The organism is Bradyrhizobium sp. NBAIM08 (genome assembly GCF_020193935.1).
GTDB classification, from domain to species: domain Bacteria; phylum Pseudomonadota; class Alphaproteobacteria; order Rhizobiales; family Xanthobacteraceae; genus Bradyrhizobium; species Bradyrhizobium yuanmingense.
In genome coordinates, this window is sequence record NZ_JADYVR010000019.1 from 1 (window position 1) to 92,169 (window position 92,169).

Sequence of the window (92,169 nt, forward strand, 5' to 3'; positions counted from 1 at the left end):
CGGCGCGATCGGCAATCGGCCGCCGATTGTGCTCCAAAATCACGTCGGCGCCACCAGCCCGCCAACGTGATCAGAGGCGCAAAACTCTAGTTCCGGGTGGTCCAAAGTTCGGTCTCGCTGCACAAAAACCCCGAGACTCTAACTGCCGCTGGATGAAAATGCAGTGGCAGGTCACCCATGACCTGGGAGTTGCCCTGCAGTGGTCGGATCGCATCGGCGTTCTCTACACCGGCCAGTTGGTCGAAGTGGGGCGCGCCGATCTCGCCGCTCGAACTCCCCTGCACCCCTATACGCGCGCGCTATTCTCGGCTGTCCCCCCACTTTAGGGGCATCCCCGGCGTCTGCACAGCTCTTCAGCTAGCCTGCCTGAACCTACCCAGCGCCAAGCCGGGTGCAATTTTGCATCTCGGTGCTCCGGAACACTGGATATTGCCGGCACATAGCGCCCGTGTTGCAGGGCACTCCACAACAGGTGGTGGCATGCCACAACTTGGAGCCATGAAATGACCACGCCAATCGGGCCTGCTCGCGTTCGTACAGCGCCAGCATCACCCGAACCGATCCTCGAACTGCGCAATGTCGATTTTTGTTACGGGGCTCTCGCCGATCCGCTGCGGAGGTCCCTGGCGGCTCGAGGCCGCGCAAGATCAACATGAGCATCCGGCGTGGAAAGCCCATGGACTGATCGGGGAGTCCGGCAGCGGCAAAAGCACAATCGCGAAGCTTCTGCTTGGTCTGATAGCGCCACAAGCGGGTCAGATCCTTTTTGACGGCGAGCTGCTGACGCCGAATCGATTGGCTCCGTTCCGCCTCCGTGTGCAACCTGTCTTTCAGAACCCTCTCGATGGGCTGAACCCAGTCACCCCGATCGGCAAACAGATTGTCGCGCCTCTGCTTGTGAACTTCAGGATGAGGTCTTCCGCTTGTCAGGCTCGGCTGGCTGCAGCAATTTCCGCCGTCGGCTTATCGGGCGAGATCCTTGGGAAGTTACCGCATCAGATAAGCGGCGGACAGGCCCAGCGGGTCAATATAGCGCGAGCGCTTATTCTCGATCCCGAGGTTCTGATTTGTGACGAGCCTGTCTCCGCACTCCATGACTGTTCAAGCCCAGATCCTGAACCTTCTGTCGGATCTGCGTGAGAGCCGCAGCCTGTCCCTGCTATTCATCAGTCATGATATCAGATCCGTCGCCATCTCTGTTCAGAGATCACGGTCCTGAAGCGCGGAAGCATTGTTGAGAGCGGTTCACGCGATCAGGTACTGCTCGACCTAAAGACAGATTACATGAAGTCCCTGGTCAGGGCGGTGCCCAATTCCGAACTCGGGGTCGAAATGGCAACGCGCTCAACACCTTGTTCGCAGCCCACAGAGCCTCGGCACGTGCCGGCAGAGAGGTGATAATCGCATGAGGCGCAACGCCCATAAGGTATTTACGAGCAAAATTGCCCGCGCATTGGTCACGCTCGTTCTGATGGTGACGAGCGTATTCATTCTTATGCGCTGTGCTGGCGATCCGGTGACCGTCTTACTTGGGCCCGACGCGACCCCGGACATGCCCGCCGCATACTCAGGCGAATTGGGGCTCGATCGCCCCATCCTAGCGCAATACCTGGCCTATCTCCATAACGTCGTCCGAGGAAGCTTAGGCGTCTCATACGTCTATCGACAGGATGCACTCGGTGTCGTCCTCAGCCACCTTGCATTGACGCTGATACTCACCTGCTGTGCTCTTACCCTGGCGGCGGTCATGGGCATTGCGGGAGGAATAGCTGCCGCAGTGTTTCCGTCGAGCATCGTAGGCCGTGTGTGCACTTCACCTCAATTGGTTGCCGACCGGCGGCGCGGAGAGCTGGCGCAGCTTGGCTTTGCCGGCAGTAACCATGGCGGCCGCAAGCTCCGCCGTCCTTGTACGGTACACCCGCGTGGCGTTCGCGAATCGCTGGACAGTCGCTATGTGTTGGCGGCGTTTGCGCGCGGCATTCCGTTCTCGCGAATATTGATCCACCACGTACTCCCCAATGCGGCGGCTCCGATCCTGACCATACTTGGCCTGCTTATCGGCGGAGCGGTAATTGGTTCGATACTAGTCGAGACGGTCTTTTCATGGCCGGGTATTGGAAATCTCTTCGTCACATCCGTCGGAAGCAGAGATGTTCCAGTGGTGCAGGCAACTGTTCTGCTTGCTGGCACCGCGATGATCATGACCAACCTGGCCGTCGATCTCGGTTACACCTGGCTCGATCCGCGGTCCAAATCCTCGGAGACATAGATGAGCACCGCCTGGCCGCATGAATGGACCTGCAACATCTTTCGTTCTCCGAAAGCCCCACGCGACCCGCGTAAGCCAGCCAAGGTAGGACTGTATGGTGCCTCAATGTGGATCGTCGCATGTCTATTGATTGCCGTACTGGCCCAGGTGATCTCCCCCTATCATCCAGCACAAATCTCCTTGGATGCACGGCTTACGCCACCAATATTCTTCGGCGGCACGCTGGAACATTTGTTGGGCACTGACGAGCTCGGCCGGGACGTGCTGGCACGCTTGATATATTCGATCCAGATCAGCATGCTCGTTGCGGTGGGCGGGACCTTCATTAGTACCCTGCTGGGCGTTTCGTTGGGCTTCCTCGCTGCCGAGCCTGGCGGATTGATCGACGACTCATGGCACTCGTCGATATGCAGGCTGCCATGCCGTTCATGATGACCGCACTGCTTGTCATCACGATATTTGGCAATTTGCTGGCACTTTTTGTCTGTCTTGTGGGCTTGCACGGTTGGGAGCGCCACGCCCGCATCGCGAGAGGGCTGGCTTTGACGGCCCGCAACCGGCTCCATGTAACGGCGGCACGAACTTACAACGCTTCGCGGGTCCATATCTACGCAAGGCATATTCTCCCAGCCTGTGCACCTACCGTCGTGGTCGGCATGACCCTTGGGCTCACCGAGACGGTTCTACTGGAAAGCACCCTGAGCTTTCTAGGACTGGGGATACAACCGCCGATGTCGAGCTTAGGCAATATGGTGGGATTCGGCAGAGACTATTTGAAGACCGCATGGTGGATCGCCCTCGCACCGGGCCTAGTCATCGCAGCGACGGCGATCGCACTGATGACGATCAGCGAGTCTCTGCGCCAGACGGGACCTCGCCCAGCTTCTTTCAAGTCCATCTGAGGTGACCTCATGTCGCGTCCCGACCTCGAAAGCTCAACAAATCAAATGGTCAGGAATGTTCCTCTGTATCGGCAAAAGAGGAAGTCCACCTGTGGACCATCTTCCCTGGTGATGGTCATGTCCGCGCTGGACGAGCGATATCAGCCGAGTGAAACAGCTGAGCTCGAGATCTGGCGAGAGGCAACGACCATTCACGGCGGCTGCGGCCCGGTCGGCTTGGCCTTGGCTCTCAAACGCCGCGGCTTCGCAGCGCTTGTTGTTGTGAGCCATGATGGACTGTTTCTTCAGTCTCGCACTTCACAAGGCGGCGAGATGGAGGTGATGCACATTCTCCAGGAGCGAGATCTCGCCGAAGCGTACCAGCGCGGCATCCCCGTCCATGTTGGAACTTACAGCCTCGATGACCTCTCGAATTAGATGGCGGCAGGGTGGTATCCTATTGTGATGATCAGCATTGAGTTCGAAGGTAAAACCATCACTCATTGGGTGGTGGTGACCGGGACCGACGTCGATAACGTGTTCTTCAATGATCCTCTCAAAGAGCCCGCTGATGGAGGTGTTGCCACGCGCGTCGACCACTCAAGCTTTGCCAGCATGACGGAGTTCGGCCCCAACCGGGAAAAGGCGGTGATCCTTGCGGGTCTTCCAAAGATGGCGAATGTTGAGCTTCCGCTTCCCAAGATTTATGCTACCCAACAGCCGACACGTTGACCGTTTGTGGCTCCGAACGCTGATGCATTCGGTTGGTGCGAAAAGCCCACATGTAGCTAAGTCAGATCGGTCTCGAATGGTGCTCTCGAGCGGCCTACGATCGGGCGGGCCGGTATGCACCGACATCAAAAGCAGCATAAACCAACCTTCATGAGGCCTGGCCCTGCACTCTTGCACGCGTCCGAGAAGCGAACCTTTTTGGTGGGCGCCAACCGTCAGGCAGCTATAAAGGCGAGCGTCCTTTTCCAATGCATTCGCGTAAGTCAGCGTAGATTCAGATTCCCTCAAAACGCATCGTTCGCACTGGATGGCGCATTCGCGTATCAGCCTCGCGTAATATTATCGGGCTCCGCGTCCATCGGCTCGAGGTCTTCTCGCAAGCGACGCCGAATTCCGGTTCGCCTTCGGCCGACGGCAATTCCAAACCTACAAAACCTCTATGAAGATAGTTGACGAAGGAAGACTTCTAGATTGCAGATCAACCAGAGCTGTTTTCCGAATGCATCGTTCGCCGCTTGAGAGCGGCGTGCGTACCATCGCCGGAGAGCACCAACGTCGAGATAGTCGGCGATCGCAGGAGATTCTTTGAAGATCAAGTCACGAAAGGGCGCCGAGCTCGGGTCCGTCGCCCACTTACCAAGAGGTAACGGAAACCCAAGCTTCTTCCTGGTGATCACACTTGCGGGCAGACGATCTCTGTAAAGACTGCGCAGAGCGGCCTTGGAGACGTCGAGCGTTTCGCTAAATTTCTCAATCGGCGTGAAGGCCGCATGAAATGGGGCGAAGGCATGTTTCCAACGCAGATGTTCTGAGAATGACATGCGCAGAGCCGATGCAACGATCCGATGGTCTGTGAAGGGCACTCGAGCCTCCACCCCGGCCGCCATCGTGGTGTTGTCGACCATTTCAAGCAGCGCTGGCAGATGATGCCCTACGAAGAAATGCCTTATGCGCTCGGCCGGGGTAACCCCGCCTGAATGGTAGGCATTGTTCATCCAGTCGATCAGCTCCGCATCGTGAACAATGTCCTTTCTCCATGCCGATGTCGCCAGCCCCAGCTTCTCGGCTTGGGGAAAGTACGTGTACCGGGCGAGAAAGAACTCGAATTCGCTTGCTTTGAACTTGGGAAGGCCGAGATGACGCCGCGCCGGGCGGCCAATGACATCTGGCAAAGCAGCCAGCAATGCCTGTCGACAAAGGTCAAAGGGCAATCTGAAGATCCGGCTATATCCAAGGAATATCTCGTCGGCACCTTCGCCGGTAAGGAGAACCTTGTGAGAGTGGCTGACTGCTCGAGCAAGCAAATACATCGCCGCTTCGTTGTGCATGCCGACTGGATGACCACGTAATGCGGTAAGGCGTTTAACGACATCCAGGCTCGTTGCCCCGGGCAGCCGGACCAAGACATGGGCTAGCTTGAGAGATTTCGCGACCTCAACCGCATAAGGGCTTTCATCGTAAAGTCCGCCGCATACGATGCCGGTGAAGCATGTCGGCTTTTGCGAAGACTGCCTTGAAAGCTCGAAAGCCAAGACACTGGAATCCAGTCCTCCGGAAAGCAGCGCAGCCAGTGGCGTGTCGGCCCCCAAATGTTCCTCCACGGCGCTGCCGATCAACGTTTCAAGAGAACTGCAATCACCACCACCACCGTCGAGGCAGGCAGAATCCCACCAGCGCCTATGCTCGTGCGATTGCGCCGTGATCTTCAGCCAAGTGCCGGGTTGCAGCTTCCGAATATCTGCAAATAACGTCCTCTCGCCGAAGACGGCACGGTAGGAGAGAAAGGTTGATAATCCAACCGAATCGAGCTTCGAGCTGACCCCTGGCCACTGCAGGATGGCTGACGGCTGTGAGGCAAAGACAAAGCCATTATCCGCGCAAGCGTAATATAGCGGCTTAATTCCAAGCCGATCTCTGACAAGGAACGCTGTCCCCGTCTTTTGATCGTAGATTGCGAAAGCAAACATTCCCCGCAGACGTTCGACGCTATTAATCCCCCAACAAGAAAATGCTTTGCAAAGTACTTCGGTATCTGACTCTGTGCGAAATCGGTATCCATGTCGGAGCAAGTCCCGCCTTAAGTCGCGAAAATTGTAGATCTCGCCGTTGTACGTGACTGCTAGGCCGAGCTCCTCATCGAGAAACGGTTGATTTGACCTCGGATCCGGATCAATGATCGCGAGCCTTCGATGCGCAAAGGCAAAGGAAGAGGTCACGCAACTGCCACTCGCGTCGGGCCCCCGATGGGCCAGCGTCTGAGCGCAACGCGCGAGGTTCCGCTCGGTCACTGACTTATCAGTAATCCGTCCGATAAATCCGCAAATCCCACACACAGCTAGCCTCCTTCGCGCGCTAAGCTGGCTCTGCGGAAGGCGTCGGCTCGCCGGCACCCCTCGGTAGGCTGGATACTACAAAAACAACGTCCAGAGCCAGAGCACATTCAGTCGATGAGCGGCAATTCGCAGGCACACTTCGGCTGTCACGGACGCCCTCGAGAAGCGCGGTCTCATATTTCGAGCTCGCTGCCGCGCTGCCCGCCAAGTCACGCCTTACCGCCGGCGCTAGAATCCAGAAGGAGCGTCCGAACCTCATTAGTCATGATTCGTTCGACGAGCCACTTGGGAGGCTCAATGCGTGGTGGAAGATATAGAGCGCGATAGAGCCGATCGAGTTCTTCGGCGCTGCGTGGAACGTCTGACGAATCCAAAAGTGCGGTCATCTTGCGCATGGGATAGAAGCAAGCCTTGCGCTTTTCTTGACCGATCAACTCGTCTGGTGAGCGACAGGTCGTCGATCCGTCCAACAAACGCAGCCACACTTGGCAGAAGAGAGCGTATCCATAAAGTTGCGCTCTGGTGTCTAAAGAGAGGGCGGTCTCGAAAGGCAGCACAGGGAACTGCAATTCGCCGATAATATCGCCCCTATCGACCCGCTCTGGGAGATAGTGGACAGTTACCCCAAAGCTCTTCTCGCCATTGAGTATGGCATGCGTCCGCGCAAAACTGCCGCGATATCCAGGGAGTGGGCCCGGATGAAGATTGACACCCCCTCCGTCGAACCGTGCGAGGATATGGGGCGGGAAAATCTTGTTCCACATGACGCTTACGAGAAACGTTCCGAGATGAGGAACATCATCTATCGACTCGAAGAAGGGTATTCCGAAGCGGTCTGCGACTTCCCAAAGCTCCTCACTGGTTTCGTGCCGCCACCAAGTTTTCTCGTACCGGGAAGCGCCGAGAATGCCGGCGATGTGGTCTTTGCCGCAGGTCTCGATGACGAACAGAAGACAGCGGGTCGCAAGTCCCCTGGTGCCGGCAAATACCACGCGGTTGATTGAGCTGGACATTTCTATTCCTTGAGACATTGCAAGCCCGCTTATTGAAACGCTCTACTCGTCATCAATAATCCGGCGGACGCAGTGGCCGCCACGCCGATGGTTATCACATGCACAAGACTGCCAGAGGCTTTGATCTTGAAAGGGGCGATGTGGAGCAAAGATAGCGGTACAAAGAATGCTGGAAGAACCACACCCAACTCAAGCGGCGCGATAGTGTGGTCAACCAGCAAGATCGCGGCCAGCATCGGCAGAGCGTAAGAGAGAGGTAGACCGGTCGAACGACCACGCTCGTCCAATCCGAAATAGTCAAAATATGCCAGACGAAGAGCTCCGATGAGCATCACGAACGCTGTGAACACCGCAGATGCTGGAAACTCGATAAAAGATGCGATGACAATCGCCGGGATGACTGATCCAAACGAGAGGTCAGAGAAAGCATCGAGAGCTTTACCAATGGCCTTGGTAGCCATTGTTCGACCTTTGGTGCGCCGGGCAATTTCGCCGTCGACATCATCAGCGATGATCGCCCAGAGACCGAACGCGACTCCCGCCTCATAGTGTCCTTTCACCACGAGCCCCATCGCTGCACCACAGCACAGGAGCCCCACGGCAGTAACGGCATTTGCGCGGTCAGATAAATATGCGATCATCGAACCTCGATGTTGCTCTCTCTGCCGAGAGCGATCGAAACCTGAGCCCATGCGGCTGGTTGGCGGCCGCAACTTAAATTGGGCGGGGCCCGAAATGTCCGCAAACTACCGGTTCTAGTAGGTCAGCTTAGTGGTTCCGCGAGCGAAGACGGCAGCCTTCATGCAAATGTGGGGCCGAGGCGGACTCGAGCTGTGGTCGGCTACCTTGACGTTCTCTCCCATAGCCGCTGCTGTTCAATCGCCTCGAAAGGACCGCCAGCGGGCGCTTGTTGGCATGCCCAAGGCAGGACGCAAAATGGGGCTGCGGCAAATGGCGGTCGCGATCGCGATGACCAAGTCTAGCGTCCAGATAATCCCAACGTGCAACTCCTCAGCGGGGCGACATCTGCATTTTGAGCTCTGGCCCGGCGAAGCCGAGATACGTCTCCCATTTGGCACTGCAGTTGGACCGCTCAGTTGATCCCCCTCGCGCACACCACGGCTTCCAGAATGCGCGCGAACGTCGAGCTCGGCGTGATGGCCTAGACTCAGACACTTGCGATCGTTGATCTAAGGTGGCGAACACTTATTGACGATCCGGTTCACGTCGGGCTCGCAGTCAGGCCGATCAACCCACTTTTCATTGGCCTGGTTCCCGCTTTGATCGGATACCCACGAATGCGAATGAAAGCGTGCTTGCTACTGCGCAGACGGCTAGTGAAGCCAAGGCAAGCCCAAGCCCATAGTTGTTTTGGACGAAGCTGAAGAAGAACGGCGCAAACGAGGCCGTCGACAATCGGAAAGTCGTGATCAACCCGACTCGTGTTCCATACCCGCCCGGCCCGAAGACTGACAGCGGCAAGCTTCCTCGACAGATGCTGTTTAGACCAGAGCTAAACCCAACCAGGGCAACGAAGATTGCAATTCCAACGAGAGAGTGAGCCGCCAGCACAATGACGATTGTAGCCGCCGAAAGCATAACACATGAGAAGGGTGAGTTGAATGGGGGAATCCTCACGCTAAACCATCCTGCAAACAACCGTACTGCGAGCTGTGACGGGCCGAAGAGTGCGGAAATTAACGCTGTCTCCTGCGGGTCTAAGCCGATCGACGAAAGGATGGGAATCATCCGGCTAAGCAATGCTGAAAAAGCAAATGTCGTCAGCGAGAATCCTACCGTTATGAGGACGAGGCCAATCGGCTTGGAAGAGGACTGGTCTCGCGAGCCACAGACGGTATTCAGATCTCCAAGCCTTGCGGACGACTTTCCAAGAGCCAATTGGATTAAAGGTAGCGCGAGGAGAACATTGTAGCCTCCATAGATCCAACAGACTTGCCTCCAGCATATCGATGCGAGCAGCAACGAGGTCAACGGCCAAAACAGCGTCGACGAGAAACCGACGATCAATGTCAAGGCAGCCATTTGCCGTTTCGCATGGATCGCATCTCGCTGCGCCAAAAATACGAAAGCCGCCTCATAAAAGAGAAATGCCGACGCAAGTTGCATACCGAACAGGGCGATTGCAAAGACGACCGCATTCCAAGAAGTTGCTGCAATTCCCAGGCTAACAGCTCTAACGAATGAGGCGACCTTCATTGTCTTGCCTGCGCCGTATCGGTCCATGAGGCGACCGGCAACCAGGGACATCAGCGCACTAGCAAGCAAGGCAAAGGAGAAACAACCAATTAACCAGTCCTCTGTGACTACGAGGTCATGGGAAGCCTCCTTTGCAATGGCCACCACACAATAATAAAGTGTGCCGTAGCTGATAATTCCTGCACCGCCCAGTGCTACAACAATCAGCCAGTCATCCTCCCGGATGGGGCGCGATCTTCTCGGTTCGGTGTCGCATCGCCGAGTGCCTCAACTACTACGGATTAGGTGCAATAGGTTCTGTTCGCCTCCGATTTCGCCCGAACAGATTAATTCCAGCGATGGTGAATGACACGAGCTACGGGGCAAGACGGACTTTGGCAGCCGTTTGATCGCACCAATTGTATTGACTCGGCCATGCGACTGCGCGGTGGGTCTCGATGTACCGTGGTCTGTAGGAGGTACGCACGCCGGTGCAATTAATGATCGGTTCGACGCCAAGATCGCGCAGCACTTGACCCGCGGCAGGGCTAGCATACGACACTCCGTTGCGATGAATATCCGGATTCATAAGGCATCTCCTGCAACTCTTCGAACAGACAGAGCCGACTGCGGTGCTGACGCTCAAGTAAATAGGAGAGGCCCCGAACGCGCACAAACTTTTAGGCCAGCTCGCGCCGCCACAAGAGAGCGACTGGAATCAATTTTCGACATCTTCTCTTGAGCTCGACAATTGCTCGCGCTCACCGTCGGCAGGTCGTGAACGCGGCGATTCCCACCATTCGATCGCGTGCGATTTGAGCGAGGTTGGCACCCTCCTCCCCGCAGCCGATGACGTTAACCCGGGGCACGATGCCAACCGGCAGCTTCTGCCGCGCCAAGGAAAGCATCAAAACTCGTGCCAGTTCGCTGATTGCGCAGGCCAACCCTTTCGATCACTTCTTAGTGGGTTCGACTCCGCGAACCAGGCTGAAACACTGTCGCGAACCCAACAAACCCGACGAGTCGTCGTATCGTTTCTCTTATCATTGGCGAGGCGTTGCTAACGAAATCGCCGCCAGAAGAGGAGCGCACACTGTCCGTAAATTTGCCGCTTCCGCGACAGCCTGAGACTCCAGATGAGGCGAGGTCCGTCTCCCCTTTGCGGATTCCGACGAAGTCGCCCAGGCGTACCGATGTGAAGTCGCCCGTGGATTCCGAGGCGATGTCGCCCACCTTTCCGATTTGATCTCGCCCAGTGGCGGGGCATTCTGGCCGCTTGGTTTTCTGGCATCGGTCAAGCCGCGTGGTCAATCTGGAATCGCAACTTGAACCTGTTTTCTTCGGTCTGCTTTTGCTGTGGGCATGTGGGCAACGCGATTGCGTTGTCCAAGCGCAGCGGCATGTCCACAGCGCCACGGGCTCAGGTCTTTCGGGCGGATTGCCGAGTTCGGCGCAGGCTCTCACCGGTGAGGTCGAGCCGATGGGCGTTGTGGACGAGGCGATCGAGCACGGCGTCGGCATAGGTGGGATCTCCAATGAGCAGATGCCACTGGTCCACAGGAAGCTGGCTGGTGACGATGGTGGAGCGATGACCGTAGCGATCTTCGAGGATTTCCAGGAGGTCGTGACGGGCGCTGGCATCGAGCGGCTCGAGCCCCCAATCATCGAGGATCAGCAGATCGACACGGCCAAGGCCGCGCAACAGGCGGGGATGTCGACCGTCGCCGCGGGCGAGCGCCAGATCGTCGAACAGGCGCGGGACGCGCTGATAGAGCACGGAGCGATTGTCGCGGCAGGCCTTGTGGCCGAGCGCCGAGGCGAGCCAGCTCTTGCCGACGCCGGCCGGGCCGCAGATCAGCAGGTTGGCATGGTCGTCGATCCAGCGGCCCTCGACGAGCTTGGCGAACAGCGGGCGATCGAGGCCGCGCGGGGTGCGGTAGTCGATGTCCTCGACGCACGCTTGCTGGCGCAGCTTCGCGTAGCGCAGGCGGGTGGCGAGCCGTTTGTCGTGCCGCAGCGAGGCTTCACGTTCGAGCAGCAGAGCAAGCCATTCGGCGTGACCGAGGCTTGCGGCCTCACCGGTGGCTTCGATGTCGGCGAAGGCCTTGGCCATGCCGTGGAGGCCGAGGGCGTTGAGGCGGTCGAGGGTCGGATGGGTGAGCAAGGGATGATCTCCTAATTGTAGTAGCGCGGTCCGCGGATGTTGGCATGCAGGATCGGCGCATCGTCCGCGGAGCGCTGGTGAGCAGGACGCCGATCGAGATTGTTGGCGAGGATCGACTTGACCGAGCCATAGGTGCGCGCGCCGATGTCGATCGCCCGCGCAGCCGCGGCGTCCAGCCGGTCGCGCCCATAGGAGGCGGCGAGCCTGAGGATGCCGAGGCAGGTGCGGAAGCCTTGCTCGGGGTGCGAGCGCTCGTCGAGAATGAGGTCGCACAACGCGCTGGTCGCCGGCCCGATCGCGGCGGCGTCCTGGCGGATACGCGCGATGGTCCAGCCGGCGTAGCGCCGATGGCTGGAGGCCATGTGCTCCGGCACGGTGGTGTGTTTGTGATTACCGCTCATGCGCTGATGCGCGGCGATCCGCTCGCCCTTGTGGAAGATCTCGACGGTGCGGGCCGTGAACCGCACCTCGACCTCGGCGCGGGCGAAACGATGCGGAACGCTGTAGTAATGCTTCTCCACCTCGACGTGGTAATCGAGACTGACGCGGCGGATCCGCCACTCGGCGAGGACGTAGGGGGACACCGGCAATGGCTTGAGCGCCGGCCGGTCGACCTCCTCGAGCAACCGGCGGCGTGTCACGCCGAGCCGTCGGATCGGCCGTTCCTCATTCAGCCTCGTGAGCAGTTCGCCGATCGCCGCATTGACCTCGGCCAGGCTGTAGAAGGTGCGATGACGCAGGCGACCGAGCAGCCAGCGCTCGACGATGAGGACGGCCTGCTCGACCTTGGCTTTGTCGCGCGGCTTGCGCGGCCGCGCCGGCAAGATGGCGGTGCCGTAATGCGCCGCCATCTCCGCATAGGTACGGTTGATCTGCGGGTCGTACAGGCTCGCCTTGATGACCGCGACCTTGGTGTTGTCGGGCACCAGCAGCGCCGGTATGCCGCCGATCGCCGCGAAGGCGCCAACATGGGCGCTGATCCAGTCGGCGAGCCCCTGCGTCCAGGTCGCCTGCGCGTAGGTGAAGCTCGATGCGTCGAGCACGGCGACGAAGATCTGCGCCGTTCTGCGCTCACCGGTCAGGCGGTCGACCACCACCGGCACGCCATCGCCGGCATAGTCGACGAACAGCTTGTCGCCAGCCACATGGGCCTGGCGCATCGTCACCGACAGACGGCCCTCCCAGGCGCGGTAGAGCTCACAGAAGCGCGAGTACCGGTATCCGCCGGGCTCGGTGGCGATATATTCCTCCCACAGGATCGACAGCGTCACGTGCTTGCGTTTGAGCTCGCGGTGCACGGTCGCCCAGTCGGGCTCGGCGATGCGGCGGTGACCCTGACGGTTGCCATTGCCGGTCTTGGCGAACAGGCGAAGTTCCAGAACCGTGTCGGTGACGTCGTCTGGCAACGGCCAGCTCAAGCCCGCGGCCTCGAACCGCCGGAGCGCCAGCCGCACCGTCGAGGGTGCCGCGCCCACCCGTCGCGCAATCTCGCGGCTCGGCAGCCCGGCCGCCTTCATTCTGATCACATCGCGCACACGGCGCATCGCAAGCCTCTCCGTCGGCATCCAGGTCCCCTTCGCAAAGCCGAAAGGGGTGACCCTATGGGAGCCAGAACAGGCCTCGTCACCCGGGCGACATCATCCCGGAATGGTGGGCGAAATCATCTCGGAACGGGCGGGCGACTTCAAATCGGAATGGTGGGCGAGATCATCTCGGAATCATGGGCGACATCGAGCGGAATCCGCACCCCTTGCCGGCCGTCTCGGATCAGCTTACAGACGGACGCCGATTCCATAACCAGACCGTTGTTGACGACTGCACCCGTGAATGCCTGCCGGTAATGGCCGCTGACACTCGCTCTCAGCGAGTGGGCGCGAGGGCGGCAGACCAAGGACAGTCAGCGAAAATGGCACCGAAATACAGCCATGCCATTCTGACATCGGCGGATCGGAGTGGTGTCTCCTGGCATCACATCGCGCCCGGCGCAAAGCCCTCGCAAAACCTTTGATCGAGACCTGTTCTCCTCACTGCGGCAGGCCCAGGTCGGACGCGGACGCTGGCCCGCCTGACTAGGGACTCCAGCAGCCAGAGCGAACTGAAGATTGGACCCTGCGCGCAGGGATTCGCATCGCATGGGCGCCTAGTACCCGGAATCAGAGCGGAGTGATACGGCGGCCTTTGAAACGGCGCTGACGGACCTTTTTCCTGGTCCAGACGAAGGGCTCGGCTCTGTCGTTGTATGCGTTGACGTAGGCATCGATGTGATCCTGCAGCTGCTTGAGGCTTGTGAAGGAGGTGCCGCTGAGCGACTGCCCCTGCAAGATCGAAAACCACACCTCGACCTGATTGAGCCAGGACGCACTTGTCGGCGTGAAATGAAATTGCACGTTGGGGTGGGCCTTGAGCCAATGCTCGTTCTTCTTGTGGGTGTTGAGGTTGTCGAGGATGACGTGAAGCTTCCGGTCCGGAAAAGCCGCGGTGATGCTTTTCATGAAATCAAGAAACTCGACGCGGCGACGCCGTTTAGAGTGCGTTGCGATGATCTCTCCGGTGGCGACTTCGAGCGCTGCAAACAGCGTTGTCGTGCCATGCCGCTTTTAATCGTGGCTCTGGCCGGTCAAGGCGCGGCCATTGGGCAACTTCAGATAACCCTGCGCTCGCTCCAGAGCCTGGATCGAGGGCTTCTCGTCCACGCACAGCACAATGGCCTTCGCGGGCGGGGCGACATAGAGGCCGACGACATCCGCGGCTTTGGCCGTAAAGTTCGGGTCGTTGCTCTTACACCAGGACTTGCGAGCCGCGAGGTCAATCTTGTGGCTGCGCAGGAACCGCCAGACATATTGGACGTCAACATCGCCCAGCGCCCCGGCCAGTAGGGGCCCGGTCCAGCGTGCGAACCCTTTCGGCGGCAGCTTGTCCAGCAGCTTCAGAATCCGCTTGTCAGTGGCCTTCGTATAAATCGGCTGCTTGCCCGGTCGCGCCTTGTCTTGCAGCCCTTCAAGGCCTTGGTCGGCATAGCGATGCCGCCAAAGGCTGACAATCCGCGGCTGGACCCCAAGGCGATCGACCGGGTGCTGCGCCCATCCGCCGCCAACAGAACTATCCGCGCCCGCTTCAAATCGCGCTGCAACGTCATCGGTGAGCGACAGCTCGCCTCAAGCACCTTGCGATCTTTCCTCGAAAGGTGGACTTCTCTTGCTTCGGGTATCATCCATATCTTGAATCACGACTCACGATCCAAGAAAAGTGGGTACTAGTGCGCAAAGAACGAGCCGCCTTTTACTTATATCAAACACCGCAGCATCGCTGGCCAACGACGCGTCGTTAAGCCGAGCAGCGATGCACGGTTTGTTGTTTGCAAAGAGCCACTGGCTGTATCTGCGAAGAGGACGAACATAATTCACCATAGCGGTGATCTCCTTGTACTCTGCCCCAACAAGCGCGTCTTGAAGTGTAGAAATCATCTGTGCGTCTTCGGAATATAAAGGCGGAGCATTGCGTTTTCTCGCTCCATCGCGGAGATGTTCAAGTGCCGCGCCGATACTTCTATGACCACCGGCGTCCTTGAAGCGATTGATCTCTTCATTCAGCGCTTCTTCCATATTCCATGTCTCGTCGTGAATCCGCGCCGCAATGCCCGGCTGGTTGTTTGTACGAAGGTAGTGGCTGAAATCCGCGAGAAGAGTGGCATAGGTGCTGGCGGTACCTAAAGTTCCGGCCGTCACTGCTTGTTGTTTGTACTCTTTGATGAGACTCGCGTCCTCTGGATAGGGAGTCAGGTCAGGGCGGCCAGCGATCGGCGCGATACCTCATCGACTGAGAGGTCCGCAGATGAGCTAATGCCCAACGGACGTTCGTCGTTCCACCTTTTGCTATGAACTCATCGACGTCTTCATCCATTGAATCGCTATGAAGCCGATCAGCAATGCTGGGCTTTCTGTTTGCAAAGAGCCAGCGGGCGAAGCTGCGCAGATGACCGACGTTGCTCGTGGCGGTGCTCTCGGCGGCTCCTCCTTCGATGAGCGCCTGCTTAAGCCGGGGAATAAGGAGTGCATCTTCGGCATAAAGGGGCTTCTCGCTGCGACCTACCAATACCCCAATTGGCTGGCTCTTCTGCTGCGCTGAGTTGCCCGGCATCGCCTCATCCTCTCCGGTTAATTCCAGAGGTGATGCCGGGAGGGGTTCGTTCATGATCACCTGAAACCGATGCTGATCTTCCACAGGCAGGACCTCTGGCCAGTCATGCGAAGCGCTATGCCGTACGGCGCGATCCAAGACACGGCTCGGCTCCATGAGTGCCGAAGCGTTCAGCATTGTTCCTTCACCGTCCGGAGCCGGCAGATACGGGTGCGCGCTCGCCCGCATGACGGACCGCGCCTCAGATTGCCATGCATCCGCTTGGGCACGGACCTGCATGAGCACGGAAGTGGATGGGCGAGCGACGTCGCTCAGCTGCCTCTGAAAGGCCGGCGCCTCTGCCGACGAGCCGGCCGCAGAGGCATCTTGCGCGTCCCCACAGTCCGTTTCTTGGCGCACCCGATTCTGCACTCACTTCAATGAAAGGCCAGGAACGCTAATCGTATACGCCTGGACCAGAGCCGACACGTCGCTAGCATTTGAGGGCTTAGCTGAAAGTGCATTCCTGACATCTAACCCAGGAATAAGCCGTGGTTACGGTCCACCTGCCGCATCAATTGGCCGAGAATGGGGCGCTACGATCTTTCTCATTACGGTCCACTTCTGCCGCCTGCCTAAACTCTTAATGTCCCGCCTCAATTGAGCCGATACAGTGGCCAAGAAGTTCCCAAAGAGCTTGCGTGTTTGGTGGCGATGCGGCGGAAGTCCTTGAGCCCACAGAAGCTGCGCTCGAACACATTTCGAACGTTTCTAAGCAGGTTTGTCGAAGCGATGAGATTACGGCCTTGGCGCGCAACGACGAGCTCAGCACGAAGGTGGTCTCGCCTTTGCCAGCGATGAGCGCGCATAGGCAAGCGTCCGAGATCCTCATGTATTCGCGCGCGTTTTTTATCCTAGTCGCCTCTTTCTCTCGGATCTTCTGGTGAAAAGCAGAAAAGACGTCTCAATGGGGTAGGTACACTTCCTCGTTCAAGCGACGGCGAAGCGATCTGCCTTCCCCAGAATTGATAGCGCGACAAGCCTGGTGTTTGCTGTAGATTCTGTCATCCGGAACGACGAATGGTTCGCGAAATGAAACATCGCATTTGGTTGCCGCGATCTGCAACGACCATGCGAGATGGCTGAAATCGCGGCGGTCCTCTAGACGTGATACGGATCTGCGAATCCTGAAGCGCAATCCAAGGACGGAGCTGCAGATGCCAAGTTCGGCAGATAATCCTGATACTCCACCAACACCCCCATATTCCACGTACCCGTGCCTCGATGAACCCGTGCTAGTCGTGCCTAGCACCGATGAAGTTTGGCTGACAATCCCGACCGCTGGGAGATTTTGCGCTTCGCCGCATTACGGCGGCGAACGTTCAGGGTGGTAGTCGTCCGCGCCTCATGGGTGCAAGAAAACGGTGCATATATGAAACGAAACAGGCCAAAAGCGTCGTGCTGCTCGAGTCTAACTGGCAATTCAAAGGTAGGCGAGCAAGCCTTTCCAGCTGTCTCTCGCAGCCTAAAACGGCGATGCTCTCTCGCCAACACAACACGCTTTGACTGGTCAGCTCACGCTATGCAACGAGCAGAATTATCCCCAGGTTCTACAAACTCATGGTCTATGGTTATGACACTTATCGAATATCCTTCTGGAAACTCCACCGAACCGATCGTCCTTGTTGGCAAGAATCGTTTTGGAAACTGGGTCGTCCGTGAACAGAACGGCAATTTCGGTGGCTTGTTCGCGAGCCGTGCGCAAGCGCTCAAATATGCACTTTGCGAGAATGGCCTACATCCAGAAGCTATATTCGAGGTATCTCGCGAGATCGAACTTATTATTCTCCACGGCCCGCCCGAGGAGCATGGATGAATAGATCAGCCCTATTGAGTAAGGTACTTGGCTTTGCTGCAGGCCACGACAGCAGACCGCCAGATCGCATCCCCTTTAAGAATGCATAAAGGCTGGCCTTGGCCATCACAAGGAGCGAAACATGACGGCGATCTTGCGCCTAGAGGACGAGAATAAGTCAGATTTTGGTCGGCGCGTAGGTCCGCCCATGTATATGGCCTGAACGGACTGCTGAACAGCGTTCTTTAAGGTGCAAGGCTGCGACCTATCGCTCCTTAGGCCAAGCTGTGGCTCCGATTGCCGAGCTCACTCAAGGCACGACGGCAACACTCGTGTAGCCAACAAAGTCGAAAAGGTTGCGCGCACGCAGGTGTGATGCTTACTCGGACCACGAAACTGCCAAGCGCACTGTGACAGGGGTCCTGTCGGTCGCTCAACTCGTGCAAGGGAGCAGCGGCGTGTGGACGAGCGATTACCACCCGACTATCCCAGCTGATTATCGCCGGCCCTCACCAACCGGGATCGTCGAGGACGGTAGACTATAGGCGAAAGATCCTCTTAAAGGCTTAAACCAAAATGCGCTGCCGACATAGCCCATTCATCTGCCTACCCTCATTGCGCCCCGCATGTCTTGACGGCTCTCGAGAAAGCCTGCGAACACATCGACGATGAACTCCGCGTCGGCGCGCGTCATAGGTGATGAAATCGATGCAGCAGCACCATAAGGGAGGATGACGCCGTTCTCCGCAAAGAAGCGTGTTAGCTCCTTCATTAGAGTTTCTCCGGCGGGCGTGGGACAGATCTCGCGATATTCACTCGGAGCTTCTGCCCCCGGATGAATGCGGAAGAGTGAGGCGGCTCCAGTGACACAGAGCGGCGCGCCCAGTTTCGAGATTGCCCGACCGATTCCTGTTCGCACGATGTCCCCGAGGATCTCCAGATGAGCAAAAGACCCATGGTCCAGATGATGCATTGCGGCTAGCCCCGCTGTCATGGATAGTGGATTGGCAGAAAACGTACCTCCTTGCGGAAGCAGTGGTCGACCCGATGTGCATCGAATACCTTCATCACGTCCTCGCGACCGCCGATTGCTCCAATCGGCAGACCTCCGCCGATGATCTTGCCCATCGCGATGATGTCTGGGACAAGGCCGTAACGTGCGGAAGCCCCCTGAAAGCTCTGCCTAAGATTGAGGACCTCATCAGCAATCACAAGAATCCCGTTTTTGCGGGCCGATTCCTGCACAGCAGCTACGAATTCGGGCTTTGGCGCAATGAACCCCGCGCGGCTCGGCATCGGATCCAGAATGACGGCGGCAAGCTCAGACGCATTCGACTATATCAATCGATGTGCGCCTTCAACATCGTTAAAGCGGAGAACAATCACCTCATCGAGAACACTTGCAGGCATCCCGCGATAGAAGGGCGTCGAGTTGGGCTGGATGACGTCACCCCAGTTCTCCGGTGTCGCCGCTTGACTGACTTCGACCCAGTCATAGGCACCATGATATGCACCCTCGATCTTGGCAATCTTCGAACGTCCGGTGAAGGCCCGCGCAGCTTTGACCGCAAATAGTACGGCCTCAGTCCCGGTATTCACGAAGCGAACGCGGTCAACCCTCGGAATGCGTTCACAGAGTAGTTCTGCGAGTTCGATCTCGATCTCCGTCGGATTTGCGAAGCAGCTGCCGCGCTGAATTTGATTAACTAGCGCTTCCACCACGGGGGCGAAGGCATGTCCATGGATCAACGTCGTGAAGTTGCGATTGAGGTCCAGAAACCGGCGGCCATCGAAATCGAGCACATAGCTGCCCAGGCCAACGCTCGATATAAAGCGGAGTTGGATCTCGCTCAATCGTAACTCGCGAGGTGCCGTCGGGGAACACTCTTTGTCCCCGGGAAAAGCTTTCGTCGGAACGCCTCCCAGCGCGCGAAAATCCAACCGCCGTATTGGACTCTGCTTTCTTGTGGTTCACGACATCCTCATAGTCTTCTTGAAGTTGTGCTGAGTAGGCAGACACCAGTCATAGCGATGCCACAACGCCTGAGCCCTGACGTTCGGCTTCGGGGATGCGAAGGGGACTATCGACCAATTTGCGCATCACGCGATCAAAACGTCAATCAAACTGGATTAGCCCCTCATGCCAAACTGCCGCAGAGAGTTTCCTCTACTCTCGATATTGGTTCGGTACTGCTTTTGTCCGCGGGTCCACAGTAACGAACTTGCTTGCGTGCGCCTGGCGCATGCGCAGCAGAGAACGCTTGGGGACGCAGATCTCATCAATTAACGCCCCGCATGTTGCGGCCTCTGCTGGATACCCTCAGATTAGCTGCATCACAGCAGGTGGCGAGTTGCTAGCTGACCGTACGCATCAATAGGACATCGCGACACTACCTACTCTGGTGAGATCGCCAGCAACACCTTCAAGAGGCCCCAATTTCCGAACGGGGCCCGGAGAGAACGATCTGAGGCCGGCAGACGGGGCATTTTCGCGAGGGTTCCAGCACCGGCTCCCCCTGAGGAGGGGGAAGAACACTGACGGCCTCGAATTCCCGACGCCCAGAAGGCATTCATTCTCAAGCAGAGCCGTGACTGGTCGCCGCAGCCAAGATCTGCCGCAAGGCCGGCATTAGTCGGACTGACTACTTTAATTGGAAGAAGAAGCACGACAGGCTGCTACCAACCGAGATGCGGCTGCTGCTCGAGGGCGACAACGTCAAGCTGGCGAAGCTGGTGGCAACTCTGTCGCTCAACGAGGGATGCCGCAGGATGCGATCCGCAAATAGCATGACGCCCGGCCGCAAGCGCAAGCTGGTCGTCGAAGCAGCAACGAGTGGCAGGTCTCGATCCGCCACACCCGCGCGGCACTCACGTTTGACGGATCGACCTACCGTTACAAACCCCGTCGCGCCGGCCACGCTGCCCTCGAACATCAGTTCAAGGAGATCCGTCATGCCCGCGCTGGCTACGGCTATCCGCGCGTCTGCGTTCTGCCCGCCGGGCCGGACGCCGCCATCCATCGGGAGTTGGGCCCGCAATTGCGCGACAAAATAAAGGGCCGGGTCAAGGCCGCACTGCGCGAGGTGGTGCGGAATTCGCAAACAATGACGGTACCTCTCAAGGTCTAATGATTCTGACGCTTGACGAATATCGTCCTAGCATTCGACCGGACCGACGGTCTTCTTGGCAACGGATTTGGAAACTGGTCGTCCCGCCAGCACAATGGAACATTTTGTGTCTCGTTCGCGAGCCGAAGCATACGTTCAACTACGCACTCTACGAAAATGGCCAATCCAGAGGCTATCGGAGACATCTCGCGAGATCGCTGATATCCTAAACGCCTTGCGAGATCGCCTCGCCACTAACTCTAGTCAGTGCAGAGGGGGGCTCCAATGTCGCCGCGCTTGCGTTCCCAGCCGAGTATGCGCTGATCGTGTAGTCGCGCGGCAGGCCGTCAGCGCCACGAGCGAGCAATTCTTGCGACGTTTGGGCGCTGTGCAGGTGTTCCGGCGCCTCCATCGCGCAGATCCGGGGATAGAGTGGAGCTCGTCTTCCGGACAATACTATCTGCTTTGGCAGTTGATCCAGCAGCATCCGCATGTCACGAATTACCTGAGAACGTCAGCCTTCAGCCTGATGACAAGGAGCTACGGGTGTTCGCGATGCATCATAAGCACTATCAGCCCTCGCTAGCTCCCCTGATCGAGCGCCCTCCTTCGCTCGCCTGTTTGCTCGAACGACCCTGATCTTGTCTCGATCAGGGTAGGCGCACGACGGCCTCTCCTCGCTCAGGCAGGCCTAAGCTTCGAACGTTATGACGTCCGTCCGTGGAACCTCGTCCGGCAAACGCAATAGCTAGAGACAACATGATCCTAGAAGCGAGTATGATTGCACGATCCCATGGAAGCAGATTGCCGGCTGCAATCGCATCTCGGCTTGGCCTACCGCTGATCGTTGCGCCCATGTTCTCTGTCTCTGGGGTAGAACTTGTGACTACTGTCTGCCGGTCGGGAGCGATTGGCGCATTTCCGACCATCAATGCGCGATCGGTCGAGGAGCTCGATCATTGGCTAACCTGCATTGAGCATGATCTCGCGAAGGGGGACCGAGTGACCGCGCCGCACTGCCCAAACCTTCTAATGCGTCAGGCGCGGATGAAAGATGACCTCGCCTGTCTCATACGCCACAAGGTGGAAATTGTGATAACCAGCATGGGATCGCCGACTGCTGCGATCGGACCGCTGCACGAAATTGGCTGCCTTGTGTTCACCGACGTCGCATCGCTGCACCACGCGGAAAACGCCGTGAAAGCCGGTGCGGATGGCTTGATCCTGCTTACCGCGGGAGCTGGTGGCCATACTGGCTGGGCTAACCCATTTGCTTTCGTTCGGGCAGTTCGCGCCATGTTCGATGGTCCAATCGTACTCGCCGGCGGCATCACTGACGGCGTTTCCCTCGCTGCTGCACGTTTGCTCGGGTGTGATCTCGCCTACATGGGAACCAGCTTCATTGCGACACTTGAGAGCATGGCGAGCAGTGCCTATCGACGCATGCTGATAGATAGCACGCTTGACGACGTAATGCTGACCAGGGCTTTCACGGGGCTTCAAGTCAACATGCTAAGGCCATCAATCGTCGCGTCCGGCCTTGATCCGTCGACCCTCGACGAAACCGTGTCCGAAGCACAAGCCAAAGAAAGATTTGGTGGCAATTCTGGCGAAGGACCGCGGCGGTGGATCGATATCTTGAGTGCTGGTCACGCCGTTTCAGGCGTGCTCTCGATTATGGGTGCCGCCGACCTGGTGCAGCAGGTCGCCGCGCAATATAGGGCGACCTTGGCGAGCTCCGTCTGATACAGGTCAAGACCTTTGCGTGCATGAATCTGCTCTTTGGAGTCCATTGAAGCATCAACCGCAAAACACGGATCCGTCGTAACTGGCGCATGGACTCGATGCTAAGCGCGCCGAAACGCCAGGCGAGCATTCGTCTCGTTCCGCAGGAGCATCGCCTTAGGTGTCGATGATCCCTCGTTCCGCCGGAAGTGCGCGTAGCGCGATAACACAGGGAGAAAGGAGCTGATCATCGGCACCATCGCAGCACACTGGTCGGCCGCTTTAGTCGGCACGAAGTTCCTCGTCTTCAGCTCCTTCGTAACTGATAGATTCAACATGGGCCGCAATCGTCTTGCCTCTCGAGATACATGGCGATCATTACGGCATTCGCAGGGCTGATCATGGGTGATCCACATTATGGTCGTCACGCCAGAGCGGCGCGATGGTGCCATTCGATCTCTAACTGCATGTGCTCGCGGAGCTTTCTTGTTGAGGTGCCCAGCTATCTATCGCCCATCGGAGAGATGGGTTGACAGGGCCTCGAGGGCCTTGGCCTTGAAGCCGCGGAGCTACATTTGAGTCAATGTTAGTGGAGCGCTCTGGAAACTAAATGTTCCTGAACGGTGCTCTGGGACGAAAGCGACTGGTGCAGAGCCGGTCACAGAATATGTGGCTTTCTCAACTACAAGGCTGGAGCTGGCCGAAATAGGTTCTCGGGCGTTGAACGGGGCCTGATGCGAATGGATCGAAACCAACTGGATGCAGAAGCCTTTTGACGAATAGTCGAGTGCCTTGCAGGGTCTGATTGCTAAGCCCTTCGCTTGCGGCATTCAACACTGTCACTTCACGGGTCATTAATGTCATTCAATGTTTGGTCATGTACACGCTCGACCATCGAGAGCGCGAACATCACAAGACTAGTTCGCGCAACAATATTGGTTGAAGGTTAAGTTGCAGGTTTAGGGCGAGGCCAAAGAGTAGAGGGCACGCCGCATCAAATTGCGGCAAATCGGGCCCGAGCGTGCATGGCGTTCACCAAGGGCGGCCGCGCCGCAGTTAGGTGGTTAAGGATGGATGGTTAGTCGAGTTGGCGATCTCGTGAATGTCATGTCGCGACTGCAGCCACGGAAATGACGCCGGCTTTCTGCGTCTCTCAAACCGTGAAGTCTATAGCGCGCGCCTTTTCCTTCGGCCAAGCAACTGACACACCTCTTGGTCCTGCGGAGCGGTTCGATGGCACCCATCTTATTAAAGAGGAGAGATAGGATGATCGGGACTTCCCCACTTTTTCATGGCATCATCTCGGGTGAGAGACGGCGCAGTCATTCCGATGTCGCGGATCGCGCGATGCGGATCGCGGGAGGGCTTGCTCGGCTCGGCATTCGCGAAGGCGATAGCGTGTGCATTCTGATGCGGAATGAGATCGCATTTGTGGAGGTCACGCATGGAGTTATGCAGCTCGGAGCTTATGCTGTACCGGTTAACTGGCATTTCAAGCGTCAAGAGATAGAGTACATTGTGGCCGACTCCGGCGCGCAGGTGCTGATAGGCCATGCAGACCTTTTGCATCAACTGGAACGTGACGCCTCAAACAAGTTGGTTCTGAGTATAGCGACGCCGCCGGAATTGATAGCTGCTTACAATATCCATCCCGCGCTTCTCGCGATGCCGGGGTTCGCACGCGATTTCGAAAGGTGGATTGCGGATCAGCCGTCGTGCGCGGCTTTGCCTGCAGCCCAGCCGACGACAATGATCTATACGTCGGGCACCACGGGGCATCCCAAAGGGGTACGTCGCGTCCCACCAACCGGCGAGCAGGCCGCGGGATTGGAGGATATACGCGCGATCCTTTATGGGCCGGGCGCTCGCGCGCTCGTCCCAGGACCGCTTTACCACTCCGCACCGAACTTCTTTGGAATCTGGTTCAGCCGCCGGGGCGGCGCGCTGGTGCTGATGCCTCGTTTCGAACCTGAGGAGTTGTTACGCCTGATAGAAGCAGAGAAGATTGACACTATTCTCATGGTGCCAACCATGTTTGTACGCCTTATGCAGCTGCCTGAAAGTGTACGAATGAAATATGACCTTTCGTCGCTGCGCCACGTCGTCCATGGGGCGGCGCCCTGCCCGTCGGAGGTGAAGCGTGGGATGATTGAATGGTGGGGGCCCATCATACATGAGTTCTACGGCTCGACAGAAGCAGGGGCTGTGACGTTTGCGACCTCGCTGGATTGGCTGCAAAAGCCTGGAACGGTCGGCACTCCTTTGCGCCATGTCGAGCTGCGCGTAGTCGGTGTGCACGGACAAGTACTGCCAGCTGGGGAGGTTGGAGAGATTTATTCCTGCAACACGTCTTTCCCGCGATTCACATATCACAACAGACCCGAGAAGCTGGTCGAGATGGATCAGGAAGGCTTTATCGCCTCCGGCGATCTCGGCTTTGTCGACGCGCATGGCTATCTGTTCCTATGTGACCGGCTGCACAATGTAGTGATTTCCGGTGGGGTCAACATTTACCCCGCCGAGATCGAAGCAGCTCTACACATGGTGCAGGGCGTGCATGACTGCGCAGTGTTTGGCATTCCCGATGCGGAATTTGGCGAGGCACTCATGGCAGTGGTCGAACCGCAACCCGGGACTATGCTTAATGTCCTGGACATACGCGAGAAGCTGAAGACGGTCTTGGCCGACTACAAGGTTCCCAGGGAGATCGAGATCCGGACCCGCCTGCCGCGCGAAGACTCAGGCAAGATCTTCAAGAGGCAGCTGCGGGATCCTTATTGGGAGCAGTCAGGAAGAAGAATTTGAGGGATAGAAAAGCGGCGGCAAAAGTCAGCCTTGCAAGAACCGATGTTGTGTAAAAGAAGGGACTTGATCTGACAGTGGGTGCTTTGTCGCGGCAGGTGTCCGACAAAGATTTCATGTCCGACCGGCAACAATTTCGCTCTCGACAGAGCACTTGCGTCAAGCAAGGTTTGCATTCGGCGTCTTGCCGTAGCACCAGCGCCCCTGATGCGGGCGTAACTCATTATAGGCGGTGATCCACTCATCGAGATCGCTCTGCAACGCAGTAATGCTCGGATAGATCTTCTTGCGGAACGCGACGCGATAGAACTCCTCGAGCACGGTGCGGTGGAAGCGCTCGACAATGCCGTTGGTCTGTGGGCTTTTCGTCTTGGTGCGGGTGTGATCGATGTCCTCGACGGCGGGGTAGAGCTCGTATTCGTGATGCTCCGGATTGCCGTAATACTCGGTGCCGCGGTCGGTCAGGATCCGGTTCAGCGCGATGCCCCGCGCATCGAAGAACGGTACCACGCGGTCATTCAACAGCTCGGCCGCCGTGATCGGCGTCTTGCGATCATACAGCTTGGCTAACGCCACCTTGCTGTAGGTGTCAATGAAGGTCTGCTGATCGATCCGCCCGACCCCCTTCATGTTGCCGACATAGAAGGTGCCTGCGCACTACAATAGCCGGGGCACTCGCTCTCGAACTCGCCGTGCGCCTCCTTCTCGGACTTGGCCTTTTCCAACGCAACGAGCTGGGCCTCGGTCAGCACCAGGCCGTCCTGGGCCATCCTGGCCTCCAGCGCCGTCAGCCGCTTCTTGACGTTGGCGAGGTCGTGACGCAGCCACACCGTCCGCACGCCGAACGGGGAGATCGACAGGCCGCGGCTCCTGAGCTCATTGCTGACCCGCACCTGGCCCCAGGCCGGCTGGTCGATCGCCAGCTCAACGACGGCCGCCTCGACCTGCGGCGCGATACGGTTCTTCAGGATCGGTTTCTTGCGGCTGATCTCAATCAGCGCCAGCTCGCCGCCCTTGTCGTAAAGTTCCTTGAACCGGTAGAAGCTGTCGCGGCTATAGCCCATCATCCGGCAAGCTTGGCTAACGTTGCCAAGCTGCTTGGCCGATTCCAGCATTCCGACTTTCGCGCGAATGACCTTCTGTTCCTGGGTCATGGGAACGTCTCCTGTGAGACGCTGCGGGCTGCGCGGGAGCGCCCTTTGGGTGAGCGCTCCTGCTCGCCCGCAGCTCCATTCCCTGCCAGTTCAAACCTCGCCGTCAGATTAAGTCGAAACTTCTACAGATGTTGCGCCCGCATGGGGTCTTTCGGCCAGCTGCGATGCTCTACGCGGAGCGTTCGGATCGCGGCAAGTTCATCTCCTACGGCCCTTGTCAACCGTTCCGAAAACCATCTTTCGGAGTCCCCCTTTTGGGGACAAGGACATTTTGATGACGACCCGCTGGGTGAAGACGCCGAGTGTTCTCGTTGGCCGGTTAGCCTCTATGCGGGGATTGCTTTGGGGCGTCTGTGGCCAAGTCCGCAACTGAGTGGGCGCGCCGAAGAACGACAGACGCTGAACCGCCAACCGGTCGCGGCTCAGCAGGTCAATTATGCTCGACTGGCTCGCGAAGCTGCCCCGCGGCCATGACCAAGCCAAGCCATCAACTACTCCTTAAGGGTTTGGCGAGCTTCACGATGTTCCTCAAAGACCGACGAGTTTGCCTCTCGCGCATCCGACACGTGACCCTGACAGACTTAACGTCAAATCCTCGGGTCCCTTCTCAACTGCACCAGGCGGTCGCCGGCGGCGGTATATGTTAACAGCGGTATCGTCCCCGTTGCGCGTGTAGCCGGCAGCGGGCAGCAAGTTTACCAGTAGGAACCCGGCAGATCAGCTGCCAATGCATCTTCGCTCGGGTCCGCGCGATCCGGCTCAGGCGGATCACCGGTGACTTTCATCGCGTTGTCTTCCTTACGTGCTTGAGACTAGCTAAAGCCCTGCATGCCATGCTCGTCGTAGACCTCGAGCCGCGGCGCCGGGCAAGCCGCCGAACGCAGCACGCGCATCTCAGGCAACCGCGTCACCCTAGCTTTAAATGAAGATCGGATGCGATCCATCGAGATCCTTCCCTGACAGAGATCTTGCTCAATTGGGCTCGCCATCACCATTGCTTAGGTCGAATGCTTCTGCCTTACGCGCAGTTCAATCAACGCAGGAGTGGCGGAGGGGCTCCGGCGCCTAGTGCGCTATGGTCAAGCGGCGAAGAAACACCCCGGCGGCGACAGGCAGCCTCGATCGTATTTCTGAGCAGGCACGCAATGGTCATCGGGCCCACACCGCCCGGGACGGGTGTCAGTGCGCCGGCAACAGTGCGCGCGCCCTCGAAATCCACATCGCCAACCAATTGCTCATTGCCATCGCCTCCTATGCGATTGATGCCAACGTCGATAACGATTGCACCAGGCTTGATCCAATCGCCACGAACGAATCTCGCCCGTCCGGCCGCCACAACCAGGATGTCTGCGCCACGACAGACCGATGGCAGATCCTCGGTCTTGGAGTGGGCTATAGTAACCGTGCAGTTTTCTCGTAACAGGAGTTGTGCCAGCGGCTTTCCGACTATGTTTGAACGACCAACGATGACCGCAGAAAGTCCTGTAAGATCCTTACGGACGCTCTTGATCAAGAGCATACAGCCGAGTGGCGTGCAGGGGATCAAAGCGGAGGCGCTGAGCGACAGGTTGCCCACATTAGTGGGATGAAAACCGTCAACGTCCTTCTCTGGATCAATGGCGGCAGTCACCTTCTGGGCGTCAATGTGAGAGGGTAGCGGCAGTTGAACGAGAATGCCGTCAACGTCTTCGGCGCCGTTCAGGCGTGTGATCAGCGCCAGAATATCACTTTCGCTGGTTGAGGCGGGTAATCTGTGATGAAACGAGCGCAATTCCGCTTCGACCGATTTTCGCACCTTGTTGCGAACGTAAACCGAACTCGCGGGATCATCGCCCACAAGCACGACCGCAAGGCCAGGCGTCACCCCACGCTCCACGAGATCTAGAACGGCACCACGCAACACGGCGTGAAGCTGCCTGGCCGCGGCAGTACCGTCGATCACCACTGCGCTCATTTCGTGTTTGACCGCATCAAAATGCTCATCCAAATACCACTGTGCGATCGCCGTTCAACAAGACCCGGTTCTCCGCGTGGAACTTTACGGCTCGCGTCAATACCGCGGCCTCGACGTCACGTCCGACTGCCGAGAGTTGCTCCGGCGTGAGGGAGTGATCAACGCGCAGGACGTCTTGCTCGATGATAGGCCCCTCATCTAGGTCCGCCGTGACGTAGTGCGCCGTCGCACCGATCAACTTCACGCCTCTTGCCTGGGCCTGATGATACGGCCGCGCTCCCTTGAAACTCGGCAGGAACGAATGATGGATATTGATGACCCGCCCAGACATCTTCTGGCAGACCCCATCCGACAAGACCTGCATGTATCGAGCCAAAACGATCAAGTCGATGCGTTCCCGCTCGACCAGATCCATCAGTTTTGCCTCTTGCGCCAGCTTTGTATCGGCGGTGATCGGCAGGTGATGGAAAGGAATGTCGTAGGACGCAGCAAGGCGGAAAAAATCCTTATGGTTCGAAACGATCAACGGAATCTCGACATCGAGCATTCGGGTGGAATACTTAAACAGAAGATCGTTCAAGCAGTGCCCCGCCCGCGAGACCATAATCATGAGCCGTGGCTTCAACCCGAAATCATGCAATTGCCACGTCATGTCAAACAACTTTCCGACCTCGGCAAACTCCGACTGTAAGCGTGAGGTTCCGGTCTCAGCGAGCGCGTCGAAAGAGATGCGCATGAAAAGTTTGCCGACGCTGCGATCGGAGAACTGAGCGCTGTCTCTGATGTTGCATCCATGGGTCGCGAGGAAACCGGAGACGGCGTGGACAATGCCGGTCCGGTCCGGGCAGGAAAATGTCAGGACGAAATCGGGACGATCTGCTCGTTCTTTTGACGAGAGGAAGACAGACGAACTCCCTGCATCGGGGATTTTGATGGGTGCCGTGTTGATTTCAGACATGACACGCACCGATCAGGAAGCCGCCGCGGACACGGTAACGGCACCTTCGACGTCCTTCACCCGATTGTTCGCCGGATCATAGAACGCGCGCAACGACGCACGTGCGGGCACACGCACGCCGGAAACCTCAATCTCCAATCTTCCGCTCTGCAAGAAGGCCGCATCAACTCCTCCGCCGTCGGGATTCTCGACGTATCCCAGACCAAGAGAAGCTCCAATGCTGTGACCGTACATGCCGGACGTGATGCGCCCAACGAGCCGACCGTCATGCCAAATCGGTTCATTGTGGTAGAGCATTAGTGCGGGATCCTCGACTGCCATGTGGATCATCTTGCGTTTGAGGCCCACCTCCTTTTGACGCAGCAACGCATCGCGCCCAATGAATCCTTGCGGCTTCGACCAAGCAACTGCAAAGCCGAGCCCGGCCTCCAGCGGGGTAACTTCGTCGGTGATGTCGTGGCCCCAGTGCCGATATCCTTTCTCCATCCGCAACGAGTTCATCGCATGGTAGCCGGCGAGACGCATGTCGAATGAAGCCCCCTCTTCGACAAGAACGTCGAATACACCCTGGACGAACTCAGTCGGCACATACAATTCCCATCCCAGTTCGCCGACATAGGTGATACGGCTCGCCCTCACCTTGGCATAACCAAGATCGATGATCTTCGAGCTGGCAAATGGAAACGCTCCGTTCGACAGATCGGCATCCGTCAGCTTGCTCAGCAAACTTCTAGACTTCGGACCCATAACGCCCAGGACGGCGTAGGCCGAACTGACGTCGACGGCCAGCGCCCGGGCACCTTCTGGAATATTGCGCTTCAACCAGGCGAAATCCCTGACTTGGGTGGCGACCGCAGTAACGATGAGGAAGCGCTTTTCGCCTTCACGGGTGATCGTCACATCTGCTTCAATGCCCCCCCGCTCGTTCAGCCACTGAGTATAGACGATGCGGCCGATCGGAACTGAGACGTTGTTTGCGCAAATTTGATTGAGAATGTGCTCGGCATCATCGCCGTCGAAAACGAATTTGGCGAAAGAGGATTGGTCGAACAGTCCGACGTTCTCGCGAACCGCGCGATGCTCCGCCGCGGAATAGTCGAACCAGTTTTGCCGCCCGAAGCTATATTCATATTTGGGCTCGCGCCCCTTTGGCGCATACCAATTGGGCCGTTCGAAGCCCGCGACCTCACCGAAGCAAGCCCCCCGCGAGAGCAAGCGGTCATGTAGCGACGAACGCCGGACTCCTCTCGCCCTCTCCGCCTGCCGGAACGGCCAGTGCATCGCGTACAGCAAGCCAAGCGACTCGACCGTTCGATCCCGTAGATAAAGACGATTGGATTGAAAAGGCATGACGCGCCGTATGTCGACGTCCCACAGGTCCATCGGCGGATGACCATCGACAATCCAGTCGGCGAGAACTCTGCCTGCTCCGCCGGCCGAACGAATACCGATGGAATTGAAGCCTGCCGCCACAAAGAGATTTCGCACCTCTGGCGTCTCGCCCAGCATATAGCGATCGTCCGGGGTGAAACTCTCCGGTCCGTTGAAGAACAACTGGATTCCCGTCTTTGCCAGTATGGGAACGCGACGGATCGCTCCCTCAAGCAGCGGCTCGATGTGATCGAAATCATCCGGCAACGTATCGAACTCGAAACTCTCGGGAATGCCTTCCATCCCCCAGGGCTTTGCAACCGGTTCGAACCAGCCGACCAGCAGCTTGCCGGCATCTTCCTTGAAATACGTGCAGGCGTCCGCGTCCCGCAGCACGGGAAGGTGCTTTTTTATGTCAGGCACCGGCTCAGTGACGATATAGAAGTGTTCGGCTGCGTGAAGTGGGACGATCGCCCCCGCGGCTGCACCGAGGTCCCGCGCCCACATGCCCGCACAATTGACCACAAATTCGGCAGCGATTTCGCTGTCCTTGGTGCGAACACCGACAGCACGACCGCGTTCGGTCATGATCTCGGTTACAGCCGTGCCCTCAAATATCTTCGCCCCACGACTCTTGGCACCCTTTGCGAGCGCATGCGTCGTGTCCACTGGATTGGTCTGACCATCCTTCGGAAGATGGACCGCACCCACAACATCTTCGGTCACCATCAACGGCCAAAGATCGGCCGCCTCCTTAGCAGTCAAGATATTTACTTCCAGCCCAAAACAACGAGCCATTGAGGCCCCGCGCTTCAACTCCTCAAATCGCTCCTGATGACTTGCAATCGCCAACGATCCGATCTGACGGTAGCCGGTGTTTTGACCTGTTTCTCTCTCGAGCTGATCATAGAGTTCGGTCGTGTATTGGGCCAACCGCGTCAGGTTGTGGGTTGCTCCGAGTTGGCCTACCAGCCCGGCGGCGTGCCACGTCGTTCCCGACGTAAGCTGCTTACGTTCGAGTAAAACGACATCCGTCCACCCACGAAGAGTAAGATGGTAGGCAAGACTGCAGCCCATGATACCGCCGCCAACAATGACGACTTGGGCCGACTTCGGGAGATCCGTCACACCTAAAGCTCCTAACGATCTTTCGTGAAAATATTGCATATTTTTTCACAGAGGTGAATAGATTTTTCACATCTGGAGTTTTTTTTCGATGTTGTGGCTTCTATAAGGAATCGGGTAGTCGGGAGCTCATGTTGCAGGCGCTCCAAATGGATTGAGCCCAATCTGGCGGTTTGAATGGTGGCTTGTGGCTACAGGCGGCTGGTCGCGGCACGCCGCCCGCATTGAAGGACGAGAGAGCCCATGGCGATTAGACCGATACGCACAGCTGAGGAATGGGCGGCCTCTGAAACAAAAAGCGGAATGGATTTGGAGGCTGCCGTCGGTAGCCAGATCCGCGAACTTCGGAAGATCAAGAAGCTGACGCTGACCCAGCTTGCTCAGGCCGCCGGCATTTCGGTCGGCTATTTGAGCCAAGTCGAACGAAATCAATCGAAGCTGCCCATCGGTGTTCTGAAGAAGCTGAGCGACGCTCTTGGCGTACATATGAATTGGTTCTTCAACGGGAACATGCAGGCGGCGCCGGGCGAACGAGACATCGTCGTTCGTAAAGCGCACCGCCGCCGATTGACATTCACCGGCCTCGGGATCGCCGAGGAGCTTCTCTCGCCTAACCTCGCTGGCCCTCTAGAGCTGCTCTTGAGTACGATTGAACCGGGGGCCGACAGCGAAGAATACAGCCACGACGGCAACGAGGCGGGGATTGTGATTGCTGGGCAACTGAACCTGTGGGTCGACGGCAAGCTGTTTCAGCTTGAAGAAGGAGACAGCTTCTCCTTTAGCAGCACCTTGCAACATCGCTGCGCAAATCCCGGAACGGTGCCAGCTAAAGTGGTTTGGGTCATTACCCCGCCGCACTATTAGACACGCTGTCGATAAGCGGAGATCCGAGAATGGCTCGAGCTGCAATCAGATGACCCCATACAGATATCATCTCGAAGGAGCATAGAGACCAATCGTTGCCGCCTCTGCCGCCGTTGCAAACAACCGGGCAAGAAAACGGCGTAGGGTCGGGTCGTCGTCACCTAGTCGCGCAGCTTCCTTGAATTGATGATCGCGACCGCTGCATTCGCTCCGGAGCGACCGGGGCATACGATAGAAGCTACACCAGGTCGCGCTGCTTCGTAAGAGAAATGGACCCGCTTAAACGGGCTGGCGATCTGCCCTAATGAAGCGGTGCCTGTTAGCGAAGCATCTCCCTCGCCGGGGCGGCAAACCTGCCTCCGCGAGAACCTTTTCTATAACCGACGACAGTCCTCGCCATTGGCAATGATCGGCGCCACGAAACGAAATGGACACTCCGTCCTAAAAAGGATGCCTGCCAATTTGTCTGGGCGCATTCCGCCTGCGTGCATTGATAGGTCCTCAGCCGGCTGCGCTGCTGGCGAAGTACACCCGAACGCCATTCCCACGTCTCGCAAACGCAAGTCCCGTGCGGACCGAAACAGCCAAGCACACACGTGAAATTCTTGCGTAAAATTTCATGTTGACAGAATTTTTCCGTTGATTTATCGGAATAACTGCTTCGTCGTTTCGATTTTCAAAGGCTCGAAAACGCACTTCGTACCTGGGGCGGTGTGGCAGGCGACGGACGCGCCTGACCGTTGCTGTAATCACCGAGGATTCGCCGACGATGCTGCATTTCGCCCGGGAGCAACGATTACCGGTTACGATTGTGTCCGGCTTTCTGGGTGCCGGAAAGACGACGCTTCTGAACAACATCCTACAGCACACTCGGCTGAAGCTGGCTGTCCTCGTCAATGATTTTGCCGCGCTCAGCATCGATGTGAAGCTTATCGCATCGCAGGACGACACCATCATTTCTCTTACCAATGGATGTGTGTGCTGCAGCATCAAAGATGACCTCTTGAGCTCAATTCTGTCTATCGCGTCTTCGGAGCAGAGGTTCGACGGAGTTTTGCTCGAGACAAGTGGCGTATCGAACCCGATGGCCATTGCGGATGCATTTATGCAACCCGCGGTTTCTCGCCGGCTGAGGATTGATCGCACCATTTGCGTTGTTGATGCCGAAAACTTCCCGAGCCTAAGCTTCGAACATACTGAGCTTGCTATCGATCAGGCTGCGGTCGCGGATTATGTATTACTCAACAAGACCGATTTGATAGCGCCGCGGTTCGCCGACAAAGTGATCACGATACTCCGCGGTGCGTTGCCGACGATGAGAATCATAAAGACGCAGAATGCCATCCTTCCGGCATTTATGCTGCTCGGTGACGGCGACGCAGAGGCCCTCCGGCTTAATCGGAAGGCATCCTTTCGATGCGACCGCGCTGAAAGCCCTTGCCGTCACGAAGGCTGTACCGCCTGCACCGGCACCTCAAGGATTCGTAATCATTCCGGCACGTTTGAGAGTTGGTCCTGGTCAGGCAATGTCGGGAATCAAGCCAACTTCGCTGACATCGTAAAGGCTCTTCCTGCGTCAATCTTGCGCGCGAAAGGTATCGTTCGGTTCTCGGATTTGGCCGATCAGAGCGGCATTTTCCAGCTAATCGGCAAGCGCTCGACGATCGATCTCCGCCCTTCCTTTTCAGGCGATCGCAGAAGCGAGCTGGTGTTCATAGGCGTGCGCGGCGAACTACCAACCGACACACTCACGGAAATGTTTGAAGGGCAGACCAACGGCGCTTGACGCCGGAAAGCCGGCAGGAGGAGCACAGATGGGCGCAGACACAATTTTTCACGGCGGTCCGATAGTCACGATGGATCGCGACCAGATGCAGGTTGAAGCCGTGGCAATATCCAAGGGAAAAATACTCGCCGTTGGATCTTGGGAGGCCGTAAGCCGTCACCGTGGCTCGCAAACAACTCTAGTCGATATCGATGGGCGCACGATGTTACCCGGCTTCGTCGAAGCACACGGTCATCCCCTGCTTAGCGCTTTGTGTTGGGGCGACCCCGTGGTCGATATTCGATCGGTGCACACGCCCACGTACGAGGCGGCTCTCGCTAAGATAAGAAGAAGAGTTAGCAAAGCAAAAGATGGTGAGTTCCTCTGGTTCCTGGGGCTTGACCCCCAGCTCCACGTCGGCGCCAAAGAGCCTAGCAAGGCCGACCTGGACGAACTCTCACCGAACATTCCGATCGCGGTGCAGGTGTCAAACATGCACGGAATTTACCTCAATTCGGCGGCCCTTAAGGCACTTAAAATCACACGCGAAACCCCCGTTGTTCCTGGCGGGAATGTTCGTTGCGATGAGAATGGTGAACCTTGGAAATTTGAGGAGCGCTCGCGCGAATACGTCATCGAGAGTTTCTATGCTCTCTGCGGCGAGCAGCGGGGCGTCGACTCCTTACGGGATTGGCTGTGGAAGTTCTCAAAGTCTGGATATACGACCAGCTCCGAAATGGGCGTGACGCCCATGACCAGCCTCTTCTACAAGAAGACTTTGGAAAGAGAGCAAATGCCCATTCGGGTCTTTTGCTATCAGAGAGCAGTTCCCGAAGGAATCGAGACAATTTCCTTTGAGGGAGGAAACGATCGGTTTGCAATGGCCGGCATCAAGGTGTGGGGTGATGGGTCCGTCCTTATGGGCAACGTGTGGCTGACAAAGCCATACCTCAATAACGAAATCACCCTTACGAGCATGGGTCTACCGCGCGACAGCGTCGGTCACATGAACTACAAGCCCGAAGAGTTGAACCGTATCATACGAGCTTACGCCGCCCGCGGGCATCAAATGTCCGTTCATACGCATGGCGATCGGACTATCGACGCGGTTCTGGATGCATATGAGGCGGCACTCAATGAGTTTCCCGAAGCAAAGCGACCGTTCCGGCTCGAGCATTGCGGAACGTTGCGCGAAGACCAAATTGACCGCTGCAACACGCTCGGAGTGGTGTGTAGCTTCTTCTTACCTTACCTTTATTACTGGGGCGAAGCACTCCGCGACGCGCTCCTTGGACCGGAAGCGGCCGCAAAGTTTGTGCCAGCGGGGAGCGCCGTCCGAAAGGGGATGCGGAGTTCGCTCCACTGCGACCCACCGATGACCTGGCCGCACGCGCTCCTTTGTCTACATCTTGCCACCACTCGCCGAAGCCGCGCAGGAAACGTTATTGGCCCAGATCAGATCATGGATATGGATTCGGCCTTGCGGTCCATAACAATTGACGCGGCCTTCCATCTTAGAAAGCACAACGAGATCGGAAGCATTGAGGTTGGCAAATATGCGGATTTTGTAGTCCTCGACAAGAACCCGCGCGCCGTCGATCCAGAGCACGTGCTTGATCTCAAGGTCCTCGGCACGTACGTCGAGGGAGAAAGAATTTGGGAGTGCTCGGCCGAAGAAGCGCCGAGTGGGCGACAGGCTGCATAGCACAGACGACCATTCCTAGCTGCCGGCCATCAACCCTTCTTCACAGCGAGCAGCTAACCGAAGCAGTAGCGGCAACGATGCGTCGTGAATGGTGGTGCCGGGTGCACGTTACCATCACGAGCAGAATGAACCTTGAGCAGCCGTTGGCTGGCGATCGCATTTGTGACCGCGCATAGTGAACCGGCTCTAACTCGGCGTTGTCATGGCACGGGCTTGGCCATTCCCAACAGATCTTCGGAAGGATTCCAAGGTGGAAAAGACGACCATCTACAGGGCGAAGACCATCCGGACGATGAACCCGTCATTGCCGGTCGCCGACACCGTGGTCGTTCGAGGGTCTCGCATCCTCGAAGTTGGTACGGAAGAGTCAATCCGGCCGTGGTTCCCAGGCCAAACACCTGAGATCGACGACAGGTTTCGAGATGCCGTCCTGATGCCCGGCTTCATAGACCCACATGTGCATCCTGCTCTGGCTTCTATACTCCTTCCCATGCACTGGATCACTGGCGTGGATTGGAAATTGCCTGGGAGATCGCTCGTCTCCGTTCGTGGACAAAACGAATTTCTCAACCGTCTGACCGAGATCGAAAGCCAGCTCTCCGAGGGCGAACCGCTCGTAAGTTGGGGCTATCACGAGTTGTGGCACGGCCCGGTAAGCGGAGGACTTCTGTCACGCATCTCCAATAGACGGCCGATTGTCGTGTGGCACCGCGGCTTTCACTCGCTTTACCTCAACGACGCCGCGATGGCATGGGCCGGAATAACGCGGGAGGATGCCGAAAGGCATCCCCAAGTCGATGCCGAACGACAGCTGTTCTACGAGAGCGGCATGGCCATGGTGCTGGCGCGTTTACGGAGCTATCTCCTCGAACCCGAACGTATCAAGGCTGGATATCGTTCCTTCAAAGACGTCATACGTGCGGGCGGCAACACCACGATCGGTGACATGGCCTTTGGCAAAATCGGCGGCGAAGAGCTGGAATGGCAGCTTTGCCAGGAAGCCTTCGATGAAAACACGCCGTTCAGAGTGCAAATGACTCCCGTTGGAGTTCCCTTCGGAGCGGACTCCGTCGACATCCCTGCGCGTATGGCTCATCTCGAAGCTCTGCGCGCAACGAAAACCGAGCGCGCACACTTCGGCAAATCGGTCAAGTTGTTTGCTGACGGTGGATTCTTCTCCAACCTGATGCAACTTAACTGGCCGGGTCGGATCGAGGGCCAGGATGGCCACTGGATCACATCGCCCGAGATCCTACGCCAGGCTGCCGAAGCCTATTGGGATGCCGGAAACGTCATTCATATTCATACCTCCGCCGACTTGGGTCTAGAACTCGTCCTCGACACGCTCGAGCATCTCCAAGCTCGCCGGCCGCGATTTGGACGCAAGCTCGTCATCGAGCATCTGGGAGTTAGCACACCGGAACAAATTCAGCGTGCGGCCGAGCTGGGCGCCAATGCTTCGGTCAACGTCTACTACGTTCATGAGCTCAGCGACCGCTTTTATAAGCGCATACTCGGTTATGAGAGGGCATCGCAGATGTCCCGGCTAGGCACTTTGACGCGTAACAATATTCGCTTCTCCTTGCACTCAGACTTCAGCATGGCGCCCGCAGCACCACTGGTGAACGCCTGGGTTGCAGTAAACCGCCTGTCTGAAACGGGTAAGGTCATGGGAGAACTCGAGCGCATTTCAGTCGAGCAGGCGATGAAAGCCATCACTATCGACGCCGCCTATATACTCGGAATGGATAGCGAAGTCGGTAGTATCCGCTCGGGCAAAAAAGCGGACTTCGCTGTGCTGGATAGTGATCCGTTCGAAGTGCCGCCGGAGCGCATCCGCGAAATCAAGGTTCTCGGCACCGTTTTTGAAGGAAAGTACTTTCCGAACAGCTTTTAGAGCGCGTCAATGAGTGTGGACGTCATCATAATTGGCGGGTATCTCGGCTCCGGCAAATCAAGCCTTGTCAATCACCTCTTACAAGCGTGGGGCTCCAAAGAGACAGGCGTTATCGTAAACGACCTCGCGCCTATCAACATCGATGCTCAACACGTGATTAGCGAGGCTGGGCTGACGCTCGGCATTCAAGATGGTTGCGTCTGCTGCTCCGTCACCGATCGACTCGGAGAAGCCTTCGATTGGATGACTGCATTTCGTCCGCGACTAAAGCGCATTCTGGTCGAAGCCAGCGGAGTTGGCGACCCTCGCCGCATTTCATATTACAGCCGAGGCCTGCGAGAGTTGAGCCTCAGCGCCATGATTACAGTGATCGACGCTTCAAGTTTCGTCGATCGTTTGAACGACAGGTTCGTTGGCAAACTGGTCCAGCGGCAAATCGAAGCGGCCGACCGGCTGATCCTTAACAAAATAGATCTTGTACACGCAAGTCGGGTGTCCAAGGTCGAAGCGATCTTACGCGAACTCAACCAAGAGGCAGTCGTTGTACGCACCCGTCATAGTCAAGTCGATGCGAGTGCAATCTACTTGCGGGATGGCATACCGATTCTGACGCGCCTTCCCTCAAAAGTTCTTCCTGCCGCGAGCGACGCTGAGCTCTCCGGAACCGCGTTCAGCACCATGGTTCTGCGCACGAAGGATTTGGTCGACCAGTTGGGAATGCGCGAATCTTTGAGCCAGCTGGCAAAAATAACAGAGCGAATCAAGGGTGTCATAGTCACGTCCGAGGAAGCAAACAACAGGTACCTTGTTCAAGTCGCGGCCGGTGACGTTCAGCTAAGCCCCGCCAATCCGTTGGCCGCGTACCCTGAGACTGTGCTGGTGTTTGTCCTCAGCGGTGACAATCCGACTCTTCAAAAAGAAATAATTGAGACGTCTCTCTCCAAGCGCGCCTGTTGGACCAGCTCGGTTATAGGCTAGATTGTCGTGCGAGAGCCTTGCTCATGACGATGTACTTATGATCTGGGCCCATCTTCAGGAGCCGATGCACCGGAATTCCTGGCACCATTTTCCGCATGCGCTGGACAGGCTTTCTCGCTAGGCACTCGTCAGCGACGTTTGCGCTCCCTTCTCGACTGCAATATGAAGTCTAGCCTATTCGATGCATCCGTCTGTGCGTCTGTCCATCTTACTCCGATACGAATGAGGCCCTCTCGGCCTTCACGGATCTAGAGATAAATCGATGCACCTCTTGAACTCGGCGTGTCTCATGCGTATCAGGGTGAGAGGTGATCCAATAATTGCGCACGAATCGAACTGCCGGCAGCACGCGCTTCAACTCCGGATACCGTTGCGCTGCATAGTCGTGAAGGATTCCGACTCCATACCCGGCGCGAATTGCCTCCATTTGCGCGACCACGCTGCCGCATTCGTATTTACGTGACTTAAGGCGACCGAGTACAGAAGCATAGTCTAAGGCGGGGCTGTAGGCCATGTCCTCAACATGCGTTACGAACAATCGGCCGTCCAGTTCGTGCTGGTTTGTGATCGGGCCCTCTCGCGCAAGGTACTTCTCCGCCGCATACACACTTAGTGTGTAATCGGTTAGCTTCGCCAGGATCAGTCGGCCCTGTTTGGGGCGATCCAACGTGATCGCTATGTCGGCCTCTCGCCGCGATAGCGAGAATGTTCGTGGCAGCGGAACCAGTTGGATGACGAGCCTTGAATGTTTCGCAGCAAGCATACCGAGGCGCTCTGCAAGGAAATAGTTGCCAAGGCCGTCAGGTGCACCGACGCGCACTGTACCTGTGATAGCCTGATTCGCGCCGCTGATGCTCGAACTCATTCTGATAAATTCGCTCTCCGCGCGCTCCGCCGCGACCATCAACGACTCGCCTGCCGCAGTTAGAGTGCATCCAGACGTATGTCGTTCAAGCAGCTTAGTGTTCAAACTTCGCTCAAGAGCGGTAAGTTGTCGAGCTACCGTGGAATGATCTAACCTAAGAGTCTTCGATGCCTTCAGGATTTGCCCTGCTCGCGCGACCTCCAAGAACATGCGAACGCGTTCCCAATCCATCGAATATAATTTTTGCACAACGGGCGGCAAATTCGGTCGTCGTTGCACGAATTTATGCGCTGCATACGAACCTCGATCAAGCCCTGTTTAGAGCGATTTTCAATGCAGGTGGCCGTACTGCGGTTGCTTACAATCTCGCGACCGGCGGACAATCGGAAGCACTTGGATTGGCTTCGGCTGAAGACGTCCGTACGGCGGCAGCGGAGGCTCAAGAGCGTTTCCGGCCTCGGCGAACACCCCTCCCTTGCACCGCACGTGAATTCTAGTTGCTTCGCTTAAGTTCTGAAAGATCGGATTGAAGCGCTCGCCGAAGCGAGCGCTGCCGAGCACGGCAAACCGTTCTCGACCGCAAACGAATCCCGAATTGTTCAACCTCAGGATCGACAGCGAAGCCGCGAGAGCCTGCCATCCGTCACGATTTCTAATCGCTTTGGCCGCCGCGCGGCCCTTAGACAAGGTGCGCCGTGAATGGTTTCGCTCCCGGACATTAAGTCGGACTTCCCGAATTGGCCCGACGACGTCGTCGACAATGGCTCCTGAAGCTCGCAAACCAACCGGGGATGGGTTGGCCTCCGCCCGACCCGATGACCGGCCACCGTTGGGAGCTGCTGCTTACGCATCCGATCTCCTGGTGGAAGGACGTGACCTGGACGCGGGAGACCCGAGACTGCAGTTTCGACAAGCTTTCAATCGATGCTCGAAAGACAATGAAGAGCATGTACAAGGCGCTGATCGAAGGCGAGGACAACGGACTCGGCGGCGACAACAGCCTCGCTCGATTTCAACGTCAGCTCGTCATCGTGACACGCACCGGCAAATTCGAAAGGCCCCCGGTGCTCTTTCCGATCGCCAGCGGGTTGAGCCCGCTGGACGGCAGCGGCCACTGCCGGACGGCACGCTGCGGATCGTCGCCCGTGGCGTCAAGGAGGTCTTGTGCAGCTTGGTGATGATGTCGGCGATCGCATCGCCGACGCCGGGGATCTCCGTGAGCCGCTCTTCGGCGATGAGCACATGAAGAGGCATCGCAAGGGCGGCCAGGCTGTCCGCGGCCCGTGAATAGGCTTTTGCCCGGTAGGGATTGCCGCCGCGCTGCGCGTATTCTCGCAGGAGGCTCGCTACCGTGGGACTGTCGAGAGAAGCCACTCAACGAGCCTCCCGACCCGCGCTCGACGATCTCGATTTAGCAAAATGACTTTGAGCGGCCGGGCCATCGCCCGGCGGACAATCGAGGGATCTCTCGAGTTTCTGCGCTGCGCGGAAGTCCTCCAGATGCTGCGTGTTCGGGCCGTAAGCGGCCTCTTTCTTGAGGAGATTGTATATTCGCCCGGCCACGAGCTGCAGATGCTTCATCTTGCCCTGCGGCATAGACCGGGCCCTGCAGAGAGCTCGTACGGCATAGGCCCGGAAGTAGTCGAATGCGTCTGACATGATGTCGGTAAACGCCGGCTCGAGCCTATGGTTCGGTCGAACTCGGTGGGGGGAGGTCCGCGGGCTCAAATAGGAACCTGTGCGCGGCGTTTGGACCGGTTCTCGGGGCAACGCGATGGCCTTGGTGCGCTTCGGAACACGTCACAGCCTCCGAAGTTGGAGGACTCGTTGAGTAAGGTAGGTAGACCGCCCGCCGTCGGCCCAAACCCGGCGGTGGGTTTTTTATGAGTTGTGTAGCGTGGCGAAGCGTACCAAGAAGCCGGCCAGAGAGCCGCAAGCCTCTCGGATGCCGGGGTTCATCTTTCTCCAGCTTGCGGCCCTAAAGCTGAAGGCACCTTCGGGCTCTAGGTGGATTCACGAAATCAAATACGATGGCTACCGTATTCAGCTCCGCATCGACGGGGAGGATCGCCGTGCCTACACGCGCAACGGCCACAACTGGATCAGCAAGTTTTCGAGGATAGCCGGCGCCTTCGACATCGAAGGACAGGCGATCGTAGACGGCGAGGTCGTGGTCATTCACGACGAGCGCACGAACTTCTCCGAGCTGCAGGCAGATCTAGGCAGAGGCGACCAGGACCGGCTGATCTACTTCGCCTTCGATCTGCTGTGGCAGGACGGCAGAGATCTGCGCAAGGAGCCGCAGATCGAGCGGAAGAGGCTGCTCAAGCAGTTGATGGAGGAGCATAAGCTCAATGAGCCCATCCTTTACAGCGAGCATCACGAAGGAGATGGGCAGGCGCTCTTCTCGGCCGCCGGCAAGTTGAATTACGAAGGCATCGTTTCCAAGCGCGTGGACGCGCCCTATCGGTCGGAGCGGGTGGAGGCCTGGCAGAAGATCAAGGTCGTTCAGAAGGGCAAATTCCCTGTGGTCGGCTTCATCAAGGACCCCTCCGGCGTGGCCGCCCTCTATTTGGGCAAGAAGGAAGGCAAGGACTTGGTCTACATGGGCAAGGTCGGCACGGGATGGAGCCGGACCACGTCAGCGCAGATCCGGAAGGCGCTCGATACCGTGGTAAGCCCGAAGCAGAAGCTGACGAAGACCATCAGAAAGCCAAAGGCCACCTGGGTCGAACCCAAGTTCTACGCCGACATCGAATATCGGGACATCACCTCCGAAGGCCTGCTTCGCGCCAGCTCGTTCAAGGGTCTGAGCAAAGGAACGCACCGTTCATAGCTGCGTTTGCCTCCGAGTACGTGGAGTACCGGTCATGGATCCGGAGGAGCGGGTGCCGAGGGCGGTGGCGGAGGCTCAGGCGTCCTGGCTCGCCATATCGAGCCTGGCCCCCGGAGATTGCGAGCAAACCATCGATCGGCTGCTGGGCGTGCCCGATGACGAATGCAGGCCGTCGAGGAATCGAAAATGGAAAAGCCCACCGCGGAACAGCTCGCCGAGCTGAAGAGGCTCAGCGCGATAGCGAGAGCACCTGATGAATCGGAGATCGTGACCTCGAAGGAGGAGGCTGAAACACGAATCCGCGACCTGAAGTACAAGGCCAGGATGGAATGATGCCCGACAAGCCGATGAATGGCGTGGAGCCCGAGCGTTCGGAAGACGATATCCAGCGCGAAGAGCTGGGCCCGCGCGGTGTCCCCGGAATAGAAAGCCCCGCGAGGATGGCGCCTCAGCGGGAGAAGAAGACGCCGAAGGATGTCGATCCCGGACATACCGCATGAACCCGATGGACACCTTCGATCCCGAAATGCCGTGTCGCATGCACGACGGGCTCAACGACCAGATGGTCGAATGGAAGCCTCAATGATCACCAAGGACATGCTCGATCTCGCCCGGCACATCGTCGAACAGAAGTCGGGCAGCTTCGAGCCGGACAAGTTCGAAGACCAGTACGAAACGGCGCTGGTCGAACTCATCAACCAGAAGCGGGCTGGCAAACCGATCGTTCCGAGGACCGGCCGAAGGGCGAGAACGTCGTGGACCTAATGGAGGCGCTGCGGCGGCGCGTCGGCGGCGCTGCGGCCCAGGGCAAGGCTCCGCAGAAGCCAGCCAAGAAGTCGAAGAAGGCCGCCGCGGGTCAGAAGGAGATGCTGATGCCGATCCCCGGCAAGAAACCGGCCAAGGAGGCAGTCGCGAAGCGCGCGCCGGCGGGGGCACGGCGGAAATCGGCCTAGGTCTGCTCCTTCATGTAGAGCAACTCATCGACCCGGCATGCGGCCCGGTAGATGGCTCCCCGACGATTGCTGCTCCGCGGGTCCGATTCCTGAGCCCGGTCCAGGCAGTCGATCAGGATCTTCCGGATCTCCTCCAGATCCTTCGTGTTCGTCGTAGCGGGCAGAGCTTGGACCGCTCCGGCAAAGACGACGTCCTCGTCGACGTCGGTCGGCGCGGTGATCTCGCCTCGGACCAGTTTGGTACGCAGGGCTTCGGCCTTCCCGCTGGATTGTCGGAAAGCCGCGTCCTTGCCCGCGAGCCTGTCGACGAGCGCGTCCCGCGACGACGGGTAGGTCGCGACCTGCTTTCGCAGATCCTCGGCGATCTGCTCGGCCGTCGACTGCGTCTGGTCGATGTAGAACCACACCGGAAACCACTTGCGCTGGGCGTGGGCTTTGAAGAGGATATACTGCATCGGCTCTGCGACCTTCTCGTTCCGCAGGAAATTGCGGACCACCGCGTCGGGCGTCACGTTTTCGCGGATGATTCTCGTTCTCTCCCGTTCGACTTCCGAAATCGGCTCGACGTCGCCGATCAGTCTCAACGCCGGCGCGCCTTTCATTTCGTTGAATTCGCCTTCGCGGACGAACTGGATGCTCGGGAGCAGGGACTTGTCGATGAGAAATTTGCCGCTGGTGCCGGCGAACTCGCCGGAGTCGAGATCAATCGTCGCCTCCTTGCCGACCGCGACGCGATTCATGCGGGCGCTGAACTCCGCGACCGCCCGCTGTTCGCGCGCGGCGATGATCTGCCTGAGCTCTCCGGGTTTGATCAGGCGGGTCTCTCCGACGTACCGGAAATAGATTCCTCCCTCTTTGACGTCCTGACCGACGTTCTTGATGGCGATGACGGGGCCATGATCGTGCTTTTCCACGTACAGCGCGCCCACCTGCTTTCCGCCGAGCTCGATGAGGCCCTTCGTGACGTGCGGGACGAGATCGAGGGCGCCCGCGAGGATCCTGTTGACGAGCGAGATGCCCGATTTCGTGAAGGCGTCGTCCGCAAGTCCCTCCGCTACGAAGGTGGCATCCGCCACACCGAACAGTAGGTAGCCCCCCTTGTTGTTGGCCAGCCCTGCGATTGCGCGGAGAGCCTTCGAGAAGCGATCCTCCGGTCGCAGCCGGAAGCCCGCCTTGCATTCGGTACGGTCGGTCTCGCCGCCGGCCAGCCGCCACGTACCGGTTTCGCGGACGAACATTGAGCGGAGGATGCGCATAGCGACCGGAGACGGCGCAGGGAGCGGCTTGATCTCCGCATCTTGTCGGGCCGACAGGAAGACCTCGAGTTCTTCCGGAACGGCCTCCTCGACGGAAGCCCCGTACACCCCCTTCTTGATCTGCGTAATGCGTCCGGAGCTGATCAACCGGTCGGGCTTGTTGAATTGGTAATGGATGACGTCGTTCCCCCGCCCCGGTCGCCGTGCAGCACGGCCTTGAGGCGGTGCCGCACTCGCAAATTACGTTCGACCGTTGTTGCTATCGGAGGATGTCGGGGCGGCGCAAGGGCGCACATGTCCGGCTGGAAGGCGGGGCCGACGCTAAGCGCCGAATCTGGCGGGCACTCGGGACACGTGTCGCCGATCGAATCCAGGACGTCACGAATCTCCTCAACGGCATCGTCCGCAGAGACCCCGGTTGGCGGATCCTGCGTGGCCACTACGAAGGCCCGTTCGCGCGCGTGCGGATCGGCGCGGTCTTTGACCCAGCCATGCTCCTCGCATTCGTTGATGGCGCCGGCTTCCTGCAGGACGCCCATCGCCCAGCCTCTCAACGTCCGGATCGCCCGCGGTCTTTCCTTCGTCATCAGCATCGAGATCGCTCCTGCCGGGACGAATCCTCATGACCGCCGGCGCGTTCCCGGCGGATAACACGGGACAGGGATTCGAAATCGGGAGAGCTCCGGTTGTCCACCTGTTCCGACCTGCGCGGTCGACGCGTGCCCACACTTGAGCAGACAAACGAGACGTTGGCCTCCGAAGAATTTTGACGCCATCCATCTGCGCCTCCTCGTGCGAAATCCCGGCTCCCAATCCGTCGGGGAGTGGGAGAAGGGGTATTGACTTTCGTTGATGTCTTCGAACAAAAGTAGAACAACCGAATCCCGATGCCTGAAGGTCCGCGTGGCCAAGCTCCCGGTATTGCCCGTCTACTATTACCTCGACCATTTCGTTGAGATGCTGGCGTTCGTCCAGAAGACCTACGGTCCGATACTCGCCGCCGAGCATCTTGCCTTCGTCGCACGCTTCGGAGGTCATTCCAAAGATGCCCAGTGCCTGTTGGTCGGGATGGTCAACCGCCGTGGCGCGATCTTCGACCGGTCGCTGTTCAGCTATCCTGAGATAAAGGACGTCGATCAGGCCGCCGCGGAGCTGATGGCGGCCGGCCACGCTCGCGCGCTCGGGGAAGCCGACTACGCGGCGTTCATCGCCTGCTTGCCGAAGGAGGTCCTGATGACCGGCGCGCAAGCGGCCGGGCGCGGAGACGTGCGCAAGTCTTGGTCGAAGCCGAAATTCATCGACTACTATCTCGAGCGGATACCCTACTCCGTGGCCGCGCAGCATTGCGGCGCCCACAAATTCATCGCTCTCGACGGCACGAGGCCGATCGAGTTTCTGCTCTATCTCTACTTCGGCAAGACCGAGGTGGACCTCAAGAACTTTGCTTTGCGCTACCTCGGGATCCTCCGGACCAACCAGGAAACTGCGTTCAGCGCGCGCTTCACGGACGGCGACGAGGCTTTGGCATCGTTCCACTACAGCCAGATCCTCGATCGGTTGGATGCGAAGTCCGAGTCCGTCCATCGCCGGGCCGCGATCGACGTTCTTGCCGGCCCGACTTGCGGCGGCGAATACGCCGCCGAGCTCCGCAGCCGGGCGGCGCATCAGACGGGACTATTCTTCGAGAAGGCCGGCGAAAAGGACCTCACCCGCCAGCTCTATCGCGCAGGTTCGTCGCCCGAATGCAACGAGCGTCTGGCGCGCCTGCTTTACGGCCAAGGCGAACGCGCCGAAGCCGAAGAGCTTCTGCAGCGGATGATCGACGATCCCGCGAGCGATGGCGAACACCTCTTCGCTACGGATTTCTACGCGCGCAAGTTCGGCGGCCGGCGCACGGGCCTGCACACCGAACTGCTGCGGGCCGGGCGCGTCATCACTGTCGACGACACGCACCGCGGCAACCCCGAAGCGGGCGTCGCCGGCGTCCTGCGGCGCGAGGGCGCCAAGGTCTTCCACGCCGAGAACGGGCTCTGGCACTCGTTGTTCGGTCTTCTGTTCTGGGACGAGCTCTTCGAGCGCTCGCAGCTTCCCAGCGGCTTCGACTGGCTGCCGCAGTGCCTGAAGGACCGCAGCTTCCGTCGGTTGTTCGCGCCGTCGATCGACGAGAAGCTCGAAGCCATCGGCTCGCGACGGGCGCTACCGTCGCTGCTGCGCACCGTTGCGCAGCGCTGGGGACGAGCGAACGGCATCTTCGCCTGGGACCACGTCCAGGTCGAGGCGCTTCGCGCGCTGCTCGATGGTGCCGATCCCGCCGGCGTCGCGAAGATCGTCGGCGCGATGTGCGAGGACTTCCGCGGCATGAGGGATGGTTTTCCCGACCTCTTGGTGGTGCGCGGCGGCAACGTCTCGTTCATGGAGATCAAGACGGAAGGCGACGCCATCCGCCGCAATCAGCTGACCCGTCTCCGCCAACTTGGTGCGGCCGGCATCGTCGCCGAGATCGGGCGCGTCGATTATCGCTTCGATCCCGAGCAGGACTACGTAGTGGTGGACATCGAGACCACCGGCGCTTGGTCGAGCGGGGACCGCATCACCGAGATCGGCGCGGTCAAGGTCCGCAATCACCAGGTCGTGGACGAGTGGCACAGCCTGGTCAATCCGCAGCGCCCCATCCCGGCCAAGATCGTTCAACTGACCGGTATCACGAACGAGATGGTGCGCGGCGCTCCGCTGTTCGTCGAGTTGGCCGACAGCTTCATGAACTTCATGGGCGACGGAATCTTCGTGGCCCACAACGTGAACTTCGACTACGGCTTCATCGCCTACGAATTCGAGCGACTGGAGCGGCGTTTCCGCTTCCCGAAGCTGTGCACGTGCACCGGGATGCGCCGCCGCTTTCCGGGCCTCAAGTCCTACGGACTCGGAAGCTTGTGTGAAATCTACGGGATCGAGCTCGACAATCATCATAGGGCGCTCTGCGACGCGCGGGCCTCCGTTCACCTGCTCAATCTGATCAACCGAAAGCGCGAAGAGGAAGAGGCGCCGGACGCAGTGGCTGCCTAGCGGAGGCGCGGCTTCCGAATTTCTGCTGCGGATCCGGCTGTCCACCTGCAAGCTCGCGACGCGCATTCGACGTCGCCGCACGAGAGCCGGATCCGATGCCGCCGAGCGCACTCGGCGCAAATCCTCATTGCGGTCGATGATTTCGGACGTTGGTCGAGGAGACCGACCTGCGCAGGACGCTACGGCGGCGCGATATCCTCCTTCTGGCCGGTCGCCACGATCTTCAACGCACCGTCGGGCAGCGGGCGCTGCAGCGCCTTTGCTTCCTCCCACGGCGCCCGCATCCAGACCTCGCACTCCTCCGTCGTCGTCAGGATCACCGGCATCGCCTTCGGATGCACGCGCTTCACTTCCTCGTTCGGTTCGGTCGTCAGGAACGCGTAGATGTCGGCTGTGACCTCGCCCTCCTTGGCCTTCTGGACGCTGGTCCAGTTCGTCCACAGACCGGCGAATGCGAGCAGCGGCCGGCTTTCGTCCGGAGCGAACCAGACCGGCGTCCTTTTGCCGTCGATGGTATCGTACTCGCTGAACGAGGTGAAGGGGACCAGGCAGCGGTGCTCCGTACCCAGCCAACGCTTCCAGTGCGCGCTGCCGACGTTGCGGATGTTGGTGGTCCCGGAATCCGGCTCAATTCCTTGAAGTCGACGATCTTTCCCTTGGCCTGCAGCTTTTCGGCGCGCTTCTTGGTCGCGTCCATCCGCACCATTGCGCACGATCGGAGCCGGATAGTCGGGGAAGATGTTGCCGACCTTCTTGACCGCCTTCTTCACCGCCGAGGCCGAGCGGCCGGTCTTCTTTGCTTCTTATCGCACTTCGTAAGCCTGTCCCTTGGCCACGCGGGCCCGATCCTGTTTGCGTCCACGCCCGGTCCTCTTCTTCGCTGCGGCCATCGGCTGCTCCCTTTACCAATCCAATGGTGGAGCAACGTTGAAGGGGTTCGCGCGGTTCCGGAGCGGTCCAAAGAACGACGAAGCGGCCGCAGAAAAGTGAGCGGATACCCGTCTGCTTCACTGTCGAGGATATCGCGGAAGGAATACGTCAAGTCCGCGAAAAACGGTCGATGGCCGCTGGGATGCCCTTGCTGGAAGCCCATCCGTCGAGCCGCAGACCGTCCCAAGCAACGACGCCTTCATCCCATTTCACGCCGAACTCGCGATAGATCGGAGCCACAGAAGGATTTGAACAGTGGTCGCCCGCGAATTACGGCGCTGAGCTGATCCCGATGCTGTTGCGTGTCGTTGACACCAGGCAGAAGCAGATAACTCACATGAACTTTGCCGAACTCCTGTTCCGCGTAGCGGGTCATTTCAGCTAGTAGCTCGTTGAGCGGGTAATAGCGAGCAATCGGGATTACCTGCCGACGCGTTGCGTCATCGGGGCCATGCAAGGATACGTAAAGCCGGTCTTTACGGCGATCTCTCCGCATACGGCTGATCTGTCGGTTAGAGGAATGGCGCAAGCTATTTTCCTTCATGGGCATCGATCCATTGCAATGGCGTCATCGAGACGCAAGAAGAGAGGATCGCCTTTCGCGACGGACTTCCGCCCTGCGTCGTCGACCACTTCTTCGTTCCTCTGCCGATCCACACCAATGGTGCGAATGGGCCGCCGAGCGCTTTCGCGGCAAGCTCTAAGCGCGCAGATACGCACGAAAGTTCGCTTCGGGAGTGACATGACGGCATTCGACAAATCCAAGTTCACCTGGGATGGCATGTATCTCGAGTACGAGGGACGCTTCGTGGCCAGGTTCAAGTACGTGCGATCGAACGCGGCGGGATTCAGGAGGTTCCTGATCAAGAATTTCACCGTCGAGGAGTACTTCGCGCGACGCGACCGAGACGAGCAACATATCTTGGAATCCAAGGGGTACGTCCCAGGTCATATCCGGAAATGGCTCATCGAGGCCGGGCTCCCTCCCACTCCCGAAGGCAGGGCTGAATTTTCTCGACGTCAGCGTTGAAGCCCGCGAGGCCAGGCGGGCAGACGATTGGATCGGGACCACTGTCGAAGCAGGCCCGCCCCGCGAATGCGCGTGGACTTCTTGATCGCGGTTGGACGCAGTTCGCGCGTTCGCCGCAGATTGCGGTAGACGAGTGATCCTGACATCATACATCTCCCAGTGGAAAGGACGACGGCATGGCGGGGCAGGAGCGAAATTGGGGTTCTCTACAGGCAGTCGAGGACCTAATTGGCTGCCACTTCGACGTTGATGAAGCTGAAAAACTTTCTGGAGCTCCAGACGACCAACTGAGCGATTTCCTCGCCAGATTCGCTCCTGCTTGGTACGATTGGCTGGAGAGTGACGGTATCGCGGCGAGGGCGATTGCGGACAAGCCACTCTACTTGCCGTCTGGCGCGGACCAGTTTGGCGAGGAAGGTCCGCTCCTGATGTCCAGTGCCTCATATAAGCGAGCGGCACTTTGTTTCAGTTCAATCGCCGTTCCCGATCTACTTGCCGCTGCGATGCACCCGTCCGTAGAGACTGGACAGCTGATTGGTTCTTTCTCGCTCGAAGAAGCCCGGACCGGCTTTCGCGCCGGCTTGATGAGACTGGCTGAGATAGCCCCTCTAGTCCGCGCTGGCGCCTTCGCTGTCGTGCCACATGGCTTCGGAGGATTGCACCCTATCTTGCAGGCGCACGCTCGCGAAGAGCTGAAGAACGTGTCTAGCGAAGATACGGAATTTTGGGCCAAGCTTGTTCGAGATGCCAACCCGGGGGCTCCGGAGGACAGCATAAACTTCGGAATCCGGTTCCTATCCGATGAAGTTGCGCTTGCCTTAGCCTGGGTCGCGACAACCGGCGCTTGGCCGATCACTACCGCGCCTCATGTTTTTGAGCGTATCGAAAAGGGTTTGGCTCAAACGGCGGACAAGGGAAAGAGCATGGGCATTGAAGTAGCCCGCGCGATCACTACGTTCCAACTGCTCGATGCCAGCGGTGTCGACTGGGAGCTACTATCAAAAATCCGGGCTGACGATCATCGCTTCGCCGATTTTCGCGCGAATTTGGACCTTGCTATCGTGCAAGCATCTAAAAATGCAGGTCAAAGTCCGCAACTCTTTGCGGCTTTCCTGAAAGATCTCCTGCAGGATTCTGCCGACGAGTGCAGCAAGGCAGGCGGGTTTTCTTCGTCATGGGACGGAATGTGGGGTCCGACCTTCGCATCGCTCAGTATAGCCACGATGTTCGCTATCGTCTGCGATTTAACGGTGCCCGGCGGGCCTTGGATGACGAGGTTGCGGCCCTTCATCGCATCGATGACGGCGCTGTGCTGCGAAGCGTCCGCATCGTGGATCAGGAAAGGCGCCGCCGCTTCTATATGCGGATCGTCGATCAGATAGTCGGTAGGTTCACTCGGGATGAGAGCGCCGTCGCCTTCGAAGCCCTTTTCTGCCCCCTGCAGGATCGATCCGACGAGGGGATGCGCAGCAGGATCGACTTGCCAGTTCGCAGGATTCAGGTCGGCGTATACTGCGAACCGACCGAAGGCGAAATGACCCGGGACGAGCCATCGGCGTATCTGCCATCGTCCGAGATCCTTGATGGCCTCCTGGACCAGGTCGAAATATGCTTCGATAGAGGCCAATCCTTCGTCATCGCTGCCTTCGAAGGACGGCAATTTCCGGTGGAACTCCGTCTCCAGAAGCTTCTGCAAACTGAGATTTGACTCGGCGGAAGATTCGGTGGCCGACAAATGGAAAGAATTTCGGCCGTACGCCTTCTTCACGTCGAGTGCGACGGGCAACAGAAGCAAAGCGCGAACGCCTTCTTGTCGCAGTTGTCGGATTCGTACCATCCAAAAAGCCGAACGACAGGAACAGGGTCGAAAGTTCCATTTCCTGTTCCGATAATCGTGCATCAGCGGCGATCTTCTCCAGCACGCGCTCGAGTTCGTCCGGAAATTTCAAGGTCTGTAGGGCGGCGTCGCTATGCGATGGCTTCGACTTGACGCGTCCGAGCTCCGGATTCGGATCGATGTTCGACCGGCGGGCGTGTTCTGCACGGTTGATTTCGGCCTTCTTGGGCCGAGGCGGCAATTCGAATTCGTCGCGGATGTGATCGCGAAGCTCGCGCTCGAGCTTTCCCAAGGAGAACTCGTCATCGCGCCCGGAGCTTTCCAGAGCCTGAAGCTTCGTCAGATACTCCAGGTTCGAGACTTTCGCATGCTCGAGCGCGGCGATGAACTCCTCCGTCTTCTCCTCCGGCGGAATATCTTCGGGCTCTTCCAGAGGGTCGATTCTCAAGGAGGCATCTTCGCCGGCGAGCTTCCTGTAGACCTCCTCCATCACCTCGTCGACGATCTGAAGATGTCGCTTGGATCTCGCACCGAGGCTGTAATTCAGCATTCAGTTCTTTTTGGACAGATCCAGAAGCTTCAGCCTGAGGCGATCGTACACCCCAGCCAACCGGAGCTCCTCGTTCGGCTCGTCGAGAACGGTCAACGAATTTCCCCCCGAAAAGTCGACCATTACCAAGAAGAATCCTCTACGGACAACCGCTTCGTGCACATCATAAGGTCTACAACATCCCCAGCAGATCTCTCTATGTCGGCCTATCCGTTTTTTGCGCCGCCGACATCTCTGAATTGCCGGTCTTAGGTTTCTTAGTCGGTGTTGTAACGCCCATCGCGAGGCGGGATAAGAAGAGCAGCGTTATTCCGAGCTTCGACTAGCGGGGGTAATTTCTGCTGGCTGGATTACCCCCCCGGATGGCATACTTAAGGGGATCACGGTGCTCCACCGTAGTGCTCCACCGCAAAAAGTTCGGCGGCTCGGGAAGCACCTGATTTTGAAGGACTTTTTCGCTACTGAAAATCGGTGGCGGAGAGAGTGGGATTCTACACCAAGCTAAAGACCATCACGAAACGGTGGCCAATAGGGATTCGCTCTGGCTGAGAGGACGGTGGCGAAAGCGAATCCCGCAATCTTCGCAGCTGTGGAAGCGAGTCCCGGAGATCGCAATGCAGTGTCCGACCGGTGGACCAGATCGCATCTATACGACCTTTTCGCATATCCTCGCTTTTTCCGCCTGTTCTTGCAGTACAAAACCCACTTATGCCGCGGCTTGAGCAGCTAACGAGGGCGCCCTTGCTGGTGCAGTCGAACAAGGTGGTTTCCATTTTTGTCGACCTGATTGGGTGCGCTTGCTCCGTCATCGCCAGGAGCGTAGCGACGAACCATCCGGCTGTCTCTCGCCGAAAGGGTCTGGGTTGGTTCGCTTTGCCAGGAACGAGAAGACTGGCCCCGCGCTTGCGAGATCCAGGATGACGGCTGTGTATTAAATTAAGCTATCCCCATCACGCGAGACTGGTGATAGTCGACATCGCCAAACGAGTTCTCGATCATGGTGAGGCGCTTGAAGTAGTGGCCGATCTTCGCCTCCATGGTCATGCCGATGCCGCCGTGGAGCTGAATCGACTGCTGACCGACGAATTTCAGCGACTTGCCGATCTGCGCCTTGGCCGCGGCGATGGCATTGCTGCGCTCCCTGGCGTTCTCGAAATCACCAGCCATGGTCGCGAACATCGACATCGAGCGCGCCTGCTCGGCCGCGACGAACATGTCGGAGGCGCGGTGCTGGAGCGACTGGAACGAGCCGATCGCGACGCCGAACTGCTTTCGGGTCTTGATGTACTCGACCGTGGTCTTGAGCGACTCGTCCATCAGCCCGACCGCCTCGGCGCAGAGCGCGACGCGGGCCTCGTCGACCACGCGCTCGACCAGCGCGAGGGAATCCTCGGGATTGCCGAGCACCGCATCCGGGCCGACCTCGACGCCGGTGAAGGTGATGTCGGCGGCGTGCAGGCCGTCCTGGGTCGGATAGCCCTTCGTGCCGACGCCCTTGGCGTTGGCCGGCACCAGGAACACGCCGATGCCGCCATGATCGCGGCGGTCGCCCTTGGTGCGGGCGGTCACTACAAGCGTGTCCGCGTTCTCGCCGTTGAGCACGACGAATTTCTCACCGTCGATGACCCAGCCGTCGCCCTTCTTCTTCGCGGTCGTGGTGACGTCGAACAGATCGTAGCGCGAATTCTTCTCGAGCTGGGCGAACGCCAGCGTCTTGCTGCCGTCGATGATGCCGGGCAGGTGTGCCGCCTTCTGAGCGTCGGTGCCGGCATGGCGCAGGAAGCCGCCGCCAATCACGACCGTTGCCAGATACGGCTCGAGCACCAGCGCCTTGCCGAGCGCCTCCATCACGATCATGGTCTCGACGCCGCCACCACCGAAGCCGCCATCGGCCTCGCTGAACGGCAGGCCGAGCAGGCCCTGCTCGGCGAGCTTGAGCCAGACCGCCTTGCTCCAGCCGCCCTTCTCCTTCATATACTTCTTGCGCTGCTCGAAATCGTAGGAATCGGTCAGCAGGCCGTCGATGCTTTCCTTGAGAAGCCGCTGCTCCTCGTTCAGGTCAAAATCCATGTTTCTCAACTCTCCCGGTATCTGATTTCGTCATGCCCGGCCTTGTGCCGGGTATCCACGTTCTTCGTGCCGCTAGCGTGGATGGCCGGGTCATTCGTCGAAGACGCGCTTCGCGCTTTTGCCCCGGCCGTGACGTCGAGTGTGTTTGTGACGGGCAGAATTCACAGCCCCAGCACCGCCTTGGCGATGATGTTCCGCTGGATCTCGTCGGAGCCGCCATAGATCGAGAGCTTCCGGTTGTTGAAGTAGCTCGGCGCGATTTGGGCGGTCCAGTCCATGGCCTCACTGGAGCCGTCGTCGCCGCGCACTTCGAAAGGAGCAGCGAACGGGCCGATCACTTCCATCAGCAGCTCGGTGGTGGCCTGCTGGATCTCGGAGCCCTTGATCTTCAAGACTGAGGAGGCCGGGTTCGGCTTGCCCTTGCCATGCTTGGTTTCGTCGGCGACGACGCGGAGCTGGGTGAGCTCGAGCGCCTTCAGCTCGATCTCGCAGGCCGTGAGCTTCTGGCGGAACGCGTGATGCTCTATAATGGGCTTGCCACCGGCTTCCACCTTGGAGGCGAGATCGCGAATGCGGCGCAACCGTGCTTTGGAGAGGCCGACGCGAGCTAGGCCGATTCGTTCATGGCCGAGCAGGAATTTTGCATAATCCCAGCCTTTGTTCTCCTCGCCGATCAGGTTCTCGTAGGGCACCTCGACGTCGTCGAAGAACACTTCGTTGACCTCATGACCGCCGTCGATGGTCTGGATCGGTCGCACGGTGACGCCCTTCGATTTCATCGAGAGGACAATGAAGGAGATGCCCATCTGCTTCTTCGCGGACGGATCGGTGCGGCACAGGCAAAAGATCATGTCGGCGTGCTGGGCGAGCGTGGTCCAGGTCTTCTGGCCGTTGATGATCCACTTGTCGCCCTTCCGCTCGGCCTTGGTCTTCAGCGAAGCAAGGTCCGAGCCGGAGCCTGTCTCGGAGAAGCCCTGGCACCACCAATCGTCGACATTGGCAATGCGCGGCAGATACTTCCTCTTCTGCTCCTCGTTGCCGAAGGTGTAGATGACGGGGCCGACCATGCCGACGCCAAAAGCGAGCGGAGGCTGCGCCGGATAGCACTGCAATTCCTCATTGAAGATATAATGCTGCACGGATGTCCAACCCGTACCGCCGTACTGCTTGGGCCAGTGGCTGACGCCCCAGCCTTTCTTGTTGAGGATGCGCCACCAGGTCACCATCTCGTCCTTCGAGAGGTGCCGCTCCTCCACAAGCTTGCGCCGCGTATCCGGTGGCACGTTGTCACTCAGGAATTGCCGCACCTCCTCCCGAAACGCCTGCTCTTCCTTTGTGAACGCGAGATCCATGAGATCCTCCTGTTAGCTTCCTCGTCCTCCGGCCTTGCGCAAACAGGCACAGGGGCCGGGACCGTAACAATCGGCCTTCGTAAGAAAGCCACTCGTCTCCGTAGCCGTCACTCCGTCTGCGGAATACGGTTCGTGCCGCGCGTGCGCAATTGCGCAACTCGGCTGCGAGGTGCGATTACTGCAACACCTCGAACAAACCCGCCGCGCCCATGCCGCCGCCGACGCACATGGTGACGACGGCATATTTGGCCTTGCGGCGGCGTCCCTCGATCAGGGCGTGGCCGGTCAGGCGCGCGCCTGACATCCCGTAAGGATGGCCGAGCGAGATCGCGCCACCATTGACGTTGATCTTCTCGGGGTCGATGCCGAGCTTGTCGCGGCAATACAGCACCTGCGCAGCAAAGGCTTCGTTCAGCTCCCAGAGGCCGATGTCGTCGACGGTAAGGCCGTGGCGCTTCAAGAGGCGCGGCACGGCAAAGACCGGGCCGATGCCCATCTCGTCCGGCTCGCAGCCGGCGGAGACGAAGCCGCGGAAGATGCCGATCGGCGCAAGACCGCGCTTGGCCGCTTCCTTGTCGCTCATGATGACGGAAGCGCTGGCGCCGTCCGAAAGTTGGCTGGCATTGGCGGCGGTGATCGAAAATCCTTCGCCCCGCACGGCCCTGAGCCTTGCGAGGCCTTCAGCGGTGGTTTCGGGGCGCGGACCTTCGTCCTGCGACAGCGTGACCTCCTTCATCGACACGGCACCGGTCGCCTTGTCGGTCACCGCCATCGTGGTGGTGATCGGCGCGAGCTCGTCCTTGAATTTGCCGCCCTGCTGCGCGGCCGCGGTGCGGCGCTGGCTTTCCAGCGAATATTCGTCCTGGCGTGCACGCGAGATGCCGTAGCGCTTAGCGACGACTTCTGCCGTGTCGATCATGGACATGTAGGCTTCGCTCTTGATTTTTAGCAGCGCGGGATCCCGTACGTGGAACGAATTCATCTTGTCGTTCTGCACGAGGCTGATCGACTCGCCGCCGCCGCCGACCGCGATCTCGACGCCGTCGAAGATAACCGAGCGCGCGGCGAGCGCGATCGCCTGCAGGCCCGAACCGCATTGCCGGTCGATCGTGGTGCCGGAAACGGTCACGGGAAAGCCGGCGCGGAGCAGCGCCTTGCGAGTGATGTTGCTGCCGGTTGATCCCTGTTGAAGGGCTACCCCCATTGCGACGTCCTCGACCTCATTGGGCTCGATCTTGGCCCGGGCGACGGCTTCGCCGATGGCGTGGCCGAGCAGGGTTGCGCCCTCGGTGGCGTTGAGCATGCCGCGATAGGCCTTGCCGATGGGCGTGCGGGCGGTTGAAACAATGACGGCGTCGATCAAAACGACCTCCTGATGCGAGATGAGATGGATTGTGACGATTTCTGCTGTTGGCGCGCCCGACCATGGCCGCGAGTTCGGTGAGCTGATCCGCTGGTCGCCAGATTCGGCATGCGCGCCATAATCAGCGGCAGCTTCCGACAGGTGGTCGGGCGGCGCGCATTGCAAGATGGTGTCGTCTGCCGCACGGTCTCGGAATAAGCCTGGTCACCGGGAGGGGTCATTTTCTGCAATTAGATCAGACTCATTCCGGGATTGGACAAGTCGCGAGCCGCGGAATCAATCGACCCGCGCTTTTCACGGCGAAATGGATTCCCGGCCCGCCCCTTCGGCGCTTCCGGAATGACAAGCGGAGAGGCTGAGGCCATCACGCCGCTTTCGCCGCGGCCGCGAGCGACGCAAAGGTCTTGCCCTCTGCGGCGAGCTTCTTCAGCAGCGGGGCGGGCTCGAGGCTGGGGTCGTTGGTCTCCTTGGCGTAGAAGGAAAGGCGATCGGCGATGTGCTTGAGGCCGACGGTGTCGGCCCAGAACATCGGACCGCCGCGATAGATCGGCCAGCCATAGCCGTAGAGCCAGACCACGTCGATGTCCGAGGGGCGCGCGGCGATGCCCTCTTCGAGGATCTTCGCGCTCTCGTTGATCATCGGGTACATCATGCGCTCGAGGATCTCCTCGTCGCTGACGACGCGCTTCTTGCGCCCCAGACGCAGCAGCGTCTCGTCGATCAGCTTCTCGACATCAGGATCGGGCAGCGCTGCGCGCGAACCGGCTTCATACTTGTAGTAGCCCTTGCCGGTCTTCTGGCCAAAGCGGCCGGCCTCGCACAGCGCATCCGCGATCTCGGACTTGATGCCGCGGTCCTTGCGCGAGCGCCAGCCGATGTCGAGGCCGGCAAGGTCGCCCATCGCGAACGGCCCCATCGGCATGCCGAATTTTGTCACGACCGCGTCGACCTGCTGCGGCAAGGCGCCTTCGAACAGCAGCTTCTCGGCCTGCTTGCCGCGCTGCGCCAACATGCGGTTCCCGACAAAGCCGTCGCAGACGCCGACCACGGCCGGCACCTTCGCGATTTTTCGCGCGATCGTCACCGCGGTCACCAGAGCATCCGGCGCGGTCTTGTCGGCGCGCACGATCTCGCACAGCTTCATGACGTTGGCCGGCGAGAAGAAATGCATGCCGAGCACGTCCTGCGGACGCTTGGTCGACTTCGCGATCTCGTCGATGTTGAGATAGGACGTGTTGGAGGCGAGCACGGCGCCAGGCTTGGCGTACTGGTCGAGCTTGCCGAACACCTCCTTCTTCACCGCCATGGTCTCGAACACGGCTTCGATGACGAGGTCGGCATCGCCGACATTCTCGATGCCGACCTTGCCGTCGATCAGCGCCATGCGCTTGGCGGGCGCATCGGCCGGGATGCCGCCGCGCGCGGCGGTCGCCTCCCAGTTCTTCTGCATCACGCCCATGCCGCGCTTGAGCTGCTCCTCACCGGTCTCGATCAGGGTGACGGGAATGCCGGCATTGGCAAAGGACATCGCGATGCCACCGCCCATGGTGCCGGCGCCGAGAATGGCAACACGGTTGACCGGACGCGGCTTGGTGCCTTCAGGTACGCCCGCGATCTTGTTGGCCTCGCGCTCGGCGAAGAAGGCGTAGCGCTGCGCCTTGGACTGGTCGCTGGCGACGAGCTTGAGGAAGCCCTCGCGCTCTTTCTTCAGGCCTTCGTCGAACGGCAGGTCGATGGCATAGCCGACCGCGTCGGCGGCGGCGAACGGCGCCTCCAGGCCGCGCGACTTCTTGGTCATGGCCGCAACCGCATTGGTGAAGATCGAGCGGTCGGCCTTGGCCGCCGCGAGCTTGGAATCGTCGTCACGCAGGCGCCGCAGCGGGCGCTTCTCGGCGATGAGCTTGCGCACGAAGGCTTCGCCGCCCGAGGCCGGCCCCTCGATGATCTCCTCGATCAGGCCGTTCTTGAGCGCTTCCGCCGCACCGATCGGGTCGCCGCCGACGATCATCTTGACCGCGAGCTCAGGCCCGACCGCGCGGGGCAGACGCTGGGTGCCGCCAGCGCCGGGCAGAAGTCCGAGCTTCACCTCGGGCAGGCCGAGCTTGGCCTCTTTCACCGCGACGCGGAAATGACACGCCAGCGCGACCTCGAGGCCCCCGCCGAGCGCGGTGCCGTGGATCGCGGCAACGACCGGCTTGGGCGAATTCTCGATCTCGGACAGCACGTCATTGAGGGCGGGCGGCTTCGGCGGCTTGCCGAATTCGGTGATGTCGGCGCCGGCGATGAAGGTGCGGCCGGCGCAGGTCAGCACGATGCCCTTGATGGCGGGATCGGCGATCGCGGCCTTGATGCATTCGAAGATGCCGCCCCGGACTGCGGCACTCAGCGCGTTGACCGGTGGACTGTTGACCGTGACGATGCCGACCTCATCATGACGCTCAAGCTTCACCACTTCGCTCACAGTGGGCTCCTCTTGGCGCTCTTGTCTGTGTCAGACCGCAGTACGACAAGTGCATCAGCCGCGAGACCTTTCTTGGTCGTGACGAGAAATGGATTGACGTCAATAGACGTGATCTGACCATCCGCATCGGCTATCAGGTTGGAGAGCCCGACGAGCGCCTTGACAACTGAAGCCTCCTTCAAGGCGGGCTTGCCGCGGTAGCCCCCGATCTTAATGCCCGCTTTGGTGCGACGTATCAGCCTTCTGGCCTCGGTCGCGTCAATAGGCGCTCCGGCGAGTGCCACGTCTTTCATCAACTCGACGTCGACACCGCCGGTGCCAAATAGCACCACCGGCCCCATCTCAGCATCAAGCGAGGCGCCTATCAGTAGCTCGAGATCGGCTTCGAGCTGCTGAGAAATCAAGATACCTTCCAGCCTCGGCTTGCTCTTCAACTTCTTCACGCGTGTGACGATTTCGTTGAAGGCAACCTGAACCTCGTCCGCACTTTTGAGGTTGAGCATGACGCCGCCGACATCGGATTTGTGAAGGATGTCAGGGCTGACTACTTTCGCCACGACTGGAAAGCCGATCTTCATTGCGAGTGCTGACGCCTCTTTGGCGGTTCGCGCTATCGCCTCCTTTGGGATCGGAATGCCATAGGCCTTGAGCAGCTTTTTCGAGGCGACTTCGTCGAGCGCGGCGCCGTTGGTGCAGTTCAAGGTCTTTTTTAGTACGGCCCGAGCCCGGGGTTTTGAGCAGGAAACGATATCGGGCACGTCATTTTTGAGCATCGCATAGTCGATTAGCGCCTTGATCGCGCTGACGGCACGGTCCATGCCCTGCACAACAGCAATGTAAGGCAAGGACTTACGCAGGGCCTTTGAGTGCTCGGTAAATCCGATGGACATCCCGCTAATGTAGATCACAGGCTTCGATGTGGTGCTCGCCATCTCGTTAACGATGCGCAGATTTTTCTCGCGCAACTCATGCGGCGCCTTAGGCAATTCCGCGTCAATGATGACGATGTCGGTGTCCGGATCATCGATCATGATCTTGATTGACTTGAGATAAACGGATGGATCGACCACCGCAGCAAAACCGGCATCCAGCGGATTGCCAACGAGCGAACCCGGCCCAAGCATCGTCGCGAGCTTTCCGCTAATGTCCTTACAGAGCGGGGGAAAATGGAGTCCCGTCGAATGGAATGCGTCAATCAGAAGCCCGCGCTTGCCACCCGATAGCGTCACCGCGGCAAGCCGCCCGCCCCTAGGTAATTGAGCATGAACGAAACATTCGGTCGTTTCGATCAGCTCATCAAGCCCGCGCACCCGGATCACGCCCTCGCGGCTCGATATCGCGTCGAAGGATTCGATGGAGCCTGCCAGCGCCCCGGTATGCGCCATAGCGGCAGCGCGCCCCCCCGCAGAGGCCCCCAGCTTCAACGCAATGACAGGTTTTCCGGCGTCACGCGCTGCCCTGCAGGCACGCCGAAACGCATTGGTATTGCGCACGCCCTCCAGATAAACCACGATGACTCGGATCGAGGGATCGGCGGCGAAGTACTCTATCAAAGCCGGCGTTTCCAGCCCGACCTCGTTACCGGTCGATACCATATAACCGACACCGACACCGCGCTCCTCGAGCGCCTGCCGGATCAGCATCACGATAGCGCCCGATTGGCCGGCAATCGCGACCGCCCCCTGCTCCATCGTGACGACCCGGTCATCGATATTGGTGAACAGTCTTTCGCCTGCACTTAAATTGCCAAGGCAATTCGGGCCCGTTACGAAAATTCCCGTCTCGCGCACCGCGGCCTTAAGTTCAGCCGCAAGCCGCTGACTTTCCTCATCTTGCAACTCGCTGAATCCCGACGTCACGATAGTTGCTGATCGCGCACCTGCGCTGGCTGCCTCCCGTAATACCTGAACGACGAACTTCGCCGGCACCAGCACGAGCACATGGTCGGGCGCTTCGGGAAGGGAGGCGAAATTCCGATAGCAGGTCACGCCCCAGATCGTGTCGCGCCCGGGGTTCATAGCATAGAGCCCGCCAGCGTATTTATACTTGATCAGATTGTTCCAAATGCGCTCGGCATAGTTGCCCGGCTTGTCTGTGGCACCGACGAGCACGATGTTGCGGGGATGCAGCATCGCATGAATGCCGCTAATGACGTCACTCGCATCGACTGCAGGCGACCAATCACTTGAGGCGACCGCGGCGGTCGGAACGCGTGCTTCCATAGCTCCAATTCTTCCTTTAGTTATTCCGCCGAGACGCGATGCTCGATCGTCTCAGCCTTAAAGCCCATCATCTGCGAGCGAGGTAGCGGAACGCACGTCAAGACATTGTTCAGCCGACCACACTCGTCGCAGGCCCTAGACTGCAGTGGGGCCGCATCTCGTACACCGATGCGCTACATCGAATACTCACCAGGATGACAGATCGCCATCATCCGATCGCTGGAGTCCCTGGTGAACCGGAGGCCCAGCGCGGCGATGTACGGGCAGTCAATATTCCGAGCAGACGCGAATCGACGCTGCATCAGCGCCGCATCGCGTGCAGGATCAATGCAAACAGCAATCAGAACTCCGAGCAGTCAGGGTAATTCGAAAGGGCGATAGACAATGAACCTCTGCATCGCGCCCGGGTTAATGTGCAGCGCTCAGGCGGTTCACTGCGTTGTTCAAATAGACTAGCCGTCTCGCCGGCCGAATTTCTTCAATCTGGGCCGTCATATGTTCGAAATTCAACGCGGAACTGGACAACAGCGCGGCTTTTCATTCGATCGAAACGATACTCAGCTCGAGCACGACGACAGTAGGGGGAATGAGGCCGCTGCAAAGGAAAAGACGGCTTGACCCGACAACAATTGGCTCCGACCGGGACAACCTGCCGAGCAGTTCGGGGAGGGCCGGCCATCCTTGCTCTCCAGAGCAAGGTTTGTCATCTCGAGGTGCCCCAAAGAGGGCTGTTCAGTCAGGAGACCGCCTCTCAGGCCGTCCCCCCCATCAGGAAGCCGGCCATTACTAGCCTCGTTGAGCCAGCAAAGCTTGGCCCGCTGCAAAAGGCATTCAACAGCATTCATATAGGATATCGTCCAGGATTCATGTAAGATTCGTCTCGCGGCAAGCCTAAGCACGCCATCGATTGGAGACGCCCATGCGGCGGCACGTGGGGCGAGCGAACCGAATCTTCTGCCTGGCTCCCATCGAGGCTCAGTAACCGCGTCGCAGGTCAATTACGTTCCTCAGCGGGAGCCCTTTCAGGTAGCGTTCGACGTTCTCTGTGACGATGTCAATTGCTCGCTCCACATAATCTGTGAGAATACCTGCAATATGGGGCGTCATGATCACATTCGGCATTTCCCAAAGCGGACTGTCCTGCGGCGGCGGCTCACGCTCGAACACGTCGAGCATTGCACCCCCGAGTGAGCCCGCCTGCAGGGCACTGATCAATTCGGACTCCACGACGACGCTGCCCCGGGCGATGTTGATCAGGAATGCATCACTTCGCATGCATGCTATCTCGTCAGCGCCGATCAGACCGACCGTCTCCGGCGTGGCCGGCACGGCCAAAACCACGAAATCACAGAGTGGCAGCAAGTCCTTCAGCTGATCGGAGCCGAACAACCGGTCTACGTCTTCCGCCGGGACAGAAATATCCCGCTTCGCACCCAAAACGATCATCCCCGCGCTCTTCGCGCGCCGAGCAATAGTCGAACCGATCGAACCCAACCCAACAATGCCAAGCGTTTTGTTGGCCAAAGGCGCCACGGATCGATGGATCCATTTGCGCTCCGCTTGCTCGGACAAAAGTTTTCGGAAATTCCAATTCAGTATCGTCACGCCGCCCATCACGTAATCAGCGATGAGGCCGCCCTGCATTCCGCGAACATTTGTCACGATGATATCACCCACTCTGTCGCGGATCGGAAGCATGGAACTGAAACCACTTCAGCTTCCGCGCCCGGCCGTGCAGTTCGACCGGGAAATGGTAAGCAAGCAATGCCTGGGCCTCACCTATGTGTTGCTCTAGCCGTTCGGCATCCGGCGCCACAATGATTCGGACTTGCGGAAAACGTTCACCCAACACATGTGCAAACAATTCCGCCTTATCGTGGTTGACGACAATGGTGAGGGCGGGACTTTCACTTGACATGCTACCTCATGTTTGTGCGTAGGATGGTGCCTGGACACCAATTCTTGTTTGCTCAAAACACCTGCTGAATGGGAGCGAGGATCTGCACACATCGCATCGTGCGAGCCAAGGTGTGCGCCTTCTTGAACTCACCGAACCGCCTGGGGCGCAGAAATCGTTTCCTTTTGCAGTTGCCGGAAAACCGCTATCAAACGACCGACTTTCGATTCATTCGATGTAGCGCCGCTGCTGTTTGAAATTCTGCGTCCTTGCATTGATTCCGGCGAATTCGCCCACGTCTCGCCGTTTGTTCTCCCCTATGCTCGAGTTGAGGCGACAAGGTCATCGCGAAACTGGCCAATGTGGACCGTGAGGCGCATAGAGAACGGGATCGCCTGCGCCTCGTCTCCAGTCTCTGTCACATCGCTCGGAACGAAACGATCTGCATTACCAAGGTGGTGCCCCGTCCACCTTTGTGGACCACCAAGCGGGAGCGCTTGGCGTAAAGTGAGCCAGCTCTGGCGAAACCGCACACGATCATGGCCGCCGAAAGAACAGGCAGCAAATCTCGCTATGTTGCCGCCATCGATGTTCTTTGGCAGGCAAAACAGCAAAGGGGGGCGCGTCCGTCAGGCCAGGAGAGTTGCGACACCGGCAGGGTGGCAATGAAAGACTTGAAGACGACGGCAGCCCGAATATAGCGATCGCCACTTTTGGATTCTCGGCGCATCGATCCTGCTCTGAAGGATAAAGTGGGTCTTCAGCTGGCCTGGCACGGAGCGTCAAAGCCCCATTTCAGCTTCCAGCGGCCGTCAAGCGCAACATCAGAGGCGCTGAACCGGCGGTTTGCGGATGCAGTATGCCAGGTCCGAAAACCCCGGGGACCGCTGTCATTACACTCCCGCCAGTGGATTTGGCAGCTCGTGCTCCACTCGAAAGTCCCGATAGCGCTCCAAGTGCATCCGTAGCACCGAGCGGCTTCGCCAGGGATCCTCGAGAAACGCTTTGCGTTCTTCCAACCAGAGCGCATCCGACATCATGCGTGGCCTGAGGGCGTCAAAGACGGCCTCGGTCTCTTCCCGTAGGATGTACCAAAGGCTTGGGCCTGACGGCTCATAATGTTCATCGAGGCACAGTGCGACCTCATGTAAATGACAGACGAAGCACGCGTCGATGACGAATGAGCGCACGAGACTGATGTCGTCGTAAAAGGCCGTGGGTAAGATCCCCGTCCGAGTGAACGGCTTGAGATCGTACCCTCGCTCCTTGAGCAGGGGAACAAAGGTGCGGGCGTCGCCGAAATCCCGGAGTAGGAGTTTTTGGGGACGACCGATCTCGTCGAACAAGATTGTACTGTTTTGCTGATGCGCCTCAAGTGCCAGTCCGTAAAGCAAATACATGGTGAGGATCGGCGTGATCACGGTCCTCACATAGGCACGGAAGAATGCAGATTCGCTTTGACAGCCGCCCCGCGCAATCAGTTCGCAAATGAGCGGGCGGCCGTCGACCGGGCTTGCAGCAAGGAGCGCTGCAACAGTGACCGAAAATAGTCCATCATTTCGTGTCATTGCATCAGGGTTGCGGTAGACAACCGAAAGAAATCGACCCCGATGCTCGTCGTCTGTTACGGGGTGGTGAAGGATTGCCCCCAGCTCCTCTGGGAAGATCTCCAATTTTTCTGAGAGATGCCTCTCATTTGATATGATTTCTAGAATCAAGGTGCTGAGACGCGGTCCCATGTGAATCGACTTTGCCTGCAGAATGCGCTGTTCGCTGGTCATCCAAATCGCCACCGGTAATTTGATAAAGGGTCTCGGCTCCCGTGTGTCTGGCAGCATTGTGCGGAACGACATTGCCGGCAGCGTTATGATTTCCGGGCCGTTGGGATCGAAAATTCCAGACGCGATCTCTGAGGCGAGTTCACGTCGCAGAAAATTGTCTAGGTGCCAGATATGGATAGGTAGCGGCAGCCAGTCCTCAGAGGATTTGCCCCTTTTTTTAAGTCCTTCAGTCCAGTCGTACCAGAGCTGCGGGAAGTTTTGGGAGAACCATTCCGAATAGGTGCCCACATGCGGCATCTTCTCCACATAGGACCATTCTTTGCGCAGTGCGGCGATTCGGACGCGCACGCGAGCCCCGAACTCAGGCGACAATGCAGTGACGTCCTCGGTCGACAGATCGGATTTGGCCTTCCATGTCGGGTAGAAGGGATGCCCCTCCAGTGCTCCCCACTGATCGAGAGTAATTGCCGCCAGGTGCGGCGGCAGATTCCTTTGGAGATATTCGATGAAATCCCGGGCTCCAGCTTCGGCTATTTTACCACGCAACTCTGCGCTCCAATGCTCCCGGTGATCACGTGCGAGGACGTCGTTACGCATGCTGTCCTCGACGTCGCGGATGAGACGCTGAACGCCGTCCGTTGCTGGCGCGATTGTCAAAGACGGCGCGACCTCTCTGATGAGGTCGCAGGGACTATCGATCAGGTAACGAGCGCCGGTCTCGTCTATTACTTCGATTGAACCTCGATTTTGAAGTACTCCGGCAGGCGCACGGTGCAAATCCGTAAAGTGTAGGACTTCGCGTGATCGCCAAAGGGGAAGCCATGCTTCGTTGCCTTGGCGAGCCCACATTAACCCCTCCGGCTCGAGAAGACGCTCGGCGAATAGGCAGCGGACCAAGCGGCAGACGGCATTGCGCGATGCGCTTAGGCAAAGCTGCGAGGCACACGCCTTAGATTCAGCATATGCCCAGGAGGACATTCTCTCGTTCATTTCACCTCCTCCACGAGAACGGCGAGCAAACAGGCCTGCGCGCCCTCCGTGAACGCCGCGTTCGAGCTGGGCGTCCAACTAACTTTGCGGGGATGCCCCTCTCGCGTTGCGCGGTCAATTGCGTGTTCTGCGACTTGAGAGAGCTTCGAGCCGTCCGTCCCGATGCCGTGGGGAATAAACGAACTACCTTGCATGGCATCATTCGAAAGGAAACATGAGTGACAAAGCTTCGATCGGAACCGCTCCCAACTGCTTGACCTCCTCGATCATTTTCATTAGATCCTTCGCGCCAATCACGCGTAGCAAGCCCTGCTCCCAGCAAACAGTATGCCACAACGGTGTGCCCGGATGTTGCTGAGATAAGAGGAGGGCACTCCGCCTTTTTCCTCCGTCGCTGAAATGCTTGCACAGTGAGATGCCGAGTCTCGCTTGTCTGGAACCGGACATGCGCAATTTTCGGGAGCCTCAGCGCAAGATGTGAATGGTCAACTATTTCCAGCGCGAAGTGGCCAACAACTGAGGATTCGGGTTACTTGCATGAATCAGGCGATTGATTTCATAGCAATCGCGAGGGATCGACTTTTTGCAAGAATGTGATCTGAGGCGCGGTAAGCACTATTTGAGCTGCAATGTTTCGCACTGATTCCCAGGCTGGAACGAGCGAAGAATGATGAACGCCCTCGGCGTTTCGGCTGCCAGAAGACGTTTATCCGTTTGCTGTCGGACATCGGTGGCAAGGCCCGCATCAGCCAGGTGACTTCCCTATTTTAATTGGAAGAAGAGTATGACGGCGGTTGCCGACCGAGAAACGGCGGTTAAAGCAGCTCGAGGACGAGAAGATCAAGCTGAAGAGCTGTCGTCGGATCTATCGCTCGACACAAGGAGACGCTGCAGGACGTGGTCCGCAGAGAGCTAAGAAATCGGGCTGAAAGAGCAAGCTGGCCCGACCGTCAGAACTCCGCGTAACGCATCTCTGCGATGCAGCTGTTGCACTCCTTACACCATGCTTGGACTACCTGATCTCAGTTTACCTCCTCGTAGTCGAACTCAGTCCTGTGACGACGATCATTTTGAAGACATCGACAAGAGGTGCGGCAGCACGAATTGCCCTATTCGTTGCAGGTATTCGCCCTGGTCTCCCTCCAGTAAGTATCTGTATCCAGCGATAAGCCTGGGAGGCTCACAGCATCGACACAAGAAGCTCTCAGCAAGAGAGTATTCGGAGCAGTTGTAATTGATCGTCACTTCATCTCTGTCACGACCAATTTCCTCCATCGCAATCAGTACAACGCCACCATCGTCGATCTGAAGGCGGGCATTCGGACGACAACAGTGATTTATGAAGTCTATGTATTCACTACAAAGATGCTTATCGCGATCAATTTGTATCGTCCTCTTGGTCGCCAGCGGACAGATCTCACCTTCGAGCCGTTCTATGACATTTCCCCTCGATATAGTTCTTCTTGAAAACAAGCCGGACCCATTTATCTCGGATCGTCCGACGTAGATGCGATCTGACGGCTTACAGGCGAGGTTGGTTTTGTTCATAACGTTATCTCTCCGACTCGATTTGACCTGTGCTCTCATCTTGTTTAGCTGTTGACACGGTAGCTGTGACTCATCGGCATCATGCGATCTAGACGCTCTGCCTCTGGTCTTGCCAACTGCCAATGATGATAGTCTCGGCTCGTTGAGCTCAAACTTGAACTCAACTCAAGCAGAAGGCGTTTAGTAAGTTTGTTCGCGCCGCCTCCAAGGCGGCTGCCGCCGTAGATCAAGCCAGTCACGACAATTCTCCGCGTTGACAGATGTCGCCTCTGCCTATGTTAGGCGGCCACGCGGATCGGGCGGAGAGGTGAAGCAGGCTTGGTGTGCTGCGGTCGAAGCTCGAATAGGGGCGTCTCTGTGGAATCGGGATATGGCCTATGATCGTGAGCCCCCACTGCCGGTCTCGCAGACCCGACGATATACCTCCTCGTAGTGGCGCTGCGCTCCCACCGCTCAGACAAACACGTTTATCGCGCCGGGCGCCCTTATCGTCCGTGCTGACGGCGACGTCGTTGCCGGCACGTACAGTTATGAGGGGCTTACCCGTGAATTGTGAGGCCAAACCTGTGGAGGGGTCCGACCCGCTTTGACGATCAGGGTATCCTCAAAAGATGTTTTAGCGCGAAAGGCTGTTCCATGGTGATCCGACCACCGCCACAACAGAAATTGGCGTGCTACCCGATCCAGTACCCTGGCGAGATAGACGAGCTGTAAGACCCTATGTCCGCCTGTGTTGAGGCGACCGGCCGACACAGCGAGTCCGAGTGATGATCGGGCAGCCGATCCGATCATCATGATCCAGGAAGGAGTTGTGGTAGCTGATTGCTATGCATGTGTCGGAGCAGACGTCGCGAGGTGAAGACACTGCGCGTTCGTGGAAACATGCCGGCAAAGGAGACGCTTGCCTCTTGCGAGGTCGACGCGCCTGCAGCCAGTATGCGCTACGGATCGGTGCCGATTTGATCGTGTGCATTTTGGTTATGAGGCCTGTCCGGCCGGCTATGCCTCATGAATGCAGGCTAGCTCGTCACTGGCCTCAAAGAAGGCAGGTGATCGGGCCAAGACTAACCGCCAGGCGCCGCCTTTCTCGCGTGGCTGCTACGCGTGGGCGCCGACGGCGGTATGGTCTCCGATGAATGCCGCGAGACGATGCGCGGTCTCGTTCACGTCCGAGTGGCAGCGGTTGAAGCGCTGCCGCCCACTGGCAGAAGGCGCGCGCCTTGATGCTCAAGCACGGCCTCACCTATCCCCGCAGAAAAGGCTCGACAATTCGTTATCTCGCTGGCCTCAGGAACTAGAGGTTAAATCACTCCGGCACATGGCCGCGCTTCAGGAAATAGTAGGGCGGTTTGGGTCGCCAAGGCCTGGATCGACCGGCTTGAGCGCGTGATCGAAGAGTTTGTCTCGGTACGGCTTCTCCCCGTCTGCGGGCGCTTCGAACATTGGGAGCTATCGACCTAATCGTCGCGATAACATTCAACACCGAGCTTGGGAGGCGGGTGTTTTTGAGAGTTTTGGTCGCATCATGCATTATCGCCGTGTGATGCCCGGCGAGCTAACGGCGGGACTGTCCGTCAGGTCGCCGGATCACTAGGGCGGCCGACGGCCGCGTCCGGGAGCTGGTGGGCGAGATCGCCTGGATGCCTATCGACAATGTCTAAGATCGGGTAGACAAGGTTGCCCGCGCTGCTAGACGTCAGCGCACGTGTACCACGTGGGGGACCCTCGAGCAGACATCAGGCGTACGGTGGAAAAGGGCTACTTGCCTTCTACGTTGCGGGAGCCCACCGAGGTTGAAAGGGAACAAAACTTGTCTACGGCTCGGGACCATTCTTCATTTGACGTCGCGTTCGTTAAAGCCCTGCATCATTCCATCGTCCCTCACCTCAAGTCGTCTAGGTCGACTGAGCAGCTGTCCACAGGGACGAGTAGCTGATGGCGCGTCGTTTTATAGTCCATAAGGTCGCCGGAAAGCCCGGCCCGGATGATCTGATCCACAGCGACAGGCGCCGAATTGGACCAGTAGGTCACCTGCAGGTTGGGATCATCATAAGAAAGCAAGACGCACGGGACAAACGAGAGACCAAGCGCGTTTGCACAGAAGTAGCGATGATGACCGTCCATGATGACAGAGTGACGGTGCTCGACCAAAATAGGTCGCTTCCAACGTTTCTCCTTCCCGATTATATTCGTCAGTTTACGCGCATCTTCAATGTTGATTTGCTCTGTCGGTCGCAATTGCCTGACAGGCAGTTTGATTACGGCGTAATTCGATACGGGATTGGCCGTTGCGCACATTCTTTTGTCCCTGATTCTTTGTACACCTTGCGCATTCAGACGACTGAAATGCACCAGCAGCTCGCGACAAAGGCTCGCCTGTGACTCGTGTACGGACAACAAGCACGTACCATGCCAAACGCATCAAAGCGTTGGGTGAAGATTGTCGTATGGAACACCTCGCATCACCCAGCCGAAACACTTCGCTGCATCGACGCTCGCATGGGGATCGGGACAACAGGGCTTTGCTTGATGGGTGCCAAGCGAGCCACCGAGCTACGTGCGGTCGCCGCGCCTCTACTGAATCGCTTTGCCGGGATCGCTTAAGCTTGGCGATAGATCAATTCTCAGCTCCAGTTACGTTCGGCTTTGGAGGACCTCGATGGAGCCATTGCGGCTCTCGAGCTAGCGAAAGATCGGGCCAGAAACGCATGCGCGAAGAGAGCTGCTGAACGCAGGCCAGCCGTAATCAACCACCGGGTACATGCCCGCGTCCAGCCGAACTGCTGATGCGGGCTTATCTGAGGCGCTCAACGCCAACTCTCGGTTCACGCTTTGGTAGCGGTTTCGTTCGATGCAGTCGCGCCAATCGAACGAACACTTCTGCCACACTTTTTGCTAGTTATCTGCTTCTACCATAAGGCCAAATAGTGCATCCCCAATCGACGTAAGCGTTGGAAAGCGCCGGAAGCTGACGATGCCTGCTGCAGCAAAAGTGAGTTCAAGCGGTTGCGCGAGCGGGTCATCTAAGCGATAGATGCATCCAGCCTTTTGACCGACGGCAACCTGGTCGCCGGGCCTCACATGAGGTTCGAAAAGACCATCAGTAGGCGAATAGATTGTACTTGTTGGCCCGAGTGATCTCGCGAGCCGAACCGGCGGCGCCTCTGGAGCGATAATATCGGGCGCGATACCGTAGTCACGCAGCACGCGGCGAAGGCCGCTTTCGGCGATTGCGAGGCCAACTCTTGATATCGTTGGACCGCTGCCGAGCTCCGTCGTCAATGCTGGAATGCCCTGCTGTTCGGCGAACCCATAGAGTGTGCCGCTTGCTCCGCCTCCCGCTCTGTCCGTAAGGATGCCATAGGGCGCACCGAAACTCCTCAAAAGACAGCGGATTTTTTCGGCTTCGCCGTCGGTGCGCCCGGGTCGGGCCAGCGCCACAGGCAAGTATTCGAGCGATGTCCCGCCCGAATGCAGATCAATGATAAGATCGGCGCGAGGAAACAGTTCCGTGGCTACATAATGTGCGATCATGGCCGTTGGGCCGCCATCAGGCATACCAGGAAAAACGCGATTGAGGTTGCTTCCATCGAGGGGCGAGTTGCGATGGCCCGCGGCGACCGCGGGCCTGTTGAGAGCGGGCAGGATGATGACCCGACCCTGGAGATTGGTACTCGTAAGTTCTCGTGCTAGCTTGCGAAGTGCGACTTGGCCTTCATACTCGTCCCCATGGGTACCCGCAGTAAATAGGGCCGTTGGCCCGTCAGCACCTTTGAAGCAAAGCATCGGGATAGGGATCCAACCATAGGCGGAGGTGTCCGAGGAGTATGGAACGCGCGCGAAATCGGATTGCATTCCGTCCGCATCAAAATTGATAGTAGTCCACACGCGGGTTCTCATAGATCTTACACCTTTGGTTGACAAACGGCACTCGAGCACGGACGCTTGCGGTTTCGATGCAACTCTCCCTCAGACGCCTTTCAACCCAGATAGGAGAAGCTCTCTCAACGACAGAATAGGACAAACGATGATCAACAGAGCTGCTCCTCGTGATTGCGGCGCGGTCCCCGCAAGTATGGCGTAAGTCACGCATGATCTCGAGCTCGAGGACCCAGACATAGGTTCATCCAAAACATCGGTTTGGTAAGGTATACGCCCCTTTCCAACACGTTCTTGTCCTCGCCAAACATCGCGATGCCCTTTTTACGCTCGGACGGATGCAGAACTTGGAGCGTCATCGGATGCTTTTGCTCTCAATGCTGGGGCAAACGTCCCTCCTAATCGGCAGCAAGAGCTGCGCCTGCATCGGCTCTCCGCGAGCGAGCTCAGCACATCGTTATATGCGCGCCACGCCCATGCCCACATTCGCTGAGGCAAGCTATGAAGCATGTTACCCCTTCACGAGATCAAGCAGCAAAGTCATCCGGCTTTAAGGCTTAAGCCGGCAGGAGGCTGACCGATAATCAGCCTACTCAAGTTCTCTCGCCCAGTCGGCCTTCATGACGATCCTCTCAACCTGTCTCAAGACCATTATCCTCGCGAGTTTCCCACCTCGATGCATTCGCGCCTACTGAAGATAAGCAGCGACGCATTATCGAATGGGGATGCGTGCCCAGCTACCGTTGCCTTACGTGTCATTCCCAAAGAGCCACTTGTCCAATTGGGCAGCGACTGTTGGATCTAGCAAGCTACGCTTTTCCATCCAGTCATCGTCGAAAATCGTGCTCAGATATTTTTCACCGCCATCAACGACCAAGCTTACGACCGTACCGGTCAGCTTGCCTGCGTCGATGAACTCCAAGGCTTTGTAGATAGCGCCGCCGGACGACCCGCCGACTAAAAGCCCTTTGCGCCGAGCGATGTAGCGCGCCGTCTCGAAAGCGTGAGCATCGGTCACCTGGACGCCCTCGTCGATGCAGCCATAGTCCAGGACGTTGCCGACCTGGTCACCAGTAGGCATGCCGGTCCCTGATTGATAATAGGGGTGCGCGGGTCTTCCGAAAATGATCGATCCGGCCGGCTCCACGCCGATTGTGCGCACCGTCGACTTATGGCGCTTGAGCCGTTGCGCAATACCTGTCATGGACCCGCCGGTCCCAACGCATCCGACAAACGCGTCGATGCCCTGAGGAATTTGCGTGATCAGCTCTTCGACGAGAGTTGCATAGCCGTCCGGATTTGCAGGATTGTTCGATTGGTTCATGAATAGCGCGCCGCTAAGCTCTGAGGCAAGCCGTTCCGCTAGGCGCTGCCTCGCGACGACGGCGACTTCGTCTTCCGCAAACTCGCCTTCGACGTAGCGGATCTCGGCGCCGAGCGCCCGCATCATCCGGACTTTATCGGGGGCCGCATGGTGATCTACCACCGCGATGAAGTGCAGGCCAAAGTCCAATGCGGAGAGAGCTAAACCTATACCCGTATTGCCGGAAGAGGACTCAACGATGGTGCCGCCAGGAGCGAGTCGCCCATCCTGGAGCGCAGCCATAACCATGCTTCGCGCCATGCGGTCCTTCATCGAACCGCCCGGATTGTTTTTTTCGATTTTTAGCATCAAACGGGCATCACGATTGGGAATGTCAACTGACATTACCGGCGTCTGCCCGATCAATTGAGTTACGGTCTTGTGCAGCATAGCATGCCTTTTTGATGCTTCTGTAATGAGTGGACCGCCGTTGTGCGCCTCCTCCGCGGAGCGGGCGGGCCTCAGGTTGTGGTAGATTTTCTGCTTCGAGATGACCATCTGGTGACGACCTCGACTGGCGAGTTAAGCTAGTCTCCAATTTGTGGCTCGGGACGAGGATCAGAAATTTGCTGGAACATTCTCCACCGAGCATTCTATGACCGAATCGCGAAAACCATGCAGGCTTCACTCAGAGAAGACGTGCCGCGAATGCCACGCCGCCCGAGGGACTAATCGAGAACAAGGCACTCTTACCCTCCCGGACGGATCTCATGTTTAAGAATGTTTTGAAGGCCGCTTGGGCCGTAGTGAGTAGCGCCCGTGTCCCGAAACCCCGACTCCAGATAAACAGCTCTAGCTGTCACATTGCGTACGTTGACGCCGAGCATGAGACTGCCGATAGAAGGACGGTTCCTAGAGATCCATCGAGCAGCAAGTTCAATCGCTGCTTTACCGTATCCATTCCTTTGGCATGATCGGTCCACGCAAAGGGTGTGCAAGGTCATGGCATTTGGGAGCGCCCATTCGGGCAATGCCGCTCTTTCACGCAGAACAAAGAAGCCAACGGTCTTCTCGCAGACCTCAATCGAGAACGCGTGCTCAAAACCGGGACATGCGCTATTTCGAAGCTCCGAAAACACTAAATCCAATGGGTCCACAAAGTCTTCTTGCTCGGGCTCCACCCTCAGGTGGGCGACCAGCGGGTAATCAAGATGAGACAGGCTTTTCAGCGCCGCGCGCATGCTAACTCTCCGTATCAGCGTCGATTCAGGCCCTTGCTGAAGAAAACGAATGAATAGCTCCGACACAACGTCGATCTGCGTTGGTAGCTCCTCGAGCTCCGACGAGAGACTCACAAAACTCGTGCCAACAAGCGCAAGAGCGCCGAGATCGGATTAGAATTGACAATTCAACGGCTTAGATGAGTGGCAGCAAGAGGCGAGGTGCTGGTAGTCTCTTGTCGCGAACTCGACAAACCCAACAGCGTCGATTGTCCTGCGTTCGGCGGTAGTATCGCTGTGGTCTCGGTACGTAGGTCGAGCGCATGGACCTACGGGTTGCGTAGATCCAAACCGGTTGCCCGAAACTGCTGGTTTTGCTTCTGTGAATTGATTTCAAGAGCAACGTCTGGCGCACCGAACGAAGCGCCAATTCCAAAACTGGTGGGGTGGTCGTTCCAAGATCAAAATCTAAGATAAGTCGCACGGGATCTAAGATGAGTCACGTTTTCACTAGCGTCTGTTGAACGCACCTCAGCTCCAGAACTGCAGCTCCGGAATGGGCAAGGACGCCATATCGCAATGACGGCCGCATATGACGCCGTTACGGCACGTGTTGCCGGGTGGACAATGATTGTCGACAAAGCGTCGGCAATTTACGCTTGGAGTCGTGGTAGGAGAGAGCCCGGACGTCGTTCCGGCGCAATATCGGGCGGTCGTGGCTCACCGGCCCAATCTGGCGTGGCGGCGGATTGTCATTGTCTTCCTCTAGTATGCTGCGTCAGAACGATTGATCAAGGGGTCTGCTCGCTGAGCGGCTCGGCGCGATTGGAACGAGGCCAAGTACAATAAGCTTCTGAGGCTTTATCGCACCCCGCGAAATCGACGGCGCCGACCAGAGGAGTTTCAGCTCTGCTGCAATCCGCACGTGCTTGCATGATTGATCCGTAAAGGAGCGTCGCCGCCTCTCACAGGCAAGTTCGAAGAAGCCAGTCGATCCATCGAGCGAGGTCTGACAAAGGGCACTTGATGTTGGCGCGGCGGCGGACGGCTGAGTTGATGATCTGCACATAGCTCTGACGAACATGAGTCTAGATATCTTGCCACTTGCCTCGATACGACTAGATTGGTTGAGCCGAGATGTATTAATCCTCGGGGGCATCGTGGGAGATGCGCCATTTGCCTCTCCTTTCATTGTCGAGAGTCTCTGGTCCTGCGCATCCGTGCACGTACAAGCTCTTCTATGCCAAGCTCACCCTGCCCTACCAGATTGCGTACGGCAGCTCTGCTTGCCGCGTCAATGCCGCTCTTCAAAAACGGCCTTTACGATGGTTAGGTCGGTCGTGTGTGGCGTTATTGACGTTGCAACGTTTTCACCAGCCCTTCAAGATCTGCCCACAGCTGGTCAATGTTTTCCAAGCCAATGCTAATCCGCAGATAGGTTGTTGAGGCGCTTGAAGCCATAACATCGCGGTCACTGGCGATGATCATTGGGGCCACAAGGCTGCGGGTCCCGCCCCAAGAGGCTCCTATGGCGAATGTCTGGAGACCATCTAACGCGCGATTGATACCTTCTGAAGAAACGCCGTCCACTTGGAGGCTGAAAACACCGGAACTGCCCTTGAAATCACGCTGCCAGATTTCATGATTAGGAAACCCAGGCAGGCAAGGGTGTAGCACCGGGAAGTTCCAACTTTGAGCCAATTGGAGGGCAAATTCTTCTGAAAGTTTGCCAACGTGTCGCAATCGGAGGCTCATTGTCTGCATGCCGCGCAGGGCAAGAGAACATTCGTCGGGCGACACGCCGATACCAAGTGACCCCAATGTGAGTCGTGCACGCTGGTAGAGGTCCATATTACGGAAAATAATCACGCCCAACAGAATATCGGAATGCCCACCAACATATTTCGTGAGTGCTTCCGCAACTATATCAACGCCCAGGTCCAAAGGTTTGCACAATAGTCCCGTTGCCCAGGTGTTGTCACATCCAAGGAGCGCGCCGTTTTCCTTGCTCAAGCGAGCAATAGCGGGAATGTCGCAGATCTCCATGGTGGTCGATCCGGGGGACTCGATCCACACGAGCCGCGTGCGTCGGGAGCGAAGCCGCGCCTCGAGTTCTGTGAGCCGAGTAGGATCGAAGAACTCTGTCTCTATACCTAGATCGCCAAGTATCTTGCGCGTGAATTGCTTTACAGGCGGATAAACGTTATCCGTTACGAGCAGAAGATCGCCGTTTTTGACCACGCTTAATATGGCGGCTGAGATCGCAGCTTGACCAGACGGCACAATGATTGCCCGCTCCGCATTGTGCATGGCGGACAGCTGCCGCTCCAAAGTCCGTGTGGTCGGCGTCCCCGACAGTCCATAGGTGTAACCATCTGGTGCACGAGTAGCCCGGCCGCGATAAGAGGCTGCGTCCGGAAATACAATTGTCGATCCCCGATAGACGGGAATGGCAAGACTCGCGAAGCCTTCAAGCGGTGTTTCAGGCGGAATAACGCAAAGCGTCTCATCTAAACGGGTGTTCTTGCGCATCTTGCCGTCTCATAGATCTTTCGTGAGGAATTCCCGCGTCCCGCTCGTGGGGAGCTCCAGAGATTCGCGGGAAAACTCACCATGATAACGGCCACCCGCGGCAGTCTCCAAAACTCTTTTCTTTAGTGGCGATCACTCATCACGCCATCCCGTGCGAACTTACGAATAAACATCGAGAACTTCTCACACCATTGTCGGATCAAGAGCGCTGCAGTGGGCTCGCCTAGCAACATAGGTCCTCGCTTCCTGGCAGCCGTGCACAATCGCCCTCCTGCTTCTGGCCATCTGGCAGCGTGCCGGGACATTCTGTCAACGCGATCAGTCAAGCTCCAGAGAAGCCATGACGCTTCGATGCATTTCAGCCTTTGTTTGCTATCCCGTTTGATGCAGATCGGGGCAAGTGAGATATTGCCCAGCACGGATTGGTAAGCTTGCCAGCCAAGGGGGCTGTAGCGTTCTACATGGAGAAGGCAAGGGCTTGTGTCCAACGCTCAACGATCACCTTCATGAGTTCGCATAGATCCAGTCAGTGCTGATCAAGGCCGCGCAATCGCGCGGTCTGAGTAAAACATTTCGAACTTTTGACTCTTTCGCAGACCCGATACGCTGCGATGGCGACACGTCTTTTCTTGCACTCAAGAGAGTTATGCTAATTAGTAGAAGGATTCAGAATTCTTGGCCATATTTTCCAAGAGCTGCGGCGGTGTAAACCGATCACCGTACGTAGCTTCGAGCTTGCGGCAGCGCTCAACAAACCTGTCCGCGCCTACGAGGTCGATATATGATAGTACGCCGCCGGTAAACGGTGGATAGCCGAAGCCTAAAATTGAGCCGACATCGGCGTCGCGCGGATCGGTTATGATGCATTCGTCGATCGCGCGCGCAGCTTCCACCGATTGCACAATCAAGAACCGCTGGCTCAACTCCCCTGTATCAACCCTGTCGGAATCAATATGCCTTGGTTGCAGATTGGCAAGACCCTGCCAAAGATGCTTTTTTCCGTTGCCTTTCTCAGGATAATCGTAAAAGCCACGGCCGTTTTTTCGTCCAAATCGACCCTGGTTCTCGACTAGCTCTACCATCAGTTTCTTTTGGCCTGGGTCGATCGCGTTTGGGCCCAAATCGGCTTCTGTCGCTTTCATAATCTGCAAGCGAAGGTCGAGAGCAACTTCATCAGCTAACGAGAGCGGTCCTATCGGCATGCCTGCCATCTTGGCGCAGTTCTCGATCGCAGCCGGAGGCACCCCCTCCAGAAACATCTCTATTCCTTCAGAGACATAGCGCCGCACGCAGCGATTAGCGAAAAACCCGCGGGAATCTTTTACGAGTATCGGGGTCTTCCCGATCTGGGCAACGTAGTCTAGGGCGGTGGCAAGCGCGAGCTTGCCTGTGTTTTTGCCTAGAATAACCTCGACCAGCCTCATCTTTTCAGCGGGCGAGAAGAAATGAAGGCCAACGAATATGCCCTGATTCCCGAAGGTTCCGGCCAGAGAACTGATCGGCAGCGACGAAGTGTTCGAGGCGAAAATAGCACCGTCCTTCAGAAGCGGCTGTGCCTTGGCATACACGTCGGCCTTGGACTTCCGGTCCTCAAATACCGACTCGATGACCAGATCGCATTGCGGAAGCGCCGCATAATCAGTGGCTGCCGTGATGCGCGAGAGCGCTTCGTCGCGCTCATTTTCGTTGGCACGCCCCTTCCGAATTAGATCGTCGAACGCAGATTTTGCGTACGCTTTGGCTTTAATCGCGCTCTGTTGGTGCCGGGTAATTAGAACCACTTCGATTCCGGCGCGCGCCGAAACGTAACCAATGCTTGCACCCATGAAACCAGCGCCAATGACAGCCAGCTTTCTGACCTTGCTGGGCGGCACGTCCTGCGGACGGCAACGCCCTTGCTCCAGTTCGCGCATCGAGATTTGACTGCGAATCATAGCCCGAGCTTCCTTGGACCGTAGGACGCTCGTAAAATATCGCGACTCCACGCGCAGCGCCGCGTCGATTGGCAGCTGTAAGCCTTCATAGACACAGCTCATTACTGCGCGGGAGGCAGGATAATTGTCGTAAGTGTCGCGCCGATAGAGCGCATTGGCAGCCCGAAACGCCGATTTGCCTGCCGGCGAATATATCGGCCCAGCGGGGAACCTAAATCCCTGCTTATCCCAAGGTGAAACCGCGTCGCCGCTCCCTTTTATCCAGTCTTTCGCCCTCTTGATCAGATCGGCCGCCGGCACCACCGCATCGATCAGCTTCAGTGCTTTGGCGCGCGGCAGGTTCACGGGCTGGCCTTTTAGCAAGATCTGAATCGCGTCTTCCAAAGCTACGATGCGAGGCACACGCTGGGTCCCACCAGCGCCTTGGAGCAGACCAATCTTTATCTCGGGAAAACCAACCTGCGTTACCGGGTTATCGGCCGCAACGCGATAATGGCAGCATAGCGTCAGTTCAAATCCGCAGCCTAGCGCGGTCCCATTGATGGCAGCCACCCAGGGCTTGCCCGACGTCTCGATCGACCGAAAGGCGAGCGACAATCGACGGCTTCGATTAAACAGCATCTGGGTCGCGGCAAGCTCCCCCTCTTCCTCCATCGCCTTGATGTATTCCCTATTCGTGCTTTCGAGCAACGGGAGATCGCCTCCCGCGCAGAAGTTCTCCTTGCCCGAGGTGATAACAACGCCCTTCACCGAGTCGTCCGCTATGATCTCCTTAACAATCTGCTCGAGTTCGCTAGTCGAAGTCTCGTCCAGCACGTTGGTCGAACGACCGAGATTGCTCCAAGTCACGAGAGCTACGCCATCCGAGGCGACTTCAACTTGAAAGTTCTGAAAAATCATATGCTGCTCCTGCCGCCTTGCCTTCACACCCGTTCGATGATTGTGGCAGTCCCCATGCCGCCGCCAACACATAGGGTCACTAGGGCGGTTTCTTTATTGCTGCGTTCGAGCTCGTCGAGCACGGTGCCTAAGATCATCGCGCCGGTGGCGCCTAGTGGATGGCCAAGCGCAATCGCGCCACCATTGACATTGATCTTGTCGTGATCGATCTCGAACGCTTCGATATAGCGCAAGACGACTGAAGCGAACGCCTCATTGACCTCAAAGAGATCAATGTCCGACTTATTCATGCCGGCGCGTGCGAACAATTTATTTGTGACATCGACTGGACCGGTTAACATGATCGCGGGCTCCGAACCGATACTGGCGAAAGCTCTTATTTTTGCGCGCGCCCTGAGCCCGTGTTTCACACCGCACTTTTTGCTCCCGAGTAACACTGCTGCAGCGCCATCGACGATGCCCGACGAGTTGCCGGCGTGGTGCACATGGTTGATGCTCTCAAGTTCGGGGTGTGACTGAATGGCGACGGCGTCGAAGCTGCCCGTTTGCCCACCTTCCTCAAAAGCCGGTTTGAGCTGTGCCAAAGACTCCAGAGTTGTGTTTGGGCGAATGTGCTCGTCCCTGTCCAAGAGCGAAAGCCCGTTGATATCTTGTACCGGCACGACCGATTTGTTGAAACGACCCAGCTCCCATGCTTTTGCTGCCCGCTGCTGGCTCTGCACGGCATAGCTATCAACCTGGTTGCGCGAAAAGCCATACTTCGTTGCGATCAAATCTGCCGACAGTCCCTGCGGCATGAAATAGATGGGTATTGCCACGGTGGGATCCATCGACGAGGCGCCGCCGGATGAGCCCATGCCAACCCGACTCATAGATTCAGCGCCGCCGCCGATGACGAGTTCATGCTGACCGCTCATAATCTGGGCGGCTGCAAAATTCACGGCATCAAGACCTGAAGCGCAGAACCGATTAATCTGTACGCCGGCTACTGCATCGCCGAGCCCAGCCTTGAGCGCCGCGAACCGAGCGATGTCGCCACCGGCTTCGCCTATGGGATCGACGACGCCGAGGATAACATCGTCGATCATATCGCAAGCAATGTTGTTCCGCCGCCTAAGTGCGTTGAGTGGCACGGAGGCTAGCCGAAGTGCGGTTACCTCATGTAGCGCGCCGTCCGGCTTTCCACGACCTCGTGGAGTACGAACGTGATCATAGATGAATGCCTCAGGCATGATACCTCACCTAAAATGGGACCAATATCGGACAGCGGATTTCAAGGTGGCTTGCCGGGCGAAACAGCCATCGGCGGTCAGTATCCATGCGTCCGCCAGGCTCCGATACCGCGACGCAGGAATACACTCCGGGCGATGCACCTCTCCGGACTTCTGCCACCCCAATGTCATGCGACTTGAGAAACGATCTCTCTAAGCGGAAGGTACTTCTCTTTAACATAAGGACGCACCTGACCAACTGATATTCTGCACGGGCTTCTATCTCTCGTCCTCTCGTACTTAAGGCTAGCTCGGAAACTAAGAGCACTGCGCTTTGCGCGTGCTAATGCGCTAGGCCACTCTCAGTGTCGTTACCCCTCAATTGCGACGTACAGCAATAGTCATGCCAAGACTGATCCAGCGTGTGGACCTGACGACCTTACACTATCTGGCTTCGCGGAAAGAATTTTCACTTACCGCCGTTCCAGATCCCTTGTCGAATACCGAACAACGATGCGCCGAATGTCGTATGTTTCTCTTGACTGTCGCTCCCGCTTACAGAGCGCAGCTCCACTCATTGAAAGTAAGCGGTACGAGAGGGCCACGGACTTGGCGCGGACGGCCTACGTGCCACGCTTGAAGCGTATAGGCACCCAGAACTGCCACAGGGCCTCGACGGTTGCTGGAATGTCGCGCCAGGCGTTTTGGACAATGGGTTGTGTTCCCAGTGTGCGCCGGGCCGGGGGCAGCAAGGGCCGACCGGCGTCATCGATGCAATGGACCAGGATCGGCCGCAGCATAAGGTGTTCGGTTCCGTTCTGGGAGAGAAGCCGCGACCAGACGAGAAGCCGAAGCTTCATGACGGCGTAGAAGCCCATGCACCAAGGCTGCGGGTCGACGTCGCCGTCCGGCGATCGCACGAACAGCGGCTCGAAGCTCTCCGGTCTCGTCGACAGCGTCTCGCTGATCGCGTTGTGGCGCATCAGCGTGGCAGCGATCGCCGAGAACCCCTCGGTGTTGTGATTGAAGGCGTCGGGATCGACGCCGAGGAGTGGGCACACCCATTCCTCGGAGGCCATCGAGACCGGCCCGGCGACGACAGCGGCCACTGCGCCGTCGAGCATAGAGAGCGACGTCGCTCGCGGATGCCGAAGCGTCGGCGACCTGGCGCGCTCGCTCATCCATTGCCCGAGCCGCTCGAATGACATGGCATAGTCCGCCATCGTCGTCTTGACCGGCTTACGCGTTACTCGCCGTTGCTTCCGCTTCGTCATGCCACGGCACGCTTTTCGGCTTCGCGCGCGGCCTTCCAGTTCCAGGCCAGAAGTTCGTGAAGCTGGTGGGTCTTCGTGGCGCCGCTCACCATGCGTTCGAGAACGTCGACGAGATAGGCCTCGGGGTCGAGGCCATTCAATTTCGCCGTGTTAAGAAGCGAAGAGAGTACCGCCCATGTCTCGCCCCCGCCTTCCGAAGAGGCTGCATAATGCAGGGATTCCGGGCAACGAAGTTCGAGTAACATATCCATTCCATCCTGACGCTGGCCGAGACCTGGTCGTGCTCGGCGAACAAATCCACGATGCCACCGCCACTTCACGGTTCGCCGCGAGAACGGCCGCCTCCATCTTCTGCCGGCATGGATGACGGAGCTCAAAGCAGCATCGGCTAAAATTGTAGCTGATCCGTGTCTCCCGGTGGATCGACTTCTTGAGCTTCGCATGTTCCTTGACGTCCTCGTAGCCTCGCGTTGGGAGGAATCGCCTCCCGTCGAGGGAGGAGCCCATGTCCAAGACGATGCAAAAAAGGCGGCAACCGGATCTGTTCGCGACGGCGCGAGCAGAGCATCTGCCTCAGGTGGTGCAAGCCGAGGCCGCAAAGTTGCTGTCGCTTCTGCTAAACGAAGCTGTCGCAAAGGCGCCCGCAGCGCCAGCCCAGTCAGGTCAGGAGGCGGGTCATGACGAAGATCTCCGCCCTGGCGCGTAGCGCCGTGGTTTACGTTCGACAGTCATCGGTCGATCAGGTCGTACACAACCTGGAGAGCCAACGTAGGCAATACGGCCTTGAGGCTCGCGCCCGTGCACTCGGCTGGAGCGAAGTCGAGGTTATTGATGATGACCTTGGCAAATCTGGTGGCGGCACTGCAAGACGTGGATTTGAGCGGTTGTTGGCGCTAATCTGCGAGGGCCGCGTCGGCGCAGTATTTTCGATCGAGGCTTCCCGCCTCGCTCGAAACGGTCGAGACTGGCGCACGTTGTTGGAGTTTTGCGGCTTGGTCGGCACGCTCATTGTCGATGAAGATGGCGTCTATGATTCGCGGTCGATCAACGATCGATTGCTGTTGGGGATGAGGGGAACGATGAGCGAGCTGGAACTCAGCGTCATTCGACAGCGATCAGTTGAAGCCGTCAAACAAAAGGCTCGGCGCGGCGAGCACTTCACGACGGTCGCCATCGGGTACGTGAAGACGAAAGATGACCGAATCGAGAAAAACCCGGACGTACGTGTCCACGAGGCGCAGGATCTCGTCTTTAGGAAATTTGTGGAGTTGCAATCGATCCGGCAGGTCTTGCTCTGGTTGACCCAGGAGAAGATCGCGCTACCCTTCGCCGTTGGAGGTTCGAGCGATCCGAAAATCGAATGGCGTACGCCAAGCTACACGACCTTGAATCACATGCTCACCAACCCTGTTTATGCCGGTGCGTACGCGTTCGGACGACGGGGTGTCAGGACGACGATTGAGAACGGCCGGAGGAAGGTGAAGCGAAATCCCCAACGAGATTGGAAAGCCTGGGACGTGCTGCTCCGCGACCATCACGAGGGCTATATCTCCTGGGATGAGTTTGTTCGAAACCAGCGGCTCATTGCGGACAATGCCAACGGCAAGAGCTATCTGGGTCGAGGAGCCGTCCGACGCGGCGAAGCACTTCTCCCTGGGCTTCTGCGCTGCGCGCGATGTGGTCGGCGGTTATACGTTCAGTATTCTGGTAGAGGCGGTGACACGCAGAGATATGTCTGCCGCGGAGACTTCAACAAAGCGGCCGTCGCAGCCTGTCTTGGCTTCGGTGGAATGCGCCTCGATCGGATGGTGGCGCGAGAGGTGCTGGAGCGGCTTCAACCGCTTGGCGTTGAGGCTGCGCTAAATGCAATGAAAACTCAGGGCGCCGAACAGTCGGAAAAATTGCGTCAGCTCCAAAGGTCTCTCGAACAGGCGCACTACGAAGCGAACCGGGCGTATCGCCGATACGACGCGGTCGACCCCGACAATCGTCACGCCGCTAGTGAACTTGAGCGTCGCTGGAACGAGCGCATCCAAGCTGCACGTGTGATTGAACGAGAAATCGAGGGCTTGACCAGTTCGCCTTCTCCTGGACTCAGCGCCGGCGATCGCAAAGCGCTGCTCACACTCGGGGACGATCTGATCCGAGCCTGGCAACGCCCCGGTGTTACGTCCGAGATCAAGAAGAAAATCCTACGCACAGTTCTGTCGGAAACCGTTGTCGACGTGGATCAGGACAATGAGCATCTTGACCTCGTCATCCACTGGCAAGGTGGCGATCACACCCGCCTGAAGGCTAAGAAGAACCGTGTCGGCGTGACGCGTTGGACGACCGACACCGAGGTAGTGGATCTTGTACGCGTGCTTGCACGTCAAATGCCTGACTACGCAATCGCTGCCTTGCTCAGTCGCTCCGGAAAAACAACCGCGCACGGGGCGTCCTGGACGAGGACCAGCGTATGTTCATTGCGCAGAACCCGAGAGATCGCCCCTTATCGTGAAGGAGAACGTCGGGATCGAGGTGAGCTCTCGTTAATCGAGGCAGCGGAGATGCTCGACGTCAGTCCGTCAACGATACGTCGCATGATCATTGAGGGACGATTGCCCGCGGAGCATTTATGCAAGGGCTCGACATGGATCATCAAACAATCTGATCTCACGCAACCAGATGTGCGCCAAGATGCCTCTCGCAGGCGATCGCGCCGTCCGCCGTCTTGCGACGCCAACCAGAAATGCCTTCAACTCTAGGGAGATAGGCAGATGGTAGTATGAAGCACCCTCGTCGCTGCCGCTGAACAACGAGTTGCGTCTTCGATCGGGCGCATGGAACGCTCAACCGTGTTGCTGTCCGGCTCGATCCGCCCGTCATCCAGGAACGCCATCAGTCCCTGCCAACGTTCGAGCATGTAATCGATCGCCTTGATGAGCGTCGAGCGGCGGGAGATCCCGTCCTTCACCGCGATCAGACGAGCCTTCAACGCCTCCATGAGCGGCTTCGTCTCGGCCTGTCGCGCCGCGCGGCGTTCCCCGGCGCCGAGACCGCGGATCCTCTCCTCGATCGCGTAGACGGCCGCAACGCGCTCGATGACCTCCGCGGCGAAGGGTGAGTTCGTCGTCTTGTGCACCCTCAGGAAGTTGCCGCGCGCGTGAACGAGACAATACGCCAGCTGGATCTGGCCCGACACCTTCGCATCGCCGGCCAGCGAGGCGTAGGCCGCATAGCCGTCGACTTGCAGCACGCCTTCGAAGCCGGCCACCTGCGCCACGATCTCCTTCTTGCCGCGATCGCCTGCGAACACATAGGCGACCGCGGGCGGCGCCGGACCCTTCCACGCCCGATCGTCCGTCGCATGCGCCCAGAACTGGCAGATCCTCGTGCGGCCGCGTCCCGGGTCGAGCACCGACATCGGCGTCTCATCCAGAACAGCCGCTCGAAGCCGTGCATGGTCTTCAGTTGCAGATCGTAGAGTCCCCTGACCAGCCACGCCGCGCTCTCCATCCAGCGCGCCAGCGTCTGACGGTCGACGACGACACCCTGGCCCGCCAGGATCTGCGTCTGGCGGTAGAGCGTCGATTGCCAGGCATATTTGGCCGCGGCGATATGCGCGATCAGCGCCGTCGTCGCCATGCCGCCCTCGACCAGCCGCGCCGGTGCCGGGGCCTGGACAATCGGGCCCTCACAGGCCCGGCAGGCATATTTGGGACGGATCGTGCGGAGTACACGCAACCACGCGGGAACCCGATCGAGCGCTTCGCTGCTCTCCTCGCCGATCCGATGCATCTGTCCCGTGCAGCACGGGCACAGCGTGGACGTCGGCTCGATCACCCGCTCGACCCGGGGCAGATGCGCCGGTAGCGCGCCGATGTTGCGCCTGGGTTTGCGCCGCTTCGGTCTCCGCGCGTCCGGTTTGTCGTCATTGGCCGGAGGCCGCGCGCCCGCAGTCCGTTCCAGATCGAGCGCGATCTGTTCGGCGCAGACGATCGCCGAGCGCTCCGATCGCGCGCCGAAGATCAGGCTCTTCAACGTGGCGATCTCTGCGCGCAGATCGTCGTTCTCGCCTTCGAAAGCCAGCACCATCTCGGCGAGAGCCGCAGGGTCAGAGGGGAGATCTTCAGGGCGAAGCGCCATATCGCAGAGCTACACGAACACACTCGCAATCGCCAGCAAAACAAGACGATTCAGGCAACTTTCGTCGGCCGGTTCGTCACCTTCGGGACCACACGCGACCACTCCGCAAGACCTTCGATCAGCATCGCCATTTGTGCCCCCGTCACCGGCATCGTACCCTCGCGAACAGGTGGCCAGGCGAAGCCCCATTCTCAAGCCACTTCGTCGCTAGAACCATTCCCGAGCCGTCAAAAACCAAAAGCTTCAAACGATCCGATCGCTTCGATCGGAAGACATACACGTCGCCGCTATAGGGCTTGCCGCCTAATCCCTCCGCTACCAGCGCGACCAGGCCATGAAGCCTTTGCGAAAGTCAATCGGCTGCGTCGCGACGAACACACGGACCATTGGACCGAACGAGATCATCGCGTCTACCTTACCGCCGCCAGCACGCGCTCCAACGTCGCGGCGTCGACGCCGACGCGCACGCGCACCGTCGCGCCCGCGATCATCACCTCGATCCGCTCGGCCGGACTCACCAGAACATGCGCCTTATCGATCGCGTTCGGCTGCGCCTCGACGGCGGCGCCGAGCCTGACCTGCACGAACTGCGGCGCTTCGCTCGACGCGAGCCGCGCCTGGCGCCGCCACACACTGAGCAGTCCCCGGTTGACCCCGTTGCGTCGCGCCACCTCGGAAATGCCCGTCTCCGGATCGGCGCTCTCGGCCACGATCCGCGTCTTCTCCGCATCGCTCCAACTGCGCCGTCGCCTCTCCCCCGTGATCACTTCGATCCGCTGATAGGAGACGGCATCATGCCTGTCTTGATGTCTGTCTTGATGCATGGAATGAGCGTCCCTCACGTTGTCTATCCACGCACGAGTCTCGCTCGTCTCGCCCACCTAAACGAGGTGGGGTCGTCGTACCGCTATCCATTGAAATGTTCGAGAGTGTGTTGAAAGATCCCACACTCGTTGAACAGATCTACCGCGAGCCAATAGCCTTACGCTTTTCACAAATTAGAACGGGCGCTCATATGTCCGGTTCTTGCGCTCGGCAATCTGCAGCCGCTGGCCGTTACGACATCTGCGAAACAAAGGAGCTAATACAAATTTTTGCGCTTGAGTGGATCAGAGGAAATAGCTTCACTCGGTTCGGGATTTCGCGCCATGGGTCACCAACACTTCACCTTGTCATCTGCCGGCCCGCGCCCGTTAGATCGTTTTAATGTCACTGCGTTATCGCTGTGATCGCCAGTGAGCCAGGCGCCGATAATTCGGCCATTGTTCAGGGGCGCCCATATAATCTGCGGCCGTCTTAATCGGAACGAAGCGCATTTTCTTCCGGGCCACAGGTTCGCTAACGCCACCGCGTCCGTCATCCGCCTTGCCGGGTTGGGGAAGGGTTTAGCATCGCGGAATGAGCCGCATCTCATGCCGAGAGCTGCGATTTCGGGCGCCCGATAGTGGGCGCTACCGCATGGTTCCATCCCCATGCCTGACGCCTAAGCAGAAATCCAGTGCGGGAGACCGGCTTGGTTGCAAAACGGGGCGACAGATCAGCCGCTAGCTTGTCATCGGAGCACGTAACGTCATCCGATACACACAGGCCGCTCCCTCGACGGTGGCCGTAAGTGTGCGGGGAAAATGAAAGCACGATGGAAAACAGCGGAGCTGGGAATCGAGAAAGTTGCAGGATCTTTAAGCGCAACGACCGGCCCGTTAATGAGATCAGCACCGTATTTCCCGGACCCGTTGTTGTTGAGCAGACCGGCAATATGCGTTAGCTTTGAAGAACACGGTTTGCATATGTGTCGAGCGTATTGTCGCGCGCATTTGGTCGGCGGCGCTGGAGCGCCGAGGTCCACGAGGGACGGATCGCGGAAGCCTTTGTTTGCGGTGCGATCGTCTCTGACTTCGCGCGGCACCGCGCTCTGTCACCGCAGCATTTGGCGACCTGGCGCAAGGCTTGTGCGACGACTTGTTTGCGTTGTCGGGACACATCGAGCAGCCTATGGCGAGAAAGGCCGGCTTGAGCAGTCGCGATCAAGACTGGACAACACTTGGAGCTCGCACAAGAACGCGTCGCGCCATTGTTGATCGACGACCAATGGAACGCGCTATGGCTGTAGCCGCTTCCACGGGCCGGAGAGCTGGCTCTGGAAATCTGGACAGGGCGATAAGTGGAATTTCTGCCTGACGGCGGGCAAGATTGTCCCGTGAATCAGGAGAGACGATGAGCAGACGAGTCCGCCGGCACCACGCACCGGCATTCAAGGCCAAGGTAGCGTTACCGCGATCAAGGGCGAGATGGCGCTGGCCCAGCTGGCTGAGCATTTCGACGTGCACCCGAACCAGATCACGCAGTGGAAGTCCCAGCTTCAGGAAGCGGCGGCCGAGGTATTTGGTGCTGGCGGCGGCAACAGAACGAGCGAGCCGGCGGTAGACGTGAAAACGCTGCACGCCAAGATCGGGGAGCTGACGCTGGAGAACGATTTATAGAAGGCGCGCTCAGCAAAGCCGGCCTGCTGAGCCAAAGCGATGTGCTGTGGGGAAGCATGAGCCCAAGCGGCGGTGACCTGCTGTCAACTGGCAGGGTGACGTAGCCCGCAGGTAAAGGGAATTGAGGTGAAACCGTTACACCGAGATGGTTCCCGAGGCTGAGTATCGGAAGGTTGAGGAACACGAACCGGTTTATCCGCGTCTGTGGGCTGAAATGTCGCCTCCGCCTACACGGTTTAACAGGCGGAATGCTGAATGGTGTCGATGGAAATGTAGCCGGAGACACTCGAACGCGAGCGTAGATGTATGGCGTCTTGCGTGGGCCGAGGGGGAGAACATAGCCAGACCGAGGCAACGGCATCGACTTGCGGCAAGCAAGGGAAAAGACTGCGACCGGCAATCTCACCGATACGCTGGAGTCCGACATATGAACGAGGGAAGGCATGAGCGGAATGACAAGGGAGTTGACTCCAATGTCCGTCATGCTGGCAGAGCTTCCGTAGTAGTCCGAGGCCGGGAAAGCCGGCCACATGGCGAAGGGGAGCAGCTTGAGTTGCTTGGAGTGCACGTGATCTGACCCAACGAGGTGAAGACCTTTGATAATCAGTGAAATGCAGCACAAGCTCGCGACATGGGCCTCAGCCGATCAAACCCGTCGGTTTGATCGATTGCTCAGGCTCATCACCGACAGGAATTGGCTTGCCGAAGCGGCCCGGATCGTACTTGCGTCGAGCGGCGCGGGCACACCGGGCCTTGACGGAATGGACAAGCGACGTCTTGCAGCTCATCTGGAGCATCATCTGGAGCGGCTGCGCGTGGCCTTGCTGGACGGCAGCTATCGACCGACGCCAGTCAAGCGAATCCATATCCCGAAGGCCAATGGCAAGCTGAGACCATTGGGTATACCGATCCTGCTGGACCGCATCGTCCAGCGGGCGATGCTGATGGCCATGGAGCCGATCTGGGAGAGCGACTTCCACTCCGGCTCCTACGGCTTCCGTCCTGAACGCAGTGTTCATCATGCGGTTCGCACAGTTAGGATGCAGTTGCAGGATGGCTCTGACTCGAAGGGCCGCTGGATCATCGAAGGCGATCTGGCGAGCTACTTCGACACCGTCCATCATCGGCTGCTCCTGAAATGCGTGCGTCGTCGCATCAGGGATCTGCGATTCATCGATCTGCTTTGGCGAATCCTCAAAGCCGGTCACGTTGACCGTGGCTTGTTCTCCGCAGCGAGTGAAGGCGTTCCGCAAGGTGGCGTTCTGTCGCCGCTCCTGTCCAACATCATGCTCCATGAGTTTGACCGCTGGCTGGAGGCGAAATACCTGAACAAGAAAGCGAGGAAAGATCGCTGGGCGTGGAACTTCGGCATTCAACAGGGGCGTCCGATCACGGTTCGAGAGAACCGTGAGTGGAAACCTGCCGTAGCCTATTGTCGCTATGCCGATGACTTCGTCGTCATTGTCAAAGGGACGAAGGCCCATGCCGAGGCCATCCGCGAGGAATGCCGTGCCTTTCTGGAAGGCAAGCTGAAGTTGACGCTGAATATGGACAAAACCCATATCACCCACGTCAATGACGGCTTCGTCTTTCTGGGGCACCGGATCATTCGCAAGCGGGGATCACACGGACGAATGGCGGTCGTCACGACCATACCCAAAGAGAAGGCCAAGGCATTTACTCACAAAGTGTCGAAGGCCCTCTCCGGTGAGCATGATCTTGCCAAGGTCGACATGGTGGACCGCCTGAACCGCCAATTGCGGGGCTGGGCGGCGTTCTACAAATACACGGACTTCACCGCGACCACGTTCCGACACATCGATCACGTTGTGTTCTGGAAAATGGCGCATTGGCTGGCGAGGAAGTACCGGAGTCGCATCAAACCACTGATGCGGAATTGGTACCGACCGCCGGCCGCTGGGCAAGCCAAGACCTGGTTTGTCCACGGGGTCAGTGAACGAGGCCATCATGTCGGGAAAGCACTGCATCGATTGGTGTCCAGTCCAAAGGGGCAGTTCCGATGGAGAACTCCGGAGGCAAATCCCTACATCTTCAGGGATGAGCCCCGGAAGACCATCACCTCGCGATATCGAGATGTCGCAATGGCCATGGGCCAGACTTGAGTGGAGAGCCGTATGCGCTGAAAGGTGCCCGTACGGTTCGGGGAGGAGAAGCGCCTATGCGCTTCTTACTCCATCCCCGATGGCGCGCGGCTTCGTCTATCTCGCGGCGGTGCTTGTTTGGTTCAGCCGCCGGGTGCTGTCGTGGCGCGTCTCGATCACGATGGAAGCCGCATTCTGCATCGAGACGCTGGAGGACGCTATCGCTTGCCACGGTAAGCGGGAAATCTTCAATACCGATGACCTTGCCCCCCAAGTTTTACCCAGTCCTGAGTTCGCCCCGGCTGTTGGATTTGCCCGGTTGGGCGGTGGCAGCGGCGCGAGCTGGCGCGGAGCCCTCGGCATAGCGCAGCGCCAGCTCCCGGCGCGGGTGGCAGGTGAAGGCGAACTCGGACGGCGTCTTCCATCTGAGCTGCGGGTGTGGTAGTGCCTCGTTGTAATCGGTCCGCCAGCATCGGAGCGCGACGCGGGCCTGGGCCAACGACGTGAACAGCGTCTCGTTCAATAGTTCATCGCGCAACCGGCCGTTGAAGTTTCGATGAAGGCATTCTGCATGGGCTTGCCCGGCGCGATGTAGTGCCATGCCACGCGGCTCTGATCAGCCCATGTCAGGATGGCGTTGCTGGTGAGCTCGCTGCCGTTGTCGCTAACCACCATCTTCGGCTTGCCGGGCTCCATCACCAGCCTGTCCAGCTCCCGCGCCACCCGGGTGCCCGAGAGCGAGGTGTAGGCTACCAGCGCCAGGCACTCGCGGGTGCAGTCGTCGACCACGGTGAGGATACGGAAGCGGCGACCATCGGTGAGCTGATCCGATGCGAAGTCGAGCGACCAGCGGTCGTTCGGCGCCATCGGCAACGTCATCGGCGCCCGGGTCCCGATCGCCCCTTGCGGCCGCCACGACGACGCACCGCAAGCTTCTCTTCGCGGTAGAGCCGGAACAGCTTCTTGTGGTTGATCACATAGCCCTACCGCTTGAGCAGAACGTGGAGGCGCCGATAGCCAAAGCGCGGCGCTCCTGCGCGATCACCCTCATGCGTTGGCGAAGGCCGGCATCGTCCGCCCGGATCGTCTGGTATCTCATGGTCATGCGACGGCAGCCGATGACTTTACACGCCCGCAGTTCGCTCATCCCGAAGGCTCCACGGAGATGGGCGACAGCTTTCCGCTTGGCCGCTTGCGTCACCATTAATGGGATGGTCCGCACCGTCCTCCTCCCTCAT

60 protein-coding genes and 16 pseudogenes are annotated in these 92,169 nt (G+C 58.4%); 28 read left to right on the plus strand and 48 right to left on the minus strand.

All coding sequences use genetic code 11. The features are described from left to right. Positions 1–576: 576 nt before the first annotated feature. The 5 genes and pseudogenes from I6F37_RS35555 (at position 577) to I6F37_RS35575 (ending at position 3,882) form a co-directional block, all read left to right on the plus strand. Entirely contained in the window at positions 577–1,140 is a 564-nt protein-coding gene (locus I6F37_RS35555; protein ID WP_225130720.1) for an ATP-binding cassette domain-containing protein, read from the plus strand. Between the two features lie 265 nt (positions 1,141–1,405). Continuing rightward, on the plus strand, positions 1,406–2,269 hold the full coding sequence (locus I6F37_RS35560) for an ABC transporter permease (protein WP_225154030.1): 864 nt from the start codon (positions 1,406–1,408) through the stop codon (positions 2,267–2,269). After that, positions 2,270–2,701, plus strand: coding sequence for a hypothetical protein (locus tag I6F37_RS35565; RefSeq protein ID WP_225130709.1), 432 nt, complete (start codon positions 2,270–2,272; stop codon positions 2,699–2,701). It abuts the gene before it with no gap. Beyond that, the gene (locus I6F37_RS35570; RefSeq protein WP_249786621.1) at positions 2,662–3,171 is read left to right on the plus strand and encodes an ABC transporter permease; all 510 of its coding nucleotides are present in this window, start codon (positions 2,662–2,664) and stop codon (positions 3,169–3,171) included. The genes I6F37_RS35565 and I6F37_RS35570 overlap by 40 nt, the downstream gene beginning before the upstream one ends. Positions 3,172–3,216: 45 nt before the next feature. Next, a pseudogene (locus I6F37_RS35575) lies at positions 3,217–3,882 on the plus strand (peptidase C39 family protein). Between the two features lie 437 nt (positions 3,883–4,319). On the opposite strand, the gene asnB reads toward I6F37_RS35575, so the two are convergent. The 6 genes from asnB to istA form a co-directional block, all read right to left on the minus strand. Continuing rightward, positions 4,320–6,272, minus strand: a complete 1,953-nt coding sequence (gene asnB, locus I6F37_RS35580) for an asparagine synthase (glutamine-hydrolyzing) (protein ID WP_368736803.1) — start codon at positions 6,270–6,272, stop codon at positions 4,320–4,322. Positions 6,273–6,424: 152 nt separating this feature from the next. After that, positions 6,425–7,228: a formyltransferase family protein gene (locus tag I6F37_RS35585; protein ID WP_225130705.1), complete on the minus strand. Its 804-nt coding sequence runs from the start codon at positions 7,226–7,228 to the stop codon at positions 6,425–6,427. Positions 7,229–7,257: 29 nt separating this feature from the next. Continuing rightward, positions 7,258–7,869 (minus strand): CDP-alcohol phosphatidyltransferase family protein, encoded by a 612-nt coding sequence (locus I6F37_RS35590; protein WP_225130703.1) that lies wholly within the window; start codon positions 7,867–7,869, stop codon positions 7,258–7,260. A gap of 619 nt (positions 7,870–8,488) precedes the next feature. Continuing rightward, positions 8,489–9,589, minus strand: a complete 1,101-nt coding sequence (locus I6F37_RS35595; protein ID WP_225130693.1) for an MFS transporter — start codon at positions 9,587–9,589, stop codon at positions 8,489–8,491. A 1,255-nt stretch (positions 9,590–10,844) separates the two neighbouring features. Next, complete coding sequence (gene istB, locus I6F37_RS35600; protein WP_225130691.1) at positions 10,845–11,588, minus strand: IS21-like element helper ATPase IstB; 744 nt, start codon at positions 11,586–11,588, stop codon at positions 10,845–10,847. Positions 11,589–11,599: 11 nt separating this feature from the next. Then, positions 11,600–13,132, minus strand: a complete 1,533-nt coding sequence (gene istA / locus I6F37_RS35605) for an IS21 family transposase (protein WP_225130726.1) — start codon at positions 13,130–13,132, stop codon at positions 11,600–11,602. A 215-nt stretch (positions 13,133–13,347) separates the two neighbouring features. Between istA and I6F37_RS35610 the strand changes: the two are divergent. Then, positions 13,348–13,590: pseudogene (locus I6F37_RS35610) on the plus strand (IS3 family transposase); the annotation flags it as partial. Between the two features lie 151 nt (positions 13,591–13,741). On the opposite strand, the pseudogene I6F37_RS35615 reads toward I6F37_RS35610, so the two are convergent. From I6F37_RS35615 to I6F37_RS35625, 3 genes and pseudogenes are all read right to left on the minus strand, one after another. Continuing rightward, a pseudogene (locus I6F37_RS35615) lies at positions 13,742–14,799 on the minus strand (IS630 family transposase). 19 nt (positions 14,800–14,818) lie between these two features. Then, positions 14,819–15,313, minus strand: coding sequence for a hypothetical protein (locus tag I6F37_RS35620; protein ID WP_225130689.1), 495 nt, complete (start codon positions 15,311–15,313; stop codon positions 14,819–14,821). Between the two features lie 55 nt (positions 15,314–15,368). Then, a complete protein-coding gene (locus I6F37_RS35625; RefSeq protein ID WP_225130687.1) occupies positions 15,369–15,902 on the minus strand; it encodes a hypothetical protein in 534 nt (177 codons plus the stop codon). Between the two features lie 1,435 nt (positions 15,903–17,337). On the opposite strand from I6F37_RS35625, the gene I6F37_RS35630 reads away from it, so the two are divergent. Then, entirely contained in the window at positions 17,338–17,580 is a 243-nt protein-coding gene (locus tag I6F37_RS35630) for a hypothetical protein (RefSeq protein WP_225130678.1), read from the plus strand. Positions 17,581–18,157: 577 nt separating this feature from the next. Here I6F37_RS35630 and I6F37_RS45805 read toward each other — a convergent pair. From I6F37_RS45805 to I6F37_RS35640, 3 genes and pseudogenes are all read right to left on the minus strand, one after another. Next, a complete protein-coding gene (locus tag I6F37_RS45805) occupies positions 18,158–18,532 on the minus strand; it encodes a hypothetical protein (RefSeq protein WP_306469174.1) in 375 nt (124 codons plus the stop codon). 17 nt (positions 18,533–18,549) lie between these two features. After that, positions 18,550–19,362 (minus strand): annotated as a pseudogene (locus I6F37_RS35635) (aminotransferase class III-fold pyridoxal phosphate-dependent enzyme). Between the two features lie 839 nt (positions 19,363–20,201). Next, positions 20,202–20,513 (minus strand): hypothetical protein, encoded by a 312-nt coding sequence (locus I6F37_RS35640; RefSeq protein WP_225130676.1) that lies wholly within the window; start codon positions 20,511–20,513, stop codon positions 20,202–20,204. A 1,008-nt stretch (positions 20,514–21,521) separates the two neighbouring features. On the opposite strand from I6F37_RS35640, the gene I6F37_RS35645 reads away from it, so the two are divergent. Continuing rightward, positions 21,522–22,412: a nitronate monooxygenase family protein gene (locus I6F37_RS35645; protein WP_225130673.1), complete on the plus strand. Its 891-nt coding sequence runs from the start codon at positions 21,522–21,524 to the stop codon at positions 22,410–22,412. Positions 22,413–23,657: 1,245 nt separating this feature from the next. Continuing rightward, positions 23,658–25,196 (plus strand): acyl-CoA synthetase, encoded by a 1,539-nt coding sequence (locus tag I6F37_RS35650; protein ID WP_225130671.1) that lies wholly within the window; start codon positions 23,658–23,660, stop codon positions 25,194–25,196. Between the two features lie 174 nt (positions 25,197–25,370). On the opposite strand, the pseudogene I6F37_RS35655 reads toward I6F37_RS35650, so the two are convergent. The 4 genes and pseudogenes from I6F37_RS35655 to I6F37_RS35670 all read right to left on the minus strand — a co-directional run. After that, positions 25,371–26,347: pseudogene (locus I6F37_RS35655) on the minus strand (IS481 family transposase); the annotation flags it as partial. A 1,033-nt stretch (positions 26,348–27,380) separates the two neighbouring features. Continuing rightward, complete coding sequence (gene folD / locus I6F37_RS35660; RefSeq protein ID WP_225130725.1) at positions 27,381–28,301, minus strand: bifunctional methylenetetrahydrofolate dehydrogenase/methenyltetrahydrofolate cyclohydrolase FolD; 921 nt, start codon at positions 28,299–28,301, stop codon at positions 27,381–27,383. A 25-nt stretch (positions 28,302–28,326) separates the two neighbouring features. Next, on the minus strand, positions 28,327–29,259 hold the full coding sequence (gene purU / locus I6F37_RS35665) for a formyltetrahydrofolate deformylase (protein WP_225130669.1): 933 nt from the start codon (positions 29,257–29,259) through the stop codon (positions 28,327–28,329). Between the two features lie 12 nt (positions 29,260–29,271). Next, positions 29,272–31,758, minus strand: a complete 2,487-nt coding sequence (locus tag I6F37_RS35670; protein ID WP_225130667.1) for an FAD-dependent oxidoreductase — start codon at positions 31,756–31,758, stop codon at positions 29,272–29,274. Positions 31,759–31,998: 240 nt separating this feature from the next. Here I6F37_RS35670 and I6F37_RS35675 point away from each other — a divergent pair, with 240 nt between their 5' ends. From I6F37_RS35675 to I6F37_RS35695, 5 genes are all read left to right on the plus strand, one after another. Further along, entirely contained in the window at positions 31,999–32,619 is a 621-nt protein-coding gene (locus I6F37_RS35675; RefSeq protein ID WP_225130665.1) for a helix-turn-helix domain-containing protein, read from the plus strand. Positions 32,620–33,388: 769 nt separating this feature from the next. Further along, on the plus strand, positions 33,389–34,405 hold the full coding sequence (locus I6F37_RS35680; RefSeq protein ID WP_225130663.1) for a GTP-binding protein: 1,017 nt from the start codon (positions 33,389–33,391) through the stop codon (positions 34,403–34,405). A gap of 28 nt (positions 34,406–34,433) precedes the next feature. Beyond that, positions 34,434–36,089: an amidohydrolase gene (locus tag I6F37_RS35685; RefSeq protein WP_225130653.1), complete on the plus strand. Its 1,656-nt coding sequence runs from the start codon at positions 34,434–34,436 to the stop codon at positions 36,087–36,089. A gap of 250 nt (positions 36,090–36,339) precedes the next feature. Beyond that, on the plus strand, positions 36,340–37,986 hold the full coding sequence (locus I6F37_RS35690) for an amidohydrolase (RefSeq protein WP_225130651.1): 1,647 nt from the start codon (positions 36,340–36,342) through the stop codon (positions 37,984–37,986). A gap of 9 nt (positions 37,987–37,995) precedes the next feature. Beyond that, complete coding sequence (locus I6F37_RS35695; protein ID WP_225130649.1) at positions 37,996–38,964, plus strand: GTP-binding protein; 969 nt, start codon at positions 37,996–37,998, stop codon at positions 38,962–38,964. A gap of 208 nt (positions 38,965–39,172) precedes the next feature. Here the strand turns inward: I6F37_RS35695 and I6F37_RS35700 are convergent, their stop codons facing one another. Beyond that, positions 39,173–40,060, minus strand: coding sequence for a LysR family transcriptional regulator (locus I6F37_RS35700; protein WP_225130647.1), 888 nt, complete (start codon positions 40,058–40,060; stop codon positions 39,173–39,175). 584 nt (positions 40,061–40,644) lie between these two features. Here I6F37_RS35700 and I6F37_RS35705 point away from each other — a divergent pair. Beyond that, complete coding sequence (locus tag I6F37_RS35705) at positions 40,645–41,007, plus strand: hypothetical protein (protein ID WP_225154038.1); 363 nt, start codon at positions 40,645–40,647, stop codon at positions 41,005–41,007. On the opposite strand, the pseudogene I6F37_RS35710 reads toward I6F37_RS35705, so the two are convergent. Then, positions 40,988–41,203: pseudogene (locus I6F37_RS35710) on the minus strand (DNA polymerase/3'-5' exonuclease PolX); the annotation flags it as partial. The gene I6F37_RS35705 and the pseudogene I6F37_RS35710 sit on opposite strands and share 20 nt — an antisense overlap. Positions 41,204–41,726: 523 nt before the next feature. Between I6F37_RS35710 and ligD the strand changes: the two are divergent. The 4 genes and pseudogenes from ligD to I6F37_RS35730 all read left to right on the plus strand — a co-directional run. Then, the gene (gene ligD / locus I6F37_RS35715; protein ID WP_225130645.1) at positions 41,727–42,665 is read left to right on the plus strand and encodes a non-homologous end-joining DNA ligase; all 939 of its coding nucleotides are present in this window, start codon (positions 41,727–41,729) and stop codon (positions 42,663–42,665) included. A gap of 186 nt (positions 42,666–42,851) precedes the next feature. After that, positions 42,852–42,998: a hypothetical protein gene (locus tag I6F37_RS35720; RefSeq protein ID WP_225130643.1), complete on the plus strand. Its 147-nt coding sequence runs from the start codon at positions 42,852–42,854 to the stop codon at positions 42,996–42,998. Continuing rightward, positions 42,998–43,165, plus strand: a complete 168-nt coding sequence (locus tag I6F37_RS35725; protein WP_225130731.1) for a hypothetical protein — start codon at positions 42,998–43,000, stop codon at positions 43,163–43,165. The genes I6F37_RS35720 and I6F37_RS35725 overlap by 1 nt, the downstream gene beginning before the upstream one ends. An 85-nt stretch (positions 43,166–43,250) precedes the next feature. Then, positions 43,251–43,618, plus strand: a pseudogene (locus tag I6F37_RS35730) (Ku protein); the annotation flags it as partial. Here the strand turns inward: I6F37_RS35730 and I6F37_RS35735 are convergent. Then, the gene (locus tag I6F37_RS35735; protein ID WP_225130641.1) at positions 43,615–45,021 is read right to left on the minus strand and encodes a helix-turn-helix domain-containing protein; all 1,407 of its coding nucleotides are present in this window, start codon (positions 45,019–45,021) and stop codon (positions 43,615–43,617) included. The pseudogene I6F37_RS35730 and the gene I6F37_RS35735 sit on opposite strands and share 4 nt — an antisense overlap. A 185-nt stretch (positions 45,022–45,206) precedes the next feature. Continuing rightward, positions 45,207–45,467 (minus strand): annotated as a pseudogene (locus tag I6F37_RS35740) (hypothetical protein); the annotation flags it as partial. A gap of 310 nt (positions 45,468–45,777) precedes the next feature. On the opposite strand from I6F37_RS35740, the gene I6F37_RS35745 reads away from it, so the two are divergent. After that, positions 45,778–47,937, plus strand: coding sequence for a 3'-5' exonuclease (locus I6F37_RS35745; protein ID WP_225130638.1), 2,160 nt, complete (start codon positions 45,778–45,780; stop codon positions 47,935–47,937). Positions 47,938–48,116: 179 nt separating this feature from the next. Here the strand turns inward: I6F37_RS35745 and I6F37_RS35750 are convergent, their stop codons facing one another. The 3 genes and pseudogenes from I6F37_RS35750 to I6F37_RS35760 all read right to left on the minus strand — a co-directional run bounded on the left by I6F37_RS35750 (position 48,117) and on the right by I6F37_RS35760 (position 49,411). Continuing rightward, the gene (locus I6F37_RS35750) at positions 48,117–48,650 is read right to left on the minus strand and encodes an SOS response-associated peptidase family protein (RefSeq protein ID WP_345944135.1); all 534 of its coding nucleotides are present in this window, start codon (positions 48,648–48,650) and stop codon (positions 48,117–48,119) included. Between the two features lie 27 nt (positions 48,651–48,677). Beyond that, positions 48,678–48,827: pseudogene (locus I6F37_RS35755) on the minus strand (DUF3606 domain-containing protein); the annotation flags it as partial. Positions 48,828–49,066: 239 nt separating this feature from the next. Next, positions 49,067–49,411 carry a hypothetical protein gene (locus I6F37_RS35760; RefSeq protein ID WP_225130636.1) on the minus strand — a complete coding sequence of 115 codons (345 nt, stop codon included), beginning with the start codon at positions 49,409–49,411 and terminating at the stop codon, positions 49,067–49,069. Positions 49,412–49,609: 198 nt separating this feature from the next. Here I6F37_RS35760 and I6F37_RS35765 point away from each other — a divergent pair, with 198 nt between their 5' ends. Both I6F37_RS35765 and I6F37_RS35770 read left to right on the plus strand, forming a co-directional pair. Further along, positions 49,610–49,897 carry a hypothetical protein gene (locus I6F37_RS35765; protein ID WP_225130634.1) on the plus strand — a complete coding sequence of 96 codons (288 nt, stop codon included), beginning with the start codon at positions 49,610–49,612 and terminating at the stop codon, positions 49,895–49,897. A 176-nt stretch (positions 49,898–50,073) separates the two neighbouring features. Then, positions 50,074–51,279 (plus strand): hypothetical protein, encoded by a 1,206-nt coding sequence (locus I6F37_RS35770; RefSeq protein WP_225148629.1) that lies wholly within the window; start codon positions 50,074–50,076, stop codon positions 51,277–51,279. A 252-nt stretch (positions 51,280–51,531) separates the two neighbouring features. Here I6F37_RS35770 and I6F37_RS35775 read toward each other — a convergent pair whose 3' ends face one another. The 20 genes and pseudogenes from I6F37_RS35775 to I6F37_RS35870 all read right to left on the minus strand — a co-directional run. After that, the gene (locus tag I6F37_RS35775; protein ID WP_225130630.1) at positions 51,532–52,284 is read right to left on the minus strand and encodes a DUF4011 domain-containing protein; all 753 of its coding nucleotides are present in this window, start codon (positions 52,282–52,284) and stop codon (positions 51,532–51,534) included. A 936-nt stretch (positions 52,285–53,220) separates the two neighbouring features. Continuing rightward, on the minus strand, positions 53,221–54,354 hold the full coding sequence (pimD, locus tag I6F37_RS35780) for a pimeloyl-CoA dehydrogenase small subunit (protein WP_225130628.1): 1,134 nt from the start codon (positions 54,352–54,354) through the stop codon (positions 53,221–53,223). Between the two features lie 161 nt (positions 54,355–54,515). After that, positions 54,516–55,706 (minus strand): pimeloyl-CoA dehydrogenase large subunit, encoded by a 1,191-nt coding sequence (pimC, locus tag I6F37_RS35785; protein WP_225130626.1) that lies wholly within the window; start codon positions 55,704–55,706, stop codon positions 54,516–54,518. A gap of 175 nt (positions 55,707–55,881) precedes the next feature. Then, on the minus strand, positions 55,882–57,069 hold the full coding sequence (locus tag I6F37_RS35790; RefSeq protein ID WP_225130624.1) for an acetyl-CoA C-acyltransferase: 1,188 nt from the start codon (positions 57,067–57,069) through the stop codon (positions 55,882–55,884). 364 nt (positions 57,070–57,433) lie between these two features. After that, positions 57,434–59,530: a 3-hydroxyacyl-CoA dehydrogenase NAD-binding domain-containing protein gene (locus tag I6F37_RS35795; protein ID WP_225130622.1), complete on the minus strand. Its 2,097-nt coding sequence runs from the start codon at positions 59,528–59,530 to the stop codon at positions 57,434–57,436. Next, positions 59,527–61,752, minus strand: a complete 2,226-nt coding sequence (locus I6F37_RS35800) for an acetate--CoA ligase family protein (protein WP_225130620.1) — start codon at positions 61,750–61,752, stop codon at positions 59,527–59,529. Before I6F37_RS35800 ends, I6F37_RS35795 begins: the two co-directional genes overlap by 4 nt. A gap of 975 nt (positions 61,753–62,727) precedes the next feature. After that, on the minus strand, positions 62,728–63,429 hold the full coding sequence (locus I6F37_RS35805; protein ID WP_225148628.1) for a D-2-hydroxyacid dehydrogenase: 702 nt from the start codon (positions 63,427–63,429) through the stop codon (positions 62,728–62,730). Beyond that, the gene (locus tag I6F37_RS35810) at positions 63,422–63,670 is read right to left on the minus strand and encodes a hypothetical protein (protein WP_225130616.1); all 249 of its coding nucleotides are present in this window, start codon (positions 63,668–63,670) and stop codon (positions 63,422–63,424) included. The genes I6F37_RS35805 and I6F37_RS35810 overlap by 8 nt, the downstream gene beginning before the upstream one ends. A 344-nt stretch (positions 63,671–64,014) precedes the next feature. Continuing rightward, a pseudogene (locus I6F37_RS35815) lies at positions 64,015–64,170 on the minus strand (antirestriction protein ArdC); the annotation flags it as partial. Between the two features lie 372 nt (positions 64,171–64,542). Further along, positions 64,543–66,408 (minus strand): IucA/IucC family siderophore biosynthesis protein, encoded by a 1,866-nt coding sequence (locus I6F37_RS35820; protein WP_225130723.1) that lies wholly within the window; start codon positions 66,406–66,408, stop codon positions 64,543–64,545. Positions 66,409–67,485: 1,077 nt separating this feature from the next. Beyond that, positions 67,486–67,968 (minus strand): SET domain-containing protein-lysine N-methyltransferase, encoded by a 483-nt coding sequence (locus I6F37_RS35825; protein WP_225130614.1) that lies wholly within the window; start codon positions 67,966–67,968, stop codon positions 67,486–67,488. A gap of 1,881 nt (positions 67,969–69,849) precedes the next feature. Continuing rightward, positions 69,850–70,266, minus strand: a complete 417-nt coding sequence (locus tag I6F37_RS46050; RefSeq protein WP_368736804.1) for a ParB N-terminal domain-containing protein — start codon at positions 70,264–70,266, stop codon at positions 69,850–69,852. A 597-nt stretch (positions 70,267–70,863) separates the two neighbouring features. Continuing rightward, entirely contained in the window at positions 70,864–71,868 is a 1,005-nt protein-coding gene (locus I6F37_RS35835) for a succinylglutamate desuccinylase/aspartoacylase family protein (protein WP_306469175.1), read from the minus strand. A 727-nt stretch (positions 71,869–72,595) separates the two neighbouring features. Continuing rightward, positions 72,596–73,600 carry a cysteine synthase family protein gene (locus tag I6F37_RS35840; RefSeq protein ID WP_306469177.1) on the minus strand — a complete coding sequence of 335 codons (1,005 nt, stop codon included), beginning with the start codon at positions 73,598–73,600 and terminating at the stop codon, positions 72,596–72,598. Between the two features lie 299 nt (positions 73,601–73,899). Further along, on the minus strand, positions 73,900–74,391 hold the full coding sequence (locus tag I6F37_RS35845; RefSeq protein WP_225130606.1) for a GNAT family N-acetyltransferase: 492 nt from the start codon (positions 74,389–74,391) through the stop codon (positions 73,900–73,902). Between the two features lie 1,329 nt (positions 74,392–75,720). Continuing rightward, positions 75,721–76,902 (minus strand): PLP-dependent aspartate aminotransferase family protein, encoded by a 1,182-nt coding sequence (locus I6F37_RS35850; RefSeq protein WP_225130604.1) that lies wholly within the window; start codon positions 76,900–76,902, stop codon positions 75,721–75,723. 653 nt (positions 76,903–77,555) lie between these two features. Further along, the gene (locus tag I6F37_RS35855) at positions 77,556–79,736 is read right to left on the minus strand and encodes a 3-hydroxyacyl-CoA dehydrogenase NAD-binding domain-containing protein (protein ID WP_225154032.1); all 2,181 of its coding nucleotides are present in this window, start codon (positions 79,734–79,736) and stop codon (positions 77,556–77,558) included. 23 nt (positions 79,737–79,759) lie between these two features. Beyond that, complete coding sequence (locus I6F37_RS35860; RefSeq protein WP_225130591.1) at positions 79,760–80,968, minus strand: acetyl-CoA C-acetyltransferase; 1,209 nt, start codon at positions 80,966–80,968, stop codon at positions 79,760–79,762. 602 nt (positions 80,969–81,570) lie between these two features. Next, a complete protein-coding gene (locus I6F37_RS35865) occupies positions 81,571–82,170 on the minus strand; it encodes a UPF0149 family protein (RefSeq protein ID WP_225130589.1) in 600 nt (199 codons plus the stop codon). 47 nt (positions 82,171–82,217) lie between these two features. Next, positions 82,218–82,409 (minus strand): annotated as a pseudogene (locus tag I6F37_RS35870) (transposase domain-containing protein); the annotation flags it as partial. Between the two features lie 317 nt (positions 82,410–82,726). Between I6F37_RS35870 and I6F37_RS35875 the strand changes: the two are divergent. Beyond that, positions 82,727–82,927, plus strand: a complete 201-nt coding sequence (locus I6F37_RS35875) for a hypothetical protein (RefSeq protein ID WP_225130587.1) — start codon at positions 82,727–82,729, stop codon at positions 82,925–82,927. Further along, the gene (locus I6F37_RS35880) at positions 82,899–84,968 is read left to right on the plus strand and encodes a recombinase family protein (protein ID WP_225130585.1); all 2,070 of its coding nucleotides are present in this window, start codon (positions 82,899–82,901) and stop codon (positions 84,966–84,968) included. Before I6F37_RS35875 ends, I6F37_RS35880 begins: the two co-directional genes overlap by 29 nt. Here I6F37_RS35880 and I6F37_RS45660 read toward each other — a convergent pair. The 4 genes and pseudogenes from I6F37_RS45660 to I6F37_RS35895 form a co-directional block, all read right to left on the minus strand. Further along, positions 84,965–85,627, minus strand: a complete 663-nt coding sequence (locus tag I6F37_RS45660) for an IS66 family transposase (protein ID WP_275945349.1) — start codon at positions 85,625–85,627, stop codon at positions 84,965–84,967. The genes I6F37_RS35880 and I6F37_RS45660 overlap by 4 nt on opposite strands. Before the next feature lie 101 nt (positions 85,628–85,728). Further along, positions 85,729–86,349 (minus strand): annotated as a pseudogene (locus I6F37_RS45665) (IS66 family transposase zinc-finger binding domain-containing protein); the annotation flags it as partial. A 50-nt stretch (positions 86,350–86,399) separates the two neighbouring features. Continuing rightward, a pseudogene (gene tnpB, locus I6F37_RS35890) lies at positions 86,400–86,754 on the minus strand (IS66 family insertion sequence element accessory protein TnpB). 5 nt (positions 86,755–86,759) lie between these two features. Next, positions 86,760–87,191: a transposase gene (locus tag I6F37_RS35895; protein WP_225154034.1), complete on the minus strand. Its 432-nt coding sequence runs from the start codon at positions 87,189–87,191 to the stop codon at positions 86,760–86,762. Between the two features lie 947 nt (positions 87,192–88,138). On the opposite strand from I6F37_RS35895, the gene I6F37_RS46055 reads away from it, so the two are divergent. From I6F37_RS46055 to I6F37_RS35915, 4 genes and pseudogenes are all read left to right on the plus strand, one after another. After that, a complete protein-coding gene (locus I6F37_RS46055) occupies positions 88,139–88,363 on the plus strand; it encodes a transposase (RefSeq protein WP_225130583.1) in 225 nt (74 codons plus the stop codon). Positions 88,364–88,563: 200 nt separating this feature from the next. Then, a pseudogene (locus I6F37_RS35905) lies at positions 88,564–88,860 on the plus strand (transposase); the annotation flags it as partial. 565 nt (positions 88,861–89,425) lie between these two features. After that, complete coding sequence (ltrA, locus tag I6F37_RS35910) at positions 89,426–90,952, plus strand: group II intron reverse transcriptase/maturase (RefSeq protein WP_345944134.1); 1,527 nt, start codon at positions 89,426–89,428, stop codon at positions 90,950–90,952. A gap of 55 nt (positions 90,953–91,007) precedes the next feature. Beyond that, positions 91,008–91,190 (plus strand): annotated as a pseudogene (locus I6F37_RS35915) (IS3 family transposase); the annotation flags it as partial. Positions 91,191–91,208: 18 nt separating this feature from the next. Here I6F37_RS35915 and I6F37_RS35920 read toward each other — a convergent pair. Then, positions 91,209–92,135 (minus strand): annotated as a pseudogene (locus I6F37_RS35920) (IS3 family transposase); the annotation flags it as partial. Between the last annotated feature and the right edge of the window lie 34 nt (positions 92,136–92,169).

Coding starts and splice junctions, on each gene's coding strand:
- I6F37_RS35555 (WP_225130720.1), top strand. CDS start 577: ATGTCGATTTTTGTTACGGGGCTCTCGCCGATCCGCTGCGGAGGTCCC.
- I6F37_RS35560 (WP_225154030.1), top strand. CDS start 1,406: ATGAGGCGCAACGCCCATAAGGTATTTACGAGCAAAATTGCCCGCGCA.
- I6F37_RS35565 (WP_225130709.1), top strand. CDS start 2,270: ATGAGCACCGCCTGGCCGCATGAATGGACCTGCAACATCTTTCGTTCT.
- I6F37_RS35570 (WP_249786621.1), top strand. CDS start 2,662: ATGGCACTCGTCGATATGCAGGCTGCCATGCCGTTCATGATGACCGCA.
- I6F37_RS35585 (WP_225130705.1), bottom strand. CDS start 7,228: ATGTCCAGCTCAATCAACCGCGTGGTATTTGCCGGCACCAGGGGACTT.
- I6F37_RS35590 (WP_225130703.1), bottom strand. CDS start 7,869: ATGATCGCATATTTATCTGACCGCGCAAATGCCGTTACTGCCGTGGGG.
- istA (WP_225130726.1), bottom strand. CDS start 13,132: ATGCGCCGTGTGCGCGATGTGATCAGAATGAAGGCGGCCGGGCTGCCG.
- I6F37_RS35625 (WP_225130687.1), bottom strand. CDS start 15,902: ATGCTGAACGCTTCGGCACTCATGGAGCCGAGCCGTGTCTTGGATCGC.
- I6F37_RS35630 (WP_225130678.1), top strand. CDS start 17,338: ATGACACTTATCGAATATCCTTCTGGAAACTCCACCGAACCGATCGTC.
- I6F37_RS45805 (WP_306469174.1), bottom strand. CDS start 18,532: ATGCATCATCTGGACCATGGGTCTTTTGCTCATCTGGAGATCCTCGGG.
- I6F37_RS35640 (WP_225130676.1), bottom strand. CDS start 20,513: ATGACGGATCTCCTTGAACTGATGTTCGAGGGCAGCGTGGCCGGCGCG.
- I6F37_RS35645 (WP_225130673.1), top strand. CDS start 21,522: ATGTTCTCTGTCTCTGGGGTAGAACTTGTGACTACTGTCTGCCGGTCG.
- I6F37_RS35650 (WP_225130671.1), top strand. CDS start 23,658: ATGATCGGGACTTCCCCACTTTTTCATGGCATCATCTCGGGTGAGAGA.
- folD (WP_225130725.1), bottom strand. CDS start 28,301: ATGAGCGCAGTGGTGATCGACGGTACTGCCGCGGCCAGGCAGCTTCAC.
- purU (WP_225130669.1), bottom strand. CDS start 29,259: ATGTCTGAAATCAACACGGCACCCATCAAAATCCCCGATGCAGGGAGT.
- I6F37_RS35675 (WP_225130665.1), top strand. CDS start 31,999: ATGGCGATTAGACCGATACGCACAGCTGAGGAATGGGCGGCCTCTGAA.
- I6F37_RS35680 (WP_225130663.1), top strand. CDS start 33,389: ATGCTGCATTTCGCCCGGGAGCAACGATTACCGGTTACGATTGTGTCC.
- I6F37_RS35685 (WP_225130653.1), top strand. CDS start 34,434: ATGGGCGCAGACACAATTTTTCACGGCGGTCCGATAGTCACGATGGAT.
- I6F37_RS35695 (WP_225130649.1), top strand. CDS start 37,996: ATGAGTGTGGACGTCATCATAATTGGCGGGTATCTCGGCTCCGGCAAA.
- I6F37_RS35700 (WP_225130647.1), bottom strand. CDS start 40,060: ATGGATTGGGAACGCGTTCGCATGTTCTTGGAGGTCGCGCGAGCAGGG.
- I6F37_RS35705 (WP_225154038.1), top strand. CDS start 40,645: ATGACCGGCCACCGTTGGGAGCTGCTGCTTACGCATCCGATCTCCTGG.
- I6F37_RS35720 (WP_225130643.1), top strand. CDS start 42,852: ATGGAAAAGCCCACCGCGGAACAGCTCGCCGAGCTGAAGAGGCTCAGC.
- I6F37_RS35725 (WP_225130731.1), top strand. CDS start 42,998: ATGCCCGACAAGCCGATGAATGGCGTGGAGCCCGAGCGTTCGGAAGAC.
- I6F37_RS35760 (WP_225130636.1), bottom strand. CDS start 49,411: ATGAAGGAAAATAGCTTGCGCCATTCCTCTAACCGACAGATCAGCCGT.
- I6F37_RS35765 (WP_225130634.1), top strand. CDS start 49,610: ATGACGGCATTCGACAAATCCAAGTTCACCTGGGATGGCATGTATCTC.
- I6F37_RS35770 (WP_225148629.1), top strand. CDS start 50,074: ATGGCGGGGCAGGAGCGAAATTGGGGTTCTCTACAGGCAGTCGAGGAC.
- I6F37_RS35775 (WP_225130630.1), bottom strand. CDS start 52,284: ATGCTGAATTACAGCCTCGGTGCGAGATCCAAGCGACATCTTCAGATC.
- pimD (WP_225130628.1), bottom strand. CDS start 54,354: ATGGATTTTGACCTGAACGAGGAGCAGCGGCTTCTCAAGGAAAGCATC.
- pimC (WP_225130626.1), bottom strand. CDS start 55,706: ATGGATCTCGCGTTCACAAAGGAAGAGCAGGCGTTTCGGGAGGAGGTG.
- I6F37_RS35800 (WP_225130620.1), bottom strand. CDS start 61,752: ATGGAAGCACGCGTTCCGACCGCCGCGGTCGCCTCAAGTGATTGGTCG.
- I6F37_RS35810 (WP_225130616.1), bottom strand. CDS start 63,670: ATGTCAAGTGAAAGTCCCGCCCTCACCATTGTCGTCAACCACGATAAG.
- I6F37_RS35820 (WP_225130723.1), bottom strand. CDS start 66,408: ATGTCCTCCTGGGCATATGCTGAATCTAAGGCGTGTGCCTCGCAGCTT.
- I6F37_RS35825 (WP_225130614.1), bottom strand. CDS start 67,968: ATGAACAAAACCAACCTCGCCTGTAAGCCGTCAGATCGCATCTACGTC.
- I6F37_RS46050 (WP_368736804.1), bottom strand. CDS start 70,266: ATGTGCGCAACGGCCAATCCCGTATCGAATTACGCCGTAATCAAACTG.
- I6F37_RS35835 (WP_306469175.1), bottom strand. CDS start 71,868: ATGAGAACCCGCGTGTGGACTACTATCAATTTTGATGCGGACGGAATG.
- I6F37_RS35840 (WP_306469177.1), bottom strand. CDS start 73,600: ATGCTGCACAAGACCGTAACTCAATTGATCGGGCAGACGCCGGTAATG.
- I6F37_RS35845 (WP_225130606.1), bottom strand. CDS start 74,391: ATGCGCGCGGCGCTGAAAAGCCTGTCTCATCTTGATTACCCGCTGGTC.
- I6F37_RS35850 (WP_225130604.1), bottom strand. CDS start 76,902: ATGCGCAAGAACACCCGTTTAGATGAGACGCTTTGCGTTATTCCGCCT.
- I6F37_RS35855 (WP_225154032.1), bottom strand. CDS start 79,736: ATGATTTTTCAGAACTTTCAAGTTGAAGTCGCCTCGGATGGCGTAGCT.
- I6F37_RS35860 (WP_225130591.1), bottom strand. CDS start 80,968: ATGCCTGAGGCATTCATCTATGATCACGTTCGTACTCCACGAGGTCGT.
- I6F37_RS35865 (WP_225130589.1), bottom strand. CDS start 82,170: ATGGCGGACTATGCCATGTCATTCGAGCGGCTCGGGCAATGGATGAGC.
- I6F37_RS35875 (WP_225130587.1), top strand. CDS start 82,727: ATGTCCAAGACGATGCAAAAAAGGCGGCAACCGGATCTGTTCGCGACG.
- I6F37_RS35880 (WP_225130585.1), top strand. CDS start 82,899: ATGACGAAGATCTCCGCCCTGGCGCGTAGCGCCGTGGTTTACGTTCGA.
- I6F37_RS45660 (WP_275945349.1), bottom strand. CDS start 85,627: ATGTCGGTGCTCGACCCGGGACGCGGCCGCACGAGGATCTGCCAGTTC.